This window comes from Hydrogenophaga sp. NH-16 (assembly GCF_004006415.1).
Lineage (GTDB): Bacteria > Pseudomonadota > Gammaproteobacteria > Burkholderiales > Burkholderiaceae_C > Hydrogenophaga > Hydrogenophaga pseudoflava.
This window is the reverse complement of sequence record NZ_CP029344.1, coordinates 2,241,857-2,354,223: the sequence shown is the minus strand read 5'-3', so window position 1 is coordinate 2,354,223 and position 112,367 is coordinate 2,241,857. Positions and strand designations below refer to the sequence as shown.

The window sequence follows — 112,367 nt, the reverse complement described above, 5'->3', positions numbered from 1 at the left end:
GGCCCTGCTCGTCGTCGTAGGGCGTCTCGATGTGGAAGTGCGCCACCAGGCCGGCCGGGCTGGCGGGATCGGGATCGAGCACCGCGGTGAAGTAGCCCATGGCCTGGGCGGCCTGCACGAACATGCGGCCGAGCTGGCCGCCGCCCATGACGCCGAGGGTCATCTGTTGGCCACGGTCGGACAGGGCACCGGGCAGGAGGGGTTTGAGGCTCATGGGATCAGACTGGCAGGGTCATGTTGCGGGCCGCTTCGGTCTGCTCGGCGCGGAAGGCCAGGAGCCACTGGCGCAGGGCCGGGTCTTCGTTGGCCAAGAGGGCCACGGCGAACAGCGCCGCGTTGGCGGCACCGGCGGGGCCGATGGCGAAGGTTGCGACCGGCACGCCCTTGGGCATCTGCACGATGGAGTGCAGCGAATCCACGCCCGACAGCGCCTTGGACATCACGGGCACGCCCAGCACCGGCACCACCGTCTTGGCGGCGATCATGCCCGGCAGGTGGGCGGCGCCACCGGCGCCGGCGATGATGGCCTTGAGCCCCCGGCCGGCGGCGGCTTCGGCGTAGGCGAACATGTCGTCGGGCATGCGGTGGGCCGAGACCACGCGCGCCTCGTGCGCAATGCCGAAGTCTTTGAGGATCTGCACGGCGTGCTGCATGGTGTCCCAGTCGCTGCTGGAACCCATGACGACGCCAACCACGGGTGTGCTCATGGGGAAGGCTCTCGTGCGCGCCGGACCGGGCGCTGTTGGAAGGAGACTCGGGTGAAGCCGGAGCCCGCGGGCGGGCGGCTCCGGTAAAGTGCGGATTTTACGTTTCGCGCCACGCCGGCCGCCACGTCCCGCCCCCACACCACCGCAGCACGCCATGATCAACGTCACCGTCGCCAACTTCGAAGCCGAGGTCATCGAGGCCTCCATGCACACCCCGGTGCTGGTCGATTTCTGGGCCACCTGGTGCGGTCCCTGCAAGGTCATCGGCCCCATCCTGGAGAAGGTCGAGGCCGAGTACGGCGGCCGCTTCAAGCTGGTCAAGATCGACTCCGACCAGGAACAGCAGCTGGCCGCGGCCTTCGGCATCCGCAGCATCCCGACCTGCGTGCTGCTGATCGGCGGCCAGCCGGTGGACGGCTTCATGGGCGCGCTGCCCGAGGGCCAGATCAAGGCCTTCCTCGACAAACACCTGCCCAGCGAGGACGAGCTGGCCGCGCTGGCGCAAGCCGACGAAGCACAGCAGATGCTGGACCAGAGCGCCGAAGGTGAAGGCGCCGACCCCGCCACCGCGCTGGAGAAGCTGGCCCAGGCCGTGGCCCAGGCGCCCGACAACGACGACCTGCGTTTCGAACTGATCCGCCAGTGCATCAGCCACGGTCTGTTCGAACAGGCCGCCGGGGCGCTGGCGCCCACGCTCTCGCGCATCCCGGTGCCGCTGCGTTTTGACGCGCTGGCCCAGTGGCTCAACGCGTTGGAGTTCGTCGGCACCGACCCGCGCGGGCAGTGGCCGCTGGAGAAATTCGACGAGCTGATCGGCCAGAACAAGCGCGACTTCGAGACCCGCTTCGCCAAGAGCCGCGTGCTGATCGCCATGGGCGAATGGCCCGCCGCGCTCGAAGAGCTGCTGGAGATCATCATGCGCGACAAGAAGTGGGACGACGAGGCCCCGCGCAAGACCTACGTCGGCCTGCTCGAACTCATGACCCCGCCCAAGCCCAAGGCCGACCCGGCCGCGGCCGGCAAGAGCGCCGGCGGCATCGAGCTGGCGGGCAAGGCGGCGGTGCAGGAAGACCCGCAGGCGCAGCTGGTCTCGCAGTACCGGCGCAAGCTCAGCATGGCGCTGAACTGAGCCGCCTCACTCAGGCTTGAAGCCAGCCCCCTTGAGCAGCTCGGCGCTGCGGGTCACGTCGGCGGCCACGTACTTGCGGAACTGCTCGGTGCTCTCCTGCACCGGCTCGATCCCCAGGGTGTCGAGGGCGCCCGATTTCGCCAGCTGGTCCACCGCCTTGTTGACGGCCTTGTTCAGCAGCTGCACCCGATCTTCCGGCGTGCCCTTGGGCGCCCAGACGCCGTACCAGGACTCGTAGACCATGCCGGGATAGCCGCTTTCGGCCGCGGTGGGCACGTCCGGCACCACCTTGCTGCGGCGCGCCATGGTGGTGGCGATGGCCTTGACCTTGCCGCTTTTCGCCATGGCCTGGATCGAAATGATGGAATCCATCAGCAACTGCACATGGCCGCCAGCCACGTCGGCCAGCGCAGGCGCGGTGCCCTTGTACGGCGTCATGGTCAGTTTGAGGCTGCCCTGCTGGGCCAGCAGCAGCGTCGCCAGGTGGCTGGGCGCACCCAGGGCCGGCACGGCGGCGGTCCACTTGTCGGGTTGCGCACGTGCGGCGTCCAGCACCTCCTTCAGGTTCTTCTGCGGTGCGCCGGGCGGGATCACCAGCATCAGCGGCGCCTCACCCACACGTGCCACGGGCGCGAAGTCGGCCTGCGGGTCGTAGGGCGGGTTGGCCAGCACCTGCCTGGCCAGCACGTGGGTGGCGGCCGAGAACAGCAGGGTCATGCCATCGGGCGTGGCCATCTGCACCGCCTTGCCGCCGATGGTGCCGCTGGCGCCGGCCTTGTTCTCGACGATCACCGACACGCCCAGGTCGGTCTGCAGCTGCCGGCCCAGCAGGCGCGCCGCCTGGTCCACCCCGCCGCCTGCGGCAAAGGGAACGACCAGTTTGAGCGTGCCCGACGGGAACTGGCCCTGCGCCTGCACCGGCGCCGTCAGCGACAGCCCCAGCGCCAGGGCGGCCATCCAGATCTTGGTCTTCATGCTTCTTGTCTCCACGGGTGGATGGTAGGCGCGCCGGCCCGGCGCGCCTGAGGGGTCTCACTGCGCCAGGCCCAGGCCTGCGGCGCGCATGGCGGCGGCGATTTCGTGCTCGGCGCCTTCGGCCAGCGGCAGCAGCGGGCTGCGCACCGTGGCGTGCTCGAGGATGCCGCGCGCCACCAGTGCCCACTTCAACGCCACCGAACCCTCCATGTGCGAGCCGCGGTGGTAGACGTTGGCGGTCACCGGCAGCAGGCGGTCGTGCAGTTCGCGCGCCTTCTTGTAGTCCTTGGCCTTGCCGGCCTTGATCATCTCGACCAGCGGCTCGGGCGCGATGCAGCCATAGCCCACCAGCGCGCCGTCCACGTCGAACATGGTGTGCAGCAAGTACTCGTCGTGGCAGGTCAGGATCTGCAGGTCGGGGCGCTCGGCGCGGATGACCGGGATCTCCCGGTCCCAGCGCTTCATGTTGCGCACACCGTTCTTCATGGCAAACACGCCAGGCAGGGCGGCAATGTCCAGTTGCGTTTCCAGGTCGTAGGTGCACTTGGTCGCGTCGGGGTACTGGAACAGGATCAGCGGCAGGCCGCTGGCCTCGTAGATGGCCTTGTACTTGTCCTGCGGTGCGCCCTTCTGGTAGCCGAAGCGCAGCCAGCCGTGCGAGGGATAGACCAGGCCGGCCGAGGCGCCCGCGTCCACGGCGCGCTTGGCTTCGGCGGCCGCGACCTGCGTGCCTTCGAGCGTGATGCCCGCGATGATGGGCAGCTTGTCGTCGACCGCCTTGCGGAAGGCTTCGATGACCTTGAACTGCTCGTCGCGTTCGAGGAAGGTGCCTTCGCCGGCGTGGCCGAGCACGGTCAGGCTCTTGACGCCGTCCACGCTGGCCAGCCAGCGGCCCAGGCGCTGGATGGCCGCGTAGTCGACGGCGCCGTCGCGGGTGAAGGGGGTCACGGGGGCGGGGTTCAGGCCGCGCAGGTCGGGAGCGTTCATGTCGGTTCCTCAGCAAGGGGTTCGTTCGGCACAGCCGCCGTGCTTTCTGCCCGGTGACCGCCTGGGCGGCGGGGCCCTGCAGGTCCGCCGCCGTGAAACGGACTGTCGGCCAAGGCAACCCATAGCGGAACTGTCTGACGGTACATTTCAGACATACGTTTTCTGCATGTCACGTCCATGAATCCTGCGCTCTGGAAACTGTTCCTCGACGCCGCCGAAACCGGCAGCCTGAGCAAGGTCGCGCTGCTGCACGGCACCAGCCAGCCGCATGTGAGCCGGCAGATCGCCGAGCTGGAGCAGCGGTGCGGCGGGCGCCTGTTCGAGCGCACCGGCCGGGGTGTCGCACTCACGGCCTTCGGCCAGCGCATCGCGCCCAAGGTGCGGGTCTGGCTGCGCAGCACCGAGCAACTGGAGAACGACGTCCGCGCCACCGCCGGCCAGACCATGGGCCGCGTGCGCCTGGGCACCATCCCGTCGCTGGCCCACCCCTTCGTGAGCACGCTGTTCGCCCGCCTGCGCCAGCAGCACCCGCTGGTGCAGCTGAGCGTGCGCGAAGGCCAGGGCGCGCAGCTGGAGACCTGGCTGGACGACGGCAGCCTGGACCTGGCCCTGCTGTTCCGCCACGGCCAGCCCAACGGCAGCGACGCGCTGTCGCTGGCCGAGGCGCAGACCTACCTCGTCGGCCCGGAGGGCGACGCGGTGACCGCGAAACCGACGGTGAAGTTCAGGGCGCTGGACGGCCTGCCGCTGGTGGCCTTCTGCCGCCCCAGCAGCTGGCGCGACCAGCTGGAGCAGGTGGCGCGCCAGCGCGGCGTGCAGCTCAACGTGGTGCTGGAGGCCGATTCGCTCGCGCTGCAGCTGGGCATCGCCTCGCAGGGCGGCGCCTACGCGCTGCTCGGGTCCTACGCCATCGACGTGGCGCGCAGCCAGCACCGCTTCCAGGCCGCGCGCTTGGTGGACCCGCCCATCGTGCGCCACATCGCGCTGGCGCTGGCACGCACCGGCCCGCTCAGCCCGGCCACCCGCGCGGTGATGCAGGAGTCGCTGGCGCTCGCCCAGGAAATGTCGCTGGACCCCGCCCGGGCGGCGCCCGGCGTCACAGCCGCTGGTCGGTCGAAGGCTTCTTCCAGAGGTTGAGGCCGCCGTCCACCGCGTGCTGGTCGATGGCGGCGAGTTCGTCGGCGCTGAAGTGCAGGTTCTGCAGCGCGCCGACCAGCTCGGTGATCTGCTCGGGCTTGCTGGCGCCGATCAGCGCCGAGCTCATGCCCGGATGGCGCAGCACCCAGGCCACGGCCATCTGCGCCAGGCTCTGGCCGCGCGCCTGCGCCATGTCGTTGAGTGCGCGCACATGGATCAGGTTCTGTTCGCTCAGGTGTTCCTGCTTGAACGATCCGCCCCCGGGGCGGTGGATGCGCGCATCCTGCGGCACGCCGTTCAGGTACTTGTTCGTCAGCAGGCCCTGCGCCAGCGGGCTGAAGGCGATGCAGCCCATGCCCTCGGCCTGCAGGGTGTCGAGCAGCGCTTCCTCGACCCAGCGGTTGAGCAGGCTGTAGGACGGCTGGTGGATCAGCAGCGGCACGCCCATCTGCCGCAGGATGGCCGCGGCCTCGCGCGTCTTGCCGGCCGAGTAGCTGGAAATGCCCACGTACAGCGCCTTGCCCTGCTGCACCGCCGTGGCCAGCGCGCCCATGGTTTCTTCGAGCGGGGTGTCGGGGTCGAAGCGGTGCGAATAGAAGATGTCCACGTAGTCCAGCCCCATGCGCTTCAGGCTCTGGTCCAGGCTGGCCAGCACGTACTTGCGCGAGCCACCGCCCTGTCCGTATGGGCCGGGCCACATGTCGTAGCCGGCCTTGCTGGAGATGATGAGCTCGTCGCGGTAGGGCCGGAAATCGCGCCGCAGGTGTTCACCGAAATTGGTCTCGGCGCTGCCGGCGGGCGGGCCGTAGTTGTTGGCCAGATCGAAGTGGGTGATGCCGGCGTCGAAAGCGGTGCGCAGCATGGCGCGCTGCGTTTCCATCGGCGTGGCATCGCCGAAGTTGTGCCACAGGCCGAGAGTGATGCTAGGCAGCTTCAGGCCGCTCTTGCCGACGGTGCGGTAGGGCATGCGCTCGTAGCGCTGGGGGTGGGCAGTGTACATGATGCGTCTCCTGGTGTTCGGTGACCGCACTCTACCCAGTAACCTCGCGGTAACCGGCACCACCGGCCGAACAACCCTTCGCCCCCGCCCCGGGGCGGGCCCCCGCAGGTCAACCCATCAGACGGGTCAGCGCTTCCTGGTACTTGGCGGCAGTCTTCTCGATCACCTCGCGCGGCAATCGCGGCGCGGGCGGTGCCTTGTCCCAGGGCTGGCCGTTGACCTTGGCGGTCTCCAGCCAGTCGCGCAGGAACTGCTTGTCGAAGCTGGGCGGGTTGCTGCCCACGGCGTACTGGTCGGCCGGCCAGTAGCGCGAGGAATCGGGCGTCAGCACCTCGTCCATCAGCACCACGGTGCCGTTCTTGTCCAGGCCGAACTCGAACTTGGTGTCGGCAATGATGATGCCCTTCTTCAGCGCGATCTCGGCCGCGGCCTTGTACAGGGCAATGGCCTTGTCGCGGATCTGCGCGGCGATGTCGGCACCGACCATCTCCACCGTCTTCTCGTAGGTGATGTTCTCGTCGTGCTCGCCCATCTCGGCCTTGGCGGCCGGGGTGTAGATCGGCTCGGGCAGCTTGGACGCGTTCTGCAGGCCTTCGGGCAGTGGCACACCGCAGACCGAGCGGCTCTCCTGGTATTCCTTCCAGCCACTGCCGGCCAGGTAGCCGCGCACCACGGCCTCGACCGGGATGGGCTTGAGGCGCTGCACCAGCATCGAACGGCCCTTGACCAGGTCCGCCTCGTCGGCCGAGACCACGCTCTCGGGCGCCTCACCGGTCAGGTGGATGGGGCAGATGGCCAGGCCCTTGGGGCCGAGCTGGTCGAACCAGAACAGGCTGAGCGTGGTCAGCAGTTCGCCCTTGCCGGGGATCGGCTCGCCCATGATCACGTCGAAGGCGCTGATGCGGTCAGACGCCACCATCAGGATGCGGTCGTCGCCCACGGCGTAGTTGTCGCGCACTTTGCCGCGTGCGAGCAGGGGCAGGGACTTGAGGGCGGAGGTGTGCAGGGCGGTGCTCATGATCGGTCGCGGAGAAAGTGACAGACAAGAAAAAAGCCCGGTGACCGAACAGTCAACGGGCTTTGAACCATTCCGGCAGATTATCGCAGGTCGGTCCCGGCGGGATCAGACCACCTTCTGAGCCAGCTCGCCGCTGGCGTAACGGGCGGCCATCACGGAGAGCGTCTCGCCCTTGATCTTGGCGCCCTGGCCTTCGCAGCCGAATTCCAGATAGCGCTGCTTGCACACCGCCTTGGCCGCTTCGCGGGCGGGTTTGAGCCATTCGCGGGCGTCGAACTTCTCGGGGTTCTCGGCCATGAACTTGCGCACCGCGCCGGTCATGGCCATGCGAATGTCGGTGTCGATGTTGATCTTGCGCACGCCGTGCTTGATGGCTTCCTGGATCTCGGCCACCGGCACGCCGTAGGTTTCCTTCATGGCGCCGCCGTACTGGTTGATGATGGCGCGCAATTCCTGCGGCACCGACGACGAACCGTGCATCACCAGGTGGGTGTTGGGGATGCGGGCGTGGATTTCCTTGACGCGGCTGATGGCCAGGATGTCGCCGGTGGGCGGGCGGCTGAACTTGTAGGCGCCGTGGCTGGTGCCGATGGCGATCGCCAGCGCGTCCAGCTGGGTGGCCTTGACGAACTGGGCGGCCTCTTCGGGGTCGGTCAGCATCTGGGAATGGTCCAGCTTGCCTTCGGCGCCAATGCCGTCTTCCTCGCCGGCATCACCGGTTTCCAGGTTGCCCAGGCAGCCGAGTTCGCCTTCCACGGTCACGCCGGTCTTGTGGGCCAGTTCGACCACCTTGCGGGTCACGTCGACGTTGTAGTCGAAGCTGGCCGGCGTCTTGCCGTCTTCCATCAGCGAGCCGTCCATCATCACTGAGCCGAAACCCAGCCCGATGGCGCCTTCGCAGACCTTGAGGCTGGTGCCGTGGTCCTGGTGCATCACCATCGGGATGTGCGGGTACATCTCGGCGGCGGCCTGGATCAGGTGCTTGATGAAGGCTTCCCCGGCGTATTTGCGGGCGCCGGCCGAGGCCTGCAGGATGACGGGTGCGCCGACCTCGTCGGCCGCGGCCATGACGGCCTGCACCTGCTCCAGGTTGTTGACGTTGAACGCCGGAATGCCGTAGCCGTTGGCCGCAGCGTGGTCGAGCAGTTCGCGCATGGAAACGAGCGCCATGAGGATCCCCTAGTCAAAGTTGGTAACCGGTCTGTAACTCCAGGGATTTTAAGGCGCCCGGCCTTGCGTGCCGATGACAGGCGGTTCAGGCCGCCCGGCAGATCTTCAGCGTGTTGGTGCCGCCCGGCGTGCCCATGGGCTCGCCCACGGTGATGGCGTAGACGTCGCCCTTCTGCATCACGCCGCGCGCCTTCAGGTCGGCCTCGGCCTCGGCCAGCGCGGTGTCGCGGTCGGCGCTGGTGTCCACCAGCAGTGGCCGCACATTGCGGTAGAGCGTCATCTTGCGCTGCGAGGACAGCTTGGACGTGACCGCATAGATCGGCATGCGCACGCTGTGGCGGCTCATCCAGAGCGCGGTCGAGCCCGACTCGGTCAGCGCCACGATGGCCTTGGCCTTGAGGTGGTGCGCGGTGAACAGCGCGCCCATGGCTATGGCCTGGTCGATGCGGGTGAAGGTCGCTCCCACGAAGTCGTCTTCCAGCGGGTCGTGGTCGGTCTTCTCGGCCTCCTGGCAGATGGCGGCCATCTGCTGCACGGTCTCCAGCGGGTACTTGCCGGCCGCTGTCTCGGCGCTGAGCATCACGGCGTCGGTGCCGTCAAGAACAGCGTTGGCCACGTCGCTCACCTCGGCGCGCGTGGGCACCGGGTTGACGATCATGGACTCCATCATCTGCGTGGCGGTGATGACCACCTTGTCCATTTCGCGGGCCATCTTGATCATGCGCTTCTGCAGGCCCGGCACCGCCGCGTTGCCCACCTCCACCGCCAGGTCGCCGCGCGCGACCATGATGCCGTCGGACACCCGCAGGATGTTGGCCAGCTCGGGGATCGCCTCGGCGCGCTCGATCTTGGCGATCAGGCCGGGCTTGTGGTTGTACTGGGCCGCGGCCATGTTGCACAGCTGGCGCGCCAGTTCCATGTCGGTTGCGTTCTTGGGGAAGCTCACGGCCACGTAGTCGGCCATCAGGCTCATGGCGGTCTTGATGTCCTCCATGTCCTTGGCGGTCAGCGCGGGCGCGGTCAGGCCGCCACCCTGCTTGTTGATGCCCTTGTTGTTGGACAGCTCGCCGCCGAGCTTGACCGTGGTGTGCACGGCATCGCCGACCACCTTGTCCACCGTCATCACGATCAGGCCGTCGTTGAGCAGCAGGGTGTCGCCGGCCTTCACGTCGCGCGGCAGCTCCTTGTAGTCCAGGCCCACACCGGCGATGTCGCCCGGCTCGGTGCGCGAGGCATCCAGCACGAAGGGCTGGCCGGGTTCGAGCATCACCTTGCCTTCGGCGAACTTGCCGACGCGGATCTTGGGACCCTGCAGGTCGGCCATGATGCCCACCTCGCGGCCGGCGCGCTTGGCGGCGGCGCGCACGAGGTTGGCGCGGTCGATGTGGTCCTGCGCCTTGCCGTGCGAGAAGTTCAGCCGAACGACGTTGACGCCGGACCGGATCATGGCCTCAAGCAGGGCGGGATCGCTGGACGCAGGGCCGAGGGTGGCGACGATTTTGGTGGCGCGCTGGGGCATGTGAGGTGTCTCCGTTGTAACTTGGTTTCAATTGTCCATGAAACGGGTTACTGGGTGGGTACAGGTTCCAGCAGCTCCCGGACCCGCGCCAGATACCGGGCCTGGTCGGCCAGCACCGTGCCTTCGTTGTACACGTGCAGCAACACGTCGGGCCGGAACTGGTCGATCACGACCGACCGCACATGCCGGCGCTGCTCCGGACTGAGCCGGGACAGGTGGTTCATCGACAGGTACCAGACCTCGGCGAAATAGCGCGCCAGGGGTTCTGTGATGTTGTCGCCAAAGGAGTCGCCGATGATGACCAGCGTGGGCCGGCGCTGTCCCGCGGGCAGTTGCCAGGCCGACCGCACACGGGCGACCTGGAACAGCAGGGCGGCCTCGGCGGCGAACTCGGGGAAGCAGGCGGCGTCGTTGTGGCACACCAGCACCCGCCCGTCCGGATAGACAGGGACGAAGGTGGTGTCACGGCGCGCCACGCCGGGCGCCAATGCCCGCAGGTCGAACTCGGTCTCCCGCGGCTCCAGGGCCACGTCATAGCGGCGCGACAGACCCCACTGGCCTTGTGCCAGCCAGTCGGCCGCGACGGCCGCACCGTGAAAGTCCCAATGCAGGTTCCAGGGACGGTAGACCGGGTCCACCCCATCGACCTGGCGCATCGCATCAATGGGGTAGAACAGCCGGCCTGCGGTCTCGGGCTTCTGCGCCAGCCGGTCAACCAGGGATTCGGCCGGCGGCTGACCACCGGCGCATTCCTCCTGCAACCAGCGGGGCAGCAAACGAGGCCGCAGACGCGACTTGTCGGGGGCCATCATCAGGTAGCTCCGGGGCAGATCGGCATGGGTCGCGGCCAGCAGTTCCGCAACCCGCTGACCGACCACAGGCAGCTCAATGCGCTCGGCCCCGCACATCACCCGCAGCGCGTTGCCCGGAGTGTCGCCGAACACGCTGTAGAACACCTCGCCCGCCTGACCGGGGACCAGGTCGGCGGACAGGAAATCACCGAACACCTGGTAGCGCCAACGGTGGCTGGCCTCCAGCAGTTCGCCACGCAGGCCGAAATGGTCGCGCATCCAGGCCTGCATCCGCGCCGGCCAGGTGCTCACTTCATCCAGGGTGCCGGGCCAGCCCGGCGCCGGTGCGAGTGTCCGGTTTTCCAGCGGTGCCTCGTGCGGCGGCCGGAACAGGTGCACCAGCAGCGGCGTCAGCAGCAGGGCGCACCACAGCGCCAGCACCAGGGCATTTGCGCGGCGGGTCGGCAGGGCCTTCATGCTCAGAAGCGGAAGTAGAGGAAGGGGTTGTGGCTGCCGGACGCCAGGCTCGTGGCACCGAGGACCAGCACCAGCGTGAGAAAGACCCAGCGCACCGGGGCCCAGCGCGGGCGCACGAAATGCCGCCCACCGAACCAGCGCGAGAGGGGCAGCATCGATGAGAAGGCCAGCAACAGGACCAGCACCGTGTATCCGTCCAGGAAGCGGCCCGGGTGCATCGCACCTGCGGTGGCGGACGACCAGCCGGCCATGGCGGCATAGACCGTCCCGACCTGTGCGAAGTCCTCGGCGCGGAACATGGCCACGCCCGTCGTGAAGGCCAGCCAGGCGTAGATCTGCTGGCACACGCGGGGCCAGCGCGCCGTGATCCGGCCCAGCCCCAGCCGCTCCAGCACGATGAGTCCGCCGTTGTAGAGCCCCCAGCAGACGAAATTCCAGCCGGCCCCGTGCCACAGGCCGCAGAGCCCGAACACGATGAGGATGTTGGCGATGGTGCGGCCCCCGCCGCGGCGGCTGCCCCCCAGCGGGGTGTACACGTAGTCGCGCAGCCAGGACGAGAGGCTGATGTGCCAGCGGCGCCAGAACTCGCGCACCGACAGGGCGTGGAACGGGAAACGGAAATTGCGGGGAAACGAGAAACCCAGCAGCAGCGCCAGTCCGAGCGCCATGTGGGAATAGCCCGAGAAGTCCAGGTACACCTGGAACGCGTAGGCGATCGCGCCCAGCCAGGCCAGTGCGGTGGTCAGCGCATGGCTGTCGAGCTGGTAGATCGCGTCGACCACGGTGCCCAGCGGGTTGGCCAGCAGCAGCTTCTGCCCCAGACCGATGATGAGCAGCTCCATGCCGAAGCGCAGGCGGGCCACGGTCCAGTGGCGCCGGATCAGCTGCCGCCGGATGGCGGCGTACCGGACGATGGGACCGGCCAGCAGGTGAGGGAACAGCAGGATGTAGTTGGTCAGCCGGGAGAGCTTGCGTTCGACGGGCAACTGGCCGCGGTAAATGTCGACCAGATAGGACATGGCGTGGAAGGTGAAGAACGAGATGCCCACCGGCAGGACGGGCACCGACCCGGGCTCGATGGACACCTGCCAGCCCAGGTCGTGCAGGGTGTCGGCCAGGAAACCGAGGTACTTGAAGGCCACGAGCAGCGAGAGCTGGAACAGCAGCGACACCACCAGCACCCAGCGCTGGCGGTCCCGGCGGTCTGCCTCGCGGCCGAGCGCGAGGCCGCCGAGGTAGCACCCGGCCAGCGACGCTGCCAGCACCCATGCGTTCCGGAGTTCACCCCAGGCATAGAACACGGCGCTGCCCACCAGCAACACCGCGTTGTGGCGGCCCGAGACCTGGTAGACCAGCAGGAATATCGGCAGGAAGTAGAAGAGGAACTCGACGGAACTGAAGATCATTCGTCGTGCGGCCGAACCGCCGTCAGCACGGCGAAGTCGGAGCCGATCTGACCTTCGGCCACGAGCCGGTCCTCGAGCGCGAAGAAGCGGTCGAGGTGGGCCATGTCTTCGGCACTGGACTCGCTGAAGTTCTGCGCGATGTCGCTCAGCCCGATGTGCAGCAGGGCCCCGCCCAGGTCGCGCCGGTCCAGCACGCGGAAGTGCTTCTCCAGCGTGGGAATGATCTGCGAGGAACGGATCGCCTCGGACGGATCGCAGGCGATCACGTCGGCCGCACGCGGACGCTCCCGGGGCCCCCGCACCACGCCGTTGGGCAGGCGGTGGTAGCGCTCGGGAAGGGTCTGCAGGAAGCCGTTCATGTGGGACAGCTGGGCATCGGTCCACTGGAAGCGGTCGGGCCCGACGTACTCGTGCAGATGGAAGATGCCGCCCGGGCGCAGCGCCCGCCGGACCATGCGGAACAGGCGGTCCAGGTCGTTGACGTGGTGGATCGACTGGAAGCCGACCACCAGGTCGCAGGACGCTTCGGGCAGCTCCAGCCGCTCCAGATCGGCCACGTGGTAGTGCAGCTGGTCCAGCCCCATGTCGGCGGCCCGTGCGCGCGCACCGGCAATCGCGCCTTCGGCGATGTCGTAACCATCGATCCGGCTGGCCAGCCCGATCTGCGCGAAACCGCGCTCCAGGGCCCCGAACCCGCAGCCCAGGCTGACCAGGCGCGGTACAGGGAGGCTCCAGCCCAGACGGGTCAGCGTGTCCTTCAGATGGATGTACACATCCGTGCCTTCTTGGCCGGTGGCCTTGTGGTGGAGGCGTGCCATGACCCTCGGATGCGCCATCCAGTTCATGCCCTGGATGTCCTGACGCTGCGACGGTGACACGCTCCAGGCCTCCGACACGCGCGCCTGTTCATTCCCGGGCGCCAGATCGACCGGCCGGCCCGACGATTCACACGCTTCGCGCAGCACGGCCCGCACCGTCGCGTCAAACGCCTGCGGAGCGCAGTCCCGCTCCACGGCCGCCAGCGCCGCCTGGCGGGTCTTCTGCCACAGGGCAGCATCGAAGTAGAGCCGCGCGCAGGCCTGGGCGAAGTCCTCGGCGCTGTCCGCACCCAGCAGGCCGCCCTGCCCTTCCCAGCCGAGCTGCGTCGCCACCAGTCCGCTGGCCACCACCGGCACCCCGTGCGCCGCCGCCTCCTGGACCTTGAGGGGGATGCCGGCCGCAAAGCGGGTGGGCGCGATGAACACGCGGGCCTGTTCATAGAAGTGCCGGATGTCCTCGACACGGCCATGGAACACCACCCGCGGCCCGCCCAGCGCCTGCTGGAGGCTCTCGCACGGGCTGCCCACGAGGTGGAGCACATAGCCTTCGCCGATCAGGTGGTCCAGCCGGGGCATGACCTCGCGCACGAACCAGCACACCGAATCGGCGTTGGGCGAACCTTCCTCCGCCAGCCGGCCGACAAACAGCAGGTGGCGCCGCTCGCTGTGGCCCTGGGGCGTGGGCTGCGCGGCAATGCCGTTGCCCAGCACCCGCACGTCCTGGCAGCCCGCCTGGCGGAACCGCTCGACTTCGGCCTCGCTCACGGCGAAGACATGGCGGGCCGCCTCGGCCAGCTGCAGTTCGCGGGTCAGCGCAGCCGCGCCGTCTTCCTCCGGTGCCGGCTCGCCCAGCACCTGGGCACGCAGCGTTTCGCGGGTGGCGAAGATCGCCTCGGCGTCGTAGACCAGCGCGGTGCCGGGCAGGAAGGCGGGCACCTCCCGGCAGGCGCGGAGAAAGCGGTCCATGTTGTGCGGCCGGCTGACGATCACCGCGTCGTAGTACCCGCAGCGCTCGCGCAGGAAGTCGGCCAGCCCGTCGATGCCTCGACCGGCCATGATCTCCACCTCGCGCGGCAGCACCTCATAAGCCTCCACCAGGTCGACCTGCGGGCAGGTCAGCGGGTAATGGCTGACGAAGGCACCGGCTTCGTGCAGGCTGTGGACGAGCTGGCGCGCCCGCGGGAAACCAGAGCCCAGCGACGGGACGGGGATGCGGTCGTCGACCACCAGCACGCGCGGCTGCGTGGCCGGGCGCTGGCGTGCCTCGATGGCGCGCGTTCCGTGGGGCCGGTGCTCCCGGGCCAGCACCTGGGTGTGGCGGTCGACGAAGACCGCCCGGTGCGCCTGCATGAGCCCCACCGCGGTCTGCTCACTCTCCGAACTGCCGAACTCGTAGTGCAGGATCTCGACCTGCGGCTCGTACACCACGGTGTGTCCGGCCTGGTGCAGGCGCATGCAGAAGTCGGTCTCTTCGTAGTAGGCCGGTGCGTAGGCCGGGTCGAATCCGCCCAGCGCCTCGAAAAGAGCGCGCCGCACCATGAGGAAGGCCCCCGAGCAGTAGTCCACCTCGCGACGGAACTGGAACGCGGCGTCGTCCGGGTCCTCGCCCCGGCCGTATCCCGAGCAACTGCCATCGGCCCAGACGATGCTGCCCGCCTCCTGGAGGCGGCCGTTCATCAGCACCACCTTGCCGCCCACCGCACCGACGCGCCCCCGGCCGTCGAGCAGGGCCAGCGCCGCCCGGATCGATCCGGGTTTGAGCTGGGCATCGTTGTTGAGGAACAGCAGGTGCTCACCCCGGGCGTGGGTGGCCCCCAGGTTGGCCGCGCGCAGGAAATGCAGGTTCTCGTTCTGAGCCAGCACCCGGGCGCCGCGCACCCTGGCCAGCAGGGTGGCGGTGGCATCGGTGGATGCGTTGTCGATCAGGAGCACCTCGCAAGGGGCCTCGATCGCCTCCACCAGCGACGCCAGGCACTTGAACGTCAGTTCGGCCTGGTTGTGCAGCACCACGACGATGGAGACGCGGGGTGTTTCTGCGGTGGGCAAGTGCAGCTCGTGCCCGTCCTGCAGAAACTGCGCGAGCTCGTCCTGGCTGCGCTGGCGGAACGCCAGCTTGGCATCTTGCACCGCCGCGGGCGGCTCGATGGCCACGACCGGGGCCGGGGCAGACGTGGCCGGCCACGGCCGGTCCAGCGGCCTGAGGGGGAAGCCACGGTCCTCGTGTCGGCCGTGGACCTCGAAGTGGTACAGCGCATTGAGTCCGGCCTGCGCCACATCCGGGTGGGCCTCCAGATAGGCCCGGGTGGAGAACCAGGGCCCGGGGTCCCGGCCTTCCGACAGGCCGCCGAACAGCGCGTAGTGCACGGCGGCGTCGACCCCGGCGTCGGCCACATCGGCGTGGGCCGCCAGGTACCAGGCCGCGTCGAAGAATGCCGAGCGGCGCACGGTGTCGATCACCGGCTGCTGCGGGTCCGGTGGCTCGCGCCGGCCCAGCCGCCGCTGCAGCCGCTGCAGGACGCCCGGCCTGTCGGCGGCAGGCCCTCGCTCCGGGGGCGCGAGCAGCGTGGACAGCAGCTGGCGCAAAGCGGGCTCGGCGGTCTCCAGGGTCTGGGCCAGCGCGCGCTGCTGCAGCGTCAGGGTGGCGATGGTCTGGCGTGCTTCGGTCAGGCCATGCTCCACCAGCGCACGCTCCTGGCGCGCGGTTCTCATCTCCCCTTCCAGCCGGGCCAGCTTGCGCAGCGAGGCATCCCGCTGGCCAGCGTCCTGGCGCTGCGCCTGAACGGCCGCCCGCTCCCGTGCGAGTTCCCCGTCCAGACGCGCCACGGCGGCCTGCGCCCGGTCGCGCTCGCTGCTCACCTGGGCGCGCGCAGCGACCAGGGCGTCGACCTGCAGCGCGAAGGAACGCTCCATCTCACGTTCATTGGCGTGGCCAAGCCAGCGGGCGCCCGCCGCGGCGAAGCGCTCCCGGATGGCGACGCCTTGTGCCGTCGATGCGGCGTTGCACAGCTGCGCGACAGCCGCCGGCATGGCCCGCCCGGGGGCCACCACGCCCAGGCCGTTGCCATGCAGGAGTTCGAAGTGGGGATGGCGGCCCGCCAGCTCGCTGAAGAAGCGGTGCACGCCGAAGTCGTCGCGGCGCACATTGGTGTCGTGGAACAGGACCACAGCGCGCTCGGACAGCTTGGGCCGCCAGGTTTCGTAGTCGTGTCGCACGGCTTCGTAGGTGTGGAAGCCGTCGATGTGCAGCAGGTCGATCGAGGCGTCGGCGAAGTGCCCGACCGCGGTGTCGAAGTCGGCCCGGATGAGTTCGGAGAACCCGCCGTAGTGGGCATCGTTGAAGGCCTGGACGTCGCGGTAGACGGCCTCGTCGAAAAAACCGGCATGTGCGTCGCCCTGCCAGCTGTCCACCGCGAAGCAGCGGGTGGGCAGACGGTGCTGCAGCACGGCGTCGCAGAAGGCGGCATAGGACACGCCATGGTGGGTGCCCAGTTCCACCAGCAGTCGCGGTTCGGTCGCCTGGACGATCCAGAACGCAAAAGGCACATGACCCCACCAACCGCTGGGTTTGCCCAGGCGCCGGGGTGTCCGGAAAAGGCTGTCCAGCGCAGGTGAGAGCAGTAGCTCCAGCAGGCTGGCGTCAGAATCGTGCATCGGGGTTCCTTGGTGTCGGTTGCTGCGGCGGCCAGGCGCGCCGCGCCACGACGGTGAACATCGGGACCATGGCGCCGTCGACATCCCGCTTCTGGTGGTGGATGCTGAGCCGCGCGTCGGGAAATCCCAGCAGCCCCAGGGACTGGATGACAAAGGCGGGCGTCAGTGCCCACCAGGTGTGCACCTGCGGGATCGCGGGGTCCGCCAGCAGGCGGCAGACCGGCAGATCCCCGAGGTTGGCGTCGTACACCTCGGTGACGATGAGGGTGTCGCGGACCCGGCGCGCCAGCTGCTCCATGACCGAGAACGGCGAACGGCAGTGCAGCAGCACCGAGGCCAGCAGGCCGATGTCGAATGGCCCCTCCGATTCGGGCAGGGCGTCCAGATGCGCCACGATCAGCCGGACCCGGGAGGCGCGGGCATGGTGCAGGTACTGGAACGACTGGCGCACCCCCGTGATGACGTGGGCAAACTCCTGGCGCCAGCCGGCAACGTCGAAACCGGGCACTGGGGCCACATCCCAGAGGTGCTCCATGGGCGGCTCCAGCGCCGTGACCCGGGCGCCCGCGGCCTCCATGTGAAAGCTCAGGAAGCCGCTGGCCGGCCCCACTTCGAGCACCGAGCGCCCTGCGAAGTCGACCCCGCCCAGATACGCATCCACGTTCGGGCGCAGGTCCCATTCCCCCTTCACCGACTCGCCGCCGGGAAGGTCCACCGAGTGGTAGAAGCGGCACTGCGACAACGCGGGCGGTTCCGCTGCTGCGGGTGTCGCAGGTGCAGCCGGCAAGGTGGCCGGCGCTGGCATGGCGACGCGCAGCGCCGCCGCTTCAGGAAGAGGTGCCGGATCGGACAGGCCCTGGACCAGGCTGCGGTGCTGCAGCCAGCGCTTGAGCGCGCTCTTGAGGTTCCACCAGGGGCCATGGTCGGGCTTGCGGCAGACCAGCACGGAGTCGTGCCAGACATCGCTGCCGTCGTCATGGCCCTCGTCCTGCCACTGGGTCTTCACCTGAACGGGATCGAGCTGGGCAAAACGAGCGAGGGACGCCATGCCGTCGGGATAGAACCGCCAGCAATCCACCGGGTAGCGGTGCTCCGGCCCGCTGGACGGCGCGATGACGATGCACAGGCCACCCGGCTTGAGCACACGGGCCACTTCGAGCATGGTGATCCACACATAGCGGATGTGTTCGAAGGCCTGCCCGGAAACCAGCACATCGACCGAGCCGCTGGCCACCTCGCGCCACGTGTAGGGCGTCTTGAGCACCAGGTCCACGTTGTCGCCGGGCACCATGTCCAGCCCGGTGTAGCGCCAGTTCGGGGAATCGAACAGGTCGCGGTACGAACCGTTCACGTCCTGGCTGCCCAGGTCGTGGATGACCAGCGGCTCCCCGCGACGCGCGCCCAGGTACTGTTCAACAAAAAGGCGCATCTTGTCGCGGGAACTCGTGTGCATGGATTCAGTCGGCGGGGGGATGGAGTCGGTACAGCCAGGCGTCGGGCCAGTAGGTGAGCGCCTCTTCAACAAAGGCCTCGTTGTAGAGCGCTGCGGGCCGGCGAAGCTCGAATTCGGGGTGTTCGGCCGCGTAGGCGCGCGCCGCCGCGGCCGGATTGTCCTCAAGCCAGTGCGCCTGGCCCCCGGGCGTGTCCGCGAGATGGGCCATGACACCGTCGGTCGCGACGATGTAGGAACCCGGTGTGACCAGCGGGCCGTAGGCGTCCAGTTCCCGGCGCACATGCGCCTTGCTGTGGTCGCTGTCGAGAAACACGAACACCGTCTGGCTCCGCCCCACGGACCGGCGCACCCGGTCCACCACCGCCGCAGAAGCCGAGTCGCCCTCGATCAGGGTGATGAGGTCGCCCAGCGGGCAGGCAGCCACCGCCTCGCGCAGCTCCGGGGGTATCTGTATGTCGATCGAGATCACCCGCCCGCGCCCCAGCGCCCGGCACAGCGAGGCGAAGAAGACGGCGCTGCCGCCGCGGTTGACGCCGGTCTCGATGATGACGTCGGGACGCACGCTGGCGATCACCTCCTGCAGCCGCAGCACATCTTCCGGCAGCTGCCAGAGCTGGAAGCCCAGCCAGGAAAACGACTGCCAGTGCAGGAGGTTCCACTCCTGCCTGAGCCAGACCTGGGACACCACCCGGAAGGCCTCGGACGAGTACAGCGGCAGTCGCTTCGGGGTTTCATCGCCGGCCTGGTACTCCAGGGACTGGGCGTCGGTGTCGATGGTGATCTTCATGCCGGCTTTTTTTCCGCGCGCAGTGTACCCGGCGCCTCTGTTTCGCAGACGCCAGCGCGGCGCCCGCGCGCGCCCTTCAAGGCCCGCCGTCTCGCAGGTTGTCCTGCATGTGGCGCAGCGCGCGCAGCAGCGCCTGCCGTTCCGGCGCCTCCAGCCCGCGGGCGGCCCGGGCCGCCACCTGGCGGCGGTGGCGCATGACGGACTCGTGCCGGTGCTGCGCCGCTTCGGTGGGATAGAGCCGGATCACCCGGCGGTCGTGCCCGTCCGGCCGGGCCACCAGCAGGCCCTTGTCCTTGAGCACCGCGATGAGGCGCGCCAGCTGGCCCTTGTCCCGCCCCGCGTGCTGCACCAGATCGGTCTGCGTGCTGCCCGGGTGGCGCACGAAGAAGCCGAGCGCCCGCCCTTCCATCGGCCCCAGCCCATCGTCGGGCATGTGGCGCAGCAGCTGCGCGCGGGCCAGGTGCATCAGGTCGTGCACCGCCTCCATCAGATCGTCATCGGACAGCTTCGACATATTGGTTGACTCCATCAACTTGCTTTGACAGAATGGATGACATTATCAATCAATTCACCTATTCCATGTCCCATCCTGTTCCCACCGAGCACCCACCCGGCCCGACGCGCCGCGTGCGCCACGAACTGCTGCGCCGCGACGTGCGCGTGCGCCATGTCCGGCCGCTCGGCCCCGGCCTGCTGGCCGTGACCTTCGGCGGGCCGGCGCTGGCCAGCTTCGTCTCGCTCTCCTTCGACGACCACGTCAAGTTCATCTTCACCGACGCCGACGGACAGGAACACCGGCGCGACTACACGCCGCGCCATTTCGACACGGTCCGCCAGGAGCTGACCCTGGTGTTCGCGTTGCACGAAGGGGGCGCGGCCAGCGCCTGGGCGCAGCGCGCCCGGGCGGGCGACGCGGCGGTGATCGGCGGCCCCCGCGGCTCCATCGTCATTGCGGACGACCTGCCCTGGTACCTGCTGGCCGGTGATGCGACGGCGCTGCCCGCCATCGCGCGGCGGCTCGACGAACTGCCGGCGGGCACCCCCACCACGGTGCTGCTGCACACCCCGCACGAGCAGGACCAACAGGCGCTGCCTGAGCGCCCTGGTCTGAACCTGCGCTGGTTGCCGTCCGGCGAGGCGCTGTGCGACGCCATGCGCACGGTGGACCTGCCCACAGGCGACGGGTTTGTCTGGTGCGCGGGCGAAGCCGCGTGCATGGCGCGGCTGCGCGACATCCTGCTGAACGAACGCGGACGGCCACGCAGCCACGTCAAGGTCTCGGCCTACTGGAAGCCCGGCGCCAGCGACTTCCACCAAGACCTGGCCTGACGGGGCGTCAGGCACTATCGGCCAGCGACCTCGGCCGGTGCCCGGCTCAGGTCGTTGTTCTGCGTCACCAGCACCAGCAGCAGGCGCATGAACTCGGTGCGCTGCCGCGGGGTGAGCGGCGCCAGGATCTGCTCCTGCGCGCGCAGCATGGCGGGCACGGTGTCGGCTAGGCCCTGCTCGCCCGCGGGCGTCAGGAACAGCTGGCGCGCGCGACGGTCCTGCGGCGACAGGCGCCGCTCCAGCCAGCCGCGCGCCTCCAGCCGGTCCACCACGCCGCCGGTGGTGGAGGTGTCCAGCGCGATGCTGCGCGCCAGCGTGCGCTGGTCGATGCCGGGCTGGTTGCCCACCACCTGCAGGGCGGCGTACTGCACCGGCGTCACACCGAGCTCGCCCGCCTCCTGCAGAAAGATGCCGACCGAGATCTGGTGCAGGCGCCGGATCGCGTAGCCGGGCTGCTGGTCGATCTGGATTCCGGCGGGTTCGGGGGTGTCCATGGCAAACAGGGCAAGGGTGGTGGGCAACGGGGATCCGATGATTGACCCAGTCTAACCGCCCTCTTATCATCAGCACACTTATTATTAGCATGCGGCGGGAGCAGATCCGGCCCAAGGAGACAAGACATGAGCCACGCACTCGGCCGGCTGGAAGACCTGCCGCAGGACTACCGCGACGACCTGAAGAACCTCAACCTGGTGCCGCTGTGGCCCAGCCTGCGCGTCGTGCTGCCGCCGGGCGTGCCCAAGCGCGCCACGCAGGCCGTGCACTGGCCCTACGCCACGCTCAAGCCGCTGCTGCTCAAGGCCGGCGAGCTGACCCCGATCGAGAAGGCCGAGCGCCGCGTGCTCGTGCTGGCCAACCCCGGCCACGGGCTGGAGAACATGAAGGCCAGCCCCGCCATCTACCTGGGCATGCAGCTGCTGCTGCCGGGTGAGTGGGCGCCCAGCCACCGCCACACGCCCAACGCGGTGCGCATGGTGGTCGAGGGCGAAGGCGCCTGGACCACCGTCGATGGCGAGCAGTGCCCGATGAGCCGCGGTGACCTGATCCTCACGCCCACCGGCCTGTGGCACGAGCACGGCCACGACGGCAGCGACCCGGTGGTGTGGCTGGACGTGCTGGACCTGCCGCTGGTCTATTACATGGAGGCGAGTTACCACATCAACGGCTCGCGCCAACAGGTCCAACAGGGCAGCGGCGACCGCGCCTGGACTCGCGCCGGCGTGGTGCCCACGCAGGTGTTCTCGCGCAGCGGCAAGCGCTACCCGATGCTGCGCTACCCCTGGGTCGACACGCGCGCCGCGCTGCAGGCCATGGCCGCCAACCAGCCGGACCTCGACTGCGTGCAGGTGACCTACGTGAACCCCGAAACGGGCGACGACGCCGAGAACATCCTGGGCTTCTACGCGCTGATGCTCAGACCCGGCCAGACACTGACATTGCCGGCGCGTTCGCCGGCGCAGGTGTTCCACCTGATCGAAGGCGGCGTCGACGTGTCCACCTGCGGCAAGACCTTCGGCCTGGTCGAGGCCGACACCTGCTGCGCGCCGGGCTACGAGCCGGTGACGCTGACGAACCGCCAGACCGACAAACCCTCCTTCATCTTCATCGCCGACGAGTCACCTCTTCACAGGAAGCTCGGTGTGTATGAGACCCGATGACTGTTCCAGAGACTGTCCGATGACTCAATACCTCTTCCCCCCACCCGCCGTCCGCTCCCTGCCCATCCGTGGCCGCACCGAGCGCTTCCCCGTCAACCGCATCTTCTGCGTCGGCCGCAACTACCACGCGCACGCCGTCGAGATGGGCAAGCCGGTGGACAAGAGCGCCGAGCGGCCGTTCTACTTCACCAAGTCGCCGCAGACCCTGGTGGAGAGCGGCGTCACCGTCGCCTATCCGCCTGAGACGAAGAACTACCACTTCGAGATGGAGCTCGTGCTGGCGATCGGCAAATCCGGCTTCCGCGTCAGCGCCGACAAGGCACACGAAGTGATCTACGGCTACGCCGCCGGCCTGGACATGACGCGCCGCGACCTGCAGCTGTTGGCCCGCGACAAGGGCCGGCCCTGGGACCTGGGCAAGGACATCGAAGAAGGTTCGGTCTGCTCCGAGGTCGTGCCGATGGAAGGCGTGGTGATCGGGCGCGGCGCCATTGCACTGGAGGTCAACGGGGCAACGAAGCAGTCGTCCGACGTCGACAGGCTGATCTGGAACATCCGCGAAATCATCGCCGACCTGTCGTTGTTCTATCACCTGCAACCCGGCGACCTGGTCTACACCGGCACGCCCGAGGGCGTGGGCGCCGTGGTGCCGGGCGACCGGATCACCGGCCGCGTCGAAGGCGTCGCCGAGGTCGCGCTGACCATCGGCCAGCCCGGGTGAGCGCCCAGCGACGGGCCGCGCACAGGCGCTGACCCGGGCGCCTGCGCCTCAGGTCGCCGGTGCCTGGGCCTGCACACGGCGGATGATCGGCATGTCCTGCTCCAGGATGTGCCCGATCAGCCAGCGGCGCAGGAAGCGTTCGAGGTCCAGGATCGTCAGCCGGCCCTGCTCCAGCTGCAGCTTCATGGCCGACAGCCGCTCCACAAAGCCGCTGTGCAGCCGCAGGTGCTGGGCGTGGGTGGTGGCGTCGGCCTGCTGGCGCAGCATCCACGCTTCCTCGTACCGGAAGTGGTAGTCCGCATAGGTCTGCAGCTGTGCAAGCACCTCGTCCAGCGCCGTCCCCGAATCGGCGGGCTGGATGCTGGCCACGCGCTGGAGCAGCTGGAAAAGCACCCGGTGCTGCAGGTCGATGGCCAGCACCCCGCTGTCCAGCCGGTCGTCCCAGACCAGCGGCCCGTCCGCGTCCTCGTCGGCACCAGGGTTCATCGGCCCCGCACCCTTCCGTCGGTGCGCCGGTGCTGCATTTCCTCGCCGATGGCGCTCAGGGCCGGTGCGTCCAGCAGGCCCTGCGCCGCCGGGTAGACCAGCGACTCTTCCAGACGGATGTGCTCGCCGTACTGGCCGGCAAACCGGTCCAGCAGCTGCTCATCGCCGGGCGTCCAGCCGGCCCAGGAAGACGTTGCCGCAGCGTCGGCCACGGCCAGCAGACAGCGCCGCGCCTGGGGCCAGATCTCGCCCATGGCGACATGGTCGGCCTGCAGGCGGCGCACCGCCTGGCGCAGCGCCTCGTCGCCGCGCTGCAGCAGGAGCGGGAACACATGCAGTTCCTCGTCCTCGTGGTGCAGCGGCGCGGCCTGGTCGAAATAGCGCATGACATCGCGCGCCGCCTGGGCCGCCTGTTCGTCGTGGCCACGCGTGGCCAGGTGCTCGCGCAGCTTGCCCAGCAGCCGCAGCATGCGGTGCACCCGCTCGTGGCAGGCGGTCAGCATCTCGAACGGCTGCTCGAACCCCACCCCCGCCGCGTGCTGCCCGGGCTGCGTGATCTGGTGCAGGTGGATACCGGCCATTGGGTCAGTCCAGCAGCACCGCGCGGCCTTGCGGGTCGAACGGAATGAAGTTCTGGATGCGGCCCTGGCGGATGGACTCCACCATCTTCTGCAGCGGTGCATCGGCGTCGGCGCTGGTGGGGGGCTTGCCGGCGCTGCCCGACATGGCAGCGGCGAAGACCATGCCCCAGGGCTGGCCGAAGCCGGCGGCCTCTTCCTTGAGCTGCTCGAACGAGCTCAGCTCGTCGGGGCTCTTGTCGACGCACATCTGCGGCACCAGCGCACCGCCCTGGCCTTTTTCGAAGGCCGCGCGTTCGGCAGGCGTGGCGTCGTCGGGCAGTTCGATGGCGGCGAACACCATCAGCAGGCGCTGGGGCAGGGGCTGGGCGCGCGCGGCGGCGAGCAGGTCGTCAAAGTTGCTGATGTCCATGAAAAATCCGGTGTGGAAAAACGTGTCAGCCGGGGCCGACGGGGTTCAGGGTACTCACGTAGTCGGCCACTGCGGGGCGCACGACAGTTTTGCCGTGCGAGAGCGCGGTGCCGATGCTCAGGAAACACACGGCCTGTTCGCTCTCGCGCAGGCCGAAGAAGCGGTGCAGCGCAGCCGAACGCACCGATTGCCCGGCCGTGAGCGCCGAGCCGTAGCCCAGGGCGGTGGCCATGAGCAGCATGTTCTGCGCCGCGCAGCCGGCGGAGATCAGCCGCTCGGCCAGGCCGATCTCGGCGTCGCCCTTGGTGTCGTCCACCACCAGCAGCGCCAGGAAGGGCGAGCGGAAACCTTTTTCGCGCGCCTTGGCAATGTCGTGCGGCCCGGCCTCCGGGTCGCGCTCCAGCAGGGCCTGCACGAACACCTCGGCCAGCGCCTCGCGCTGGTCGGCCGGCACGGTGATGAAGCGCCAGGGCAGCAGGCAGCGGTGGTCGGGCGCCGAGGCCGCGGCGGACAGGATGGCCTGCAGCTGCGCGGCGTCGGGGCCGGGTTCGCCCAGGCGGAACGGCAGCACCGTGCGGCGCGCCGACATCAGCTCGGCCGCCAGTTCGGACCAGTCGGCGGTGCCGACTCCATCAGGTGCGCAGGCGTCCATGGCTCACCCCGGCCGGCCGTCGGCGCGCGGCCTGCCGAACCAGTTCGCCAGCCGCCCGCCCCAGACCAGCACCACGCCGGCCCAGGTGAGCGCGGCCGCGGCCAGCCACAGGCCGCTCGCGCCCGGCAGCGTGCCCGCGATGCGCAGCAACACCGCCACCTGCAGCATCCAGAACAGGGTCCACACCGTGGCGTCGGCCACCAGGGCGCGGCCGCTGTGGCCGCAGGCCACGCGCGTGACCATGGCCAGCATGGTGGAGCCGAGGAAGCCCATGGTGAGCGCGTGCAGCGCGCCCAGGCCCAGTGTGGGCACGCCCCCGGCGGCGAGCAGCCACTGCGACAGCCCCGAGAGCAGCAGCGACAGGCCGAACCAGACAAAGCCCACGTGCAGCATGGCCAGCAGTCGGATCTTCAGGCTCTGCACCAGGCCCCAGACCCAGGCCAGCCAGACCAGCACGCCGCCGATGCCCAGTTCCAGCGCACCGCGCAGCAGGCGCCAGGCCGTGCCTTCGCCCCAGCCGGCGAGCATCAGCCACACCGAAGCGACCTCCAGCACCACGGCCGCCAGCATCAGCCAGAGCACCCAGAACGGGCGCCAGACCTCGATCATGGGCAGCACGCCGGAGGTGAAGAAGGGAATCATGCGGTGGGCCACGGCCACGAAGGTGGCGACGATGAAGCCCCACAGCGCCGTGTGCACCAGGGCCAGCGCCACAGACCACTCACCGATCAGCAGCGCCACGCCGATGCCGGCGGCGCACAGCGCGCCCAGCGTGCCGCCCAGCGCCACCACCGTGGCGTGCACCCGGTCGGGCACGCGGCTGGCGCGCCACAGGCGCCAGAACCGCAGGTTCTGCGTCCCCAGGCCGGCCGCAGCCAGCAGGGCTCCGGCCACCGCCACGTCCTGGTGCAGGTGCGCGCCCGCCAGCCACACCAGCCAGCCGGTCACCTGCAGGGCCAGCGCGGGCGTGATGGCGCGGGCGTCCGGTGCGTCCACGCCCAGCCACTTGGGGCCGGCGGTGAACAGGAAACCGGCGAAGAACAGCGGCATGAAGCCCAGGGTCATGACCGCGGCGTGGGTCAGCGTGGGCGAGACCGCGTAGGACAGCCCGAACACGCCGCTGGCGCGGTCGACCTGCACCACGGCCCACCAGGCTGCCGAGGCGACCAGCAGCAGCACCCCCGAAAAAAAGGCCAGCCGGTGTGGCGCGCGCCACAGGCTGGCCCATTGCCAGGGCGTGGCGACCGGCGAACCTTTCGGCCGCACCGGCAACGTCCCACGCCCCTCGACGCTCATCCGCAGCTGCCCAGGTGCCCGCAGGAGGTGCAGTAGTCGCAGCCGTCCTTGCGGATCATGGCGTGCGCGCCGCACTCGGGGCACTTCTTGCCGGCCATGACACCCGAGGACATGCCCACCAGCTCCGGCGCGGCCGGGGCATGGGGCGTGGCGACCGCGGCGGTGTCGGTGTGCTGTTTGCGGCGGGCGATGATGTTCTGCAGCGCGAACGCGATGGCGGCCACCTCGGAGTCGTGCCACATCGGCACGTGGGTGCCGTCGGCCTTCTCGTAGGTGCCCAGGCGCACCGGGCCGCGGTCCCAGGCGACCTTGCGCATGTCGGACAGCGCCCGGCCCAGGAAGCCGCCGCGCGCGGCCAGCGAGAGCATGCGCATGGTGGAGGTGATCCACTGCTGCGACTCGCCGTTCTGGCCCACGGGCATGAAGAACTCGATGGCGCGCTCGACCGTGCCCTTGCCGTCGGCGGCGGGCACCGGCAGGAAGGAAACCACGATGTACAGCGTCTTGTGGCCTTCCTGCGTCCAGTACTCGATCTTGTCGGCCACGGCCGAGAGCGCACCCTTGGGACGGCTCTCGATCACGGTGCGCATCGGGTCGACCGGCGCCACCACAGGCGCGGGGGCCGGCTTGGCCTCGGCCACCGGCGCGCCGGTGTCGAGCACCGAGCCCAGGATGGTGTTGGGCCGGTAGGTCGCCATGCCCTTGAGGCTGGCGCGCCAGGCCTGCAGGTACAGGTTCTTGAAGTCTTCGTAGGGGTAGTCGCCCGGCACGTTGACCGTCTTGGAGATCGCCGTGTCCACGAAGGGCTGCACCGCTTCCATCATCGCGATGTGCTCGCCGGCCGTCATGGCCAGCGCGTTGACGAAGTACTCGGGCAGGTGGTCCACGTCACCGCCGAGGTCGCGGTAGAGGCGCCAGGCGTGGTCTTCCACCGCGTACTCGCGGGTGGAGCCGTCGTGCTCGCGCTTCTTGCGGCGGTACATCCAGGAGAACGGCGGCTCGATGCCGTTGGAGGCGTTGTCGGCAAAGGCCAGGCTCACCGTGCCGGTGGGGGCGATGGAGAGCAGGTGGCTGTTGCGGATGCCGTGCTTGCGGATGGCCTGGCGGATGGGCTCGGGCAGGCGGCTGGCAAAGGTGCCGCGCTCCAGGTAGCCGTTGGCGTCGAACTTGGGGAAGGCGCCCTTTTCCTTGGCCAGCTCGATCGAGGCGCGGTAGGCCGCGTCACGCATGTGCTCGGCGATCTGGGCGGCCACCTTGCGGCCTTCTTCGCGGTCGTAGCGCACGCACAGCATGGCCAGGGTGTTGCCCATGCCGGTGAAGCCCACGCCGATGCGGCGCTTGTCCTGCGCTTCCTTGCGCTGCTGCTCCAGCGGCCAGAAGGTCACGTCCAGCACGTTGTCCAGCGCCCGCACCTGGGTCGCGACGGCCTTCTCGAAGGCGGCGAAGTCGAACGAGGGCACACCGCCGAAACCGAAGGCGTTGCGCACGAAGTTGGTCAGGATGATGGGGCCGAGGTCGCAGCAGCCGTAGGACGGCAGCGGCTGTTCACCGCAGGGGTTGGTGGCGGCGATGCCTTCGCAGTAGCGCAGGTTGTTGTCCTGGTTGATCTTGTCCAGGAACAGGATGCCGGGCTCCGCGAAGTCGTAGGCCGACTTCATGATGGTGTCCCACAGCTCGCGCGCGGACACGCTCTGGTAGACCCAGAGCCCGTCGGAGCGCTGGTAGGCGCCCTTGTCCATCACCTTGCTGCCGGGCTTCGATTTGTGCACCAGCTCCCAGGGCTGGTCGCCGGCCACGGCTTCCATGAAGGCGTCGCTCACGCCGACCGACACGTTGAAGTTGTTCCAGCGGCCGGGCGTGCGCTTGGCGGTGATGAAGTCCAGCACGTCCGGGTGGTCGATGCGCAGCACGCCCATCTGGGCGCCGCGGCGCGCACCGGCGCTCTCGACCGTCGAACACGACTGGTCGAACACGTTGATATAGGAACACGGGCCCGAGGCCATCGAGTGCGTGCCCTTGACCTCGGCGCCGCGCGGGCGGATGCGCGAGAAGTCGTAGCCCACACCGCCACCGCGGCGCATGGTTTCGGCGGCTTCGCGCAGGGCTTCATAAATGCCCGGGAAACCTTCGTCGTCGAAGCCCTGGATGCAGTCGCCCACGGGCTGCACGAAGCAGTTGATCAGGGTCGCCTGGATGTCGGTGCCGGCGGCGCTCATGATGCGGCCGGCGCCGATGGCACCCGCGTACAGGTTGTCGAGGAATTTGGCTTCCCACTCGGCACGGATCGGCTCTTTTTCCACCGAGGCCAGGGCGCGGGCCACGCGGCGGTAGAGGTCGTCGATGCCGGTCTCCCCGGGTTTCAGGTATTTTTCTTCCAGCACATCGAGGCTGATCGGCTGGGGTTCCCGGAGATTCTGGGCTCCGGGTTGGGGGTCACGCTTCATGCAAGGGCTCCGGTTTTGAAGGCGTCGGATGGTACAGGCTCTGCCGGCAGGGCGCCGGTCACCATCCAGGACACCAGATCATGGACCGAACGGATGTCCTTGCCAAACGGGAGAGTACCCGCCCCGCGGAAGAACAGGCCCCGCTGCTGATCACCCTCCCAGGCGTGGGCCAATTGCTGGTCGATGCAGAACTGGCCCATGTCCGCCTTGCCATCCCGCAATCCGCAATGCGCCAGGCAGTCGAAGGCCATGTTGCAGCGGTCCTTCACGTGCGCCACGGCCTTCAGCTTGGGTTCCACGCGCAGGTATTTGTTGAGCCAATGTGTGCGCACACCTCGCGCGGGAAGCCCGGCCACGCTGATGAACTCCACCACATCTTCCGGCGTCGCATTGGCCAGCACCTGCTTGAAGGCGAGGTCGGCGTCGCATTCCAGCGTCACCGCGAAGGCCGTGCCCATCTGCACCGCGCTGGCGCCCAGACCCTGCAGGCGGATGACGTCCTCGCGGCTGGAAATGCCGCCAGCGGCGATCAATGGAATCTTTCCTTCCAGCCCGGCCGATTTGAAAAATTCCAGCGACTGGGGGATGACGTTCTCGAAATTGAAGCGCGGGTCCTGCAGGTCGGCGACCTTGGCCGCGCCCAGATGTCCCCCCGCCAGCCGGGGGTGTTCGATCACGATGGCGTCGGGCAGGCGGCCTTTTTTCTCCCATTTCTTGACGATCAGCTGCACGCCGCGCGCGTCGGACAGGATGGGGATCAGGGCTGTTTCGGGGTGGTCCTTGGCCAGTTCGGGCAGGTCCAGCGGCAGGCCGGCGCCCACCACCACCGCATCGGCACCACTTTCCAGCGACTGGCGCACATAGATCTCGTAGGCCGACAGGGCCTTCATGATGTTCACCGCCACCATGCCGCGCCCCTGCGAAATCAGGCGCGCGCGCTGGATCTCGCGGTCCAGCGCCACCAGGTTGGCCGCGTTGATGCGCTCTCGCGCGTCGGGTTCCTTGCCACTTTCCAGGTGGCGGGTCTGGGCCATCAGGTCGGGGTGCAGGCGGCGCAGGTCCACCGACGACACGGTGCCCACCCCGCCCAGCGACGCCACGGCGCCGGCCAGGCCGCCCGCCGACACGCCCACGCCCATGCCGCCCTGCACGATCGGCAGCAACTCGCGGCCCCGCAGCCGCCAGGGGTGCATGCCGTTTTCGCCCGCCTGGCGCAGCAGCGCCCGCGCGCGTTCGGCGGTCTCGCCGTCTCCAGGCGCCACCGCCCCCATCACATCTCGTGCATTCATCGTCTGATTTCCCATAGGACGGCGCAAAAAACCGCTGGTGGAGACTACCGGCGACGCCGTCGCGCCGCCTTGTTCTGTGTCAAGAATTTCTGCGGCGGTCTGGGGAAAAACCCAGTCACCGGCAGGGTGATCCGGACCGACCGGTTTGCGCCAGATCAAGCCATGACGCCCTTGACACGGGTCAATCGCCGTCCGTCGGCTCGGGGCTAAGGTCGCGCCTTCCTTTCGCCGCCCGTCGGCCACCAACCCGTTCATTGCCCATGGATCTCGTCTGCCCCGCTGGCAGCCTGCCCGCCCTCAAGGCTGCCATCGACCACGGCGCCAGCTGCGTCTACCTCGGCCTGCGCGACGCCACCAACGCGCGCAACTTCGCCGGCCTGAACTTCGACGACGCCGGCATCGCCAGCGGCATCGCCTACGCACACCAGCGCGGCCGCCAGGTCTTCATGGCCATCAACACCTACCCGCAGGCCGGCCAGCCGCAGCGCTGGCAGCAGGCGCTGGACAAGGCCGTCACCCTGGGCGTGGACGCCGTCATCCTGGCCGACCCCGGCCTGATGCAGTATGCGGTGCAGCGCCACCCGCAGCTGCGGCTGCACCTGTCGGTGCAGGGCTCGGCCACCAACCACGAGGCGATCAACTTCTACCACCGGCAGTTCGGCATCTCGCGCGCCGTGCTGCCGCGTGTGCTCTCGCTCGAACAGGTGCGCCTGCTGGTGCAGAAGACGCCGGTGGAGATCGAGGTGTTCGGCTTCGGCAGCCTGTGCGTGATGGTCGAAGGCCGCTGCGCGCTCTCGTCCTACGTCACCGGCGAATCGCCCAACACGCACGGCGTGTGCTCGCCCGCCAAGGCGGTGCGCTGGCAGGAGACCCCCAAGGGCCTGGAGTCGCGCCTGAACGGCGTGCTGATCGACCGCTACGCGCCCGGCGAGAGCGCCGGCTACCCGACGCTGTGCAAGGGCCGCTTCGACGTCGAGGACGACCACAGCTACTACGCGATCGAGGAACCCACCAGCCTGAACACCTTGTCGCTGCTGCCGCAGCTGGCGCAGATGGGCGTGCGCGCGATCAAGATCGAAGGCCGCCAGCGCAGCCCGGCCTATGTGGCGCAGGTCACCAAGGTCTGGCGCGAGGCCATCGACAGCTGCGCGGCCCAGCCCCAGCACTACACGCCCAAGGGCCAGTGGATGGCCGCGCTGGACCAGGTGGCCGAAGGCCAGCAACACACCCTCGGTGCCTACCACCGCCCCTGGAAATGACCATGCAACTCTCTCTCGGGCCGCTGCAGTACTACTGGCCGCGCAGCACGGTGTTCGATTTCTACGAGGCCATGGCCGCGACGGCGGTGGACATCGTCTACCTCGGCGAGGTGACCTGCTCGCGCCGGCACGAGCTGCGGCTGTCGGACTGGCTGGATGTGGCGCATTTGCTGCGCGAGGCGGGCAAGACGCCCGTGCTCTCGACCCTGGTGCTGCTGGAGTCGGGCTCGGACGTGGGCGCGATGCAGAAGATCGCCGCGAACGGGGACTTCCCTGTAGAGGCCAACGACATGGGTGCGGTCGGTGCGCTGGCAGGGCACAAGCCCTTCGTGGCCGGGCCGCACCTGAACATCTACAACGCGCCGGCGCTGCACTGGATGGCGGAACAAGGCGCCACGCGCTGGGTCGCGCCGCTGGAGATGAAGCGCGACGACCTCGCCCTGTTGCAGCGCGAGCGCCCCGCCGGCCTGCAGACCGAGGTGTTCGCGCACGGCCGCCTGCCGCTGGCGTTCTCGGCCCGCTGCTTCACCGCGCGCCACCGCAACCTACCCAAGGACGACTGCCGCTTCAGCTGCATCGACCACCCCGACGGCCTGATGATGCAGACGCGCGAGCAGGCCGACTTCCTGGTGCTCAACGGCATCCAGACCCAGTCGGCCCGGGTGCACAGCCTGATCGACGCCTGGGACGATCTGGCCGCGCTCGGCGTGGACGTGGCCCGCATCAGCCCGCAGGCGCAGCACACGGCCGAGATCGTGGCGCTGTACGACGCGCTGCGCCGTGGAACCATCACACCCGCGGCCGCGCGCGACGCTCTGCTGCCCCTGCTGCCGGCCTCGGGCGACGGCCAGCCCGACTGCAACGGCTACTGGCATGGCCATCCGGGGCTGGACCGGGTCGAGCCCCACCACGCGGTCCCCGCCTGACGCCATGGTGCACGGCGAACGTTTCAACAGCATCAGCCACCTGGTCGGGGTGTTCCTGGCCGTGGCCGGCGCCGCGGTGCTCATCACCCAGGCCTCGCTGCAGGGCGATGCCTGGCGCATCGTGGCCTTCAGCATCTACGGTGCCATGCTCATCGCGCTCTACGGCGCCTCCACGCTCTATCACGCGCTGCGCGGACGCGCCAAGGCGGTGTTCCAGAAGCTGGACCACTGCAGCATCTACCTGCTGATCGCCGGCAGCTACACGCCTTTCGCCCTGGTGTCGCTGCGCGGCCCCTGGGGCTGGACGCTGCTGGGCGTGGTCTGGTCGCTGGCCGTGCTGGGCATCGCGCAGGAAATCTGGCTGGCCCGCGGCGCGCGGCGCCTGTCGCTGGCGCTGTACGTGCTCATGGGCTGGCTGGCGCTGGCCGCGGTGGTGCCGCTGTGGCAGGCGCTGGGGCCGGGCGGATTCGCCTGGCTGGCGGCCGGCGGCGCGCTCTACACCGGCGGCGTCGCCTTCTACGTGGCCGACGAACGCCTGCGCCACAGCCACGGCATCTGGCACCTGTTCGTACTCGGTGGCAGTTCCTGCCACTTCTTCACCTTCCTGCTCTACGTGGCCTGAGGCCATGCCGCCCACCATGACTGCTGCCCCATCCGACCGCCGCTTCACCGTGCCGCCCCCGCTGGCCGGTCTGCTCACCCGCCTGCCGCCCTACCCCGGCTCGCTGCTGCTGGTCACCGGCCTGAACCTGGTGCTGGCGCGCCAGCTGCCGGCCGACGTGGGCGCGCACCTGAACGGCCGGCGCATCCGCATCCAGGTGCGCGACGCCGGCCTGCGCTTCGACTTCCGCGGACAGGACGGCCAGTTCCGCGCCTGCGCGCCACAGCAGTCCCCCGACCTCACGCTGAGCGCGAACGCGCACGACTTCCTGCGCCTGGCCCGGCGGCTGGACGACCCCGACACCCTGTTCTTCAATCGCCGCCTGTCCATGGAAGGCGACACCGAGCTCGGCCTGGTGGTGAAGAACGCGCTCGATGCGCTGGAACTGCCGGTGTTCGAGCCCGCACAGTGGGCGCCGTCGGCCGTGTTCGCGCGGCTGCAGCGGCTGCGCCCTTTTGGTCCGCCCCATGGACCCCGCTGAGCGCAAGGCGCTGCCCATCGTCTATTCCTGCTCGGGCTGTTCCAGCGCCGCGCAGCTGGCCAACCACGTCGCCGTGCGGCTGGACCGCACCGGTGTCGCGGAAATGTCCTGCATCGCGGGCGTGGGCGGCGATGTGCCGTCGCTGATCAAGACCGCGCAATCGGGCCGGGCCATCGTGGTGCTCGACGGCTGCCCGCTCGAATGCGCGCGCCACTGCCTGCAGCGCCACGGCGTCAACCCCACCCAGCACCACCAGCTGAACCTGTACGGCGTGCGCAAGCGCTTGCACGAGGACTTCGACCCCGAGCAGGCCGAGGCCGTGCTGTTCCGCGTGCGCAGCGACCTGCAGAAGCTGCCCGCACCCGCACCCGATGAACCCACCCCCGACTGAAACACGCCGCCTGCTGGTGGCCATCACCGGTGCCAGCGGTGCGGTCTACGGCCTGCGCCTGCTGCAGGCGCTGCAGACCGTGTCCGACGTCGAAACCCACGCGGTGGTTTCCGACGCCGGCTGGCAGACCCTGCGCCACGAACTGCACGCCGACCCGCAGACGCTGCGCCCGCTGGTGCACACGCTGCACGACGCGGCTGACATCGGCGCCGGCCCGGCCAGCGGCTCGTTCCGCTGCGGCGGCATGGTGGTGGCGCCGTGTTCCATGCGCACGCTCGCGGCCATCGCGCACGGCCTGAGCGACAACCTGGTCACGCGCGCCGCCGACGTGATGCTCAAGGAGCGCCGCCGGCTGGTGCTGATGGCGCGCGAGACGCCGCTGCACCTGGGCCACCTGCGCAACATGACCGCCGTCACCGAGATGGGCGCCATCGTCTGCCCGCCGGTGCCGGCCTTCTACTTGCGGCCGCAGAGCGTGGACGACATCGTCAACGCCAGCGTGGCACGCGTGCTCGACCTGCTGGATGTACCGCACACGCTGAGCGAGCGTTGGGCGGGGCTGGAAGCCGAACCGGCATGACCTACAAGGACCTGCGCGATTTCGTCGCGCAACTCGAAGCCGCGGGCGAACTCAGGCGCGTGCGCGAACCGGTGTCGCCGCAGCTGGAGATGACCGCGCTGTGCGACCGCGTGCTGCGCGCCGGCGGCCCGGCCCTGCTGTTTGAAAACCCCACCGGCCACACCATGCCGGTGCTGGCCAACCTGTTCGGCACCACCGCGCGCGTGGCGCGTGCCATGGGCGTGGCCGACGTGGGCGATCTGCGCCGCTTCGGCGAGGTGCTGGCGCGGCTGAAAGAGCCCGAGGCGCCGCGCGGCCTGCGCGAGATGGCCGGCCTGGGCGATCTCGTCAAATCGCTCTGGCACATGAGTCCGCGCGAAGTACGGCACGCGCCCTGCCAGGCCGTGGTGATCGAGGGCGAGGACGTGGACCTGGCGCAACTGCCGATCCAGCACTGCTGGCCGGGCGACGTGGCGCCGCTGATCACCTGGGGCCTGGTCATCACCCAGGGGCCGCACAAGCCGCGGCAGAACCTGGGCATCTACCGCCAGCAGCTGCTCTCGCGCAACCAGCTCATCATGCGCTGGCTGGCGCACCGCGGCGGCGCGCAGGACTTCCGCGAACACGGCCGCCTGCACCCCGGCCAGCCCTACCCGGTGGCCGTCGCCATCGGCGCCGACCCGGCCACCATCCTCGGCGCCGTCACCCCCGTGCCCGACAGCCTGAGCGAGTACCAGTTCGCCGGCCTGCTGCGCGGCGCGCGCACCGAGGTGGCGCCCGCCATCGGCGTGCCGCTGCGCGTGCCGGCCACGGCCGAGATCGTGCTCGAAGGCCACATCCACCCCGACCCGGCCCACCCCAGCGGCTATCAGCACGCGCTCGAAGGCCCGTACGGTGACCACACCGGCTACTACAACGAACGCGCCGAGTTCCCGGTGTTCACGGTCGAGCGCATCACACGCCGGCGCGACGCGATCTACCACTCCACCTACACCGGCAAGCCGCCCGACGAGCCGGCCGTTCTGGGCGTGGCGATGAACGAGCTCTTCATCCCGCTGCTGCAGCGCCAGTTCCCCGAGATCGTGGACTTCCACCTACCGCCCGAGGCCTGCAGCTACCGCATGGCCGTGGTCAGCATCCGCAAGGCCTACGCCGGCCACGCGCGGCGCGTGATGATGGGCGTCTGGAGCCACCTGCGCCAGTTCATGTACACCAAGTTCATCGTCGTGGTGGACGAGGACATCGACGTGCGCGATTGGAAGGACGTGGTCTGGGCCATGAGCACGCGCATGGACCCGGCGCGCGACAGCTTCACCATCGAACACACACCCATCGACTACCTCGACTTCGCCTCGCCCGTCAGCGGCCTGGGCAGCAAGATGGGCCTGGACGCGACCAACAAGTGGCCCGGCGAGACCAGCCGCGAATGGGGCCGCACGATGCACATGGACCCGGCCGTCACCGCGCGCATGGACGCGCTGGCCGAGGGCCTGGGGCTCTGACGTTTTCCGACCACCACCTGAACGAACCATGCAACGCCGTCACCTTCTGGCCCTGCTGGGCACCTCGCTGCTCGCCGGCACCGGCCACACCCAAAACAACCCGTCCGGCCCGGCGCTGCCGCTGGGCACCGCCATCAACCGCGCCGGCCGCCTGCGCGCGCTGTCGCAGCGCGTGGCCAAGCTGCACGTCCAGTCCACCCTGGGCGTGCTGCCCGAGCGCGCCAGCGATGTCATGCGCCAGTGCCGCCAGCTGATCGGGAGCAGCCTGGACGAGCTGAGACGCCAGCCCCTGAGCGCCGACACCCAGCCCCTGATGCCGCGCCTGCAGGGCCATGCCGAGCGCCTGCTCGTGCTCACGGCCGGCAGCGGTGCGCCGCCCCGCATCGACGACGTGGTGCGCTCGGCCGACGACATGCTCAAGTCCGCCGACGAGCTCACCACCGCGTTCGAGAAACAGAGCAAGCAGAGCGGCGCCCGGGTGGTCAACGTGGCCGGACGCCAGCGCATGCTGTCCCAGCGCGCCGCCCGCGCCCACTTCCTGCAGGCCGCCGGCGGCACCGCGGCGGCCGGCCAGGCACAGCAGCTGGAGGCGGCCCGGCGCGAGTTCGACGAGGGCCTTGCCTACCTGGCGAATGCTTCCCTGTCCACCCCGGCGATCCGCCAGCAGCTGGAACTGGCGCGCGGCCAGTGGCTGTTCTTCGACCAGGCGCTGCGCAAGCCCGGCCAGGGCGACGCCCTGCAGACGGTGGCCACCACCAGCGAACGCATGTACGAGGTCATGGACCAGCTGACCGGCCTGTACGAGCAGGCGGTGCAGGAGCTGTACCGCTGACGTCGCGCGGGCTTCGTCTGGCAAACGGTGAGGCGCCAGACCTGATCCGGCTTGAGTCAGATCAAGCCATGGGCCATTGAGCCAGATCAACAGCGGGCCGATCGGCCACCACTAACGTTCGCGGACTTGGTCGGTTTCGCCACCAAGGCCCCGCCTTCCTGATCCAGGAGAACGCCATGGCCCATGCTGATCTTGAAAACATCGCAAGAACGCTCCGGCGGTTTCCGTTCCCGAAGAAGTTTGCCGTCGAGCTGTGCGCCGAGTGCAATCTGGCGTGTTCGATGTGCCACCACCCGAACATGAAGCGCCCCAAAGGCGTGATGCCCTTCGAGCTCTGGAAGAAGTGCGCCGACGAGATCGCTGCGACGGCGCCAGACACCGAGTGCTGGTTCTCTTTCTGCGGTGAGCCGTTGCTCGAACCCGCACTGCTGTTTCGCTGCCTGAGCTACGGCCGATCCGTCGGCCTCCAGTCGCTCAATGTCAACACCAACGGCATGTTGCTCACACCGGAGCTGGACGATGCCTTGCTGGATTCAGGCGTGCACCTGGTGGTCTTCGGTATCGACGGGTTCTCCAAGCAGTCCTTCGAAAAATACCGGGTGAAAGCCAACCGGGACGTGGTCTACGCCAACGCTGAGCGGCTGCTGGCCCGCCGCGATGCGCGCGGTCTGCCGGTCGCGATCCAGACGCAGTTCATCGTGATGGACGACAACGCGTCTGAAGTCGATGCATACAAGGCGCACTGGCTGGAGCGCAATGCGGTCGTCAAAGTCCGCCGTCAGCTCAGCTGGGGCGGCAAGTTCGACACGGGCCTGGCCATCACGCCTGAAAACCGGATCCCCTGTCCATGGGCGATCACGATGATGCATGTCTTCTGGGATGGACGGATCCCGCGCTGCCCGGGCGACACCGAGGGCGAGGAAGGAGAAGGCAACGCGTGGCACGCGTCTCTGAGCGATCTCTGGGCCCGCCTGGGTGGCTACCGGGATCTTCATCTGGCACGCAGTTTTGACGCCCTGCCCGAGCGCTGCAAGACCTGCACGGACTGGATGACGGGCGCCGCCGAGCGCGTGCGGCCGGAGTCCGGGACGGTCCCCCTTGAGCCCGTCTGCTCGCGCACGTGAGAGCGCCATGAAAGACGCTCTCTTTCTTTGTGGCGTGGGCAATGGCGAGGGCATCCGTCTGGCACTGACCGTCAACCGCGCATCTCCGCGCTGGCAGAGGATCGTGCTGCTCGACGACGACCCGTCCAAGCACGGCACGACGCGTCTCGGCCTGGAGGTCGCAGGACCGATCAGCCATCTGGCCGGTGTGGATGCCAACTGCTCCGAGGTCGTGAACCTGGTCACCCGCACCACCGATGGGCGCGCCCGGGCACAGGAAAAAATCGGGCAGTACGGCATTCCGTTCACCTCGCTGATCCATCCCGGTGTCGACCTGTTCGGAGCAGAGGTGGCATCGGACGTGACCATCTACCCGCATGCGTCCGTTGGTGCCGAAGCCCGCATCGGACCAGCGTCCGTGCTGCTGATCGGAGCGGTGGCCGGTCACGGCGCCCGCATCGGCCGAGGCTGCGTGGTTGCGCCCAACGCCGTGATCAATGCCCGGGTGACGCTCGGGGACCGGGCGTACGTGGGCTCCAACGCCAGCATCCTGCCCGACTTGCGCATCGGCGCCGGGGCGACGATCGGAGCCAACTGCATGGTCTACACCGACGTGCCGGAAGGCGCGACGGCCATGGGCGTGGCCGCCCAGGTTCTGAGCGCCACACCTCACCACGCGCCGTCCGGTTCAATGGAAGCCCATGGCTTGCTGCCGGACTTTCCGGGCGATCCGTCTTCAAGCATCGCCAGCGCGGGCAGCGCCCACATCGAAGCCGTCATCACCAAGGCGCTTGTGCACGTGCTTGGCGCCGGAGAGCTGGACAGAAGCGGCAACTTCTTCGAGCTCGGGTGCAACTCGCTCAAGGCGCTGGAACTTGCACAGCATCTGCGCCCCCTGCTGGGGAGGGATGTGCAGGTCGTCGACATCTACCGCTTTCCCACCGCACCGGCGCTGGCCTCCTTTCTGACAGGTGGAGACCCAGCTGCGCTGGGCATGCGCCAGGCGCAGCAGCGAGCGGAAATGAGGCGCCAGCTGCGCTCGCGTGCGTGACCACCTGCGGCATGCGCTCAGCGGCACTCGAAGCGCTCGAAGCGCAAAGCCAGCGCCGCCAGGTCTGAAGCGTCCAGCACGTCCCGCGAGGACGCCGGGCCGCGGCAGGTCTGCAGCACCCAGTGGCGCACCGACTGTGCGGCCAGCTCATCGGCCAGGCGGAACAGGTCGTCGCGCCCGAACAGGCCGGCGTGCCAGGTGGTGCGGCACTCCAGGGCCACGCCGCTGTCCAGCAGCAGGCGCAGGCTGCGCGCGGCGCGCCCGGCACCCCCGCGCGCGCCGGTGACGGTGTCGTGCAGGTGCCGGGGCGCCTTGACGTCCAGCCCCACCCAGTCCAGGTGCGCCAGCGCCTGCGCCAGGCGCTGCGGGTACATGCCGCCGGTGTGCAGACCGGTGGCGTGGCCCATGGCCCGCGCCTCGGCCAGGGCGGGCACCAACGCCGCCTGAAGGGTCGGCTCGCCGCCCGAGAAGATCACGCCGTCGAGCAGCCCGCGGCGCTGCTGCAGGAAGGCCCGCACCGCCGGCCAGGACAGGGCACCGGGCACCGCCGCGTCCAGCAGGGCCGGGTTGTGGCAGTACACGCAGCGCCACGGACAGCCCTGCAGGAACACCACGGCCGCCAGCCGGCCGGGGAAGTCGATCCCGGTCAGCCGCGTCAGCCCGCCGATGCGCAGGGCGTCGGCCCCGCGCCGCACCGCATCCGACGCCTCAGGCGGCACGGCCGGGTTCGGCAAAGAAGCGCCGCTCGGCGTGTTCACCCTGCTTGCCCCGGTTGAAGCTGCTCACCGGACGGTGGTAGCCCATGACGCGGGTCCAGACCTCGCAGGACTGGCGCTCGTCGTCGCGCAGGGCGACGTCCTGGGCATGGGCGGGAACGGTGGCGGGTGTGGATGCGTTCATGGTGGTTTCCTTGTGGGGTGGTTGGAAGACGGTGTGTCAGGCCGCCTGCAGCTGGCGTTTGGCGGCCAGTTTCTCGGCGTCGCATTTCGGGCAGAACGGGTGTTCGCCGGCCAGGTAGCCGTGGGTGGGACAGATGGAGAAGGTGGGCGTGACGGTGATGTAGGGCAGGCGGAAGTTCGTCAGCGCCCGCTGCACCAGGGCGCGGCAGGCGTCGCCGCTGCTCAGGCGCTCGCCCATGTACAGGTGCAGCACGGTGCCGCCGGTGTACTGGCGCTGCAGCGGGGCCTGGCGCTCCAGCGCCTCGAACGGGTCGTCGGTGAAGCCCACCGGCAGCTGCGACGAGTTGGTGTAGTAGGGCTGTTCGGGTGTGCCGGCCTGCAGGATGCCGGGCCAGCGCTTGCGGTCCTCGCGCGCGAAGCGGTAGGTGGTGCCCTCGGCCGGGGTGGCCTCGAGGTTGTAGAGGTGGCCGGTCTCTTCCTGGAACGCGACGATGCGCGCACGCACGTGGTCGAGGAAGCGCAGCGCGAAGGCGTGGCCCTCGTCGGTGGTGATGTCGTGCGCGTCGCCGCTGAAGTTGCGCACCATCTCGTTGATGCCGTTCACGCCCAGGGTGCTGAAGTGGTTGCGCAGCGTGCCCAGGTAACGTTTGGTGTAGGGGAACAGGCCCTGGTCCATGAGGCGCTGGATCAGCTTGCGCTTGGTCTCCAGGCTCTGTTTGCCCAGTTCCAGCAGGCGGTCCAGCGCGGCCAGCAGGCCGGCTTCGTCACCTGCGTGCAGGTGGCCCAGGCGCGCGCAGTTCACCGTGACCACGCCCAGGCTGCCGGTCTGCTCGGCGCTGCCGAACAGGCCGTTGCCGCGCTTGAGCAGTTCGCGCAAATCCAGCTGCAGGCGGCAGCACATGGAGCGCACCATGTTCGGCTGCAGCTCGGAGTTGATGAAGTTCTGGAAGTAGGGCAGGCCGTACTTGGCCGTCATGTCGAACAGGCGCCGCGCGTTCTCGCTCTCCCAGGGGAAGTCGGGCGTGATGTTGTAGGTGGGAATGGGGAAGGTGAACACGCGGCCCTTGGCGTCGCCCGTAGTCATGACGTCGATGTAGGCGCGGTTGATCAGGTCCATCTCGGCCTGCAGCTCGCCGTAGCAGAACGGCATTTCCACACCGGCGATCACGGGCACCTGCTCGCGCAGGTCTTCGGGACAGACCCAGTCGAAGGTGAGGTTGGTGAACGGCGTCTGTGTGCCCCAGCGCGAGGGCACGTTGAGGTTGTAGACCAGCTCCTGGATGCACTGACGCACGGCCGCGTAGCCCATGCGGTCCTGTCGCACGTAGGGCGCCAGGTAGGTGTCGAAGGAGGAGAAGGCCTGCGCGCCCGCCCACTCGTTCTGCAGCGTGCCCAGGAAGTTGACGATCTGCCCGACCGCCGACGAGAGGTGCTTCGGCGGACCCGACTCCACCTTGCCCGGCACCCCGTTGAGACCCTCGTTGAGCAGGGTGCGCAGCGACCAGCCCGCGCAGTAGCCGCTGAGCATGTCGAGGTCGTGGATGTGGATGTCGCCGTCGCGGTGGGCTGCGCCGATCTCGGGCGTGTAGACGTGCGAGAGCCAGTAGTTGGCCGTGACCTTGCCGGCCACGTTGAGGATCAAGCCGCCCAGCGAATAGCCCTGGTTGGCGTTGGCGTTGACGCGCCAGTCGGCGCGCGTGAGGTACTCGTTGATCGAGGCCTCGACGTCCACCAGGGTCTGGCGGTCGCTGCGCAGCTGGGCGTGCTGCTCGCGGTAGACGATGTAGCCGCGCGCCGTGCGCAGGTGGTTGGCCGCGATCAGGGTCTGCTCGACCACGTCCTGGATCTGCTCGATGGTCGGCGCCGCGCCATTGAAGCGGTGACCCAGAACCTTGACCACCTGCGCACACAGCAGCTGCGCCTCGGCCCCGTCGAATTCCCCGCTGGCCTGCCCCGCGCGCGCCAGCGCGGAGCGGATCTTGTCGGCGTTAAAAGCCTCCCGAAGCCCCGAGCGCTTGAGCACCTCGCGCGGCCAGCTGGACACCATCGAATCGTTCATGCGAATCCTCCTTGGACACTACCTATGGTGTCTACGGTACCCACCAAACACCATAGGTAGTTTGATTTGCCGCAAAGTCGGCTGCATCAGAAGGCCATCGCCAGCCCCTTTTTTCGCTCCGAAACGGCTTGACCTGCATCAAGCCCGTGACCGACCGGGGCCGGTGTGTCGCCCAGGTGCGGACGGCGCCCCGCAGCCGGGCGAACAATCCCGCCATGGACTTCGAACACAGCCCCCGCGCACAGGCGCTGCTGCGCCAGCTGGACCAGTTCCTGCTGACCTATGTGTTGCCGCACAACGCGGCCTGGCACCAGGCGGTGCAGGACGGGCAGTACCCGCCGCCCTTCCTGGAAGACCTCAAGACGCTGGCGAAAGAGGAAGGGCTGTGGAACCTGTTCCTGCCCGGCCTGCGCGCCGACGAGCCGGGCACGCGCCTGGCCAACCTCGACTACGCGCCGCTGGCCGAGGCCATGGGCAAGCTGAGCTGGGCGGCCGAGGTGTTCAACTGCAGCGCGCCCGACACCGGCAACATGGAACTGCTGCACCGCTTCGCCACCCCGTCGCAGCGCGAACACTGGCTGATCCCGCTGCTGCACGGCGAGATCCGCTCGGCGTTTGCGATGTCCGAGCCCGACGTGGCCTCGTCCGACCCGACCAACCTGCAGACCACGGTGCGGCGCGAGGGCAATGACCTCGTGCTCAGCGGCCGCAAGTGGTTCATCACCGGCGTGGCGCACCCCAACTGCCGCGTGCTGATCGTGATGGCGCGCAACGCCGACGGGGACGACGACGCCAGTGAGGATGCCCACCATCAGCACAGCATGGTGCTGGTGCCCATGGGCACGCCCGGTCTGGAGGTGGTGCGCAACATCCCGGTGGTGCATCACCACGCGCCCGAGGGGCACTGCGAAATCGTGCTGCGGCAGGTTCGGGTGCCGGCCGACCACCTGCTGGGCGACTGGGGCCACGGCTTCGCGATGGCGCAGGCGCGGCTCGGCCCCGGCCGGGTGCACCACTGCATGCGCACCATCGGCCAGTGCGAGCTGGCCCTGGCGCTGGCCACCGAGCGCGCGCTGGAGCGGCGCAGCTTCGGCCACCACCTGGCCGACTACGCCAACGTGCAGGAATGGATTGCGCACTCGCGCATCGAGATCGACCAGGCGCGCCTGCTGGTGCTGCGCTGCGCCTGGCTGCTGGACCACCCGGAGCAGGCCGAGCCGGCTGCCGTGCGCGCGCAGGTCGCGGCGATCAAGGTGGTGGCCGCCGGCCTGCAGACCCGCGTGGTGGACCGCGCGATGCAGGTCTTCGGCGCCATGGGCCTGTCGCCCGACACGCCGCTGGCGCAGTTCTGGACCTGGGGCCGCGCCCTGCACCTGCTCGACGGCCCGGACGAGGTGCACCTGCGCAGCGTGGCGCGGCACGAGTTCGCGCAGGCGCGCGAGCGGCTGGGCTCGCTGTCGGCCTACTTCACGACGCCGGAGCAGATGCGGACACCACCGAGGCTGTAGCCGCGCCGGTGTTTGTTCAGCGGTCCACCTGGCCCGGCAGCGACAGGTCGCCCGAGGCCACCTTGAACACCTGGGCCACACACAGCAGCGGGGCGTGCACGCTGGCGTTCACGCGCAGGGCCGCGGTGACACCGTCGAATTTCGTGGCCTGCAGCGCCGACACGTTGTCGAAGGGCACACGCACGCTCACGCTGCCGCGCGCGAACGACGGGCTCCAGCCGGGGCTGTCGATCAGCAGCGGCAGACCCGGCCAGGTCCTGGGCAGGCGCGGCCGGCTGCCTTCGGGAATGTCGACCACCTTGAGCGAGTCCTTGCCGCAGGCCTCGTCCGGCTGCAGCACCACCCAGTGCGAGTGCCACACGCCGCCGTCGTTCTTCAGGTGGCCGTCGCCGTTCTCGTCGAACAGCGGCGTGTCGTCGAAGTCGGGGTGGGCGGTGACGGCAAAGGCCAGGATGCCGGTCTTGGGCTCAAAGCCGACCTCAGCCGGGTCCAGGCTGGTGGGCCAGACGTAGGAGAACACCTTGCTGCCGGCCAGCTGGCCCGACTTCGTGGGCCGCGTGCGCCCGGCCTTGCCCGAGACCTGCATGTGGAACACCAGGGCGTTGTCCTCGGTGGTGATGCGGGTGTGCACCACGTCGAAGGGCGCGTGGACCGCTTTGGCCGGTGCGGTCGCGATGCCGCCGGTCTGGCCGCGGTCGGCCAGGGCCGGGCCGGCGGCGGCGAGGACGGCCGCCAGCAGGGCGGTGTTCAGAGGGGTGGGCAGACGGACAGAACGCATGAAAAACTCCTGGGTTGGGGATGGAGGGCGGGCCGCCGGGCGGCGATCCGTGACACCCAGTGTCGGGTTGCGACCTGTTCAGATGGGATCATTTCGTACAGAATTCATACCCTTTCGTCCACGCCCTGGCATGACCGTCCCGCCCCCGCCCATCGACCGCCTGTCCGGCCTGCTGGAGCGCTTTCCCGTGCGCGCCGAGCTGTCGTTCACCGGCACGCTCTGCGGGGTGCAGAGCTTCACGCCGCCGCCGGGCATGGGCTACCTGCACCTGCTGCGCCGGGGCACGCTCGATGTCACGCACCCGCCGCGGCAGGCTGTGCCGCTGCGCCTGCACCTGAGCGCGCCCGCGCTGCTGTTCTACCCGCGCGCCATCGCCCACCACTTCCACAACCCGCCCATCGAAGGCGCCGACTTCACCTGTGCGCAGCTGTGGTTCGAGGGCGGTCCGGCCCACCCGCTGGTGCGCACCCTGCCCGGCGCCATCGTGCTGTCGCTGGACGAGGTCGAGGGGCTGGGGGCTTCGCTGGAGCTGCTGTTCGCCGAGACCGCCCGCGTGCGCTGCGGCCACCGCCTGCTGGCCGACCGGCTGTTCGAGGTGGTGCTGATCCAGACGCTGCGCTGGCTGCTCGACCACCCGCGCGAGGCCGGCGTGCCTCCCGGCCTGGTCACAGGCCTGGCGGACCCGCGGCTGGCGCGGGCCATCGTGGCCATGCACGACGCCCCCGGCGAGCCCTGGAGCGTGGAGCAGCTGGCGGTGGTGGCCGGCATGTCGCGCACAAGCTTCACCAGCCAGTTCCGGCAGCTGGTGGGCCAGACGCCGGCGGACTACCTGAGCGACTGGCGCATCGGGCTGGCGCAGACGGGCCTGGCACGGGGCAGCTCCATCAAGCAGCTGGCGAGCGAGCTGGGCTACGCCAACCCCTCGGCGCTGAGCCGCGCCTTCGCCGCCAAGACCGGGCACTCGCCGCGCGAATGGCTCAGGGGATCGTTGCCGCCGGCACCACCGGCTCACTGAGCCCCATCGCCTCGGCCGCGATGTCCAGCGAGCGCAGCCGCAGCGCGGGGTCGAACACGTCGCTCACCAGCATGAACTCGTCGGCCTGGGTGGCGTCGGCCAGCTGCTGCAGGCCGGCGCGCACCGCCTCCGGCCCGCCCACCACAGCGCAGGCCAGGAAGTCGGCGATGGCCGCGCGCGCCTGCGTGTCCAGCCGCTCCATGAAACCGTGCACCGGCGCCGGCAGCTGGCCGCGCCGGCCGGTGAGGATGCCCAGCACACGCTGGTAGGTGCTGCTGGCCAGGTACTCGGCCTCGTCGTCGGTGGGGGCGGCGATCAGCGGCACGCCGACCACGGCATAGGGCTTGTCCAGCGTCTTCGACGGCTTGAAGTTCTGCCGGTACAGCTGCAGCGCCTGCAGCAGGTAGCGCGGCGCGAAGTGCGAGGCAAACGCATACGGCAGGCCGCGCTCGGCGGCGAGCTGGGCCGAGAACAGGCTGGAGCCGAGCAGCCAGATCGGCACCTTGGTGCCGGCGCCGGGCATGGCGATCAGGCGCTGGCCGGGTTGCGGGTCGTCCAGCAGGCGCTGCAACTCGGCCACGTCGCGCGGGAAGTCTTCTTCGGTCTCGACGCGGTCGCGGCGCAGCGCGCGCATGGTCAGCGGGTCGGTACCGGGCGCGCGGCCCAGGCCCAGGTCGATGCGGCCGGGGTGCAGCTCGGCCAGCGTGCCGAAGGCCTCGGCCACCACCAGCGGCGCGTGGTTGGGCAGCATCACGCCACCGGAGCCGACACGGATGCGCTGCGTGCCGCCCGCGATGTGGCCCACCAGCACGGCCGTGGCCGAGCTGGCGATGCCGCTCATGTTGTGGTGCTCGGCCAGCCAGTAGCGGGTGAAGCCCAGGCGCTCGGCGTGCTGTGCGGTGCGCAGCGCGATGGCCAGCGCGTCGGCCACCGTGCCGCCTTCGCGCACGGCGACCAGGTCGAGCATGGACAGGCGGATGGAATGCAGAGGTTTCATGTGCGGGATTGTCCGCCTGTCGTGCGCGGTGTGCGGTCGCCGGCGCGATGGCCGGGGCGCCAAAGGGATTTGTCGCCCGCCGGACCAGCTCCTCTGCCAGCCCGCGCTAGGCTGTGCGCCCTTGTCTGTTCCACACATCCCTGTGCCCATGCCCACCCTCTTCGACCCCACCACCGCCGGCGACCTCCACCTGGCCAACCGCATCGTCATGGCCCCGCTCACGCGCAACCGCGCACCGAACGCGGTGCCCACGCCACTGATGGCGACCTACTACACCCAGCGCGCCAGCGCCGGCCTGCTGGTCACCGAAGCCACCGCCATCAGCCACCAGGGCCAGGGCTATGCCGACGTGCCCGGCCTGTACGCGCCCGAGCAGATCGCCGGCTGGAAGGCCGTGACGGCGGCGGTGCACGCGGCCGGCGGCAAGATCGTGACCCAGCTCTGGCACGTGGGCCGCGTCTCGCACAACGAGCTGCAGCCCGGCGGCGGCGCGCCCGTGGCCCCCTCGGCCCTCACCGCCAAGACCAAGACCGTGCTGCTCAAGGACGGCGTGCCGACCTTCGTCGACACCTCGGCGCCGCGCGCGCTGCAACTGGACGAGCTGCCGGGCATCGTGGACGACTATCGCCGCGCTGCGCAGGCCGCCATTGAAGCGGGCTTCGACGGGGTCGAGATCCACGCCGCCAACGGCTACCTGCTCGACCAGTTCCTCAAGACCGGTGCCAACCAGCGCACCGACGCCTACGGCGGCTCCATCGAGAACCGCGCGCGCCTGCTGCTGGAGGTGGTGTCCGCGGTGACCGAGGCCATCGGCGGCGGCCGCACCGGCATCCGCCTCTCACCCGTCACGCCGGCCAACGACATCGTCGACGCCGACCCTCAGCCGCTGTTCGACCACGTGGCGCGCGCGCTCGGGCCGGTGGGCCTGGCCTATGTGCACGTGATCGAAGGCGCCACCGGCGGCCCCCGCGAGCTGGCCGACCGGCCCTTCGACTACGCAGCGTTCAAAGCCGCCTACCGCGCGGCCGGCGGCAGCGGCGCCTGGATGGTCAACAACGGCTACGACCTGGCGCTGGCGCAGCAGGCCCTGGCCGACGGCGCCGACCTGGTGGCCTTCGGTCGCCCCTACATTGCCAACCCCGACCTGGTGGCGCGCCTGAAGGCCGGCGGTCCGTTCAACAAACCCGACAAGATGACCTTCTACGGTGGTGGCGCCGAGGGGTACACCGATTACCCCTTCCTGAACTGACGCAACCACGCTCCGTCGCTGCAGCCGCCTATGATGCGCGGACCATGCCCTCGCCCGAACTGATCGCCGCTCTCTACCCCACGGTGCGGTCCCTGCACATCACCCTGGTGACGCTCAGCGTCGCGCTGTTCACCGTGCGCGGTCTGGGCGTGCTGGCGGGGCAGGCCTGGCCCATGACCGGCTGGGCGCGCGGCCTGGCACCGGTCATCGACTCGCTGCTGCTGCTGGCCGGCGGCACGCTGTGGTGGCTGCTGCAACTCAACCCCACGCAAAACCACTGGCTGCTGGCCAAGCTGGTGCTGCTGATCGTCTACATCGTGCTCGGCACGCTGGCGCTCAAGCGCGCCCCCACGCGCGGCGCCAAGGCGCTCTGTTTTGTCGCCGCGCTGGCCGTGGTCGGCTTGATGGCCAGCATCGCCGTGGCACACCACCCGCTGGGCCTGTTCGCCTCATGAGCCAAGGCGACCAGGGCGCGGCGCCGGTCCACCACTCTCGCCTGGTGCGCGGCCTGCTCTGGGTCGCCGGCTCGGTGTCGCTGGTGCTGGGCCTGATCGGCGTGGTGCTGCCCGGCCTGCCCACCACGCCCTTCATCCTGCTGGCCGCGGCCTGCTATGCGAAAGCCTCGCCGCGGCTGCACGCCTGGCTGCTCAACCACCGCCTCACCGGCCCGATGCTGCGCGACTGGGAGGCCAACCGCAGCCTCACGCGGCGCACCAAGACCATCGCCGTGGTCTCGATGCTGGTGATGGTGAGCTTCTCGATCTGGAGCTTCCGCCACCGCTGGATCGCGCAGGTGGTGCTGGTGGTGCTGGGCGCGGTGGGCGCCTGGGTGGTGCTGCGCATTCCGACGCGCAAGCCCTGAGCCACCGCAGGCCGTGTCAGGCCGCGGCCTTGCGCGCGCGCCGGCGGCGCTGGCCGGTCTGCATCTCGGCGCAGAGGTTGTAGAACTCCTGCGCCGCCGGTGTGAGCACGGTCGAGCGGCGCTTGATCAGGCCCACCATGCGCTTGACCACCGGGTCCACCAGCGGCACGCTGGCCAGCAGCGGGTGGTCCTTGGCCGGCATGGCCATCGAGGGCACCACCGCCACGCCCAGCCCCGCCTCCACCAGACCGATCATGGTCGTGCCGTGCCGCGTTTCGTACAGGCTGTGCGGCTGCTCGGCCATGCCGGCCAGGGCCTGGTCCAGCAGCAGGCGGTTGCCCGAGACCTTGTCGGCCGCGATGTAGTCGTACTGCGCGAGTTCGGCCCAGCGCACCTGGCGCTTCTTCGCCAGCGGGTGGTCGCGCCGGCAGGCCGCCACGAACTGCTCCTCCACCAGCGGCTTGAACTCCACGTCGCCCTCCTGCGAGCCGACGAAGTTCAAACCGAAGTCGGCCTCGCCGCGCGCCACCGCCAGCAGCACCGTGTTGGCGCTCTCGTCGATGATCTTCACGCGCACCCGCGGGTAGCGCTCGTGGTAGCGCGCGATCACGCTGGAGAGGAAGTAGTTCACCGCCGAGGGCACGGCCGCGATGGTGACCTCGCCCATGCGCGTGGCGGCCACGCCGCGGATGCCCAGCAGCGTGGTGTCGAGCGCGTCGAGGATCTGGCGCAGCTGGCGGTCGAAGTCGCGCCCCACCACCGTCAGGCTGACGCGCCGCGTGCTGCGTTCCAGCAGGCGCACGCCCAGCGCCTGCTCCAGCTTGTCGATGCGGCGGCTGAAGGCCGGCTGCGAGATGTGGACCGACTCGGCCGCCTTGCGGAAGTTGCCGAGTTCGGCCACCGCGCGGAACGCCATGAGGTCGTGGAGGTCGAAGTGGGCGGACATGAGAGGTGCTGGACACGGGGTTTCTGATTGATGCACATTGTGGATCAATCGATCCCAACTATGCAATTCACAGACATCTCCTGGCGGCGGATCATTCGCCCACTTTCCCCAACACCGGAGACAAACCCATGAAGTCCACCCTCACCGCGATCGCCCTCGCGCTCACCGCCCTCACCGCCGCCGCCCAGGGTTTCCCCAGCAAGAACGTCACCATCGTCGTGCCCACCGCGGCCGGCGGCGGCAACGACCTGATGGCCCGCACCATCGCGCAGAAGCTCGGCGGCCTGCTGGGCCAGAGCGTGATCGTGGAGAACAAGGCCGGCGCCAACGGCGCCATCGCCAGCGAGTTCGTGGCCCGCGCCGCACCCGACGGCCACACGCTGATGCTGGGCTACATCGCCACCCACGCCATGAACCCGGCGCTGCAGAAGCTGCGCTACGACCCGGTGACCGACTTCGAGCCGGTCGCCATGGTGGGCTACTCGGGCACGCTGATGGTGGCCAACGCCGCTGTGGGCGTGAAGGATGTGAGGGACCTGGTGGCCCAGCTCAAGGCCAAGCCCGAGCGCTACGTCTACGCCACCGCCGGCAACGGCACCGCGCCGCACTTTGCGGGCGAGCTGTTCAAGCTCAACGCGGGTGTCGAGATGATCGGCGTGCCCTACAAGGGCTCGTCGCCGGCGATCAACGACACCCTGGGTGGTCAGACGCAGTTCATGTTCCCCAGCCTGTTCTCGGCCCTGCCGCACGTCAAGGGCGGCAAGCTCAAGGCGCTGGCCATCGCCGGTCCGAAGCGCTCGCCGCTGCTGCCCGACGTGCCGACCATGAAGGAAGCCGGTGTCGACGGCGTCGAGGTGCAGCAGTGGTACGCGATCTTCGCGCCCGCCAAAACGCCGAAGGACGTGATCGCCAAGCTCAACAAGTCCATCAACGAAGTGCTGGCCGACAAGGAGGTCATCAAGCGCATGGAAGACCACGGCGCCGATGTCGAGACCAGCACGCCCGAGCAGCTGGGCAGCCTGGTGAAGACCGAGATCGCCAAGTGGAAGAACGTGGTGGTCAAGGCCAAGATCACCGCAGACTGAGCACGCCATGTCACTCTCGATCCCCTGCGTCCTGATGCGCGCCGGCACCTCGCGCGGGCCGTTCTTCCTGCGCGACTGGCTGCCCGAAGGCGACGAGGCGCGCGACCAGGCGCTGATCGGCGCCATCGGAGCGTCGGACCCGCTGCAGCTCGACGGCCTGGGCGGCGGCAGCACGCTCAACAGCAAGGTCGCCATCGTCTCGCGCTCCAGCGTGCCGGGCTGCGATCTGGACTACCTGTTCGCCCAGGTGGGCGTCGGCCACCGCTCGGTGGACACGCGGCCCAACTGCGGCAACATGCTCTCGGGCGTGGCGCCGTTCGCCATCGAACAGGGGCTGATCACCGCGCAGGACGGCAGCACCACGGTCCGCATCCACAACGTCAACACCGGCTCGCAGATCGAGGCCACGGTGCGCACGCCGGGCGGCAAGGTGAGCTACGACGGCGACGCGCGCATTGATGGTGTGGCCGGCACCGCGGCACCGATCCTGCTGAACTTCCTCGACGCCTGGGGCGCGGTCACCGGCCAGGTGTTTCCCACCGGCCAGCGCATCGACCTGATCGACGGCCTGGAGGTGACCTGCATCGACGCGGCCATGCCGCTGATGATCCTGCGCGCCATCGACCTCGGCCTCACCGGCCGTGAACGGCCGGCCGAACTGGACGCCAACAAAGCCTTGCTGGCGCGCATCGAGGCGCTGCGGCTGGAAGCCGGCCGGCGCATGGGACTGGGCGACGTGTCCAACAGCGTGGTGCCCAAGCCGGTGCTGGTGAGCGCAGGCGACACGCTGGACAGCATCACCTCGCGCTACTTCACGCCGCACAAGTGCCACGCCTCGCACGCGGTCACCGGCGCCATCGGCGTCGCCACGGCCTTCGCCCTGCCGGGCACAGTGGCCAGCGGCCTCGCGCGCCGGGCCGGCCGCCATGCGCTGGTGGTGCTGCACCCGGCCGGCCAGATCGACGTGGCGGTGGACATCGAAGGCGACGGCGAGGCCATCGAGGTCAGGAGCGCCGCCCTGGTGCGCACCGCCCGCAAGATCATGCAGGGCATGCTGCACCTGCCGGGCTATGTGTTCCCGCCCGCGGCGCCGGTGCCCGGCAGCGTGGCGCCGTCGGCGTCCAGCTCGGTGCGCAACTTTCCGCAGCACGAGTTGCACATCATCGTGCCGACCAGCGCGGGCGGTGGCAACGACACCATGGCGCGCACGCTCACGCGCAAGCTGGGCCCCCTGCTGGGCCAGCCGCTGGTGGTGGACAACCGGGCGGGCGCCAACGGCAGCATCGCCGCCGAGTACGTGGCCGCCGCCGAACCCGACGGCCACACCCTGATGTTCGGCTACATCGCCACCCACGGCATCAACCCCGCGTTGCAGAAGCTGCGCTACGACCCGGTGGCGGACTTTTCGCCGGTGGGTCTGATCGGCTATTCGCCCACGCTGCTGGTGGTGCCGGCGGCGCTGCCGGTGGACGATGTGGCCTCGCTGGTGCGGCTGCTGCGCGACGCGCCGGCGCCCATGGCCTACGCCTCGGCCGGCGAAGGCACGGTGCCGCACCTGGCGGCCGAGCTGTTCCAGCTGCAGACCGGCACGCGACTGACCCGCGCCGACTTCTCAGGCGCCGGGCCGGCGATCGCGGATGTGGCCAACGGCCTGGTGCAGCTGATGTTCCCGAGCCTGTTCACGGCCCTGCCCTACCTGCGCAGCAAGCGGCTGAAGGCCCTGGCGGTGGCGGGCACCGAGCGGCTGGCGGCCTGCCCCGATGTGCCGACGCTGTCGGAAGCCGGGGTGCCGGGTGTGGCCATGACCCAGTGGTACGCGCTGTTCGCGCCGGCCAAGACGCCACACAGCGTCACGCGCCAGCTCAACACCGCGCTCAACACGGTGCTGCGCGACCCGGAGGTCGCGGCCCGCATGCAGGCCGAAGGCGCCCAGGTGCAGACCTCGACGCCGGGCGAGTTGCACGACCTGCTGCTCGCCGAGGGCGAGCGCTGGCAGGACGTGGTGCGTCAGACCGGCCTGCGCCTGAACATGGCCGCCGACTGAGCGCGGCCGGTCAGGCGGCGCGGCGCGCCAGCACCTCGAACGCCGGCAGCGTCTTGCCTTCCAGCACTTCCAGGAAGGCGCCACCGCCGGTGGAGATGTAGCCCACGTCCTTCTCGATGCCGTACTTGGCAATCGCCGCCAGCGTGTCGCCACCACCGGCGATGCTGAACGCGCTGGACTCGGCAATCGCCTGCGCGATCACCTTGGTGCCGTTCTCGAAGGCGGCGAACTCGAACACGCCCACCGGGCCGTTCCAGACGATGGTGCCGGCCTGTTTGAGCTTCTCGGCCAGCTTGGCCGCGGTCTTGGGACCGATGTCCAGGATCAGGTCGTCGTCGGCCACATCGGTCGCGGCCTTGACGGTGGCTTCGGCATCGGCGGCGAAGGCCTTGGCACAGACCACGTCCTCGGGGATCGGCACCTCGGCACCGCGTGCCTTCATGGCTTCGATCACCGCCGTGGCCTCGCCCAGCAGGTCGGGCTCGGCCAGGCTCTTGCCGATCTTCAAACCAGCGGCCAGCATGAAGGTGTTGGCGATGCCGCCGCCGACGATCAGGCCGTCGACGTTCTTGGCCAGGGCCTGCAGGATGGTCAGCTTGGTCGAGACCTTGGAGCCGGCGACGATGGCGACCAGCGGGCGCTTCGGGTTGGCCAGGGCTTTGCCAATCGCGTCCATCTCGGCCGCCAGCAGCGGGCCGGCGCAGGCGATGGGTGCCGTCTCGGCGATGCCGTAGGTCGTGCCCTCGGCGCGGTGCGCGGTGCCGAAGGCGTCGTGCACGAAGATGTCGCACAGCTTGCCCAGCTTGGCGGCCAGCTCGGGCTTGTTCTTCTTCTCGCCCACGTTCAGGCGGCAGTTCTCCAGCAGCACCACCTCACCGGGGGCGACCGAGAAGTCGCCGTCGACCCAGTTGGCGACGACGCGGATGCTGCGGTTCATCAGCTGGCCCATGCGCGCGGCCACCGGGGTCAGCGAGTCTTCGGGCTTGAACTCACCCTCGGTGGGGCGGCCCAGGTGAGACGTGACCATCACGGCGGCACCGGCGTCCAGCGCCATCTGGATCGCAGGAATCGATGCGCGGATGCGCGTGTCTTCGGTGATGTTGCCGGCGTCGTCCTGCGGCACGTTCAGGTCGGCGCGGATGAAGACACGCTGGCCCTTGGCCTTGCCCTGGGCGCAGAGATCGGAGAAGCGGATGAATTGCATGATGAAGCCTCGGTCGGACAGCCGTGCTGCCGGGTGCAGGAAGTCGCGGCGGAGCCGCGGGAAAAGGACCGGGACAAATTGTAGGGAATGCGCCGCAGGGCTCAGTCGTCGTCGTGGTCTCCGTGTGCCATCTGTCCCCACGCATTCGCCGGGATCAGCCCCCGGGGCGACTGCTGCCATTCCCAGGCACCGTAAGCCAGCACGGCCACCAGCATCAGGACCGCCAGCCAGACCCGGTTGTGCGGCACCGGGTTCGGCCCGTGCCCTTCGAGGCGGCCGGTGAGCATCGGCGAGGCCATGTTCTTGCGCCGCAGCAGACTCAAGGCCCCGATCAGCGCCAGGTGCGCCAGCACCACCATCAGCATGGCCTCGCCGAAGAACTCGTGCAGCTCGCCCAGCCAGTCTTCACCGGGGAACACGCCCCATTCGTTGAAGGTGGCGTAGCCGGTCAGCGTCAGCGGCAGCACCAGCACCATCAGGGCCACCACGGCCAGCGCCATCAGCAGGTTCTGCCCCTGTCGCCAGTTGATCGCCGACAGCGACGCCGCCGCGCGCAGCGAGCGCAACCAGGCGGGCGCGGCGGTCAGCTTGCGCCAGAGCAGGCCCAGGCCCGCCTGGCGCGGACCGAAAAGGCCGTAGAGCACCCGGAACACCAGCAGGCCGGCCATGGTGTAGCCCAGGGTGACGTGCAGCATGCGCCAGCGTTCGCCGTCGGCCGTGAGGTAGGCGCCGAGAAAGCTCAGCGCGAACAGCCAGTGGAACATGCGCGTGGGCGCGTCGGTGATGCGCCGCACGGGGGCCGCGCTGGTCTGCGCTGCGCGGGCGCCCGGGTTCAGTGAGGTGGAAACGTTCATGGTGGGCTCCCTGTGTTCAGTCGTGCCAGAAGCGGCGCAGGCCCAGGCTCACGCCGGCCGGCAGCCGGATGTTGTCGTCGTCGAAATCGCCGCGGTCGGCGCCGGTGTGGCAGGCGCCGCAGTTGGCGGGGCTTTTGATGGCCACGTGCTTCCACACCGAAGGCGGGATGTCGTCGTGCTTGCGCGCGAACCAGGCCGAGCGGGTGAGCCGGTCCTGCGGCGGCTCTTCGTTGACCCGCTTGTAGGTGCCGGCGTTGGCCTGCAGCCAGGTGGAGAGCTGCCGGACCGTGGCCTCGTCCAGCGAGGCGTCGGTGCCGTAGTGTTTGTCCAGGCCGGTCATGATGCGCTGCCACGAGCGCGCCGGCAGCAGGCCGGGCGAATAGGCGGTGTGGCAGGCCGCGCACTCGGCGGTGTAGGCCTGGGGCATGTCGCGCGGCATCCTGCGGCCGCCATCGGCATGCGCGGCGCCGAGCGCGGCCAGGCCCAGCAGGACGGCCACACCGGGGCGGATCAATCGGTTTGAAAAGGTGTTCATGGCATGTCCTTGGCGATGGGGTGTCATTTCAGGCTGTTCAGATAGGCCAGCACGTCGGCCTTTTCGGCGGCGCTGCATTCGCGCGAGAGCACGTCGTTGCAGTTGCGCTTGAACCACTTGTCGACCTTGGCGCTGTCGGTGAAGGCCTTGGCGTTGAAGGCCGGCGCCAGCGGTGCGATCACCTTGCCGGTGTTGGCGTGTTTGCCCTGCGCCGTGGGCGGCATGCCGTGGCAGGACGCGCACGACCATTCGCCGCCGTGCCTGGCGTTGAAGAAGGCCTGGCCCTTGCTTGCATTGCCCGGCGCGCCGGCCTGGGCGCTCCAGTGCTGCAGCTGGGCGGCGGCCGTGGTCTCGGCGGCCAGGGCGGTACCGGCGCACAGCAGCGACAGCAGGGCGGCGGGGAGGATGGACAGCGGGCGGAAGTTCATGGGGTCCTCGGTGGGTGTGGTGTGGGTGATGCTGCGACCCGCCGCTTGAACCAACCCTGAACCCGGTGTTCATCGCGCGTTCAGTTCGGCGGCGCACAATCGGCCCATGGCTTCTTCGACCCGCCACCTTTTCCTGCTCCGCGCTTCGACACTGGTGCTGGCCGCCGCGTTGTCGGCGGGCGCCGTGGCGCGCGACCGCGGCGACCACGAACGGGCCCGCGAGGCCTTGGTGGCGGGCCAGATCCTGCCGCTGCGCACGGTGCTGGAGCGCCTGGAGCGCGAACAGGCCGGCCAGGTGCTGGAGATCGAACTGGAGTCCGAAGGCCGGCGCTGGATCTACGAGGTCAAGCTGCTGCAGCCGGGCGGCCAGCTGCTGAAGCTGGAGGTCGACGCCAGCACCGGCGAGGTGATCGGGCGCCGCGAGCGCCCGCCACACCCGTCCCGCGGAGACGCGCGGTGAGGCTGCTGCTGGTCGAAGACGAACCGACGCTGCGCGCCCAGTTGCGCGAGGGGCTCATGGCCGCGGGCTATGTGGTGGACGAGGCCGACAACGGGCGCGACGCGCACTTCCTGGGCGACACCGAAACCTTCGACGCCGTGGTCCTCGACCTGGGCCTGCCGGTGCTCGACGGGCTGACCGTGCTCAAGCGCTGGCGCGACGCGGGCCGGTCCATGCCGGTGCTGATCCTGACCGCGCGCGACCAGTGGAACGAGAAGGTGGCCGGCATCGACGCTGGCGCCGACGACTACCTGACCAAACCCTTCCACATGGAAGAGCTGCTGGCCCGCGTGCGCGCCCTGATCCGCCGCGCCAGCGGCCAGGCCTCGCCGGTGCTGCGCTGCGGCCCGCTGGCGCTGGACACGCGCAGCGGCCGCGTCACCTGCGACGGCCAGCCGGTCACGCTCACCAGCCACGAGTACAAGGTGCTGGACTACCTGATGCACCGGCTGGGCGCGGTGGTCTCGCGCAGCGAGCTGACCGAACACATCTACGCCCAGGACTTCGACCGCGACTCCAACACCATCGAGGTCTTCGTCGGCCGCCTGCGCAAGAAGCTGCCGCCCGAGCTGATCGAGACCGTGCGGGGCCTGGGCTACCGCATGGCGGCCCCCTCATGAGGTGCTGATGCCCTGGCGCCGGGCCCTGTCGCTGCGGGTGCGCTGGCTGGCGGCCACGCTGGCCGCGCTGGCCGTAGCGCTGGTGCTGGCTGGCGTGTTCCTGCACAGCCTGTTCCAGGACCATGTGCTGCGCCAGTTCCAGACCACGCTCACACAGCAGCTGGACCAGCTCACCGCGCGGCTGGAGTTCGACGCCGCCGGCCAGGCCAGCATCGACCCGGCGCAACTGTCCGACCCGCGCTGGCACCGGCCCTACTCGGGCCTGTACTGGCAGCTCGACGAGGTGGGTACACCCGCCGACGCACAGGGCGCCCTGCGCTCGCGTTCGCTCTGGGACGACCGGCTGCGCCCGGAGCCCGACGTGCCGGCCGACGGCCAGCTGCACGTGCACCAGGGCACCGGCCCGCGCGACGCGCCGCTGCTGCTGGTGGAGCGCACGGTGTACTCGGCCGACGCGCCGCAGCGGCGCTGGCGGCTGGTGGTGGCGGGCGACCTGCAGGAGGCCACCGCCGCCTCGGACCGCTTCGCGCGCGTGCTGGCGCTCTCGCTGCTGGGCCTGGGCCTGCTGCTGGCGCTGGCGGCGCTGGCCCAGGTGGCCGTGGGCCTGGCGCCGCTGCGTGCGCTGCAGCGCGCGCTGACCGCCCTGCGCGAAGGGCGCACGGCGCGGCTGCAGGGGCAGTTTCCGGCCGAGGTGCAGCCGCTGATCGACGACTTCAACCGGGTGCTGGACCGCAACGCCGAGGTGGTCGAGCGCGCGCGCACGCAGGCCGGCAACCTGGCCCATGCGCTCAAGACCCCGCTGGCGGTGCTGGACCAGGCCGCCAGCCGCGCCGACGGCCCGGACCCGGCGCCGCTGGCTACCCTGGTGCGCGACCAGGTGGGCCTGGCCCGGCGCCACATCGACTGGCACCTGGCGCGGGCGCGCGTGGCGGCCTCGCAGCGCCTGCCCGGCCAGCGCACGCCGCTGGCGCCGGTGCTGGCCGGCCTGCTGCGCGTGATGGCCAAGGTGCACGCCGAGCGGGCGCTGCGGCTGGACTGCGCCGACATCCCGGCCGAATGGGCCTTTGCCGGCGAGGAGCAGGACCTGCAGGAGATGCTGGGCAACCTGCTGGACAACGCCTGCCTCTGGGCCCGCACGCGGGTGCGGGTCGAGGCCCGGCTGGACGGCGGGCAGCTGCAGGTGGTGGTGGAAGACGACGGCCCCGGCATCGCGCCGGAGCAGCGCCAGGCGGTGCTGGCACGCGGTGTGCGGCTGGACGAAGCCACGCCCGGCAGCGGCCTGGGCCTGGCCATCGTGGCCGACCTGGTGGCGCTCTACGGCGGCGCGCTGGCGCTCGAAGCGGGCAGCGCCGGCGGACTGCTGGCGCGGATCAGCCTGCCCGCGGTCCGCTGACCACCACGCTGTCGGGTGCGGCGGCGGCCGGATGGGCACAGGGCTCGAACAGGTCCAGGCCCGGCTTGCGCACAGCGGTCGAGACGTCCATCAGTCCCAGCACCGAATGGAACAGGTGGTCGTGCGAGACCGGCCGCTCGGCACGGTCGCGCAGGCAGTCGGTGCGCACGCCGCTGCGCTGCTGCAGGCCCTCGGACAGCCAGGCCACCATGGGCACATGGGTCTGCTGCTCGGGCGCCAGCGCATAGGGCACGCCGTGCAGGTACAGGCCGTTCTCGCCCAGCGATTCGCCGTGGTCCGAGACGTAGTACAGCCCGGTGTCGAAGCGGCCGTTGGTCGACTGGGCGCGCAGCCACGACAGCGCGTGGTTGAGGAAGCGGTCGGTGTAGGCGATGGAGTTGTCGTAGGCGTTGACCAGTTCATCCTGCGAGCAGTCGGCCAGCGTGACGCTGCGGCACTCTGGCTGGAAGGGTTTGCGGTTGGCCGGCGAGCGCTTGTGGTACGCCGGCCCGTGGCTGCCCATCTGGTGCATGACCAGCACCACGCCACGCGCGCGGCGCTGCGGATCGAGCGCGGCGATGCGGGCGTCCAGCCCGTGCATCATGGCCTCGTCCAGGCACTCGCCGCCTTCGCACAGGCCGGGGATGGGAGCGTCCGCGATGCGCACCGTGGGCACGCGGTCGCACACGCCCTTGCAGCCGGCCTGGTTGTCGATCCACAGCACCGCCAGACCGGCGCGCTGCAGCACATCCAGCAGGTTCTCGCTGCGCGCGGTCTCGTCGCCACCTTCCTTGCGTGTGAGGGGCGAGAACATGCAGGGCACGGACACCTGGGTGCTGGTGCCGCAGGAACTGGCGTGGGGAAAGTTCACCAGACCGCCGCGCGCGCGCCAGCCGGTCAGCGACGGCGTGGTCGGGCGGCCGTAGCCGTTGAGGCTCCAGTTCTGCGCCCGCGCGGTTTCGCCCACCACCACCAGCAGCAGCGGCGGCCGGCTCTGCGAGGCGTAGCTCGCCCCCAGCCGCGCGTCCTCGCCCACCGGCAGCAGGGGCTGCGCTGCGTGCTGCCCGCGCTCGGCCAGCAGCGTGCCCGAGGCCGCCAGAGTGTTCATCGGGTTGATCATGTAGCGCAGGTCCTTGTGACCGCGCATGAGCGAGGCCAGGCCCTGGTAGCCGGCCAGCAGGGCGACGGCGGCCACCGCCAGCGAGAGCGCCAGCAGGCCCAGGTTGTGCCGCAGGCGCAGCAGCGCCGCCTGCGGTGCGGGCGGCGCCCGCCAGATCCACCACAGCGCCGGACCGGCGATGGCCAGCAGGGCCATCAGCAGCGGCCAGGACAGCAGGTCCCGCACCTCGTTGGCATTGGTCTGCGCCACATTGGCCATCATGGTGCTGTCGATCACCACGCCGTACTGCCACATGAAGTGGCTGTTGAACGCGGTGGCCAGCACCAGCACCGTGGCCAGCGGACGGAACACGCGCGGCCAGTGACACAGCGCCAGCAGGGCCAGGGTGCCGGCGACCAGCACCAGCCCCAGCGTGAGCATCAGCCCCAGGCGGTGGTCCGCGGTTTCGGTCAGGGCGGCCACGCGCTGCCACAGGGGCAGGTTGCCGGGCACGGCCAGCCACAGCGACAGCACCACCAGAAGGGTCAGCGGCCCGCGGGCGTCGCCGCGGACCGGCGACAGGCCGGTCACTCCCCGGCCGGGAACAGAAGAAGACAGCTGCATGGGAAACAGCGGGGACATCGCCCCGAATGTGGCACTGCCGGCAGTGTCTTTCGACGACGTTAAACGAACCTTATCGCGCGGCATCGCACCGTCCCCTCAGGCGGGCCACCGCAGCGAAAAGCGCGTGGTCATCGGCGCCACCCCGTTGTCGCGCTCCAGCCGCGCGCCCAGCTCTTCGGCGATGCGCTCGACCAGGCGCAGGCCCAGACCCAGGCCGGACGAGGCCTGCGCCGCAGGCGCGGTCACGCCGGCGCGCTGGCCGTCGTCGCTCACCGACACGCCCTGGCCCCGGGCATCCCGCCACACCGACACCTCCACCTGCGTTCCCGGTGGCGTGTGGCGCAATGCGTTCTCGATCAGGTTGCGCAGCGCCAGCTCCAGCAGCATGGGCTGGACCTGGACACTGACCTCGCCCTGCTCCTGCACCAGCGACATCTCGTGGTCGCTTTCGTAGGCCAGCTGGGCGTGGGCCGAGATCAGGTGGGCGGCCATCTCGCCCAGCGCGGTGTCCTGCACCGCATCGCCGGCCTGCGCCTGCTGCCCGGCGCGCTGGGCGCGCGCCAGGTCCAGCAGCTGGGTCAGGATGCGGCCAGCGCGCAGGGCCTCCTGCTCCAGCCGCGCCAGCCGCTGCGGCGAGGGGTCGGCCTGCGCGGCGCGGGCCTGCAGCGTGATCGCGGTCAGCGGTGTGCGCAGCTCGTGCGCCACGTCGGAGGCGAACTGGCGCTCGCGCTGGGCCTGCGCCTGCAGGCCGTCGACCATGGTGTTGATCGCCGTCACCGTGCTGGAGAACTCGTGGAAACGGTGCTGCGTGTCCAGCCGCTGCCCGGCAAAGCCGTCGAGCGCGGCCACCTCGTCCGAGAGCTGATCCAGCGGGCGCAGGCCGCGGCGGATGGTCCACCACATCACCAGCGCCACCAGCGGCAGCAGGATCAGGGACGGCGAGGCCAGGTGCTCGGCGATGTCGCTGGCCAGCACATAGCGCTTCTTCAGGTCCAGCAGGGCCGCCACGCGGCGCTCGTGTCCATCGGCCCGGTAGGTCTCCACGTAGGCCCGCCAGTTGTGCGGCTCGCCATGGGCATCGCGGACCACCACCGTCACCAACCCCTTCTCGGGCAGCGTCGCCAGGTCCAGGCCGGCGACGAGCTGGTCGCTGTCGGTCACCAGGCGGCCGTTGTCCCAGACCAGGAGGGCCACGTCCTGCGCGTACTCGTGCACGTCCTCGCGCGGCACGGGCAGGGGGGCCGAGACCGGCCCTTGATTCCAGGACGCGGTGCCCAGCCAGAGCTGCGCCACCGCGACCAGGTGGCCGTCGGTGAACTTGCGCGTCTCGCGCAGGCTGGTGCTCCAGCCCACCGCCACCATCACCACCCAGACCGCCAACTGGGCCCCGAGGGTCCAGATCAGCAGGTGGCGCGACAGCGTGCGGCGCGAGGCGGGCAGCGGCAGTTTCACAGGCCTCCGCTCGCGTCGGCCGGTTTCGCCGCGGGCGGCTCCTGGGGCACGAAGTAGCCCACGCCGCGCACGGTCTTGATCAGCGATTCGCCCAGCTTGCGGCGCAGGTGGTGCACGTGGACCTCGATCGCATTGCTCTCCAGCCCTTCGCCGAAGCCGTACATCGCCGATTCCAGCCGCGCCTTGGACAGCACCTGCGGCTTGGCCTGCAGCAGGGTCAGCAGCAGCGCGAACTCCTTGCCGCCCAGCGCCACCGGCAGGCCGGCGCGTTCGACCGAGCGCGTGGCCGGGTCGACCACGATGTCACCGTATTCGATCACCGGCTTGCTGCGGCCGCTGGCGCGCCGCAGCATGGCGCGCAGCCGGGCCAGCAGCTCGTTGGGGTCGAAGGGCTTGACGATGTAGTCGTCGGCGCCCTCGTCCAGGCCGAAGATGCGGTCGCTCACGCCGTCGCGCGCGGTCATGATCAGCACCGGCAGGTCCCGCTGCGGCAGGGAGGACTGGCCGGGCCGGCGATCGCTCTGGCGCCGCAGGCGGGTCAGCAGGTCCAGGCCGTCGCCGTCGGGCAGACCCAGGTCCAGCAGCACCGCGTCGAAAGGCTCGACGCACAGGGCCGTCCACGCCGACTCCAGCGTGCCGCACACGTCCACCGCATAGCCGGCCTGCCGCAGCGACAGGCTCAGGCCGCTGGCAATGCCGGGATCGTCTTCCACCACGAGTGCTCGCATGTTCTTCAGGACGGCGCAGGGCCCATCGGTCAAAGAAACCGAATTATCCCGGCACCCCTTAAGGCCCTCTTAAAGTCCGACGCCGAGCATGCGGCGCCATGTCCCCTCTCCGTCCCCCTGTTGTTTCCACCGCAAACGCCATCGCCCGCGCCTGGCTGGTGCTGCTGCTGCTGACCCTGGGCTGGGATGCCGCGGGCATGGACCTCCCGGTGATGAGCCAGATCGGGACCCCCACCGGCTTTCCGTGGCGCCACCACCCGCTGCTGGAGACGGTGCTGCACAACGGCGGGCGCCAGCTGGCCACGCTGGCCTATCTGCTGCTGTGGGGCTGGGTGCTGTGGCCCGCGGCCAGCGGCCCCTCGCGCCGCGAGCGCGGGACCGTGCTGGCGCTGGTCACCCTGTCGATGGTGACGGTGAGCCTGCTCAAGCAGGCCAGCCGGGCCAGCTGCCCCTGGGAGTGGAGCGCCTTCGGCGGCACCGCCGTCTACACCTCGCACTGGAACCTGCTGACCGGCGACGGCGGCACCGGCGGCTGTTTCCCGGGCGGGCACGCCTCGTCCGCACTGTCGTTTCTGGCGCTGTGCCTGCCCTGGCTGTGGTCACCCGTGGCCGGGCGGCGGCGCGCCCCGGGCTGGCGCTGGCTGGCCGCCGTGCTGCTGGCGGGCGGCCTGGCAGGCGTGACGCAGACCCTGCGCGGCGCCCACCCGCCCAGCCACACGCTCTGGACCCTGCTCATCTGCGGCGCAGTCGCGCTGGCGGGGTGGCGGATGGCGCGGCCCTGGTTGCGCGCAGACTCCATTCAGCGCCCGGTCACGCCGTAGTAGTCGACGTACCAATCCACGAACCGCTGCACACCGAGCCGCAGGTCGGTGCCGGCGCGGACACCGAACTGGCTCTCCAGCCGCGAGGTGTCGGCCCAGGTGTCGGGCACGTCACCGGCCTGCATCGGCAGGAAGTTCTTGACCGCCTCGCGGCCGCAGGCGCGCTCCAGGCAGGCGATGAACTCCATCAGCGGCACCGGGCCGTTGTGGCCCACGTTCAGCACCCGGTGCGGCACCTGGCCTACGCCGGCCTGCGGCGGCTGCGCGGCCACCGCCAGCACCGCGTCCACCACGTCGTCGACGTAGGTGAAGTCGCGCCGCAGGTTCCCGTGGTTGTAGACGTCGATGGGCCGGCCTTCGAAGATCGCGCGCACGAACTTGAAGATCGCCATGTCGGGCCGGCCCCAGGGGCCGTAGACGGTGAAGAAGCGCAGCGCCGACGCCGGGATGCGGTAGAGGTGGCTGTAGCTGTGCGCCATCAGCTCGTTGGCCTTCTTGCTCGCGGCATAGAGCGAGATCGGCGAGTCCGTGACCATGTCCTCGCGCAGCGGCATCTCGCGCGCGGCGCCGTAGATGGAACTGGACGAGGCGTAGACCAGGTGCTTCACGCCGCTGTGGCGACAGCCTTCGAGCACCGTCAGCATGCCGGCCAGGTTGCTGTCCAGGTAGGCCATGGGCTGCTCGACCGAGTAGCGCACGCCGGCCTGCGCCGCCAGGTGCAGCACGAGGTCGTAGCGGCCGTCGGCAAACAGGCGCGCCACGCCGTCGCGGTCGGCCAGGTCCAGACGGTGGAAGCGGAACCCCGGCCGCGCCAGCAGGCGATCGAGCCGCGCCTGCTTGAGGGCGGGCTCGTAGTACGCGCTCATGTTGTCGACCCCGTCGACCTGCAGCCCGCGGTCCAGCAGGCGCTGGCTCAGGTGGTAACCGATGAAACCCGCGGCACCGGTAACCAGCACGCGCGGGGCGGGGGAAGATTCCAGCAGGTTCATGGCAGCACACCCTCGGTCACGGGGCGGTAGACAAAGCGGCGCAGGCGCTGGGGCGGTTCGCAGGTGGCGCGCATCGAGGCCGGGCCGTAGACCACCCACTCGCGCCGGTGCGCCTCGCCCAGCGACTCGGTCTTGGTCACGTCGAAGCAGCTGAGCTGAGCATCGGTCGGCGCCAGCAGGTGGCGGCCGGGCTGTTCCTTCATCCACAGCCAGGCGTTGCGCTCCTGCTCCTCCAGCGGCGCGAGGTAGCTGAAGTGGGTCAGCGGCCGGTGGCTGAACAGCAGGAACTGTTCCTTGAAATAGAGCAGGCCCAGTTCCGACGCCGGGGGCAGACGCTGCTCGATCTGCTCCATCATGGCCTGCGGCGTGCGGTGCGGGTCGACCTTGGGCCAGACCAGCAGCGAGACGAACCCCCAGATCACCAGGCTGGTCGCGGCCAGCCGCTGCAGCAGGTCGCGGCGGCGGATCAGCACCAGCAGCACCAGCAGCGCACAGCCCATGGCCCCCAGCGGCAGCGAGAGCGTGGTCACCGCGTCGGCGTAGTCGGGCACCTTGCGCAGCAGCTTGTCGGGCGAGACCTTCAGCGCCACACCCAGCCCGGCCAGCGCTGCGGCGATCAGCAGCAGCAGGCCCTGGAAGAACACGCCGGTGCGAGCGGCGGCCACGCCAGCCTGCACCCGCACCCAGAGCGCACCCACCACCAGCGCCAGCATCGGCAACGCCGGGAACATGTAGACCTCGCGCTTGCCCGAACTGATGGAGAAGAACAGCAGCACCAGCCCCACCCAGGCCAGCAGCACGCGCGCGCGCCGGTCCTCGCGCAGCAGCGCCAGCAGGGGCTTGAAGAACACCAGCAGCAGCACCGGCAGCGGGAACCAGACCGTGGGAATCGCCTGGGTGAAGAAGTAGTGCCAGGGTTTGACGTGGTGCCAGGCGTTGACGAAGCGCTCGCCGGTCTGGCGGAACAGCAGGTCGTTGCGGTACGCCACCATGGTGTCGGTGCCGATGCTGTGCACCTGCCAGAGCATGGGCCCCAGCCACAGCGCGATCACCGCCAGCATCACCGCCAGACCGGCGGCCAGGCGCCAGCGCCAGACCTTCGCGTCGGCCCCTGCGGGGTTCTTCACCCACAGCGCCAGCGGAATGAGCATGAGCAAGGGCAGAAAGCCCACGCCCTTGGTCATGATGCCCAGCGCCATCGCGGCCCAGGCGGTGAAGTACCAGCCCCAGTGCGGACCGGTGAAGAAGTGCCGCAGCAGGCCGTAGCAGCCCAGCGTGATCCAGAAGGTGAGCACCGCGTCGATTTGCGCCGCCTTGCCCTGCAGCAGGAACTGCGGCGTGAACACCAGCACCAGCAGCGCCGCCAGCGCCACCTCGCGGCCCCACAGCCGGCGGCCGATGTCGTGCACCAGCAGCAGCGTGCCGACCGAGGCCAGCGCGCTGGGCAGCAGGAAGGACAGCTTGAGGTTGCCGACCAGCGTGAACGCGATGGCGCTGAGCCACATGAACACCGGCGGCTTGTCCGGGTAGGGTTCGCCACCGCGGGTGGGGAACAGCCACTGGCCGCTCTCGACCATCTCGCGCGCCACCTGGGCAAAACGCGGCTCGTCGGCCGGCCAGGGGTAGCGCAGCCCGATGCCCAGCAACAGCACGATGGCCGTGGCGGCCAGCCAGAACAGCGTCTGGCGACGGATCGGGTCGTCAGTGTGCGGGGGCATGGGCGTGTTCTTTCTTGAAGCGCCGCAGGCGCTGCTTGAAACCATGGTGGTAGAGGTACAGACCCAGACCGGTGGAGACCACCAGCATCACCAGGCTCATCCACAGCTGCGAGCTGTCGTGCAGCGCGATGCCCGACCCCGCGTAGGCGAACAGCAGCATCTGCGGCAGGTAGCCCAGCAGGCTGCCGAAGAACACGGCCACCGGTCGCAGGTCGGACAGCGCGGCGGCGATGTTGGTCAGCAGGTTGCTGCCCACCGGGATCAGCCGGATCACGCAGACCCAGATCCAGGTGTCCTCGGCCAGCACGGCCTTGATCAGTTCGATCTTCTGGGCGTGCTTTTGCCGCACCCAGTCAAAACCCAGCTGGTGTACCGCCAGCATGGTCAGCATGGCCCCCACGCCCGTCAGCAGGGTGCCGATCAGTCCGCCCTGCCAGCCACCGAACAGGAAGCCGCAGGAAAACGCCAGCACCTGGCGCGGGCCGCCCAGCGCGGTGTAGATCACCGACCCCAGCACGAAGACCGGCCAGGCGACGGTCCAGTGCTGCTGGAACAGCTGCTGCAGCAGCACCTCCTCGGTCACCGGCCCCCACCAGCCCAGGTGCAGGGACAGGAAGGCCAGCGTCAGGACCGCGGTCAGCAGCAGGGGCTTAGTGAGGCTTTTCATGCGCAGCGAGCGTGCGGACCTGCGCGATCACCGGGCGTTTGCCGCGCCGGGTCAGCCACACCACACCGGCCATGTCGACCAGGCCGACCCAGAGGCGGTTCCAGGCGTTGTACTTGGAGACGCCGGCCTGGCGGGCGCGGTGGTTCACCGGCACCACGCGGATGGCGCCGCCCAGGCGCAGCACCAGCGCCGGCAGGTAGCGGTGCATGTGGTCGAAGTAGGGCAGCTGCAGCCAGGTGGCGCGCGGGATCAGCTTGAGGCCGCAGCCGGTGTCGGGCACCTGGTCGTTGAGGATCTTCTGCCGCACCGCATTGGCGATGCGCGACTGGAACTTCTTCCACTCGGTGTCCTGCCGGTTCTTGCGGTAGCCGGCGATGCAGAAGTGTTCGCCCTGCGCCTCGGTCTCGCGCGCGCTGCGCAGCAGGGCCGGCATGTCGGCCGGGTCGTTCTGGCCGTCGCCGTCGATAGTGATCAGGTAGCGGCCCCGCGCCTGGCGGGCCGCGCTCATGAGCGCCGTGCTCTGGCCCACGCTCTTTTCATGGCGGATCAGCCGGGCGGCCGAACCCAGCTCGGAGCAGCGCTGCAGGAACTCATCGCCCGTGCCGTCGTCGCTGCCGTCGTCGACCAGGACGATCTCGAAGCGGCACTCAGGCCGCAGCGCCGCCACCACCTCGGCCACCAGCGAGCCGATGTTGCCGGTCTCGTTCTTCGCAGGAATCAGCACCGACACCAGCGGCTCGGCGCCAGCGGCAGCAGCCGCAGCAAGTTCAGTCATGTCTGGAAATCCGTGGGGCGCAGCGGCCAAACGACGGATGGTCGCGGAAGCGCCTTAAGCACGCCTTAAGGTTGGTTTCAACCGGCGCTGCCGATTGTCCCACTCAGCGCCTCACCAGCCCAGACCGACGTGCAGCGGCAGGTAGACCGCCATGCCGGAGACGATGGTGCCCAGCACACCCTTGCGCCAGAAGAAATAGGCCGCGCCCACCACGGCGGCAAACAGCCGCGCATCCATCCAGGTCTGCACCAGCTGCCCCTGGCTCATCACGATCTCGGGCAGCACCACGGCCGACAGCGCGGCAATCGGCGCGTACTGCAGGCCACGCTGGGCCCAGTGGGGCAGCGTCCAGGGCCGATCGGAGATGAGAAAGAAGCCGCGCGTGATCACCGTGACCACGCCGAGCGCGACGATGGTCAGCAGGGTGTACAGATCAATGTCCGGCATGTCCAGGCTCCGATGTCCTCGTGTGTTCGATCACCAGGCAGATGGCCACCGCACTCGCGATCGCCACCAGGATGTTTAGCCGCAGCGGCAGCGCCCAGGCGGCCACCGCCGCCGTGGCCGCCACGCCGGCCGAGACCACGCGCAGCCGGGACGTGGCCAGCGAACACAGCACCCCCAGCAGCGCCAGGATGCCGGCGAAGCCCAGCCCCCAGGACAGCGGCACCATGTTGGCCAGCAGGACGCCGGCCACGCTCGCCACCATCCAGGCCACGTAATTGACCGCGCAGTTGCCCATCAGGTAGGCCTGCTGCTGCGCCAGCTCCTCGGCATTGCGGCCAGGGTGCGGGTAGCGTTTGGCGAAAAACACGTAGCTCAGGTCCCCGGTCACGTAGCCGCTGATCAGGCGCTGCCAGCGCGGCAGGTGCATCAGATAGGGCCGCAGGTGCGCGGAAAACACCACAAAGCGCAGGTTCACGCAGAACGCCGCCGCCAGGATCACCCACATCGGCGCGCCCGCACCGATCATCGGCACCGCAGCCAGCTGGGCGCTGCCAGCGTAGACGATCAGTGTCATCAGCAGCGCCTCCAGCGGCGACATGCCCGACTGCACCATGGCCACGCCGGTCATCAGGCCCCAGGCCGCAATGCCCATGGCCACCGAGCCCTGGTCGGTGATGCCTTCGCGGAATTCCGGTCGGCGGCGGTGCTCGGCCAGGAAAAACATCAAGCAGTCTGCGCGCCGAAGACCTGTCCCGGGGTCAGCGCGAAGCCCTGCAGGAACTCCCGGGCCGGCAAACGCTTGCCACCAGCACGCTGCAGTTCCAGCAGGGTGAGCACGCCGTCGCCGGTCGCCGCGCGGATGCCCTGCGCCCCGGCGGACAGGATCTGGCCGGGCGCGGCAATGCCGCCATCGGCGCTGTCAACCGCCACCCGCCACACCTTGACCGCCTCGCCGGCCAGCTCGGTGACCAGCCCGGGAGCGGGCGAGAAGGCCCGTGCCCGGCGCTCGATCTCTGCCGCCGGTCGGCGCCAGTCGATCAGCGACTCCGCCTTCTCGATCTTGGCCGCGTAGGTCACGCCCTCGGCCGGCTGAGGCACCGGCCGCAGGCCACCGCAGGAGGCCAGTTCCAGCGCCTCGACGATCATCCGCCCCCCCAGGTCGGCCAGACGGTCGTGCAGGCCGCCGGTGGTGTCGGTGGCGCCGATGGACAGGGACTCGGCCAGCAGCATGTCGCCCGTGTCCAGCCCCGCGTCCATCTGCATGATGGTCACGCCGGTCTCGGCATCGCCGGCCTCGATGGCCCGGTGGATGGGTGCCGCACCGCGCCAGCGCGGCAGCAGCGAGGCGTGGATGTTCAGGCAGCCCAGGCGTGGCAGGTCCAGCACCCACTGCGGCAGGATCAGACCATAGGCGGCCACCACCATCACATCGGGCCGCGCGGCCAGCAGGGCCTGGCGCGCCGTGGCGGCGTCGTCCGGAAACTTGCCGTCCAGCCGCAGGCTGCGGGGCTGCGCCACCTCGATGCCCTGCGCCAGGGCGAACTGCTTGACTGGCGAGGCCTGCAGCTTCATGCCGCGACCGGCCGGTCGGTCGGGTTGCGTCAACACCAGCGGCACCGCGAAACCGGCCGCATGCAGCCGCTCCAGGGCCACACGCGCAAATTCCGGCGTGCCGGCAAACACCACGCGCATGGGTGTCATCCGCGCTGCGCTTCGCGCTGGGATTTCAGCAGCTTGCTCTTGATCCGGTTGCGCTTGAGCGGCGAGAGGTATTCCACAAACACCTTGCCCATGAGGTGGTCCATCTCGTGCTGGATGCAGACCGCCAGCATGCCTTCGGCCTCAATGACCCGGCTTTTTCCTTGTTCATCCAGCGCGCTGACGCGGATGGCCAGGGAACGCTCCACACCGTCGTAGATGCCGGGCACGGAAAGACAGCCTTCTTCGCCCTTGCGGGTTTCCGGGCTGGCCCATTCGATCACCGGGTTGATCAGCACCATCGGCTGGTCGCGCGATTCGCTGACGTCGATCACGATCAGGCGCTCGTGCACGTCCACCTGCGTTGCGGCCAGCCCGATCCCATGGGCGTCGTACATGGTGGCCAGCATGCGGTCGGCGAGTGCGCGCACCCGGTCGTCCACATCCCCCACCGGTTTTGCGACGGTGTTCAGGCGCGGATCAGGGTACCGCAGGATGGGGAGCAGTTCGGGTGCGTTCATTTCAATGCCATGGGCCGGCGGGCCATTTCGCCGGAAAAGCAGCCGTGCGGCGATTTGCGCCGGGCCACCGTTGGGTCGGGACGTTTGTCGCTATTTTCGCCACTTTTGCATTCCCGGGTGGATGCCAGGACCTATTAATATTGCCTAATCAAGGGCTTGGGCGCAAAATCAAATGCGAATTGTCAAGTCCGACGCGCCAATTTTCGCCAGCCCCAGGGGCCCACACATGCGATTGAAATACCTTCCGACTGCCCTGCACCTGACAGGCCCCGCATCCGCCTGCCTGGTGGCCATGGCCACCCTCGCCGGCGCCGCCTCGGCACAAAATCTTCCGGTCACCGCCAGCCAGCGCGCCACTGCCAACCAGGTGGCGCAAGCCGGCGTGCCCCTGTCGGAACTGGCCCCCAATGCGCCAGACAGCCACACGGTCAAACGTGGCGACACCCTCTGGGCCATCTCCAAGATCTTCCTCAAGAGCCCCTGGCGCTGGCCGGAGCTCTGGGGCATGAACCTGGAGGAGATCAAGAACCCCCACCGCATCTATCCCGGCCAGGTCCTGTACCTGGACAGGAGCGGCGGCCGCGCCCGGCTGAGCACCCGCAAACCCGGCGATGGCAGCGACATGCCCACCGTGCGGGTGTCACCGCGCGTGCGCAGTGAGAGCCTGTCCGAATCTGCCATCCCGCCAGTGAACATGCAGGCCATCGAGGCCTTCCTGACCGAACCCCTGATCGTCGATGAGGCCACCTACGCGCGCGCGGCGCGTATCGTGGCAACGCCCGAAAACCGCGTGCTGCTGAGCCTGGGCGACCGCGCCTACGCTCGGGGACAGTACGGCGACGCCGGCAACCTCACCGAAGAGGCCCTGACCCTGGGTGCCGGCAAGTCCATCACCTACCGCGTCTTCCGCAACGCCGTGCCCCTGAAAGACCCGGGCACTGGCGAGGTGCTGGCCTATGAGGCGCAGTACGTCGGGAAGGCCGAAATCGTGCGTCCGGAAACACGCCGCGAGATCGAGGAGCCGGCGTCGGCCAAGAAGCCCGAAGGCAAGGACACGTTCAAGCCCCAGTACGAGAACACGACGCACAACTTCGCACGCGTTCCGGTTGAAGAAAAAGCCCCGCTCAAGCCCGTGGCAACCGGCGAGATCGTCCCCGCCACGATCGACATCGTCAAGGCCAAGGAAGAGATCCGCGTGGGTGACCGGCTGCTTCCGGAGCCGCCGCGCGAGTTCCCCAACTACGTGCCGCGTGCCCCAGGCAAGCCCACATCGGGCCAGATCGTGTCGGTGTACGGCAATGCGGTGCGCTACGCCGCCCAGAACCAGGTGGTCTCCATCAACCGCGGTCGCGCGCATGGCGTTGAAGAGGGCCACGTGCTGGCCCTGATCCGCGACTCCAGCACCCGCATCGACAAGACCGACGAAAGCCGCCCCCAGATCCGTCTGCCCGGCGAGCCCAATGGGCTCATGCTGGTCTTCAAGACCTTCGACAAGGTGTCCTACGCTCTGGTACTGGACATCGTCGACGGGGTCAAGGTCGGCGACCACTTCTCCAACCCCTGACGGCAGCCCATGGAGCGGGACGAATGGGCCGCCTGGCTCAGGTTGCTGCTCACCCCAGGCGTCGGCCGCGACACGGCGCGGCGACTGCTGGCGGCATTCGGTCTGCCAGCCGACATCTGGAAGCACAGCCCCAGCGCCTGGGAGACCGTCACCAGCGCCCGCATTGCGCGTGCGCTGCAGTCAGAGCCCGCAACACTCGTCGATGCCCTTGACCGGTTGCAGGCCTGGCTGACGGAAGGCAGCGACCGGCATGTCATCACACTGGCCGATCCGCGCTATCCCACCAGCCTGCTGCAGACGGCCGATCCCCCACTGCTGCTGCATGTGCAAGGTCGGCTCGATGCCTTGAGCCACCCCCAGAAGCTGGCAGTCGTGGGCAGTCGCAACCCCACCCCTCAGGGGGAAGCCAACGCGCGCGAGTTCGCACGGAGTCTGGCGGAATCGGGGCTGTGTGTCGTGTCGGGCCTGGCCCTGGGCGTCGACGGTGCCGCCCACACCGGCGCGCTGGAAGGCGGTGGCCTGACGCTCGCCGTGGTAGGCACCGGACTGGACACGGTCTACCCCCAGCGGCACGCGGCGCTGGCCCGTCGCATCGCAGCATCCGGCGCGCTCATCAGCGAATACCTGCTCGGCACGCCGCCGCTGGGGGCTAATTTCCCGCAGCGCAACCGGATCATCGCCGGCCTGAGCCAGGGCACTCTGGTGGTCGAAGCCGCGGTGCGATCCGGATCCCTGATCACCGCCAGACTGGCCGCAGAACAGGGCCGGGAAGTGTTTGCCATTCCCGGGTCGATCCATGCCCCGCAGTCGCGGGGCTGCCATGCACTGATCCGGCAAGGTGCCAAGCTGGTCGAGTCGGCACAGGACATTCTGGAGGATCTGCACCTGTCAGAGCCATCGCAGCCAAAGCACGAGCCGGCATTGCCCACTGACGAAGACGGGCTGTTGCGCGCGATGGGCTTTGACCCCATCGGACTGGATGCCCTTCAGGCTCGAACCGGACTGGACACCGCAGCGCTGCAGGTCCGTCTGCTGGAGCTGGAGCTGGACGGGCAGGTCGGGCGGCTGCAGGGCGGCCTGTTCCAGCGCACCGGCCAGGTGTGACTCAGCCGAGCAGTCGCTCGGGGTTGGCGTCGAGTTTGGCCAGCGCGTCGCGGGTCGCGCGCACGGTCAGCGCCTCGTCCTCGCTGGGCACCAGCAGACCTGCCTGGAGGTAGGCGGCCACGCGCGTGGCCTGGATCAGGAAGCAGCGACCAACGCTCGTCACGAACAGGTACAGCTGTCCCCGCTCGCTGCGCCAGGCAAACTGCACGCTGTTGAGCTTGCCGTTGTGATCAAGGCCAAACCAGGACCCGATCTGCAACTCCTGGGCCCAGGCCCTCATGGCTTCGGTGGGCTGACTGCCGCCCTGGCGAATCACCTCGATGTTGGTGGCGTCCACCCCAGTGATCATCTCGATGCTTTCGTTGTCCAGGTCGAGGTCGCCGACGCCGCTGTCGGGCAGGTAGTCCTCCAGATTCGTCAGGCGATCGGACAACTTGTCCAGGCTTTCCTGCGAGATCGCCTCGGTGCGCGACATGAAGGCATCGGCCAGCGTGTCGCTCACGGACTTGATGTGTCCATCCTGCATGCTGGGCGAGTACCCCAGCAGGCTCATGCCCTGTCGCAGCCGCTGCAGCAAACCCGGCAACTGCTGGATCACGCGCGCCCGATCATTGCGGTTGGGTTTGGCACTGGCCGCCCAGAGCAGGTCGGATGCCACCCGCTTGAGCGAGGCGGTTTCTTCGTGCTTGACGCCGTACTTGACGCTGGCGACTGCCAGAACCTCGACCCAGACCTTGAACAGAAACTCGCGCACCTCTTCGCGCACGGTGATGTCGTCCAGCAGCTTGCGCAACTCGATGGTGTACTGCACCGACAGTGTTTCCTTCTGCTCCACCTGCTGTGCGACGCTGACAAAGCGGCTGGCGCCGCCCTGCTCGGTGAGGTACGTGGACAAGAACTTCTGGAACTCGTCCAGCACAAGCTGGAACACTCGGCGGCCGGTTTCGGGGTACTGCTCGATGACCTGCACCACCCGCTTGATCTCCGCCTCCAGCGCCACAGAGCTGACATTGGATTCAAAGCCCAGCACACAGGATCCCATCCGATCGATGAGCTGGCGCGCCGGATGCTGAAGTGCACTGAAGAACTCGGGTTCGGCCAGGGCCACGCGCAACACGGGTATCTGCAAACGCGCGAACCAGACCCGCACACTGGGCGGAATCCGCTCCTCTGCCAGGATGCTCTGGAACATCAGGGCCACCACCTCGATAGTGGCCTTTTCGGAGGGCGTCGAAGCCGCCTGCTTGAGCTCGACCGTGCGCTGGCGCAGGGCGGTTGCCGCTTGGGCCACATGCGAGTGGTCCATGGGAGGAGCGACCGACCGAACGCCACCTGAGCCGGTGGTGACCACATCCGGCATCGGAATCGGGGCCACGTCCATCATGGCCTGCTGCAGCCGCGGGGACGAGGGCAGCAGCTGTGTGGCTTCGAAGTCGCCGCCGATCTTGTCAGCCAGCAGACGCCGCAGGCGCCCCACAACACCTTGCGCCCTCATCCGGGCTCTCGCCAGCGGCGACGAATGGGTCATCATGCGGGTTTCGTCATGAACCCCCATGCCCGAGGGCGCACGCCCCGTTGGAGGGGCGCCTGCAAAGGCGCTGCCCCCGGAACCTCCGGTGCCAAGCCCGCCGCCGGACTCGCCATGGGAAAACGCTGCAGCGCCCGCTGGGGTATGACCCGACGCCCGCCCCCAGCCCGATCCTGCAGCCGGCGCTTCCGGTGTGGCGTCCCGGGCAGAGGAGGGCGCTGGTGACCGGCTGCCGGGCGCGCGCCTGACCAGCGCCTGCAGATCAATCTCCTTCATCACACCGCTGGACACAAGAAACTCGTTGGCAGCCTTGTAGGCTTCCAGCATCGACTTCGCCAACACCGGTGAAATGGCGTCCTGCACCAGTGACCAGGCCTCACGGGTCATCTGCACATCCAGCCACTGGTCCACCAGAATGCGGCACACCACATCCGGCAGCAGCACGTCGCCTCGCGGCAGCTCCTGCCGCTTCTCCAGGTGTTGAATGCGCAGCCGCAACTCGTTGAGTTCGCTGGCCACCTGCTCCAGCACACGCATGGCCAAGCGGGAGGCCAGAATCTGATCGTCGATCGCGCCTTCGGCCAGCAGCTCCAGACGGCCCGTCAGAGGCAACTGCCCGGAGTGTTGCGAAGTGGTGCGGGGCAACAGGGTGCGCTGCAGGGCCTTGCGACTCTGGTTCAGCCACATGCCCTGGGACTTCTGGAACGCGGTCCACGCGTCGCGGCGCTCCTGCATTTCACGCGCCGGGCCAGCCTGGTCCAGGATGGCTGTCAACCGGTTTTCAGCCGCCTTGACCAGTTCGGGCAAGACCCGTCCCACATGAACCACGAAGAGTTCACGCGCCTGCTTGGCCAGAGACGAAACATGCTGATCGGGGGTTGCCACAGGAAGTCAGTATGACACGAAAGACAACGCTCACATTCCTCTTCAACCCGGGCTTTTCCCTCGGCTCAAGAGCGCAGACAAACCCCGGAAGCTCAGACCACCGCCCCGCTGTTCGGATCGTCCGGATCGCCCGATGCAGACTTGGCGGACGTCTTGATCAGGTCTTCGCGCTTGATGCCCAGCCACATCGCGATGGCCGCCGCCACAAATACGGAGGAATAGATGCCGAACAGGATGCCGATGGTCAGCGCCATGGCGAAGTAGTGCAGCGTCGGGCCACCGAACAGCAGCATGGACATCACCATGATCTGCGTCGAACCGTGGGTGATGATGGTCCGGCTGATGGTCGAGGTGATCGCGCGGTCGATGATCTGGACCGTGGACATCTTTCGCTGGCGGCGGAATGTTTCACGGATGCGGTCAAAGATCACCACAGATTCGTTGACCGAATAGCCCAGCACGGCCAGCACGGCCGCCAGCACCGCAAGCGAGAACTCCCACTGGAAGAAGGCGAAGAAGCCCAGGATGATGATCACGTCGTGCAGGTTGGCGATGATGGCCGACACCGCGTACTTCCACTCGAAGCGCACCGCCAGATAGATCATGATGCCCACGATCACCAGACCCAGCGCCATGAGGCCGTGCTGCACCAGTTCCTGCCCGACCTGCGGGCCGACAAACTCGGTGCGGCGCAGCTGGACGGCAGGGTCCTGCGCCTTCAGCGCGGCCATGACCGCCTCGCTCTGCTGGCCGGAGCTCAGCCCCTCCCGGGCGGGCAGGCGCAGCAGCACGTCCTGCGAGGTGCCGAAGTTCTGCACCGGCACATCGGCGTAGCCCAGCCCCTCGATCACCGAACGCACGGACTCCAGATCGGCAGGTTGCTGATAGGCGACCTCCATCACGGTGCCACCGGTGAACTCCACCGACAGGTTCAGGCCGCGCGAGACGAGGAAGAACACTGCCAGCACGAAGGTGATGGCCGAGATCGCGTTGAGCACCAGCGCGTGGCGCATGAACGGGATGTCCTTGCGGATACGGAACAGTTCCATCTTCGTATTCCCGGTCAGTCGGCCTTGGCCACCGCACTACCGCCCTCGGGGCGCCACACCGTGCCGATGGACACGCTCTTGAGTTTCTTCTGCCGGCCGTACCAGAGGTTGACCAGGCCGCGCGAGAACACCACGGCCGAGAACATGCTGGTCAGGATGCCGATGCAGTGCACCACGGCGAAGCCGCGCACCGGGCCGGAACCGAAGATCAGCAGTGCGATGCCGGCGATCAGCGAAGTGACGTTGGAGTCCAGGATGGTGCCCCAGGCGTGGTCGTAGCCGATGTTGATCGCTGTCTGGGGCGAAGATCCGTTGCGCAGCTCCTCGCGCACCCGCTCGTTGATCAGCACGTTGGCGTCGATGGCCATGCCCAGCGCCAGCGCCATGGCCGCAATGCCCGGCAGCGTCAGCGTGGCCTGCAGCATCGACAGCACCGCCACCAGCAGCACGAGGTTGAAGCCCAGTGCCAGGCTGGAGAACACGCCGAACAGCATGTAATAGATGCACATGAAGACGACGATCACGACGAAGCCCCAGATCACGCTGTTGAAGCCTCGCTCGATGTTCTCTTTGCCCAGGCTCGGGCCGATGGTGCGCTCCTCGATGATTTCCATCGGCGCGGCCAGCGAACCGGCGCGCAGCAGCAGCGCGGTGTCGTTGGCTTCGACCGTCGTCATGCTGCCGGAAATCTGCACGCGCCCGCCGCCGATCTCGGAGCGGATCACCGGGGCCGTCACGACCTCGCCCTTGCCCTTCTCGAACAGGATGATGGCCATGCGCTTGTTGATGTTCTCGCGCGTCACGTCGCGGAAGATGCGCGCGCCCTTGCCGTCGAGCGTCAGGTGAACCGCCGGCTGCTGCTGGTCGTCGAAGCCGGCCTGCGCGTCGGTGAGGTTCTCGCCCGTGAGCAGCACCTCGCGCTTGACGATCACCGGGCGGCCATTGCGCTCCAGGTACTTCTCGGAACCGAAGGGCACCATGCCGGAACCGCTCTCGGCCGCCAGACCTTCCGTGCTTTCGTCCACCAGGCGCAGCTCCAGGGTGGCCGTGCGGCCTAGGATGTCCTTGGCCTTGGCCGTGTCCTGCACGCCGGGCAGCTGCACCACGATGCGGTCGGCGCCCTGCTGCTGGATCACCGGCTCGGCCACGCCAAGTTCGTTGATCCGGTTGTGCAGTGTGGTGATGTTCTGCTTGACCGCCTGGGACTGCACCGCCAGCGCGGCCTGCGGCTTGAGCGTGGCGGTGAGGCGGAATTCGGCGCCGTCGGGTGTGCGCACCACCTGCAGATCGGCGAACTGGTCGGCGATCAGGTTTTCGATGGCCGTGGCGGTCGCCTCGTCGCGGGCGCGCAACTCGATGGTCGTCGCGTTGCGCTGAATGCCACCGTGGCGCACGTTCTTCTCGCGCAGCGCGGTGCGCAGGTCGGTGGCCAGCACATCGGCCTTGCGCTGCAGCGCCGCCGGCATGTCGACCTGCAGCATGAAGTGCACCCCACCGCGCAGGTCCAGGCCCAAGTACATCGGCGACGCGCCGATGCTCGCCAGCCAGGCCGGTGTGCGCGGCACCAGGTTCAGTGCCACCACGAAACCCGGGTTGGCCGGATCGGGGTTGAGCGTGCGCTCGATGGCGTCGCGGGCCTTGAGCTGGTTGTCGGTGGAATCGAAACGGGCCCTGACCGAGCCGCCCTCCAGCTGGATCAGCGTGGGCGCCAGGCTCTCGCGCCCGAGGGCCTGCTCCACACGCGTCAGCGTGGTCTCGTCGACCTTGACGGAGGAGCGGGCGGCCGAGACCTGCACCGCCGGCGATTCGCCGAACAGGTTGGGCAGCGAATACAGCACCCCGACCACCAGCGTGACCGCGATGATCAGGTACTTCCAGAGCGGATAACGGTTCATGTCAGGGCCTTCGGCGCCGGCTGGTTACTTGATGGTTCCCTTGGGCAGCACCTGGACAACCGCCGTGCGCTGCATCTGGACTTCCATGCCGTCGGCGAGTTCCACGCCGATGTAGGTTTCACCGATCTTGGACACCTTGCCCAGGAAGCCACCGGCGGTCACGATCTCGTCGCCCTTGGCCAGCGCTTCGATCATGGCCTTGTGCTCTTTCTGGCGCTTCATCTGGGGCCGGATCATCACGAAATACAGCACCACGAACATCAGCACCAGGGGCAGCATGCTGATCAGGGTGCTCTGGGTGTCACCGGCGCCAGCGGCGGCCTGGGCATAAGCAGAAGAAATGAACACGGGACGGTCTCCAACGAAAAGGTCAGGGGACAAACCGAAGGCCCGGCGGGCGCACCCAGCCGGGCCTTGCGGCGGAACCGGTCATTGTAAGTCGCGGTCTCCCCCGGCCGGCGACCGGGGGATTGGCCGGACGAGGGGTCTGGCTCAGGCGGCCCGGCTGCGTGGCGCGCCGGCGGTGCTCTCGCGCCACTGGGCCAGCAGCTGCTCGCGCCGGGTCTGCACAGCCGCCAGGTGCCGGGCCTTGACGTGGCCGAAGCCGCGGATCTGCTCGGGCAGGCGCGCGACCTCCAGCACCAGGGCATGGGAGTCGGCGTTGAGACCGGCCAGCAGGCCCTCGATGTCGGCGCGGTACTGCACGATCAGCTCGCGCTCGGTGCGGCGCTCCTCGGTGCGGCCGAACACATCCAGCGCGGTGCCACGCAGGCCCTTGAAGCGGGCCAGCACCGACATGGCCTTGAGCATCCAGGGGCCATAGGTCTGCTTGATCAGCTCGCCCTTGTCGTTCGTCTTCGCGAACAGCGGCGGCGCCAGGTGCAGCTGCAAGCGATAGTCGCCCTCGAACTGCTCGGCGATCTGCGCCCGGAAGGCCGGGTCGGTGTGCAGGCGGGCCACCTCGTACTCGTCCTTGTAGGCCATCAGCTTGAACAGGTAGCGCGCCACCGCCTCGGTCAGCGAGGTCTTGCCCAGGCGGCTCTCGGCCTGGCGCACCTGCTCCACGAAGTCCTTGTAGGTCTGCGCGTAGGCGGCGTTCTGGTACGCGGTCAGGAAGTCCGCACGGCGGGCCACCAGTTCCTCGACGGTGTCGCGCTTCTTGAACTGGATCACCTGCGCCGGGGTGGCCGGCGCCAGCAGCGCGGCCATGGCCTGCGGGTCGTGGGCCGCGCGGCGGCCCCAGTCGAAGGCCTGCTTGTTCTTCTCCACCTGCACCGCGTTGAGCTCGATGGCGCGCATCAGCGACTCCAGCCCCAGCGGCACCCAGCCCTTCTGCCACGCGTAGCCCAGCATCATGGGGTTGGTGTAGATCGAGTCGCCCATAAGGCGCGTGGCGGCGGATTCGGCGTCGAAGCGACCGACCGCGGCATCGCCCAGGGCGGCGACCAGCGAGTCCACGCAGGCCTGCGCCGGGTTCTGCCACTGCGGGTTCTTCACAAACGCAGCCGTGGGGGTGGCGCTGGTGTTCAGGGCCACATGGCTGCGGCCCGCGCGCAGGCGCTGCAGCGTCTCCTTGCCGGCGGCCACGAGGGGATCGCAGCCGATCACCAGATCGGCCGAGGCCGTGCCCACGCGCGTGGTGCGGATGTGGTCCTGGCTGGCACCGATGAGCACATGGCTCCAGGTCGCGCCGCCCTTCTGCGCCAGGCCCGCCGCGTCCTGCGTGACGATGCCCCGGCCTTCGATGTGGGCGGCCATGCCCAGCAGCTGGCCGATGGTGATGACGCCCGTGCCCCCCACGCCGGCCACCACGATGCCCCAGGCCTCGTCGGTCAGCTGGGGCAGGCGCGGCAGCGGCGGCTCGGCGCCGGACCATGCCAGAGCCGCTCCCTTCTTGTCCTTCTTGCGCAGCTGGCCGCCCTGGACGGTGACGAAGCTGGGGCAGAAGCCCTTGACGCAGGAGAAGTCCTTGTTGCAGCTGCTCTGGTTGATGCGGCGCTTGCGACCGAATTCGGTTTCCAGCGGCTCGACGCTCAGGCAGTTGCTCTGCTCGCCACAGTCGCCGCAGCCCTCGCAGACCAGCTCGTTGATGACCACCCGCTTGTCGGGCTCGACCATGGTGCCGCGCTTGCGGCGGCGGCGCTTTTCGGTAGCGCAGGTCTGGTCGTAGATGATGACCGTGGTGCCCTTGATCTCGCGGAACTCGCGCTGCACCGCGTCCAGCGTGTCGCGGTGCTGGATCGCGATGCCGCTGGGCAGGCCCTGCACGGACGCGTACTTCTCCGGCTCGTCGGTGACGATGGTGATCTTCACCGCGCCCTCGGCGCGCATGCTCTGCGCGATCTGCACCACGCTGTGGCCCTCGGGCCGCTCGCCGACCTGCTGGCCGCCGGTCATCGCGACCGCGTCGTTGTAGAGGATCTTGTAGGTGATGTTCACGCCCGCGGCGATGCTCTGGCGCACCGCCAGCAGGCCGCTGTGGAAGTAGGTGCCGTCGCCCAGGTTGGCGAACATGTGCTGGTCGTTGCTGAAGGGCTGCTGACCGACCCAGGGCACGCCCTCGCCGCCCATCTGGGTGAAGCCCACGGTGGCGCGGTCCATCCAGATGGTCATGAAGTGGCAGCCGATGCCGGCCATGGCGCGCGAGCCCTCGGGCACGCGGGTCGAGGTGTTGTGCGGGCAGCCCGAGCAGAACCAGGGCTGGCGATTGGCGTCGGCCGAGGCGCCGGCCAGCAGGGTCTGGGTCGAGCGCTCCTGCGCGTCGAGGATGGCCAGCTGTGCGTCGATGCGGGCCTCGATGTCCGAGGGAATGCCCAGCTTCTTCAGGCGCCGCGCAATGGCGCGCGCGATCAGGGCCGGGTTCAGGTCGGCGTTCGCACGCAGCAGCTGGTGGCTGCTGGGGTTGGGGCGGCTCCACTCGCCGCCCGAGTAATCGCCTTCGACCTCGTCGAACTTGCCCAGCACGTTGGGGCGCACGTCCGGGCGCCAGTTGTAGAGCTCTTCCTTGAGCTGGTATTCGATGACCTGGCGCTTCTCTTCCACCACCAGAATCTCGCGCAGCCCGGTGGCGAACTCGCGCGTGATGCCCGCCTCCAGCGGCCACACCACGGCCACCTTGTGCAGGCGGATGCCCAGCTGGCGGCAGGTGGCGTCGTCCAGACCCAGGTCGAGCAGGGCCTGGCGCGTGTCGTTGAAGGCCTTGCCGCTGGCGATGATGCCGAAGCGGTCGTGCGGGCCGGCGATCACGTTGTGGTTGAGCTTGTTGGCGCGCACGTAGGCCAGCGCCGCGTACCACTTGTAGTCGAACAGCCGGGCCTCCTGGTCCAGCGCCGCGTCGGGCCAGCGGATGTGCAGGCCGCCCGGCGGCATGTCGAACTCGGGAATCACGATCTGCACCCGCTCGGGATCGATCATGGCGGTGGCGCTGGACTCGACGATCTCCTGGATCGTCTTCATGCCGGTCCACACGCCGCTGAAGCGGCTCATGGCAAACGCGTGCAGGCCGAGGTCGAGGATTTCCTGCACCGTGGACGGGAAGAACACCGGCAGGCCGCAGGCCTTGAAAATGTGGTCGCTCTGGTGCGCGGCGGTGGAGCTCTTGGCCACGTGGTCGTCACCGGCCACCGCGATCACGCCGCCCCAGGGCGTGGTGCCGGCCATGTTGGCGTGCTTGAACACGTCGGAGCAGCGGTCCACGCCCGGTCCCTTGCCGTACCAGATGCCGAACACGCCGTCGAACTTGTTGCTGCCCTTGGGCGCGAAGCCCAGCTGCTGCGTGCCCCACACGGCCGTGGCCGCCAGCTCTTCGTTGACCCCGGGCTGGAACACCACGTTTTGCTGCTTCAGGTAGGGCGCGGCCTTCTGCAGCGCCTGGTCGTAGCCGCCCAGCGGCGAGCCCCGGTAGCCGCTGACGAAGCCCGCGGTGTTCTTGCCGACCATGGCGTCGCGCTGGCGCTGCAGCATCGGCAGCTTCACCAGGGCCTGGACCCCGCTCATGAAGGCGGGCCCGTGGTCGAGGGCGTACTTGTCGTCCAGCGTGACGGTTTCGAGCGCGCGACGGATGTGCTCGGGCAGTGGGGCGTTCATCTTGTTGTCTCCTGCGGGGGTGGAAGTGCCCGCCTTGTGGGCGGATCGGTGACCAACAGACAGCCGGGTAGGCTGGTGCCAGTGTGCCGCTCAGTGTATGCCCCGGTCGCCGACAGGTGTTTGCTTTTCGTGCCCGGTTTTGCGATATTCAAGAAAGAGTCTTTCTCAAAATACGGATTCATGGAAACACTGGACAAGTTCGACCTGGCCATCCTGAACCAACTGCAGGCCGACGGCCGGCTGACCAACGCCGAGCTGGCCAGCCGGGTCGGGCTGTCGGCCGCGCCCTGCTGGCGCCGGGTGCGGGCGCTGGAGGAGGCCGGCTTCATCACCGGCTACCGGGCCGAGCTCAACCGCAGCAAGATCGGCCTGGGTGTGCTGGCCTTCGTGCGGCTGGACGCCGAACGCAACAGCGGCGACGCGCTGGGCCAGATGGAGAAGGCCATCCGGCAGATCCCGGAGATCGTCAGCTGCCACTACATCAGTGGCTCGGGCACCTTCGAGCTGCAGGTGGTGTGCCCCGACCTGGCCGAGTTCAGCCGCTTCGCGCGCGAGGTGCTGATCCACCTGCCCAACGTCAAGGACCTGCACACCAGCTTTTCGCTCGGGGAGGTCAAGGCCAGCAGCGCGCTGCCGCTGGGGCATCTTGTGAACCAAAGTGTCGGCTCGGCCAACCGATCCGAAACTTGAGCACTTTTTGATACCGCTTATCCCCTTGGTTTGACCGCTGGGTCGGGAATGGCGGCCAAGTCTTTGAAAAGTGTGACTTTTCCCCACCGTGTCTCTTGGCCCCAGGGGACAGGCTGCGTACAGTACGGCCTGCTCAGCAGCGGGACGATGGCATCAGAAAGTGTTCATCGGCGCTGCGCAACCCTGAAGAAGGAAACGTCGTGAACAAGTCCTCCCTGATCCTCAAGTCCGCCCTGGCTCTGGCCCTGGCCACCCCCCTGCTCGCATCGGCCGAGTCGCAGCTGACCATCGGCACCGGCGATGCCAACGCCCGCCTGGATTTCCGCATCGTGGTGCCGCGCGTGCTGTTCCTGGGTGTGGGCACCGGTGCGGCCGGCCTGACCACCAACACCACGGTGGATACGGTGACCTTCGACTACAGCAGCAACCCGTCGGCCATTGGCACCGGTAACCCCGCAGGCGCCATCACCGGCAACGTGGTGCCGGTGCGCGTGCTGGGCAACAACGGCCAGATCACCCTGACCGCCAACACCACCGGCGCCCTGACCAACGGCACCGCCGACACCATTGCCTGGTCCGAGATCACGGCCACCTCCAGCCTGGCGGCACTGCCCAGCCCGGCCATCCCCCTGACCGGCGCCGGCGTGGCCAGCAACGTCACCCTGTCGTCGGGCACCAAGATCACCGACCGCTCGGCCAACTGGACCTTCAGCTACGCCAACTCGGCCGTGGTCGCTCCGGGCACCTACGGCACCACCAACGGCCGCGTGACCTACACCGCGGCCATGCCCTGACCTTGCGCCGCCCGACCGCTGGCCGGCCTGCGCCGGCGGTCGCCCGCGCCCTGGTGTCCGCACCACCGGTGGCGGAACACGACACAGCCATGAAGACCGCCCCGCCCCCCTCCCTGCTGCGCCTGATCGGCGCCGGCCTGGTGGTATGCGCCGGGCTGCAGGCACTGCCCGCCCAGGCCTGGTCGCTGACCATCGCCGCGGCCTCGCGCCGGGTCTTCCTGCACGTCGGCAACGGCACCGCCGACGGCAACAGCGGCACGGTCAACCTGGTCAGCGCCGACCTCACCGCCGCCCAGCTGCTGTCGGGCGCGCCGCAGGCCATGACCAGCAACAGCACGCAGTCCGCCAGCCTCTACGGGGACCGCTACAGAACCTGCCCGACACCGTCCGCGCAGGTGATGATCGGCGCCTCCTACCGGCGCAGCAATCCCGGCAACGGGCCCGCCAGCGCCATGCTGCGCGTCACCTCGCCCGCCAGCCTGACCACCACTGCAGGCGACACCATCCCGTTCAACGAGATCAGCTGGACCGTCTCGGCGGCGGGCAGCGGCGTGCCCAACGTGATCCCGGCCGGGACCTTCAACGGTGGCACCCAGACCCTGACCACGATCCCGGCCAATACCTATATAGAGAACTGCCACACGTTCCGCTACGCCAACAGCGCCATCCGCGCGGCCGGCACCTACAACGGCCGGGTGACCTACACCCTGAGCAGCCCGTGAACACAAGTCTCCTGACCGGCCTGGTGCTGGCCCTGGCCTGCGCCTCCGCCAGCGCGGGCACCCACCGCCTGGACGACTCGCAGAGCCACACCACGCCGCCCACCGCGCAGATGGAGTGGCTGCCCCAGACCCCGGGCGACCGCGACGGCGGCATGGAAACCTGGGTCCGCGTGCACCTGCACATCGACACCCGCGACTGGGTGGGCCGCAGCGGGCGCATCTACATGGTGCTGCCGCTCGACCAGGCCTCATCCATCGAAGCCGTCTGGACCACCAACGGCCCGCTGCGCTCGGGCCGCCTGGTCTCGGGCGAGCGTGCACTGGTCTGGGCCGGCACCATCGGCGCCGACAGCCTGCGCGACCAGATGCAGGTGCGCCTGCGCTCCGGCCCCGACTGGCAGAGCGCCAGCCGCCGCCTGAACTTCCACTTCGAGTTCGACACCGACTGACCCGCCGACATGCGCCGCCTCGTTTCATTTTCCCTGCTCGTCCTGCTGCCCGCGATGGCCTGGGCCCAGGGCTTTGCCGCCTTCATCTCGCCGCCGCGCTTCGAGGTCCGGACCGCGGCCGGCCAGCCGCTGCGCCAGGTGCTCGAAATCCAGCACGTCGGCCGCGCCGCCGGCAACTACCGCATCTACACCAACGACTGGACGCTCGATGCCGACCACCAGGTCGCGTTCACGAACGAGCTGGCCCCGGACAGCTGCCGCCCCTGGGTGGCGATCGAACGGCGCGAGCTGACCCTGCAGCCCGGGGCCCGCTACCGCTACCGATTCGAGATCGCCCCGCCGGCCGGCACCCCGCCGCGCGAGTGCCGCTTCGCCATCATGGTCGAGGGCCTGGAGGCCGCCAAGGTCGAGGGCGCGGTGAGCTTCCCCGTGGGCGGGCGCATCGGCGTCATCGTCTACGCCGCCATCGGCGACGTGGCGCCGGCCCTGTCGATCGCCGGCACCGAGACTGTCCAGGCCAACGGCCAGCCCACCGCCACCGTGCGGGTGCGCAACACCGGCACCGCCACCGGCCGGGTCGAGGGTTTCCTGGACGCCACCGACGCTGCCGGCCAGAGCGCCGAGATGTCGCCCGCCGACCTGCCCATCCTGCCCGGCGAGACCCGCCGCATCGCCCTCGCGCCGGTGGCGGTCGACGGCAAGAACGCACCCACGCTGCGTTTTCCGATCAAGGTCCGGGGCCAGCTGGAATCCGGCAAGAACAAGCTGCCGCTGGACGCGAGCTTCGCCCCATGATCCGGGGAGGTTGGCTGCTGGCCGGCGCCCTGGCACTGGGCGCGGCGCAGGCGCAGGCGCAGAACGCGGCCAACGCCCCCGCTCCCGCGCCCTACGAGGACCGGATCATTGAGGGCCTGGCGCCACTGGCCGACGAGAACGACGGCCAGAACGACTACGACCGCGGCGGCTGGCCGCGCTACCTGCGCCTGGAGACCCGGCTTGGCAACCAGTCCTTTGACGCCTCGCGCCGCACCCGCCTGGCCTACGCCCTGGAAGGCCTGATCGAAACCCCCAACCACGGCATGCTGTCGATGGACGGCAGCGTCTCGCCCAGCCCGCGCGAATACACCCTGACGCTGCGCCAGCGCGCACTGCCGCTGCCCGGCGGCTGGACCGGCGACCACGATCTGGGCGTGATCACCGCCCCCGGCACCGACCTGTCGCGCCTGCCCTCGCGCGTGCTGCTCCCGAGCACCCAGCTGCGCGGGCTCAGCGGCCAGTGGGAACACACGGGACAGGGGCTGCAGCTGCTGGCCGCGGGCGGTGAGCCCGGCCAGCTCACCAGCCAGCCGGTGACCGGATTCCAGGGCCTGGGCGGACGGCGCCACCTGGCTGGCGCGCAGTGGCGCAGCCCCGGCGCGCGCGCCACCGAGCCGGACGGCTGGACGCTCGCCCTGCAGCACGAACGCGCCACCGATGTGCTCACCAGCGCCACGCTGGACAACCCCTCGGGACGCACCGACGCCGACGCCAGCCACCTCGCCCTGCGGCGGGACAGCGCCAGCCACCGCAGCCAGGCCCAGCTGGTGAGCAGCCGCACCGGCGCGGGCGGCGTGAGCGCCCAGGGCGTCTGGGTGGACAGCGAATGGGACGAGGGCCCGCGCCAGCACGGCCTGAGCCTGTACCGGCTCGACCCCGGTCTGAGCTGGGCCGCGCAGGCCATGCCCTCGGACGTGCAGGGCGCCACCCTGCGCAGCCAGTGGCGCACCCGCCAGTGGTCGGCAGAAGCCTCCTACGACTGGCTGCGCTCGGTCAGCGGGCGGGTGGGCAACGGCAGCTACGCCTCGGCCAGCGCGCGCTGGCGCATCGACCGGGACAACCAGTTCAGCGTCGGTGCCGCATTGCGCCGTTTCGACGGCCAGGCCTGGAACAGCTTCGCCGACTGGCGCCGCACCAACGACTGGGGCCAGAGCGGATGGCGACTCGAACTGGCCGGCGGCGCCGACCTCCAGGGCCCCGCGCGGGTGCTGAGCTACGACCAGGAATGGGCCGTGCCACTGGGCTGGACCCTGTCGTCCACCCTGGGCATGGGCCGCTACGCCGCCAACCAGGACAGCGACAACTTCTGGTCCGGTGCGCTCGCGCTGCAGGCTCCGCTGAGCAACGGTGCCGACCTGCGCGGCCAGCTCGGCACCGAGCGGCGCGACAACGGCCAGCAGCGCCACAACCTGAACCTGGGCGCCCAGTGGCGCCTGAATCGCCACTGGAGCATCAGCGGCCAGTACACCCGCGCAATCGGTCAGACGCCGGAGCGCCGGCCGCTGGACCCGCTGGCCCCTCTGCCCACGGAAACAACCACCGGCAACAGCGACCGCAGCTTCCTGGTGGTGCTGCGCTACGAAACCGACGCCGGCAGCCGCAGCGTCCCGCTGGGCGGCCGGCCCCAGGAGGGCGGTGGCCGCATCGAAGGCATCGTGTATTTCGACGACAACGCCAGCGGCACGCAGGACGCCAACGAGACCGGGGTGCCTGGCGTCACGGTCGCGCTGGACAACCGGTATGCGGTGCGCACCGACGCCCAGGGCCGCTTCAGCTTCCCCTTCGTGGCCTCCGGCCCGCGCACGGTGAGTGTGCGCAACGACACCCTGCCCCTGCCGTGGAGCGTGGTTGACGACGGGCAGGTCACGATCGACCTGCGCCTGCGCGAGACCACCCGCCTGAGCCTGCCGGTGCAGCGGCCCCGCTGACACCGCACGTCGGCAAGGGGTCAAGTCCGCGCCCGGAGCGCCGATACAGCGGGCATGAAGCCCGCACACCGCCTCCTGTCCGCCCTGGCTGTCGGCCTGGGCCTGGTGCTGGCCCCCGCGGCCAGCCAGGGGGAAGCGCAACTCACGACCCTGGCGCCCGCCACCAGCGGGGCACTGGATTTCCGCATCGTCGTGCCACCCGTCATGCGGGTGCTCGAAAACAGCCACCCGTCGCAACTCACCAGCGGCGCCGACGGCTTGCTCAGCGGCCAGCAGCGCCTGGTGGTGCTCTCGAACATGAAGCGGGGCTTCTGCGTCACCTTGCGGCTGCGCTCACCGGATGTCGACCAGTGGCAGGTGCGCGCCGCCCCCGAATCCGGTGTCACGCTGCAGGCGGCGGGCCAGGCCTACCGCCTGTGCAGCGACCGCCCGGGGCGCTACACCATGGTGTTGCAACACCAGTTCGGCCCGTCGGCCCATGTCCCCGGTGCCGGTCAGGACTGGCCGGTGCAGACCGACATCACCACCCTCTGAAACCCGCTGTCAGCGCGGCCAGAGCACCCACATCTGCAGCGGCTGCTTGAGCCGCGAGGCCAGCTGGTAGGGCGCGTCGCCCCAGCCCCCCCAGCCGGTGAACAGGTCGGCGCGCACGGCGCCGGTGATGGCGCCGCCCGTGTCCTGCGCCATCACCAGGCGCTGCTGGTTGAAGACCACCCCTTTGGAGGCCAGCCAGACCGGCGTGCCGTAGGGGATGCTCTGCGGATCGACGGCGATCGAGCGGCCCGGTGTCAGCGGCACGCCCTGCGCCCCGGCGGGGCCGAAGCGGGCGTTGAGCTCGGTCAGGCGCACCTCGCGGAAGAACACGGTGCGCGGGTTGCTCCAGAGCATCTCGTTGAGCCGGCCGGGGTTCTGCGCGGCCCAGGCGCGGATGCCCTCCCAGTTGCCTTCGCGGATCTCGCGCCGGTCCAGCAGCCACTTGCCCACGCTCTGGTAGGGGTGGCCGTTGTGCGCCGCGAAAGCCACGCGGACCTGCTTGACCGTCCCGTCGGGCTCCTTGATGTTCAGCCGGCCCGAGCCCTGGATCTGCAGCACCAGGGCGTCGATCGGGTCGGACAGCCAGGCGATGACGCGCCCCCGGAGCGCGGCCTGCGCCGCGGGCAGGGTGTCGATCTCCTGCCGGGTGTACCAGGGCGGCTCGTTGCCGCCCAGGCGCACGCCGACCGGCGGCGCGTACACCGGCACGCGGTGGCTGAAGGTGGTGGCGCGCGAGGCCTCCAGCACCGGTTCGTAATAACCGGTGAGCAGCCCCTGCGGCGCGCTGCCGTCGGGCTCGACCACGCGGTAGGGCTGGAAGCGGCTTTCGATCCAGGCCTGCTGCTCGGTGGTGCCGGCCATGATCAGCGGCCGCACCTCGGCGCACAGCGGCGCCTGCACCGGCGAGGGCTTCTCGCAGCCGCGCACCCAGGCGCCCCAGACCTCGTGCAGGCTGTCCAGGCCCCAGCCGGGCAGGTCGCTCCAGCGCACCGGCACCCAGCGGCTGGCCGGCTGCTGGATGGCCGGCGGCAGGCTGCCGTCGGCCGGGCGGGCGCCCGGCGCGGGCGCCGAGGGCGGCACCTCGACGGTGGTGCAGGCGGCCAGGCTGCCTACAATCAGCGCCGTCGTCCACCGAACCAGTGCGCTCCGGCCCCTGTCCATGACCCTGTTGCTGCTCGAAGCGCTCGCTGCGCTGGTACTGCTGATCTTCATCGTGTGGTGGACCATGTTCTCGGGTCGGAAAAACGGGGAACTGCCCGAGGAGCGCAAGGCCGAGAGGCCCGATCCGCGGGACGACTGAGCCTCAGCGCGCCCCCAGCTGGCGCAGCGCGTTGGCCAGTTCGACGGCCGACTTCACGCCCATCTTGTCGAACACGCGCGAGCGGTGGACCTCCACCGTGCGCACGCTGATGTTCAGCCGGTCGGCCACCAGCTTGTTGGGCAGGCCTTCGATCACCAGGTCCATCACGTCGCGTTCGCGCTCGGTCAGGCTGTCCAGGCGCTGCTGCACGCTGCGCTGTGCGCGCCGCCCCTCCTGCACCTGGGCCGACAGCGCCAGCGCCTGCTCGACGCGGTCGACCAGGGCGTTGTCGGAAAACGGTTTCTCGCAGAAGTCGAAGGCGCCGCGCTTGACGGCGTCGACGGCGGTCGGCACGTCGGCATGGCCGGAGAGGAAGATCACCGGCATGGCCGCCTGCCAGGGCAGCGCCAACAGCTGCTCGAACAGCGCCAGGCCGCTGGTGCCGGGCATGCGCACGTCCAGCAGCAGGCAGCAGGGCACGGAGGGTTCGGACGACCAGCGGGTGATCTCGGCCAGGAAGGCGTCGGCGCTGTCGTAGCGCTCGCTGAGCAGGCGCCGCGTGCGCAGCAGCCAGGCCAGCGCATCGCGCACGCCCGCATCGTCGTCGACGATGAACACCTTGGCGTCGGGATGCTGGGTCATGGGCGGGATGATAGCGACCCGCGCAGCGGCGGAGGGTGAGGGTTACACCCCCGGCAGCGTGAAGCGGAAGACCGTGCCGCGCGGCTGGGCCGGCTCGAAGGTCAGGGCGCCGCCGTGCTGCTCGATCACGGTGCGGCACAGCGACAGGCCCAGGCCCATGCCCTCGGCCTTGGTGGTGAAGAAGGGCGTGAACAGCTTCTCGCGCACCTCGTCGCTCAGCCCCTTCCCGTGGTCGGTGACCGCAAACTCGACCCAGGACTTGCGCAGCGGTTCGCCATCGGCGGACTGCGCGCGGCGCGGCGCGATGTGGATCTGGATGCTGCGCAGGCCCGAGGCCAGCGGCGGATCGCCCTCCGGCATCGCCTGCATGCCGTTGCGCGCCAGGTTCAGCAGCACCTGCTCGACCATGGTGCGGTCGCACAGCACCGCCGGACAACCGGGCGCGATGCGGGTCTCCACCCGGATGCCCAGTTTCTTGGCCTGCAGGCCCAGCAGCGGCAGGATGGCCTCCAGCAGGTCGGCCGGCGCCACCGCCTCGCGCACCTGTTCGCGCCGCCGCACGAAGTCGGCCACGCTCTTGATGACGCGGCCGGCGCGTTCGGCCTGTTCGCTCACGCGCTGCATGGCCTGGCGCAGCAGATCGGGCGGTGCATCGGCGTCGTCCAGCAGATTGAGCGAGCCGCTGGCGTAGCTGGCGATGGCGGCCAGCGGCTGGTTCAGTTCGTGGCTCAGCAGCGAGGCCATCTCGCCGACGGTGGCCAGGCGCGCGGTGGCCTGCAGCCGCTCCTGCGAGGCGCGGTTGAGCTCCTCGACGCGGCGCTGCTCGCTCAGGTCGAGGATGGCGCTCATGAAGCCGGTCTGCGTACCCTGGGCATCGATCAGCGGCGCCTCGATGATCAGCACCGGAAAGCGCGTGCCGTCCTTGCGCTGGAACACCGATTCATAGCCCTCGCGCGGGAGCACCTGGCCGGCCAGTCGCACCGCCTGGCGCTGCTGGTACTCGTTCACCAGCTCGGGTGGCCACCAGGGCGCGGGCAGGCCCGAGCCGATCAGCTCGCTGGCGGAGAAGCCCACCATCTGGCAGAACGCGGGGTTCACATAGGTCACGCGGCCGTTCATGTCGCGCGCGCGCAACCCGGTCACCAGCGAGTTCTCCATCGCCTTGCGGAAGGCCAGTGCCTCGGCCACCTCGGTCTCGGCGCGCTGGCGCCGCCGCATGTCGCGCCCCAGCAGCACCAGCACCGCCAGCAGGGCCAGCGAGAGCGCACCCACCACCGCCGTCAGCACGTTGGGGAACAGGCCGACGACCCTGCGCGGGCTCTCCAGCCGCAGCATCAGCGTGTGGCCCGGCAGGTCCAGCAGGGCGCTGGCCACCTGCAGGCTGCGGCTGCCCGAGACGGTGCTGTGCAGCGCCAGCCGGGTGCCATCGACCTCGGTGAAGGCCAGGCCGCGGTTGCGCAGCAGCGCCTTGTTGGTCAGCTCCGACAACAGGCCGGGCAGGGCGTAGGTCGCCACCAGGTAGCCTTCGGCTGCGCCGGCGCGCACGACCGGCAGGCACATCTCCATCAGCTCCATGCCCAGGCCGCTGCTCATGGGCCAGAAGTAGCTGGGCGAGAAGGAGGGGCCGGACACCCGCTGGGCGCTCTCGCAGGCCTGGCGCACGTCGGGCAGGGCCTGGGTGCGCGCCATCTGCCCGTACAGGTCGGACACATAGGACGAGTCGCGCTCGGCCAGCAGCCGCAGACCGGCGTCGCGCCACTCCAGCCGCACCAGTTCGCGGTGCTGCTCCAGCAGCTCGGCGGCCGGGTCCTGCCACGAGGCGGCTGTGGGGGCCACGCTGTGCAGCGCCTGCAGGGTCTGCACGTTGCGCACCAGTCCACTGCGAATGTCGCCTGCCAGTGCGGCGGCGTCGCGCTCCAGCGCCTCCTGGTCGCGCGATTCCTCGTACTCGGCGGCCAGGAACACCAGCACGCCCAGCAGCAGCACCACCAGCAGCAGCAGCGCGCCCCACAGCAGCCATCGCCGCGGCGGTCGTTTCATAGGCTCACAGCCTGCGGTGCTGGAGGGACGGCAGCTGTTCGCGCACGCTGCGCAGGCGTTCAAGGTCGATGTCGGCCAGCACCACGCCCGGGCCTTCGGCCTGCATCGCCATCACCTGGCCCCAGGGGTCGATCACCATGCTGTGGCCCCAGGTGCGGCGGCCGTTCTCGTGCACGCCACCCTGGGCGCTGGCGATCACATAGGCCTGGTTCTCGATCGCGCGGGCGCGCAGCAGCACCTCCCAGTGCGCCTGGCCGGTGGTGTGGGTGAAGGCGGCGGGCACCAGCAGCAGGTCGGCGGCGAGCATGCGGTAGAGCTCGCCGAAGCGCAGGTCGTAGCAGACGCTCATGCCGATCCGCCAGTGTTCGCCGTGGCGCGTGGGCATCTCGAAGGAGACCGGCGTGTCGCCGGCCCGCAGCACCGCCGCCTCGTCGTAGGCCTCGCGGCCGTTGTCGTAGCGGAACAGGTGGATCTTGTCGTAGCGGGTGACGCAGTGGCCCTTGTGGTCGTAGACCAGCGAGGCGTTGGCCGCGTGCGCGGGGTCGTCGGTGGCCATGGGCAGCGTGCCGCCGACGATCCACAGCTTGAGTTCGCGCGCCGCGTCGGATAGGAAGTCCTGCACCGTTCCCAGGCCGGTCTGTTCGGCCAGCAGCAGCTTGTCGGTGTCGTGCTGGCCCATGAAGCAGAAGTACTCGGGCAGCACCGCGAGTTCGGCGCCGGCGCGGGCGGCCTGGTCGAGCAGGGCGCGCGCGGCGCTGAGGTTGGCGTCCAGGCTGATGCCCGAGACCATCTGGATGGCGGCGACTTTCATGGGTGCTCCTTGGTGTCGGTGTGCGTTTTTACTTCTTTTCGATCTTCTCGACCTTGGGGTCGGCCCAGCCGCCGCTGATGTGGAACTGCTGGGTGGTGGCCGACTGCAGCGGTTCGCGCAGCAGGAACTGGGCCAGGAAGGTGCCCAGGCCGATGGCGGGGTTGATGGCGGTGGCGATCAGCGAGGCGGTGCCGGCGTTGAGTTCGGGCACCACCACCACCTTGAGGTCCTGCTGCTCGCGCACGATGTCGGCGCTGCCTTCCATCAGCACGGCCGCGTTCACGCCCTTCATCTGCAGGTTGTTGGTGGTCGCCACGCCCTGGGCAATCTTGGCGTCGCCGCGCACGAAGTCGAACGCGAAGCCTTCGGAGAACACGTCGCGGAAGTCCAGCGTCAGCCGCCGCGGCAGGGCCTGCAGGCTCAGCACGCCCAGCAGCTTGGCCGCGCCCGGCTCGACCTTGAGGAACTGGCCGGTCTCGAAGTTGGCCGCCATCTCGCCCGAGAGGCTGGGGTAGTCCAGCGTGAAGGGCGAACCGAGCCAGCCGATCTCGCCCTCGATGTGGCCGCTGCCACCGCGCACCACGCCCGCACGGCCGAAGCGCGTCAGCAGCTGGCCCGCGTCGTCCACATCCAGCCGGAAGTCCAGCCGGGTGCGGCGCGCGGCACCCTCGTCCCCGGTGGCCGCCCAGTTGCCGCTGGCGATCAGCCGCGCCTCGGGCACACGCACGTTGAGCTTGTTCAGGCGCCATTCCCGGTTGCGTCCCACGCCGCGGTTGACAGCCTGGATGTCCACCAGCCCGAGCTGGCGGCCCGAGAGCACCAGGTTCTCTACCGTGATGTCCAGCGCCGGCACGCTGCTGGGCTGCTGCAGCAGCTGCTCGACATCGGCCGCGGCGCTGGGCGCCAGGTCCAGCCGCGCCAGCCGCGCGTAGACGCTGCCGGCGCTGCCGCCCGCCGCCTGGCGGTATTCGACATAGCCGTTGAGCTCGTCGGCGTCGACGTTGGCGCGCCACTGCGTGCCCTCGCGCGAGCCGCCCAGCACCACGTTGTTGAAGCTGCGGCCGTCGACATCCACCTGGCCGGCGCGCACCGCCAGCACGGTGGGCAGGTAGTTCAGGCTGGCCGCCTGGGCCGTCGGCGCGGTCGTGCCCGCGCTGGTGCTACGCACGTCGACGCCGCTGGCCTCGCTGAACACGCGCTCCCAGGCGTCCACGTCGATGCGGGCAAAGCGCAGGTTGGCCGCCACGCCCTGCAGCGGCAGCGGCGCGGCCTCACCCGCCTGCAGACCCACGCCCAGGCTGCCGCGCAGCACCCGTGCCTCGGTCCCGGTGACGTCGCGCTCGTACTGCAGCGACAGCAGGGGCTGCGCCGCGGGGCCGATCTCGACCGCCAGCCGGTCGGTGCGGGCCACCTCGCCAGCACCCTCGGGCGCCACCCCCACCACAGCGTTGTCGTAGCGCAGCGGCAGGCTATCCTCGGCCTTCTTGGAAAGCGGTGCCGGCAGGTCCACCGCCAGGCCCTGCAGCGAGCTGGTCACGCTGATCTCCGGCGCACCGCCCCGGAAGCCCAGCCGCGCGGTGTAGGCCGCGCTGCCGCTGGCGCTGGCGAACAGGCGCGAGACAAAACCCAGCCCGCCATCGCGCAGCCCTTCGGCGGTGGCGCTGCCCTGGCCGCGGAATTCCACCTTGGCCACGCCGCGCGGGTCGGGCTGCAGGCCGCCTTCCAGCACCACGTCGCCGCCATACAGGCGGGCGCGGGCGTCGGCCAGCCGGAAGCCGCGCTCGGTGAAGGAGATGCTGCCGCTGCTGCGCTCCAGCAAGGGCGCATCGGGCGTGATGCGCAGGTCGTTGCCACCCAGCTGCACGCTGCCCTGCAGCGCGAAGTCCTCGATCTTCTCAAGGGGCAGCTGCAGCTTGAACGACACCCCGGCATTGCCGGTGCCCGTGGCCCTGGACAGGGCGCCGGAGAGCAAGCCGTCGAGCGGCGAGGTCTGCACGAAGCGCAGCACCTCGGCGGCCGGCCCCTGGGTGCGCGCGCCGACCTCGACCCGCGGCGAGCCCATGAGGTCGGGGATCAGCACCTCACCCTCGCCCAGCCGCACCTGCGGCAGGCCCTCGACCCCGGCGCTGAGCCCGCTGAGTTTCAGCGAGGCCTTTTCGAGCACCAGCTGGCCATTGACCGCCTTGAGCGCCGGCCAGGCCGGTGCGCCCTCGTCCTGCAGGTAGGGCGGCAGGTAGGCAAAGTCGACGCCCTTGAGCGCCGCGGTGATGCGGAACTCGCCGTCGGCGCCGGCCTGGTGGAAGGGCAGGTCCCAGAGGTCGCCGCGCACGCGGAACTCGACGCGGTCGGACGCCCCCCCGCGGATCGCCTCGCGCACGTAGCGGCGCGCGTCGGTGCCCACCGACAGCGGCATGTAGCGGTGCACCTGGGCGGCGTCGGCGCGGGTGAGGGTGGTGCTGAGGTCGAGCACGCCGGGGAAGCGGGACTTGGCGTTGCTGCGCGCCGGATCGGCCGTGGTCCAGTGCAGGCGGCCGGTGCCGGCGGCGTCGGCGTTGGCCAGGCGCATGTTGTCCAGCCAGACCTCGATGCGCTCACCCGAGACGCTCCAGCGGGCGTCGGCCTGGAGGCTGCTCAGGGGGATCTGCGGTTGCTCGAACATGCCCGGCAGCTCCAGCGCGCCATCGGTGATCGAGACGCGCGCGGTGCCACCGCCCTGGTGGAAGTCGAAGTCGGCGCTGGCGCCCGCCACGCCAGGCCGGCCCAGTTCAGGGTAGGGCCCGTAGGCCGACATGCGGCCGCTGGGCTGGCCGGCCAGCGCCAGGCCGCTGACCCGCCCCCTGGCCTTGTAGGCGGTGACGGCCGGCGCCGGCGGCGGCTGGCCCGCGGCCGCCGCGGGCACCACCGGCTGCTGCCAGCGCGCCGACAGGCCCTGCACCTGACCGGCCGGGCGCAGGCTGGTGAGCAGGTCGCGGCTGGCCTGGGGCAGGGGCACGCGCGTGGCCAGCGCGGCCAGCGCCGCCAGGTCCAGGCGGTCGGCCTCGACGGTGGTCGTCGCGCTGGCATTCGCGCCGCGGGACAGGCCGTTGTCGTGCGCCAGCCGCAGCTTGCTGGCGGGCCAGTCCAGGCCGTCCTGGGTGCGGAAGCTCAGGTCGTCGCTGGCCACCTGGAAGCCCTGGGCGCCCCAGCTGGCCACCACCCGGCCATCGACCCGCTCCAGCGCCAGCTCCGGCAGCTGTTCGCCCAGCCGCGTGGCGACCTCGCGCAGACCCATGTCGACGGTGGCGCCGGCCACCTGGCCGCGCTCGACATCGGCCCAGGCGCGCAGGCGGCCCTGGCCGGCGCGCACCTCGACGCCCCATTCGGACAGGTCGACATAGGCCCTCAGGCGCGAGACATCGACCGCCGGGAAATCGCCGTAGACCTCACCGCTCCAGTTGTGCCAGGGCGCCTGGTTCGGCGGCTGCGGCCCCAGGTCCAGCAGGGGTTCGCGCATCTGCGCCATCAGGCTGAAGGTCTGTCCCCACTCGGGCGGCGGTGTCGCATCCAGCCGCAGCAGGTGGCTGCGCACCCGGTTGCGGGCCACGAAGCTCAGCTGGTTCAGGGCCAGCGGGGGCTGGCCCTTGAGTTCGTCGGTCCAGCGCACCGTGCCGCCCCGGATCACGAACTCGGACTGCGAGAAGAACCAGTCCGCGGCGCGGTGGTCGCCGGTCTGCGGCCCCGAAAAATCCAGGCCGGCGATTTCGATGCGGCCCTGGGGCGTGCGGCGGATGTCGAGCACCGGCGCCTCGATCAGCAGCTGCTCGAAGCCCAGGCGCCAGAGCGAGGTGACCGACACCGCCGCCCGCACCTTGGGCAGCCGGAGGGCCTCACGGCCCTGGGGGTCGAGCAGACGCACGTCGCTGAGTTCGAGCGTCGGCACCAGGCGCAGCAGGAAGCCGGCGCGGGCACTGGCGTCGCCCTGCGATTCGGCGCGGATGGCACCCACCTGGACAGGTACCCCCACCGCCGCACTGGCCCAGCGCTCCAGGTCGGGGCGCCATTCGCCGATTCGCGGCACAATCCAAAAATGCAAGGTGCCCCAGGTGAGTGCGAACAGGAGCCAGACCGTCAGCACCATCCACAGCAACAGCCGAGTGATCGCCGACCAGGTCTTCTGGGTTCTTGAGGCAGGGGCGGCTGGGGCCGGGCTTTGATTCATATCCAACGCAAATTATGACGGTCAGCCCTCTCGACGGTTCCGCAGCGTCGGTTTCTCCTTTGTCGCCAAATGTGAACCCCGCCGACACCCCGCTGCCGCCCCGGCTGGCCGAGCACTCTCGCTTTGTGCAACGGGTGCGCCGCCGCTACGAGAACGAGCTGGCCTGCCTGCCGCCGGGCCCGCCGGTCAAGGCGGCCATGAACACCTGCCTGGCCACCCTCACCGGCCGCGGCCTGCCCATGCCCGCCGCCCTGCGCGTGCTGCGCCAGCTGGTGATGGAGCGGCTGGTGGTGCTGGACTGCGAAGAGGGTGCGTCCCTGCAGGACATCACCCGCGCAGTGACCGAGCTGGCCGAGCTGGCGCTGGACCAGGCCTGCCGGCTGGCGTTTGCCGACCTGGACGATCTGCACGGTGCGCCGCTGGACGAGAACGGCCAGCGCGCCCAGCTCTGGGTGATCGGCATGGGCAAGCTCGGCGCGCGCGAGCTGAACGTTTCCAGCGACATCGACCTCATCTATGTGTACGACGCCGACGGCGAAACCGCCGGCAACACGGCGGGCCGCAACCGCATCAGCAACCACGAGTACTTCGGCAAGGCGGTCAAGCACATCTACAACACGGTGGGCGAGACCACCGAACACGGCCAGGTGTTCCGGGTCGACCTGGCGCTGCGGCCCAACGGCAACTCGGGGCCGGCCGCGGTGTCGCTGGGCGCGCTGGAGGAGTACTTCCTGGTGCAGGGCCGCGAGTGGGAGCGTTTCGCCTGGCTCAAGAGCCGCGTCGTCGCGCCGGCCGCCTGCATCGCCGACAAGAGCGCCAGCGCACTGCGCGGGGCCGTGCTGCCATTCGTGTTCCGCAAGTACCTGGACTACAACGTCTTCGATTCGCTGCGCACCCTGCACCGCCAGATCCGCGACCACGCGTCCAAGCGCGCCGCCGGCAACCCGGGCCGGGCCAACGATGTCAAGCTCTCGCGCGGCGGCATCCGCGAGATCGAGTTCACCGTACAGTTGCTGCAGGTGGTGCGCGGGGGCCAGTTCCCCGAACTGCGCACCCGCCCCACGCTGGACGCGCTGCAGCGCGTGGCCAAGGCCGGCCTGATGCCGCGCGCCACCGCCGACGCGCTGGCCGCGGCCTACGACTTCCTGCGCAAGGTCGAACACCGCATCCAGTACCTGGACGACCAGCAGACCCACCTGATCCCCACCCGCGACGACGACCTGGCCTGGATCGCCGCCACCCTGGGCTTCCCCGACATGTGCGCCTTCCTGTGCGCGCTGGACGCCCACCGCGAGACCGTGGCCCACGAGTTCGACATCCTGCTGGGCGGCGCGCCCGGCGGCGGCTGCAACGGCAAGGGCTGCAACAAGAACGGCTCGCGCGGCGCCGTGGAAGACCTGCAGGGCGTGATGGCCGGGCTGCCCGAGGCCTTCGCCGCCAAGGTCGCGCAGTGGTGCGAGCACCCGCGGGTGCTGGCGCTGCGCGAGGACGCCCGCCTGCGCCTGGTGCGCCTGGTGCAGCGCACCGGTGCCTGGCTCGACGAAGGGCGTGTCAACGAACAGGCCGCGCTGCGCCTGGCCGACTGGATCGAGCCGCTGCTGCGCCGCGAGAGCTACCTGGCCCTGCTGCAGGAGCGGCCCTCGGTGCACGAGCGGCTGCTGCGCATCCTGGGCGCGGCCAAGTGGCCCGCGCGCTACCTGCTCAAGCACCCGGGCGTGATCGACGAGCTGGCCGGGCGCCAGCTGATGGAAGAACGCTTTGACGCCGCCCAGTTCGAGGCCGACCTCGAAGACCGCCGCACCGCGCTGCGCCGCACCGGCGAGGACGACGAGGAAGAGCTGCTGAACCTGCTGCGCCGCGCCCACCACGCCGAGGTGTTCCGCACCCTGGCGCGCGACATCGAGGGCGTGCTGACGGTGGAGCAGGTGGCCGACGACCTGTCGGCCCTGGCCGATGCGGTGCTGCGCGTGACCGCGCGCTGGTGCTGGGCGCGGCTGAAGAACCGCCACCGCGAGGAGCCGGCCTTCGCCATCATTGGTTACGGCAAGCTCGGCGGCAAGGAGCTGGGCTATGGCAGCGACCTGGACATCGTGTTCGTCTACGAGGACGAGGACGAGAACGCCAGCGAGATCTACGCCGCCTTCGTGCGCAAGCTGATCAACTGGCTGCAGGTCAAGACCGGTGAGGGCGACCTGTTCGAGATCGACACCGCGCTGCGGCCCAACGGCAACTCGGGCCTGCTGGTGACCAGCTTCACGGCGTACGAGAACTACCAGCGCGGCCGTGGCAGCAACACCGCCTGGACCTGGGAACACCAGGCCATGACGCGTGCGCGCTTCGTGATGGGCATGGCCGGTCTGGAGCCGCGCTTCGACGACGTGCGCGAGGCGGTCATCACCGCCGAACGCGACCGCACGGCGCTGGCGCAGGAAATCACCGCCATGCGCGAGAAGGTGCGCAGCGCCCACCCGGTGCGCGGCGAGCAGTTCGACGTCAAGCACAGCCCGGGCGGCATGGTCGATGTGGAGTTCGTGGTGCAGTACCTGGTGCTGGCGCATTCGGGCGAACACCCGGAACTGCGCGGCAACCTGGGCAACATCGCGCTGCTGCAGCGCGCCGAGGCCGTGGGCCTGCTGCCCAAGGGCGTGGGCCAGGAAGCCGCCGACGCCTACCGCGAGCTGCGTGCCATCCAGCACCGCGCGCGGCTGGACGAGGCGCCCCCGCAGATCGGCGCCGACGCGGCCGCCGGCATGGCGGCCGCGGTGCAGGCACTCTGGCGCCACGCGCTGGGCAAGACGGCATAGCCCCAGCGCTCCGCCGCTGCGCGGGTCGCTGCACCACGAGGGGGCGCAAACTCAGCCTGGGGCGGCCCGGCGCTGAGTTCCCTGGCCCCACGCTCCGCCGCTGCGCGGGCCATTCCGACCGATAACCATGCTCCCTTCATGGGTGTTGAAAAGAATGTTTCGGCTGTTTTGTGACTGATCAGTCACAATAAAACCAAGCAGTTCATTTTGGTACACCAGCCACCGGAGGGCACATGGTCATCCACCCGCGGAACTTTTCCGCCACGAATCCTCTCAATGCTTTCACGATGGCGCCAAAGTTGGTGCTGTCGGATGTTCAGGTTTTTGCACTGCGAAGCCTTCCGCCGATCGCGGCGGATGAAATCCCGAGGCGCTTCTCCTCCTCCTCCCTCCCTCCCTCCTTCGCGTCGGGGCGCTTCGCAGGCTTTTCTTCTTCCCCCCTCCGCCGCCCCCAGCGGGTGGCGGCTCGTCTGGGCTGAGCCATGTACTCGGTCCCCACCCCCTCCCCGATCGGCGGTGCGCCCGCGAATCCTCCGCAGCGCCCGCGCGTGGCCATCGTCGGCTCCGGCATCTCCGGCCTTGCAGCCGCCCACACCCTCAGCGGCCTGGCCGATCTGACCCTGTTCGAGGCCGGCGACTACTTCGGCGGCCACACCCACACGGTGGACGTGACCCTGCCCGACCCCCTGGGCCGCCCGACCACCTTCGGCGTCGACACCGGTTTTCTCGTCCTGAACGAGCGCACCTACCCCAACCTGCTGGCGCTGTTCGACCAGCTGCAGGTGCCGGTGGCACCGTCCGACATGTCGTTCTCGGTCCAGGCGCCGGGCGCCGGGCCACGCGGCTCGACGCTGGAATGGAGCGGCAGCGACATCTCCACCGTGTTCGCCCAGCGCGAAAACCTGGGCAACGCCCGCTTCTGGCGCATGCTGGCGGACATCGTCCGTTTCAACCGCCTGACCACCCGACTGGCCAAGCGCGGCGACGACCTCGGCGCCGACAGCCCGCTGCTGGAACCGCTGGGCGATTTTCTGGAGCGCCACCGCTTCTCGGCCGCCTTCCACGACTGGTACTTCCTGCCCATGATGGGCTGCATCTGGAGCTGCCCGACCGACCAGATGCTGCGCTTCCCGGTCGCGACCATGGTGCGCTTCTGCCACAACCACGGCCTGATCCAGGTGACCAACCGGCCGCAGTGGTACACGGTGGCCGGCGGTGCGCGGCAGTACGTGGAAAAAATCGTCGCCCGTATTCCCGACCGGCGCCTGAACACCCCCGTGCAGCAGGTGCTGCGCGACGCCCAGGGCGTGCGCGTGGTGAGCGAAGGCCGGGTCGAGCGCTTCGACGCCATCGTCATGGCCTGCCACAGCGACCAGGCGCTGGCCATCCTGGGCGAGGCCGCCACGCCCGAAGAGCGTGCGGCCCTGGGCGCGGTGCGCTACCAGCCCAACCGCGCGGTGCTGCACACCGACGCCTCGGTGCTGCCGCAGCGCGAGAAGGCCTGGGCGGCCTGGAACTACGAGGCCGGCGGCGCCGGTGACGAGCCGCGGGTCTGCCTGCACTACCTGATCAACCTGCTGCAGCCGCTGCCGCTGAAGACCCCGGTGATCGTCTCGCTCAACCCGCAGCGCGCCATCGACCCGGCCACCGTGATCGGCGAATACGAGTACGCCCACCCGGTGTTCGACCTGGCCGCCATCCGCGCCCAGAAGGCCATGGTCGACCTGCAGGGCCGGCACGACACCTTCTACGCCGGCGCCTGGATGGGCTACGGCTTCCACGAAGACGGCCTCAAGGCCGGCCTGCGCGCCGCGCGCGAACTCATCATGGCCCACGACCTGCTGCCGCAGCGCAGCGCCACCGAGACCCGCGACGCCGCGCTGCCGGGAGTGTTTGCATGAACACAGTCGTCGGGAGCGCCGTGAGCGCTGCGCAAACCCTGGTCGGCTTCGGCCAGGTGCGCCACGCCCGCTCGCGCCCGAAGGCGCACGCCTTCGCCTACCCGACCTTCTTCCTGATGCTGCCGCTGCGCAGCCTTCGGAAAAACGGCCCCGGCGCGCTCGCACGCAACCGCTGGGCAGCACTGGCCTTCCACGACCGCGACCACGGCGACGGCCGCGACGACTGCCTGGCCTGGCTCGACGGCCTGCTGGCCGAGCACGGCATCGGCGACGCGGGCGGCGAGGTCTGGCTGCACACCTACCCGCGCGTGCTGGGCTACGTGTTCAAGCCGGTGAGCTTCTGGTACTGCCACCGCTCCGACGGCACGCTGCGCGCGGTGGTCGCCGAGGTCAACAACACCTTCGGCGAACGCCACTGCTACCTGCTGGACGCGCCGCGCCACGGCGTGCCGGTCACCGCCGACAAGGTCTTCCACGTCTCGCCCTTCGCACCGGTGCGCGGCGAGTACCGCTTCGTCTTCATGCGCACGCAGCACGGCGGCGAGGACCGCACCGTGGTGCGCATCGACTTCCACGACGAGCCGGGCGCCGACGCCCTGATCCGCACCAGCGTCAGCGGCACGCTGCAGCCGCTGGACACCGCGAGCGCACGGCGCGCGCTCTGGGGCCACCCGCTGATGACGCTGGGCGTGATCGCCCGCATCCACTGGCAGGCCCTGCGCCTGTGGCTCAAGCAGGCGCCCTTTTTCCGCCAGCCCGCCGCACCGGCGGACTTCGTGACCCCGGGCCACCCGGCCTCCCGCTGACCCTTGCCTTCCGACACGACATGAACAGCACCACCGCCCCGCAGAGCGCCGGCCTCTCCCTGCCCCGCCACGCCCCGGCCGCCGCCCGCACCACGCTGCAGCTGCTGCAGCGCCTGCGCCACGGCTCGCTCACGCTGCAGCTGCCCGACGGCACGGTGCAGCGCTTCGGTGGCGGCGCCGGGCCGCTGGCGGAGATGCCCACCGCAGGGCCGCCCCAAGGTGGACAAGCCCCCTCGGGGGGCAGCGACCCGGTTCACCGGCGGAGCGTGGGGGCCACGATGCGGCTGACCAACTGGAACGTGTTCAGCGCCGCGCTGAAATCTGGCGACATCGGCTTCGCCGAGAGCTACATCGCCGGCGACTGGAGCACGCCGCAGCTGGCCGACCTGCTGCGCCTGCTGATCGCCAACCGCGAGGCGCTGGAAGACGTGGTCTACGGCTCGTGGATCGGCCGCCTGGCCTACCGCCTGCGCCACCTGCTCAACCGCAACAGCAAGGCCAACAGCCGCAAGAACATCCACGCCCACTACGACCTGGGCAACGCCTTCTACGGTCTCTGGCTGGACGAGACCTGGAACTACTCGTCGGCGCTGTACGAGCAGCCGGGCCAGGACATGGTGGACGCGCAGCACGCCAAGGTGCGGCGCGCCCTGCGCATGGCCGGCGTGCAGCCCGGCCACCGCGTGCTGGAGATCGGCTGCGGCTGGGGCGCGCTGGCCGAGAAGGCGATCACCGAGTTCGGCGCCTCGGTGACCGGCGTGACGCTGTCGACCGAACAGCTGGCGTTCGCGCAGCGGCGCAACCCGGGCGCCGACCTGCGGCTGCAGGACTACCGCGACATCGGCGACGCCCCTTTCGATGCCATCTGCTCCATCGAGATGGTCGAGGCCGTGGGCCGCGAGTACTGGGACACCTATTTCAATACCGTCGCGCGCCTGCTCAAGCCGGGTGGCCGGGCCTGCATCCAGAGCATCACCATCCGCGACGACCTGTTCGACCGCTACGTCGCCGGCACCGACTTCATCCAGCAGTACATCTTCCCGGGTGGCTGCCTGCCCAGCCCCTCGCAGTTCCGCGCCGCGGCCGAACGCGCCGGCCTGCAGGTGGTGGACCAGTTCCACTTCGGCCCCGACTACGCGCAGACGCTGCGGGTCTGGCGCCAGCAGTTCCTGCTGAACCAGGAGCGCGTGCTGCAGCAAGGCTTCGATCAGCGCTTCCTGCGCACCTGGGAGTTCTACCTCGCCTACTGCGAGGCCGCTTTCGACGAAGGCAACACCGACGTCGTGCAGTTCACCCTGCGCCAACCCGACTGATCCGGGAGGACCGGCCGTGCGACACCAACTGCCCCAGCGCGCCTTCACCGTGGTGGCCATCACCGCGGCACTGTGGCTGCCCCTGGCCGCCCCGGTGCACGCCAACACGCCGGCCGAGGCGGCCGAGGCCGCGCTTGCCGGCAAGGCGCCGCGCGGGCAGTCGCTGTTCCGCTACTGGGGCTTCGAGGTCTATGTCGCCACGCTCTACACAACGCCAGCGTTCCGGCCCGAGGGCTTCGAGCAGCAGCGCCTGGCGCTGGAGCTGCAGTACCGGCGCGCCTTCAAGGGCGCCGACATCGCCCAGCGTTCGATCGACGAGATGCAGGACATCGCCCCGCTGGCACCCGCCCAGGCCGCCGAGTGGAAGGCCGCCATGGAGCGTGTGTTTCCCGACGTGGCACCCGGCGACCGGCTGATGGGTGTGCACCTGCCCGGCCGGGGCGCGCACTTCTACTACAACGGCCGCCTGCGCGGCGTGGTCGACGACGCGGTGTTCGCCGAGCGTTTCTTCGGCATCTGGCTCTCGCCCCGCACCTCGCAGCCCCGGCTGCGCGAGGCCCTGATCGCCGGCGCCGCACGCTGAGCCGCTCATGGACACCACCACCGCCTCCGCCGACGCCGCGCGCTTCACCGCGCCCGGGGCCTGGCGCGAGGGCCTGCGCTACGGACTGCTCGGCCTGCCGCTGGCCTTCGTGGCGCTGCCGCTCTACGTGGTGCTGCCCAACCACTACGCGCGCTCATTCGGTGTGCCGCTGGCGGCGCTGGGCGCGGTGCTGCTGGCGGCGCGCCTGTTCGACGCGGTGCTGGACCCGTGGATCGGGCGGTGGATCGACCGGCTGTTCGCCCGCAGCCACCGCCGCGTGCTGGGCGCGGGCGCGGTGGCCGCGCTGGTGCTGGCGTTCGGCCTGTGGGGCCTGCTGTTCCCGCCCCCGGCCCTGCGCGGCGAGGTGGTGCCGCTGCTGGCCTGGGCCGGTGTGCTGATGGCCGTCACCTACACCGCCTACAGCGTGGCCAGTGTGGCGCACCAGACCTGGGGCACGCGCCTGGGCGGCAACGAGGCACAGCGCAGCCGCATCAGCGCCTGGCGCGAAGGCCTGGCCCTGGTGGGCGTGCTGACAGCTGCGGTGCTGCCGGGCACCCTGGGCCTGGGCGCCACCGTGGCCGCCTTTGCGGTGCTGCTGGCGCTGGGCTGGTGGGCCTGGAGCGCCGCCGTGGTGCCCACGGCGCGCGGCCTGACCCAGGGCGCTCTGGCGCACCAGAACACGCTGGCCCATCCCTTGCGTCAGCCTCGTTTCGTGCGCCTGCTGGCGGTGTTCGTGGTCAACGGCACGGCCAGCGCCGTGCCCGCCACCCTGGTGCTGTTCTTCGTGCAGGACCGGCTGCAGGCCCCGGCCTCGGTCGAGCCGGCCTTCCTGGCCACCTACTTCCTGTGCGCCGCGCTCTCGCTGCCGCTGTGGGTGCGGCTGGTGCCGCGCCTGGGCCTGGCGCGCAGCTGGCTGGCGGGCATGGCGCTGTCGGTGGGGGTCTTCATCTGGGCCGCCACGCTGGGTGCGGGCGATGTGACCGCGTTCCTGGTCGTCTGCGCGCTCTCCGGCGTGGCCCTGGGCACCGACCTGGCCCTGCCCTCGGCGCTGCTGACAGGCCTGATGGACGAACTGGGCGAACGCGGCCAGCGCGAGGGCGCCTACCTCGGCTGGTGGAACTTCGCCGCCAAGCTCAACCTGGCCCTGGCCGCCGGCCTGGCCCTGCCGCTGCTGGGCGCCTTCGGCTACCAGCCCGGCGCACGCGATCCGCAGGCCCTGTGGACCCTCACCGTGGCCTATTGCCTGCTGCCCTGCGGCCTGAAGCTGCTGGCCGCCCGCCTGCTGCAGGCGCTGGTCATCCGCCCCGCCGCGCCGAGAGCGCCACTGCCCGACACCCTGAAAGCCCTCCCATGAAAAGACGACTGCTGCTCACCGCCGGCGCCGCCACGGCCGCCCTCGCCCTGACCGGCTGCGCCGGCCCGCAGGTCGGCGACTACGCCACCGAAAAACCCGTGCTGGACCTGCGCCAGTACTTCAACGGCACGCTGGACGCCTACGGTGTGTTCACCGACCGCAGCGGCCAGGTGGTGCGGCGCTTCACCGTGGTCATGCGCTGCAGCTGGAACGGCGACGAGGGCGTGCTCGACGAGGACTTCACCTACTCGGACGGCACGACACAGAAGCGCATCTGGCGCCTCAGACACGAGGGCAATGGCCGCTACACCGGCCGCGCCGACGACGTAATCGGCGTGGCCGAGGGCCAGACCGCGGGCAACGCCTTCCGCTGGGGCTACACCCTGGCGCTGCCGGTGGACGGCCGGGTCTGGAACGTGCAGTTCGACGACTGGATGTACCTGCTGGACGAGCGCGTGATGCTCAACAAGGCGGTGATGAGCAAGTTCGGCATCCGCCTGGGCGAGGTCACGCTCAGTTTTGTGCGGCGATCCTCATGAGCCTCCACCGCAGCTTCGTCGACCCCACCACCGCCGATGGTGCGGCCCGGCCGCGCCGGGGCCCTGGCCTGTGGCGGCCGTTCAACCCGCGCATCGCCTCCTGGCGAGGCCTGCGGGTCTGGGTGGTGGGCGCCTCCAGCGGCATCGGCCTGGCCGCGGCCGAGCAACTGATCGGCCTCGGCGCCACGGTGCTGGCGTCCGCGCGCAGCGAGGCCGGCCTGCAGGCGCTGGTGGACCGCCACACCCGGCCCGGCCAGCCCGCGCCGGTCCAGGCCTGGCCCATGGACGTGACCGATGCGCGGGCCGTGGCACTGACCGCCCGCGCCGTGCTGGCCGAAGGGCCGGTCGATGTGCTGCTGTTCTGCGCCGGCCACTACCGCGCCCTGCGCGCCGAGGCCTTCGACCTGGCCGAGATGCAGCGCCACATGGCGATCAACTACGGCGGCGCGCTGAACCTGCTGGACGCCCTGCTGCCGGCCATGATCGGCCGTGGCCAGGGCCACATCAGCCTGGTCAGCAGCGTGGCCGGGTTCCGCGGCCTGCCCAAGGGCCTGGCCTACGGCCCGACCAAGGCCGCACTGACCCACCTGGCCGAGACGCTGCACCTGGACCTGGCGCCGCGCGGCATCGGCGTGAGCGTGGTGCACCCCGGCTTCGTGAAAACGCCACTGACGGCGCAGAACGATTTTTCGATGCCGGCCCTGATCTCGCCGGACGAGGCGGCCCGGGCCATGCTCGACGGCATCTCGGCCGGCCGGTTCGAGGTGCACTTCCCGCGCCGCTTCACGGTCTGGATGAAGCTGCTGCGCCTGCTGCCCTACCGGGCCTACTTCCCGCTCGTGCACCGCGCCACCGGTCTATAAAGCGGCATGACCCCATCGACCGACCTGCGCGAAGCCGTCCAGCGGCTGGCAGACTTTTACGCGCGGCTGCAGCCGCAGGACCTGGACCGGCTGGACAGCTTCTACACGCCCGAAGCGCGCTTCAAGGACCCGTTCAACGAGGTGCGCGGGCTGCCGGCCATCCGCCGCATCTTCGAGCACATGTTCGCGTCGCTGCACCAGCCGCATTTCGTCGTCACCGGCCAGCTGGTGGATGGTGAGCAGGCCTTCCTGGTCTGGGAGTTCCGCTTCCGGATGCGCCGCTTCGACACCTCCACCGAACAGGTGGTGCGCGGCGGCTCGCACCTGCGGCTGGCGGCGGACGGCCGCGTGCTCGACCACCGCGACTACTGGGACGCGGCCGAAGAGTTGTACGAAAAACTGCCCGTGCTGGGCGCGCTGATGCGCTGGCTCAAACGCAAAGCGAACAGCTGACCCGAAACGCCTGCAGGGAAGCTGTTGAGGATGCCGCGGAACTGGCTCCGCCAGGCCGCAGGCATCGCCCCCTTGAGGGGGTGACGCGCCGCAGGCGCGGCGCGGGGGTGGGGGATTTCAGCTGGGGCGCGTGTCGGCAAAGCTCTGGCGCAGCGCCAGCTTGTCGGCCAGGCGCGCCAGGTTGGGGTGCGTGGTGCGCCACTCCAGCTGCGGAAAGCGGAAGCTGAGGTAGCCCAGCGCACAGCCGACCGCCAGGTCGGAGAGACTGAGGTGGATGCCCGAGCAGAAGGGCTTGTCGCCCAGGCCACGCGCCATGGCCACCAGCGCCGCGTCGACCTTGGCCATCTGGCGGTCGATCCAGGCCTGGCAACGCTGCTCCTCGCTGCGGCCGGGCCAGGTGGACTCCAGCCGCGCCAGGATGGCGGCGTCCATCACGCCGTCCGCCAGCGCCTCCCAGGTCTTGACCTCGGCGCGCTCGCGGCCCGAGGGCGGGATCAGCTTGCCCACCGGCGAGAGCGTGTCCAGGTACTCGACGATCACGCGCGAATCGAACACCGCCTCGCCGCCTTCCATGATCAGGCAGGGCACCTTGCCCAGCGGGTTGGAGGTGGCGATCGAGGTGTCGGCCGACCACACGTCTTCCTGAATGAACTGGTAGTCGAGCTTTTTCTCGGCCATGACGACGCGCACTTTGCGGACGTACGGGCTGGTGACGGCGCCGATGAGTTTCATGAGGAATGGAGTTGTGGGGGTCCCCGGGCAGGCCATTTTAGCGATCGCCTCCACCGCCCGTGCCGGCCTGGGGGATCGGCCGGGCGCGGGACCCGCCTTCTACAATCCGGGGATGCGCCCGACCTCTGCCCCCTCCGCCGCTGCCTCCGGCAGCCTTTCCCCCGTCTCCGCCCTCTCGCCGCTGGACGGCCGCTACGCCGGCAAGCTGGCGCCGCTGCGCCCGTTCATGAGCGAACAGGGCTACATGCACCGCCGCGTGCAGGTCGAGATCGCCTGGTTCATCGCCCTGTCCGACGCCGGCTTCGAGGAGTTCCCACCGCTCTCGCCCGGCGCCCGCACCTACCTGATGGGCCTGGTCAAGAACTTCTCCGAGGCCGATGCCGTGGCCATCAAGGAAATCGAGAAGACCACCAACCACGACGTCAAGGCTGTCGAGTACTGGATCAAGTCCAGGTTCGACGCGCGCCCCGAGCTGGAGAAGGCCGCCGAGTTCGTGCACTTCGCCTGCACCAGCGAAGACATCAACAACACCAGCCATGCCCTGCAGCTCAAGGGCGGCCGCGACGCCGTGCTGCTGCCCGCGCTGGACCAGGTGATCGCCCGCCTGCGCGAGATGGCGCACCAGTTCGCCGACGTGCCCATGCTCAGCCGCACCCACGGCCAGACCGCCAGCCCGACCACCGTCGGCAAGGAACTGGGCAACGTGGTCGTGCGCCTGGCCGGCGCGCGCGAGCGCATCGCCGCCGTCAAGCTCATGGGCAAGATGAACGGCGCCGTGGGCAACTACAACGCCCACCTCTCCGCCTGGCCCGACTTCGACTGGGAGGCCTTCAGCAAGAAAGTCATCGAGACGCCGGAACCGCTGGGCCTGGGCCTGACCTTCCAGCCGTATTCGATCCAGATCGAGCCGCACGACTACATGGCCGAGCTGTTCGACGCGATCGCCCGTACCAACACCATCCTGATCGACCTCTCGCGCGACATCTGGGGCTACGTCAGCCTGGGCTACTTCAAGCAGCGCCTAAAGGCCGGCGAGATCGGCTCCTCGACCATGCCGCACAAGGTCAACCCGATCGACTTCGAGAACGCCGAAGGCAACCTGGGCCTGGCCAATGCCGTGCTCAAGCACCTGTCGGAGAAGCTGCCCATCAGCCGCTGGCAGCGCGACCTGACCGATTCGACCGTGCTGCGCAACATGGGCGTGGGCCTGGGCTATGCGGTGCTGGCCTACAGCTCGCTCATGACCGGCCTGAACAAACTGGAACTCAATGAAGAGGCCCTGGCCGCCGACCTGGACGCCGCCTGGGAAGTGCTGGCCGAGCCGATCCAGACCGTGATGCGCCGTTTTGGCGTGCAAGGTGCCTACGAGAAGCTCAAGGAGGTCACGCGCGGCAAGACCGTGACCGCCGAGGCACTGCACACGCTGATCCGCAGCCTGGAGATCCCCCAGACCGAGAAGGACCGGCTGCTGGCCATGACGCCGGCCAGCTACGTCGGCAAGGCCGCCGAACTGGCGCGCCGAACGTAATTCTTTTGCATGAATCTGGCCGGGGCCGGGCACCAGTTGTCCGGCCTTTTTGCATTTTGGGCGGACAACCCCCTGAAGTTGTGCGGTTTTTCATGCACAGTCCGTGACATGTTTGACATATCGCAACCGGCACTTGGATGCCGCTGCATAAAGTCCGGCGCTTGTTTTTTTATCAGCCGCCGCCCGACGCAGGGCGCACGCGCCCCAGGAGCTCCCCGCCATGGCCATTGAACTGTTCAACCAGAACGGGCACGTCTGCCTGATGTTCGCCAACCTCAGCGACGAGGGCGGCGAAGCCGTGCAGGCCAACCAGTTCCTGGTGATCGATGGCGACCAGGGAGCGGTGATCGACCCGGGCGGCAACATGGCGTTCAACGAGCTGCTGCTCACCATCGGCCGCTATTTCCCGCCCAACAAGCTCACCGAGATCCTGGCCTCGCACGCCGACCCGGACATCATCGCCTCGCTGGACCGCTGGATGACCAGCACCCAGGCCACGCTCTACATCTCCAAGCTGTGGGAGCGCTTTGCGCCCCACTTCTGCAAGCCGGGCAAGACCGCGGGCCGCATCATCGGCATCCCCGACCCCGGCATGCGCATCAAGCTCGGGCGCAGCGAAATCATCGCGCTGCCGGCACACTTCATGCACGCCGAGGGCAACTTCCAGTTCTGGGACCCGGTGAGCAAGATCCTGTTCTCCGGCGATCTGGGCGTATCTCTGGGCACGTCCAAGGAAGCGGGCGAAATCATCACCAGTCTGGCGCCCCACCTGGCCCGCATGGAGGCCTTCCACCGCCGCTACATGGTGTCGCAGAAGATCCTGCGCCTGTGGGCGAACATGGTGCGGGACCTGCCGATCAAGATGATCGTGCCGCAGCACGGCGCGCCGCTGGCGGGCAACGCGGTCAAGGAATTCATCGGCTGGATCGGCGACCTGACCTGCGGCATCGACAACGTGACGCAGGCGAACTACACGATTCCGGCCTGACCCGTCTTCTCCTCAATCGCGCGCTCGGCATAGCGGTTGAAGCGCCAGGCGTCGCCCTGCAGGGTGATGCGCCGCCACACACCCCTTTTCTCGGCCGGACTCATGGCTGTCCAGTGCTGGACCTCGTCGAAACTCCGGCCGCAGCCCTTGCACACCTCATCGCCCTGGCTGGTGGAGCAGATGGCGATGCAGGGCGTGTCCGGCGTGGTGTCGAACCAGGCCAGCCAGGCCTGGCGGGCCGCGGGCGGCAGGGCCGCCTCGTCGGTGTCGGTCTGCCGGTGGTAGACCATCAGTGCATAGACCTCGGCCAGCGCACGCAGGGGCAGTGTCAGAGGCATGGCTGCGTCGGGCGAGGGTGAGCGCTCACGCCAGTAGTTGATGGCTGCCTCGATGTCGGTGATGTGGATGCCGGCCATGGGACGGCGATCATACGGTGTGGAAAGTGCTTACCTGCGACCAGGGTCGAATGGAAGGGCGCGCCGCTACAATCGCCGGACTCGAAGGGGAGTAGCTCTCCGGGAGGAAACTGCGCCAGGCGCACCGTTTCAACCCGTTCGGTTCGTCGTCAGGACGAAGCACATGCTTCCGGCGATCCGAGCCCGGTGCCCGCCACCGGCCTGAGCAAGACCTTTGGACCGTCCCTGCGGACCGATCTAGGCCTCACTGCCCCTTCGCGCCGATGTCCACCATCCGGCGCCGAGGGTCGGTCTGCGCCGGAACCGGCCTGTCAGGGGCCCACCACCACACAACGAGGCATCCAATGGATTTCCTGACTTCACCCGAGTTCTGGGTCGCTCTGGGACAGATCATCATCATCGACATCCTGCTCGGGGGCGACAACGCGGTCGTGATCGCGCTGGCCTGCCGCAAGCTGCCTCCTGCGCAGCGCACCAAGGGCATCATCTGGGGCACGGCGGGCGCCATCGTCCTGCGCGTGGTCCTGATCGCGTTCGCCATGACGCTGCTGAACGTGCCCTTCCTCAAGCTGGTCGGCGCCATCCTGCTGGTCTGGATCGGCATCAAGCTGATCGCGCCTGACGAAGACGGTCACGGCGACATCCAGGGCAGCGACAAGCTGTTCGCTGCCATCAAGACCATCATCGTGGCCGACCTGGTGATGAGCGTGGACAACGTGATCGCCATCGCCGGCGCCGCCCAGAACGCTGGCGAGCACTCGCTGCTGCTGGTGGTGCTGGGCCTGCTGATCTCCATCCCCATCATCGTCTGGGGCAGCACCCTGGTCATCAAGCTGATGGCCCGCTTCCCGGTGATCATCGTGGCCGGCGGCATGCTGCTGGGCTGGATTGCGGGCGGCATGCTGGTCACCGACCCCGCCTTCGTGAACCCGGACAAGTGGACCTGGATGCCCAAGCTGGGCTCGGTGGATTCCCAGGGTCTGGCGGTCATCTCCGACTCGCTGTACTGGACTGCCCACGTCGCCGGCGCCCTGCTGGTGCTGGCCGTCGGCAAGTTTGTGGCCTCGCGCCAGAAGCCTGCGGAAGAAGCCGGCGCCTGATCGCCCAAGCTCCGAACGCCCTGGGGCGGCCAACCGAAAGGGGGCCGCCTTTTTTCATGGCCGGTGCTATGCTGGCCGCATGAAAACAATCGTGACCTGGCTGCTCGCCGCCTGCGCCTTGCTTCTGGTGGCCTATCTGTACCCCGGGGTTCAGGTGCAGAGTTTCACTTCCGCGCTGATCGCCGCCTTCGTGATCGGCCTGTTCAACATGGTGCTGCGCCCGATCCTCGTGCTGCTGACCCTGCCGGTCACGCTCATCACGCTGGGGCTGTTCCTGTTCGTGATCAACGCCCTGCTGTTCTGGGCCGCCGCCAGCGTGCTGGACGGCTTCCACGTCAACGGCTTCGGCGCCGCGCTGCTGGGCTCGCTGATCTACTCGGCGATCATGCTGGTGGTGGATGCCGCGGTGAAGTCACTCCTGTCGCGCTGAGTCGCGCAACAGTTCCTCCACCTCGCGCCGGCGCACGTCGACGATGGCCAGTTCCATCGGGTCGGCATTGCGCTCGGCCGCGGGCAGCATCTGCGCGGCGCGCAGGCGGTCGAGCGCCCCGCCGTAGTCCATCTGCGCCGCCCGCGCTTCGGCCTCCGAGCGCACGGAGCGCAGGCGCTGACCCAGCGCGGCCTGCACGCGCGAAAGGGTCTGCCAGGCCTGCGCATCCTTCGGCTGTGCCACCACCCAGGCCTGCAGGCGGGCGGCGGCCCCGGCCAGTGCCCCCTGGCTGGCCAGCGCCGCCTGAGCGCCGAACAGCAGATCGGCCCGGGTGCTTCCGGCGAGCGCCTGGT

General features: G+C 69.6%; 103 protein-coding genes and 1 pseudogene (2 of these 104 running past the window's edge). 49 read left to right on the top strand and 55 right to left on the bottom strand.

Annotation, left to right across the window (positions count from 1 at the left end; genetic code table 11):
* Together DD542_RS11370 and purE are read right to left on the bottom strand one after the other, a co-directional pair.
* Positions 1–214, bottom strand: partial view of a 5-(carboxyamino)imidazole ribonucleotide synthase gene (locus tag DD542_RS11370; protein WP_127805742.1) — the 5' portion only. 1,022 nt of this gene lie to the left of the window's left edge; only the first 214 of its 1,236 coding nucleotides appear in the window; its start codon is at positions 212–214; its stop codon lies off the left edge, out of view.
* Between the two features lie 4 nt (positions 215–218).
* Complete coding sequence (purE, locus tag DD542_RS11365) at positions 219–707, bottom strand: 5-(carboxyamino)imidazole ribonucleotide mutase (protein ID WP_127805741.1); 489 nt, start codon at positions 705–707, stop codon at positions 219–221.
* 154 nt (positions 708–861) lie between these two features.
* Here purE and trxA point away from each other — a divergent pair, with 154 nt between their 5' ends.
* Positions 862–1,836: a thioredoxin gene (gene trxA / locus DD542_RS11360; RefSeq protein WP_127805740.1), complete on the top strand. Its 975-nt coding sequence runs from the start codon at positions 862–864 to the stop codon at positions 1,834–1,836.
* Between the two features lie 6 nt (positions 1,837–1,842).
* Here trxA and DD542_RS11355 read toward each other — a convergent pair whose 3' ends face one another.
* Positions 1,843–2,811 (bottom strand): tripartite tricarboxylate transporter substrate binding protein, encoded by a 969-nt coding sequence (locus DD542_RS11355; RefSeq protein WP_127805739.1) that lies wholly within the window; start codon positions 2,809–2,811, stop codon positions 1,843–1,845.
* A gap of 57 nt (positions 2,812–2,868) precedes the next feature.
* Complete coding sequence (locus DD542_RS11350) at positions 2,869–3,798, bottom strand: dihydrodipicolinate synthase family protein (protein WP_127805738.1); 930 nt, start codon at positions 3,796–3,798, stop codon at positions 2,869–2,871.
* A gap of 177 nt (positions 3,799–3,975) precedes the next feature.
* On the opposite strand from DD542_RS11350, the gene DD542_RS11345 reads away from it, so the two are divergent.
* The gene (locus DD542_RS11345) at positions 3,976–4,935 is read left to right on the top strand and encodes a LysR family transcriptional regulator (RefSeq protein ID WP_127805737.1); all 960 of its coding nucleotides are present in this window, start codon (positions 3,976–3,978) and stop codon (positions 4,933–4,935) included.
* Here the strand turns inward: DD542_RS11345 and mgrA are convergent.
* From mgrA to DD542_RS11295, 10 genes are all read right to left on the bottom strand, one after another.
* Positions 4,895–5,935, bottom strand: a complete 1,041-nt coding sequence (gene mgrA / locus DD542_RS11340; RefSeq protein WP_127805736.1) for an L-glyceraldehyde 3-phosphate reductase — start codon at positions 5,933–5,935, stop codon at positions 4,895–4,897. The two genes, DD542_RS11345 and mgrA, sit on opposite strands and share 41 nt — an antisense overlap.
* 109 nt (positions 5,936–6,044) lie before the next feature.
* Entirely contained in the window at positions 6,045–6,953 is a 909-nt protein-coding gene (locus tag DD542_RS11335) for a phosphoribosylaminoimidazolesuccinocarboxamide synthase (RefSeq protein ID WP_127805735.1), read from the bottom strand.
* A 105-nt stretch (positions 6,954–7,058) separates the two neighbouring features.
* Complete coding sequence (gene fba, locus DD542_RS11330) at positions 7,059–8,123, bottom strand: class II fructose-bisphosphate aldolase (protein ID WP_066157026.1); 1,065 nt, start codon at positions 8,121–8,123, stop codon at positions 7,059–7,061.
* Between the two features lie 85 nt (positions 8,124–8,208).
* Positions 8,209–9,642, bottom strand: a complete 1,434-nt coding sequence (gene pyk, locus DD542_RS11325) for a pyruvate kinase (RefSeq protein ID WP_127805734.1) — start codon at positions 9,640–9,642, stop codon at positions 8,209–8,211.
* A gap of 47 nt (positions 9,643–9,689) precedes the next feature.
* The gene (locus DD542_RS11320; protein ID WP_127805733.1) at positions 9,690–10,910 is read right to left on the bottom strand and encodes a hypothetical protein; all 1,221 of its coding nucleotides are present in this window, start codon (positions 10,908–10,910) and stop codon (positions 9,690–9,692) included.
* Between the two features lie 2 nt (positions 10,911–10,912).
* Positions 10,913–12,316 (bottom strand): MBOAT family O-acyltransferase, encoded by a 1,404-nt coding sequence (locus tag DD542_RS11315; RefSeq protein ID WP_079367330.1) that lies wholly within the window; start codon positions 12,314–12,316, stop codon positions 10,913–10,915.
* Positions 12,313–16,785, bottom strand: a complete 4,473-nt coding sequence (locus DD542_RS11310) for a class I SAM-dependent methyltransferase (protein WP_164868383.1) — start codon at positions 16,783–16,785, stop codon at positions 12,313–12,315. The genes DD542_RS11315 and DD542_RS11310 overlap by 4 nt, the downstream gene beginning before the upstream one ends.
* The gene (locus DD542_RS11305) at positions 16,772–18,238 is read right to left on the bottom strand and encodes a methyltransferase domain-containing protein (RefSeq protein ID WP_127805731.1); all 1,467 of its coding nucleotides are present in this window, start codon (positions 18,236–18,238) and stop codon (positions 16,772–16,774) included. The genes DD542_RS11310 and DD542_RS11305 overlap by 14 nt, the downstream gene beginning before the upstream one ends.
* Before the next feature lie 4 nt (positions 18,239–18,242).
* Complete coding sequence (locus DD542_RS11300; protein ID WP_127805730.1) at positions 18,243–19,025, bottom strand: CmcI family methyltransferase; 783 nt, start codon at positions 19,023–19,025, stop codon at positions 18,243–18,245.
* Positions 19,026–19,101: 76 nt separating this feature from the next.
* Positions 19,102–19,539: a MarR family transcriptional regulator gene (locus DD542_RS11295; protein ID WP_164868382.1), complete on the bottom strand. Its 438-nt coding sequence runs from the start codon at positions 19,537–19,539 to the stop codon at positions 19,102–19,104.
* Between the two features lie 65 nt (positions 19,540–19,604).
* Here DD542_RS11295 and DD542_RS11290 point away from each other — a divergent pair, with 65 nt between their 5' ends.
* Entirely contained in the window at positions 19,605–20,354 is a 750-nt protein-coding gene (locus DD542_RS11290; protein WP_127805729.1) for a siderophore-interacting protein, read from the top strand.
* 14 nt (positions 20,355–20,368) lie between these two features.
* On the opposite strand, the gene DD542_RS11285 is transcribed toward DD542_RS11290, so the two are convergent.
* Positions 20,369–20,875: a MarR family transcriptional regulator gene (locus tag DD542_RS11285; protein ID WP_306292807.1), complete on the bottom strand. Its 507-nt coding sequence runs from the start codon at positions 20,873–20,875 to the stop codon at positions 20,369–20,371.
* Positions 20,876–20,974: 99 nt separating this feature from the next.
* Here DD542_RS11285 and DD542_RS11280 point away from each other — a divergent pair, with 99 nt between their 5' ends.
* Together DD542_RS11280 and DD542_RS11275 are read left to right on the top strand one after the other, a co-directional pair.
* On the top strand, positions 20,975–22,012 hold the full coding sequence (locus DD542_RS11280) for a cupin domain-containing protein (RefSeq protein WP_127805728.1): 1,038 nt from the start codon (positions 20,975–20,977) through the stop codon (positions 22,010–22,012).
* 19 nt (positions 22,013–22,031) lie between these two features.
* The gene (locus DD542_RS11275) at positions 22,032–22,733 is read left to right on the top strand and encodes a fumarylacetoacetate hydrolase family protein (protein ID WP_127805727.1); all 702 of its coding nucleotides are present in this window, start codon (positions 22,032–22,034) and stop codon (positions 22,731–22,733) included.
* Between the two features lie 48 nt (positions 22,734–22,781).
* Here DD542_RS11275 and DD542_RS11270 read toward each other — a convergent pair whose 3' ends face one another.
* The 7 genes from DD542_RS11270 to DD542_RS11240 are packed head-to-tail and all read right to left on the bottom strand — an operon-like array spanning position 22,782 to position 29,794.
* A complete protein-coding gene (locus tag DD542_RS11270; RefSeq protein ID WP_066157052.1) occupies positions 22,782–23,219 on the bottom strand; it encodes a hemerythrin domain-containing protein in 438 nt (145 codons plus the stop codon).
* A complete protein-coding gene (locus DD542_RS11265; protein ID WP_127805726.1) occupies positions 23,216–23,800 on the bottom strand; it encodes a hemerythrin domain-containing protein in 585 nt (194 codons plus the stop codon). The genes DD542_RS11270 and DD542_RS11265 overlap by 4 nt, the downstream gene beginning before the upstream one ends.
* A 4-nt stretch (positions 23,801–23,804) precedes the next feature.
* The gene (locus tag DD542_RS11260) at positions 23,805–24,209 is read right to left on the bottom strand and encodes a ribonucleotide reductase subunit alpha (RefSeq protein ID WP_127805725.1); all 405 of its coding nucleotides are present in this window, start codon (positions 24,207–24,209) and stop codon (positions 23,805–23,807) included.
* Positions 24,210–24,234: 25 nt separating this feature from the next.
* On the bottom strand, positions 24,235–24,861 hold the full coding sequence (locus DD542_RS11255; protein WP_127805724.1) for a nitroreductase: 627 nt from the start codon (positions 24,859–24,861) through the stop codon (positions 24,235–24,237).
* Positions 24,862–24,864: 3 nt separating this feature from the next.
* Positions 24,865–26,127, bottom strand: coding sequence for an NnrS family protein (locus DD542_RS11250; protein WP_241559755.1), 1,263 nt, complete (start codon positions 26,125–26,127; stop codon positions 24,865–24,867).
* Positions 26,128–26,153: 26 nt separating this feature from the next.
* Positions 26,154–28,601 carry an adenosylcobalamin-dependent ribonucleoside-diphosphate reductase gene (locus DD542_RS11245; RefSeq protein ID WP_066157065.1) on the bottom strand — a complete coding sequence of 816 codons (2,448 nt, stop codon included), beginning with the start codon at positions 28,599–28,601 and terminating at the stop codon, positions 26,154–26,156.
* Entirely contained in the window at positions 28,598–29,794 is a 1,197-nt protein-coding gene (locus DD542_RS11240) for a nitronate monooxygenase family protein (RefSeq protein WP_241559792.1), read from the bottom strand. The genes DD542_RS11245 and DD542_RS11240 overlap by 4 nt, the downstream gene beginning before the upstream one ends.
* A 356-nt stretch (positions 29,795–30,150) precedes the next feature.
* Between DD542_RS11240 and DD542_RS11235 the strand changes: the two genes are divergently transcribed.
* The 10 genes from DD542_RS11235 to DD542_RS11190 all read left to right on the top strand — a co-directional run bounded on the left by DD542_RS11235 (position 30,151) and on the right by DD542_RS11190 (position 38,655).
* Positions 30,151–31,149: a peptidase U32 family protein gene (locus DD542_RS11235; protein ID WP_127805723.1), complete on the top strand. Its 999-nt coding sequence runs from the start codon at positions 30,151–30,153 to the stop codon at positions 31,147–31,149.
* A 2-nt stretch (positions 31,150–31,151) separates the two neighbouring features.
* On the top strand, positions 31,152–32,075 hold the full coding sequence (locus DD542_RS11230) for a U32 family peptidase (protein WP_127805722.1): 924 nt from the start codon (positions 31,152–31,154) through the stop codon (positions 32,073–32,075).
* 4 nt (positions 32,076–32,079) lie between these two features.
* Positions 32,080–32,697 carry a hemolysin III family protein gene (locus DD542_RS11225; protein ID WP_127805721.1) on the top strand — a complete coding sequence of 206 codons (618 nt, stop codon included), beginning with the start codon at positions 32,080–32,082 and terminating at the stop codon, positions 32,695–32,697.
* A 16-nt stretch (positions 32,698–32,713) separates the two neighbouring features.
* The gene (locus DD542_RS11220) at positions 32,714–33,217 is read left to right on the top strand and encodes an SCP2 sterol-binding domain-containing protein (protein WP_079367432.1); all 504 of its coding nucleotides are present in this window, start codon (positions 32,714–32,716) and stop codon (positions 33,215–33,217) included.
* The gene (locus DD542_RS11215) at positions 33,204–33,608 is read left to right on the top strand and encodes a putative zinc-binding protein (RefSeq protein ID WP_079367316.1); all 405 of its coding nucleotides are present in this window, start codon (positions 33,204–33,206) and stop codon (positions 33,606–33,608) included. Before DD542_RS11220 ends, DD542_RS11215 begins: the two co-directional genes overlap by 14 nt.
* Positions 33,589–34,188, top strand: coding sequence for a UbiX family flavin prenyltransferase (locus tag DD542_RS11210; RefSeq protein ID WP_079367315.1), 600 nt, complete (start codon positions 33,589–33,591; stop codon positions 34,186–34,188). Before DD542_RS11215 ends, DD542_RS11210 begins: the two co-directional genes overlap by 20 nt.
* Positions 34,185–35,669 carry a 4-hydroxy-3-polyprenylbenzoate decarboxylase gene (ubiD, locus tag DD542_RS11205; RefSeq protein ID WP_066157087.1) on the top strand — a complete coding sequence of 495 codons (1,485 nt, stop codon included), beginning with the start codon at positions 34,185–34,187 and terminating at the stop codon, positions 35,667–35,669. Before DD542_RS11210 ends, ubiD begins: the two co-directional genes overlap by 4 nt.
* Positions 35,670–35,697: 28 nt before the next feature.
* Positions 35,698–36,501: a type IV pili methyl-accepting chemotaxis transducer N-terminal domain-containing protein gene (locus tag DD542_RS11200; RefSeq protein WP_127805720.1), complete on the top strand. Its 804-nt coding sequence runs from the start codon at positions 35,698–35,700 to the stop codon at positions 36,499–36,501.
* Positions 36,502–36,677: 176 nt separating this feature from the next.
* Positions 36,678–37,625, top strand: coding sequence for a radical SAM/SPASM domain-containing protein (locus DD542_RS11195; protein WP_127805719.1), 948 nt, complete (start codon positions 36,678–36,680; stop codon positions 37,623–37,625).
* Between the two features lie 7 nt (positions 37,626–37,632).
* Positions 37,633–38,655, top strand: coding sequence for a phosphopantetheine-binding protein (locus DD542_RS11190; RefSeq protein ID WP_127805718.1), 1,023 nt, complete (start codon positions 37,633–37,635; stop codon positions 38,653–38,655).
* 17 nt (positions 38,656–38,672) lie between these two features.
* On the opposite strand, the gene DD542_RS11185 is transcribed toward DD542_RS11190, so the two are convergent.
* On the bottom strand, positions 38,673–39,374 hold the full coding sequence (locus DD542_RS11185) for an anaerobic ribonucleoside-triphosphate reductase activating protein (RefSeq protein ID WP_241559754.1): 702 nt from the start codon (positions 39,372–39,374) through the stop codon (positions 38,673–38,675).
* Positions 39,364–41,601, bottom strand: a pseudogene (locus DD542_RS11175) (ribonucleoside triphosphate reductase). The gene DD542_RS11185 and the pseudogene DD542_RS11175 overlap by 11 nt, the downstream one beginning before the upstream one ends.
* A 227-nt stretch (positions 41,602–41,828) precedes the next feature.
* Here DD542_RS11175 and DD542_RS11170 point away from each other — a divergent pair.
* Positions 41,829–43,121 (top strand): acyl-CoA dehydrogenase family protein, encoded by a 1,293-nt coding sequence (locus DD542_RS11170; protein WP_127805715.1) that lies wholly within the window; start codon positions 41,829–41,831, stop codon positions 43,119–43,121.
* A gap of 16 nt (positions 43,122–43,137) precedes the next feature.
* Here the strand turns inward: DD542_RS11170 and DD542_RS11165 are convergent, their stop codons facing one another.
* Positions 43,138–43,899 (bottom strand): hypothetical protein, encoded by a 762-nt coding sequence (locus tag DD542_RS11165; protein ID WP_127805714.1) that lies wholly within the window; start codon positions 43,897–43,899, stop codon positions 43,138–43,140.
* A gap of 130 nt (positions 43,900–44,029) precedes the next feature.
* Here DD542_RS11165 and DD542_RS11160 point away from each other — a divergent pair, with 130 nt between their 5' ends.
* Positions 44,030–44,914: an AraC family transcriptional regulator gene (locus DD542_RS11160; RefSeq protein ID WP_127805713.1), complete on the top strand. Its 885-nt coding sequence runs from the start codon at positions 44,030–44,032 to the stop codon at positions 44,912–44,914.
* Here the strand turns inward: DD542_RS11160 and DD542_RS11155 are convergent.
* Positions 44,877–45,911, bottom strand: a complete 1,035-nt coding sequence (locus DD542_RS11155; protein WP_127805712.1) for an LLM class flavin-dependent oxidoreductase — start codon at positions 45,909–45,911, stop codon at positions 44,877–44,879. The two genes, DD542_RS11160 and DD542_RS11155, sit on opposite strands and share 38 nt — an antisense overlap.
* Positions 45,912–46,059: 148 nt before the next feature.
* On the opposite strand from DD542_RS11155, the gene DD542_RS11150 reads away from it, so the two are divergent.
* Genes DD542_RS11150 through DD542_RS11140 form a run of 3 tightly spaced genes read left to right on the top strand, consistent with a single transcriptional unit; the run spans position 46,060 to position 48,022 of the window.
* Entirely contained in the window at positions 46,060–47,160 is a 1,101-nt protein-coding gene (locus DD542_RS11150; RefSeq protein WP_127805711.1) for an alkene reductase, read from the top strand.
* Positions 47,161–47,204: 44 nt separating this feature from the next.
* Positions 47,205–47,615: a SirB2 family protein gene (locus DD542_RS11145; protein ID WP_127805710.1), complete on the top strand. Its 411-nt coding sequence runs from the start codon at positions 47,205–47,207 to the stop codon at positions 47,613–47,615.
* A complete protein-coding gene (locus tag DD542_RS11140) occupies positions 47,612–48,022 on the top strand; it encodes a YbaN family protein (protein WP_066157122.1) in 411 nt (136 codons plus the stop codon). The genes DD542_RS11145 and DD542_RS11140 overlap by 4 nt, the downstream gene beginning before the upstream one ends.
* Before the next feature lie 16 nt (positions 48,023–48,038).
* Here the strand turns inward: DD542_RS11140 and DD542_RS11135 are convergent, their stop codons facing one another.
* Positions 48,039–48,968 carry a LysR family transcriptional regulator gene (locus DD542_RS11135; RefSeq protein WP_127805709.1) on the bottom strand — a complete coding sequence of 310 codons (930 nt, stop codon included), beginning with the start codon at positions 48,966–48,968 and terminating at the stop codon, positions 48,039–48,041.
* A gap of 128 nt (positions 48,969–49,096) precedes the next feature.
* Between DD542_RS11135 and DD542_RS11130 the strand changes: the two genes are divergently transcribed.
* Together DD542_RS11130 and DD542_RS11125 are read left to right on the top strand one after the other, a co-directional pair.
* The gene (locus DD542_RS11130) at positions 49,097–50,053 is read left to right on the top strand and encodes a tripartite tricarboxylate transporter substrate binding protein (protein ID WP_127805708.1); all 957 of its coding nucleotides are present in this window, start codon (positions 49,097–49,099) and stop codon (positions 50,051–50,053) included.
* A gap of 7 nt (positions 50,054–50,060) precedes the next feature.
* Positions 50,061–52,097, top strand: a complete 2,037-nt coding sequence (locus tag DD542_RS11125; RefSeq protein ID WP_127805707.1) for a 4-oxalomesaconate tautomerase — start codon at positions 50,061–50,063, stop codon at positions 52,095–52,097.
* A gap of 10 nt (positions 52,098–52,107) precedes the next feature.
* Here the strand turns inward: DD542_RS11125 and DD542_RS11120 are convergent, their stop codons facing one another.
* From DD542_RS11120 to DD542_RS11105, 4 genes are all read right to left on the bottom strand, one after another.
* Positions 52,108–53,301: a phosphoglycerate kinase gene (locus DD542_RS11120; RefSeq protein ID WP_127805706.1), complete on the bottom strand. Its 1,194-nt coding sequence runs from the start codon at positions 53,299–53,301 to the stop codon at positions 52,108–52,110.
* 101 nt (positions 53,302–53,402) lie between these two features.
* Positions 53,403–54,155 (bottom strand): cytochrome b/b6 domain-containing protein, encoded by a 753-nt coding sequence (locus DD542_RS11115; protein WP_127805705.1) that lies wholly within the window; start codon positions 54,153–54,155, stop codon positions 53,403–53,405.
* 16 nt (positions 54,156–54,171) lie between these two features.
* Complete coding sequence (locus tag DD542_RS11110) at positions 54,172–54,690, bottom strand: diheme cytochrome c (RefSeq protein ID WP_127805704.1); 519 nt, start codon at positions 54,688–54,690, stop codon at positions 54,172–54,174.
* 23 nt (positions 54,691–54,713) lie between these two features.
* On the bottom strand, positions 54,714–55,118 hold the full coding sequence (locus DD542_RS11105; protein WP_079364863.1) for a DUF1924 domain-containing protein: 405 nt from the start codon (positions 55,116–55,118) through the stop codon (positions 54,714–54,716).
* Positions 55,119–55,224: 106 nt separating this feature from the next.
* On the opposite strand from DD542_RS11105, the gene DD542_RS11100 reads away from it, so the two are divergent.
* From DD542_RS11100 to DD542_RS11090, 3 genes are read left to right on the top strand one after another with little or no spacing between them, the layout of a single operon-like run.
* Complete coding sequence (locus DD542_RS11100; protein ID WP_066159234.1) at positions 55,225–55,578, top strand: PepSY domain-containing protein; 354 nt, start codon at positions 55,225–55,227, stop codon at positions 55,576–55,578.
* A complete protein-coding gene (locus tag DD542_RS11095) occupies positions 55,575–56,237 on the top strand; it encodes a response regulator transcription factor (RefSeq protein WP_079364861.1) in 663 nt (220 codons plus the stop codon). The genes DD542_RS11100 and DD542_RS11095 overlap by 4 nt, the downstream gene beginning before the upstream one ends.
* Before the next feature lie 7 nt (positions 56,238–56,244).
* On the top strand, positions 56,245–57,630 hold the full coding sequence (locus DD542_RS11090; RefSeq protein WP_127805703.1) for a sensor histidine kinase: 1,386 nt from the start codon (positions 56,245–56,247) through the stop codon (positions 57,628–57,630).
* Here DD542_RS11090 and DD542_RS11085 read toward each other — a convergent pair.
* The 3 genes from DD542_RS11085 to DD542_RS11075 form a co-directional block, all read right to left on the bottom strand.
* Positions 57,608–59,371: a phosphoethanolamine--lipid A transferase gene (locus DD542_RS11085; RefSeq protein ID WP_241559753.1), complete on the bottom strand. Its 1,764-nt coding sequence runs from the start codon at positions 59,369–59,371 to the stop codon at positions 57,608–57,610. The genes DD542_RS11090 and DD542_RS11085 overlap by 23 nt on opposite strands.
* A gap of 78 nt (positions 59,372–59,449) precedes the next feature.
* Positions 59,450–60,805, bottom strand: coding sequence for a histidine kinase dimerization/phospho-acceptor domain-containing protein (locus DD542_RS11080; protein WP_127805702.1), 1,356 nt, complete (start codon positions 60,803–60,805; stop codon positions 59,450–59,452).
* Positions 60,802–61,533, bottom strand: a complete 732-nt coding sequence (locus DD542_RS11075; protein WP_127805701.1) for a response regulator transcription factor — start codon at positions 61,531–61,533, stop codon at positions 60,802–60,804. Before DD542_RS11075 ends, DD542_RS11080 begins: the two co-directional genes overlap by 4 nt.
* Positions 61,534–61,631: 98 nt before the next feature.
* On the opposite strand from DD542_RS11075, the gene DD542_RS11070 reads away from it, so the two are divergent.
* Positions 61,632–62,354: a phosphatase PAP2 family protein gene (locus DD542_RS11070; protein ID WP_241559752.1), complete on the top strand. Its 723-nt coding sequence runs from the start codon at positions 61,632–61,634 to the stop codon at positions 62,352–62,354.
* Here the strand turns inward: DD542_RS11070 and DD542_RS11065 are convergent.
* From DD542_RS11065 to def, 8 genes are all read right to left on the bottom strand, one after another.
* Positions 62,333–63,343 carry an NAD-dependent epimerase/dehydratase family protein gene (locus DD542_RS11065; protein ID WP_127805700.1) on the bottom strand — a complete coding sequence of 337 codons (1,011 nt, stop codon included), beginning with the start codon at positions 63,341–63,343 and terminating at the stop codon, positions 62,333–62,335. The two genes, DD542_RS11070 and DD542_RS11065, sit on opposite strands and share 22 nt — an antisense overlap.
* Positions 63,340–65,061 carry a glycosyltransferase family 39 protein gene (locus tag DD542_RS11060; RefSeq protein ID WP_164868381.1) on the bottom strand — a complete coding sequence of 574 codons (1,722 nt, stop codon included), beginning with the start codon at positions 65,059–65,061 and terminating at the stop codon, positions 63,340–63,342. Before DD542_RS11060 ends, DD542_RS11065 begins: the two co-directional genes overlap by 4 nt.
* Positions 65,045–65,728, bottom strand: a complete 684-nt coding sequence (locus DD542_RS11055) for a VTT domain-containing protein (RefSeq protein ID WP_079364855.1) — start codon at positions 65,726–65,728, stop codon at positions 65,045–65,047. Before DD542_RS11055 ends, DD542_RS11060 begins: the two co-directional genes overlap by 17 nt.
* Positions 65,712–66,503: a glycosyltransferase family 2 protein gene (locus DD542_RS11050; RefSeq protein WP_206610798.1), complete on the bottom strand. Its 792-nt coding sequence runs from the start codon at positions 66,501–66,503 to the stop codon at positions 65,712–65,714. The genes DD542_RS11055 and DD542_RS11050 overlap by 17 nt, the downstream gene beginning before the upstream one ends.
* 111 nt (positions 66,504–66,614) lie before the next feature.
* The gene (locus tag DD542_RS11045; protein ID WP_066159257.1) at positions 66,615–66,950 is read right to left on the bottom strand and encodes an AzlD domain-containing protein; all 336 of its coding nucleotides are present in this window, start codon (positions 66,948–66,950) and stop codon (positions 66,615–66,617) included.
* On the bottom strand, positions 66,937–67,674 hold the full coding sequence (locus DD542_RS11040; RefSeq protein WP_066159260.1) for an AzlC family ABC transporter permease: 738 nt from the start codon (positions 67,672–67,674) through the stop codon (positions 66,937–66,939). Before DD542_RS11040 ends, DD542_RS11045 begins: the two co-directional genes overlap by 14 nt.
* On the bottom strand, positions 67,674–68,642 hold the full coding sequence (fmt, locus tag DD542_RS11035; protein ID WP_127807367.1) for a methionyl-tRNA formyltransferase: 969 nt from the start codon (positions 68,640–68,642) through the stop codon (positions 67,674–67,676). The genes DD542_RS11040 and fmt overlap by 1 nt, the downstream gene beginning before the upstream one ends.
* A gap of 5 nt (positions 68,643–68,647) precedes the next feature.
* Entirely contained in the window at positions 68,648–69,169 is a 522-nt protein-coding gene (def, locus tag DD542_RS11030) for a peptide deformylase (RefSeq protein ID WP_127805698.1), read from the bottom strand.
* 292 nt (positions 69,170–69,461) lie between these two features.
* Between def and DD542_RS11025 the strand changes: the two genes are divergently transcribed.
* Together DD542_RS11025 and dprA are read left to right on the top strand one after the other, a co-directional pair.
* Positions 69,462–70,733, top strand: a complete 1,272-nt coding sequence (locus DD542_RS11025) for a LysM peptidoglycan-binding domain-containing protein (RefSeq protein ID WP_206610797.1) — start codon at positions 69,462–69,464, stop codon at positions 70,731–70,733.
* A gap of 9 nt (positions 70,734–70,742) precedes the next feature.
* Positions 70,743–71,837: a DNA-processing protein DprA gene (gene dprA / locus DD542_RS11020; RefSeq protein WP_127805696.1), complete on the top strand. Its 1,095-nt coding sequence runs from the start codon at positions 70,743–70,745 to the stop codon at positions 71,835–71,837.
* Between the two features lies 1 nt (position 71,838).
* Here the strand turns inward: dprA and DD542_RS11015 are convergent, their stop codons facing one another.
* From DD542_RS11015 to DD542_RS10995, 5 genes are all read right to left on the bottom strand, one after another.
* Positions 71,839–74,250 carry a DUF1631 family protein gene (locus DD542_RS11015; protein WP_066159275.1) on the bottom strand — a complete coding sequence of 804 codons (2,412 nt, stop codon included), beginning with the start codon at positions 74,248–74,250 and terminating at the stop codon, positions 71,839–71,841.
* A gap of 92 nt (positions 74,251–74,342) precedes the next feature.
* Positions 74,343–75,299, bottom strand: a complete 957-nt coding sequence (secF, locus tag DD542_RS11010; RefSeq protein ID WP_066159277.1) for a protein translocase subunit SecF — start codon at positions 75,297–75,299, stop codon at positions 74,343–74,345.
* A 14-nt stretch (positions 75,300–75,313) separates the two neighbouring features.
* Positions 75,314–77,194: a protein translocase subunit SecD gene (gene secD, locus DD542_RS11005; protein ID WP_066159280.1), complete on the bottom strand. Its 1,881-nt coding sequence runs from the start codon at positions 77,192–77,194 to the stop codon at positions 75,314–75,316.
* A gap of 24 nt (positions 77,195–77,218) precedes the next feature.
* Positions 77,219–77,542, bottom strand: a complete 324-nt coding sequence (yajC, locus tag DD542_RS11000; RefSeq protein WP_066159282.1) for a preprotein translocase subunit YajC — start codon at positions 77,540–77,542, stop codon at positions 77,219–77,221.
* 144 nt (positions 77,543–77,686) lie between these two features.
* The gene (locus tag DD542_RS10995; RefSeq protein ID WP_127805695.1) at positions 77,687–81,280 is read right to left on the bottom strand and encodes an indolepyruvate ferredoxin oxidoreductase family protein; all 3,594 of its coding nucleotides are present in this window, start codon (positions 81,278–81,280) and stop codon (positions 77,687–77,689) included.
* Positions 81,281–81,460: 180 nt separating this feature from the next.
* Here DD542_RS10995 and DD542_RS10990 point away from each other — a divergent pair, with 180 nt between their 5' ends.
* The 7 genes from DD542_RS10990 (at position 81,461) to DD542_RS10960 (ending at position 87,213) form a co-directional block, all read left to right on the top strand.
* The gene (locus DD542_RS10990; protein WP_079364851.1) at positions 81,461–81,970 is read left to right on the top strand and encodes an Lrp/AsnC family transcriptional regulator; all 510 of its coding nucleotides are present in this window, start codon (positions 81,461–81,463) and stop codon (positions 81,968–81,970) included.
* 200 nt (positions 81,971–82,170) lie between these two features.
* Positions 82,171–82,764: a hypothetical protein gene (locus DD542_RS10985; RefSeq protein WP_127805694.1), complete on the top strand. Its 594-nt coding sequence runs from the start codon at positions 82,171–82,173 to the stop codon at positions 82,762–82,764.
* Positions 82,765–82,853: 89 nt separating this feature from the next.
* The gene (locus tag DD542_RS10980; RefSeq protein ID WP_127805693.1) at positions 82,854–83,486 is read left to right on the top strand and encodes a hypothetical protein; all 633 of its coding nucleotides are present in this window, start codon (positions 82,854–82,856) and stop codon (positions 83,484–83,486) included.
* Positions 83,483–83,935 (top strand): hypothetical protein, encoded by a 453-nt coding sequence (locus DD542_RS10975; protein WP_127805692.1) that lies wholly within the window; start codon positions 83,483–83,485, stop codon positions 83,933–83,935. Before DD542_RS10980 ends, DD542_RS10975 begins: the two co-directional genes overlap by 4 nt.
* A gap of 9 nt (positions 83,936–83,944) precedes the next feature.
* Positions 83,945–84,730: a hypothetical protein gene (locus DD542_RS10970; RefSeq protein ID WP_127805691.1), complete on the top strand. Its 786-nt coding sequence runs from the start codon at positions 83,945–83,947 to the stop codon at positions 84,728–84,730.
* Positions 84,727–86,679, top strand: coding sequence for an SdrD B-like domain-containing protein (locus tag DD542_RS10965; RefSeq protein WP_127805690.1), 1,953 nt, complete (start codon positions 84,727–84,729; stop codon positions 86,677–86,679). The genes DD542_RS10970 and DD542_RS10965 overlap by 4 nt, the downstream gene beginning before the upstream one ends.
* Positions 86,680–86,733: 54 nt before the next feature.
* Complete coding sequence (locus DD542_RS10960; RefSeq protein ID WP_127805689.1) at positions 86,734–87,213, top strand: hypothetical protein; 480 nt, start codon at positions 86,734–86,736, stop codon at positions 87,211–87,213.
* A gap of 9 nt (positions 87,214–87,222) precedes the next feature.
* On the opposite strand, the gene DD542_RS10955 is transcribed toward DD542_RS10960, so the two are convergent.
* Positions 87,223–88,440 (bottom strand): MltA domain-containing protein, encoded by a 1,218-nt coding sequence (locus tag DD542_RS10955; RefSeq protein ID WP_127805688.1) that lies wholly within the window; start codon positions 88,438–88,440, stop codon positions 87,223–87,225.
* Between DD542_RS10955 and DD542_RS23570 the strand changes: the two genes are divergently transcribed.
* The gene (locus DD542_RS23570; protein ID WP_164868308.1) at positions 88,373–88,513 is read left to right on the top strand and encodes a hypothetical protein; all 141 of its coding nucleotides are present in this window, start codon (positions 88,373–88,375) and stop codon (positions 88,511–88,513) included. The genes DD542_RS10955 and DD542_RS23570 overlap by 68 nt on opposite strands.
* Before the next feature lie 3 nt (positions 88,514–88,516).
* Here DD542_RS23570 and DD542_RS10950 read toward each other — a convergent pair whose 3' ends face one another.
* Genes DD542_RS10950 through DD542_RS10935 form a run of 4 tightly spaced genes read right to left on the bottom strand, consistent with a single transcriptional unit; the run spans position 88,517 to position 96,204 of the window.
* The gene (locus DD542_RS10950) at positions 88,517–89,155 is read right to left on the bottom strand and encodes a response regulator (RefSeq protein ID WP_066159312.1); all 639 of its coding nucleotides are present in this window, start codon (positions 89,153–89,155) and stop codon (positions 88,517–88,519) included.
* 42 nt (positions 89,156–89,197) lie between these two features.
* On the bottom strand, positions 89,198–91,195 hold the full coding sequence (locus DD542_RS10945; protein WP_127805687.1) for a PAS domain S-box protein: 1,998 nt from the start codon (positions 91,193–91,195) through the stop codon (positions 89,198–89,200).
* Positions 91,196–91,199: 4 nt separating this feature from the next.
* Positions 91,200–92,006, bottom strand: a complete 807-nt coding sequence (locus tag DD542_RS10940) for a carbon-nitrogen hydrolase family protein (protein ID WP_127805686.1) — start codon at positions 92,004–92,006, stop codon at positions 91,200–91,202.
* Positions 92,007–92,034: 28 nt separating this feature from the next.
* On the bottom strand, positions 92,035–96,204 hold the full coding sequence (locus DD542_RS10935; RefSeq protein ID WP_127805685.1) for a YhdP family protein: 4,170 nt from the start codon (positions 96,202–96,204) through the stop codon (positions 92,035–92,037).
* A gap of 14 nt (positions 96,205–96,218) precedes the next feature.
* Between DD542_RS10935 and glnE the strand changes: the two genes are divergently transcribed.
* The 9 genes from glnE to DD542_RS10890 all read left to right on the top strand — a co-directional run bounded on the left by glnE (position 96,219) and on the right by DD542_RS10890 (position 106,820).
* The gene (gene glnE / locus DD542_RS10930) at positions 96,219–99,008 is read left to right on the top strand and encodes a bifunctional [glutamate--ammonia ligase]-adenylyl-L-tyrosine phosphorylase/[glutamate--ammonia-ligase] adenylyltransferase (RefSeq protein ID WP_127805684.1); all 2,790 of its coding nucleotides are present in this window, start codon (positions 96,219–96,221) and stop codon (positions 99,006–99,008) included.
* A 482-nt stretch (positions 99,009–99,490) separates the two neighbouring features.
* Positions 99,491–100,909, top strand: a complete 1,419-nt coding sequence (locus tag DD542_RS10925; RefSeq protein WP_127805683.1) for an FAD-dependent oxidoreductase — start codon at positions 99,491–99,493, stop codon at positions 100,907–100,909.
* Complete coding sequence (locus DD542_RS10920; RefSeq protein WP_127805682.1) at positions 100,906–101,715, top strand: DUF1365 domain-containing protein; 810 nt, start codon at positions 100,906–100,908, stop codon at positions 101,713–101,715. Before DD542_RS10925 ends, DD542_RS10920 begins: the two co-directional genes overlap by 4 nt.
* A 20-nt stretch (positions 101,716–101,735) precedes the next feature.
* Entirely contained in the window at positions 101,736–103,028 is a 1,293-nt protein-coding gene (locus tag DD542_RS10915) for a cyclopropane-fatty-acyl-phospholipid synthase family protein (protein ID WP_127805681.1), read from the top strand.
* 16 nt (positions 103,029–103,044) lie between these two features.
* Positions 103,045–103,611 (top strand): chalcone isomerase family protein, encoded by a 567-nt coding sequence (locus DD542_RS10910; protein ID WP_241559751.1) that lies wholly within the window; start codon positions 103,045–103,047, stop codon positions 103,609–103,611.
* 7 nt (positions 103,612–103,618) lie between these two features.
* Positions 103,619–104,965 carry an MFS transporter gene (locus DD542_RS10905; protein WP_127805680.1) on the top strand — a complete coding sequence of 449 codons (1,347 nt, stop codon included), beginning with the start codon at positions 103,619–103,621 and terminating at the stop codon, positions 104,963–104,965.
* On the top strand, positions 104,962–105,504 hold the full coding sequence (locus DD542_RS10900; RefSeq protein ID WP_127805679.1) for a DUF3833 domain-containing protein: 543 nt from the start codon (positions 104,962–104,964) through the stop codon (positions 105,502–105,504). Before DD542_RS10905 ends, DD542_RS10900 begins: the two co-directional genes overlap by 4 nt.
* Complete coding sequence (locus tag DD542_RS10895; RefSeq protein ID WP_127805678.1) at positions 105,501–106,367, top strand: SDR family NAD(P)-dependent oxidoreductase; 867 nt, start codon at positions 105,501–105,503, stop codon at positions 106,365–106,367. Before DD542_RS10900 ends, DD542_RS10895 begins: the two co-directional genes overlap by 4 nt.
* A gap of 6 nt (positions 106,368–106,373) precedes the next feature.
* Positions 106,374–106,820 carry a nuclear transport factor 2 family protein gene (locus tag DD542_RS10890; protein ID WP_127805677.1) on the top strand — a complete coding sequence of 149 codons (447 nt, stop codon included), beginning with the start codon at positions 106,374–106,376 and terminating at the stop codon, positions 106,818–106,820.
* 117 nt (positions 106,821–106,937) lie between these two features.
* On the opposite strand, the gene DD542_RS10885 is transcribed toward DD542_RS10890, so the two are convergent.
* Entirely contained in the window at positions 106,938–107,552 is a 615-nt protein-coding gene (locus tag DD542_RS10885; protein WP_127805676.1) for a glutathione S-transferase N-terminal domain-containing protein, read from the bottom strand.
* Between the two features lie 112 nt (positions 107,553–107,664).
* Between DD542_RS10885 and purB the strand changes: the two genes are divergently transcribed.
* Both purB and DD542_RS10875 read left to right on the top strand, forming a co-directional pair.
* On the top strand, positions 107,665–109,080 hold the full coding sequence (gene purB, locus DD542_RS10880; protein WP_127805675.1) for an adenylosuccinate lyase: 1,416 nt from the start codon (positions 107,665–107,667) through the stop codon (positions 109,078–109,080).
* Between the two features lie 220 nt (positions 109,081–109,300).
* A complete protein-coding gene (locus DD542_RS10875; protein ID WP_079364833.1) occupies positions 109,301–110,068 on the top strand; it encodes an MBL fold metallo-hydrolase in 768 nt (255 codons plus the stop codon).
* Here DD542_RS10875 and DD542_RS10870 read toward each other — a convergent pair.
* The gene (locus DD542_RS10870) at positions 110,050–110,484 is read right to left on the bottom strand and encodes a DUF3717 domain-containing protein (protein WP_066159349.1); all 435 of its coding nucleotides are present in this window, start codon (positions 110,482–110,484) and stop codon (positions 110,050–110,052) included. The genes DD542_RS10875 and DD542_RS10870 overlap by 19 nt on opposite strands.
* Before the next feature lie 344 nt (positions 110,485–110,828).
* On the opposite strand from DD542_RS10870, the gene DD542_RS10865 reads away from it, so the two are divergent.
* Both DD542_RS10865 and DD542_RS10860 read left to right on the top strand, forming a co-directional pair.
* Positions 110,829–111,584 carry a TerC family protein gene (locus tag DD542_RS10865; RefSeq protein WP_127805674.1) on the top strand — a complete coding sequence of 252 codons (756 nt, stop codon included), beginning with the start codon at positions 110,829–110,831 and terminating at the stop codon, positions 111,582–111,584.
* 79 nt (positions 111,585–111,663) lie between these two features.
* Positions 111,664–112,014, top strand: coding sequence for a phage holin family protein (locus DD542_RS10860; RefSeq protein WP_066159355.1), 351 nt, complete (start codon positions 111,664–111,666; stop codon positions 112,012–112,014).
* On the opposite strand, the gene DD542_RS10855 is transcribed toward DD542_RS10860, so the two are convergent.
* Positions 111,997–112,367, bottom strand: the 3' end of a protein-coding gene (locus DD542_RS10855; RefSeq protein WP_127805673.1) for a M48 family metalloprotease. 1,198 nt of this gene lie beyond the right edge of the window; 371 of the gene's 1,569 nt are visible here — the last part of the coding sequence; the start codon falls outside the window, past its right edge — the gene reads right to left on this strand; the stop codon is at positions 111,997–111,999. The genes DD542_RS10860 and DD542_RS10855 overlap by 18 nt on opposite strands.

Coding starts and splice junctions, on each gene's coding strand:
- purE (WP_127805741.1), bottom strand. CDS start 707: ATGAGCACACCCGTGGTTGGCGTCGTCATGGGTTCCAGCAGCGACTGG.
- trxA (WP_127805740.1), top strand. CDS start 862: ATGATCAACGTCACCGTCGCCAACTTCGAAGCCGAGGTCATCGAGGCC.
- DD542_RS11355 (WP_127805739.1), bottom strand. CDS start 2,811: ATGAAGACCAAGATCTGGATGGCCGCCCTGGCGCTGGGGCTGTCGCTG.
- DD542_RS11350 (WP_127805738.1), bottom strand. CDS start 3,798: ATGAACGCTCCCGACCTGCGCGGCCTGAACCCCGCCCCCGTGACCCCC.
- DD542_RS11345 (WP_127805737.1), top strand. CDS start 3,976: ATGAATCCTGCGCTCTGGAAACTGTTCCTCGACGCCGCCGAAACCGGC.
- mgrA (WP_127805736.1), bottom strand. CDS start 5,935: ATGTACACTGCCCACCCCCAGCGCTACGAGCGCATGCCCTACCGCACC.
- DD542_RS11335 (WP_127805735.1), bottom strand. CDS start 6,953: ATGAGCACCGCCCTGCACACCTCCGCCCTCAAGTCCCTGCCCCTGCTC.
- fba (WP_066157026.1), bottom strand. CDS start 8,123: ATGGCGCTCGTTTCCATGCGCGAACTGCTCGACCACGCTGCGGCCAAC.
- pyk (WP_127805734.1), bottom strand. CDS start 9,642: ATGCCCCAGCGCGCCACCAAAATCGTCGCCACCCTCGGCCCTGCGTCC.
- DD542_RS11320 (WP_127805733.1), bottom strand. CDS start 10,910: ATGAAGGCCCTGCCGACCCGCCGCGCAAATGCCCTGGTGCTGGCGCTG.
- DD542_RS11315 (WP_079367330.1), bottom strand. CDS start 12,316: ATGATCTTCAGTTCCGTCGAGTTCCTCTTCTACTTCCTGCCGATATTC.
- DD542_RS11310 (WP_164868383.1), bottom strand. CDS start 16,785: ATGCACGATTCTGACGCCAGCCTGCTGGAGCTACTGCTCTCACCTGCG.
- DD542_RS11305 (WP_127805731.1), bottom strand. CDS start 18,238: ATGCACACGAGTTCCCGCGACAAGATGCGCCTTTTTGTTGAACAGTAC.
- DD542_RS11300 (WP_127805730.1), bottom strand. CDS start 19,025: ATGAAGATCACCATCGACACCGACGCCCAGTCCCTGGAGTACCAGGCC.
- DD542_RS11295 (WP_164868382.1), bottom strand. CDS start 19,539: ATGTCGAAGCTGTCCGATGACGATCTGATGGAGGCGGTGCACGACCTG.
- DD542_RS11290 (WP_127805729.1), top strand. CDS start 19,605: ATGTCCCATCCTGTTCCCACCGAGCACCCACCCGGCCCGACGCGCCGC.
- DD542_RS11280 (WP_127805728.1), top strand. CDS start 20,975: ATGAGCCACGCACTCGGCCGGCTGGAAGACCTGCCGCAGGACTACCGC.
- DD542_RS11275 (WP_127805727.1), top strand. CDS start 22,032: ATGACTCAATACCTCTTCCCCCCACCCGCCGTCCGCTCCCTGCCCATC.
- DD542_RS11270 (WP_066157052.1), bottom strand. CDS start 23,219: ATGAACCCTGGTGCCGACGAGGACGCGGACGGGCCGCTGGTCTGGGAC.
- DD542_RS11265 (WP_127805726.1), bottom strand. CDS start 23,800: ATGGCCGGTATCCACCTGCACCAGATCACGCAGCCCGGGCAGCACGCG.
- DD542_RS11260 (WP_127805725.1), bottom strand. CDS start 24,209: ATGGACATCAGCAACTTTGACGACCTGCTCGCCGCCGCGCGCGCCCAG.
- DD542_RS11255 (WP_127805724.1), bottom strand. CDS start 24,861: ATGGACGCCTGCGCACCTGATGGAGTCGGCACCGCCGACTGGTCCGAA.
- DD542_RS11245 (WP_066157065.1), bottom strand. CDS start 28,601: ATGAAGCGTGACCCCCAACCCGGAGCCCAGAATCTCCGGGAACCCCAG.
- DD542_RS11240 (WP_241559792.1), bottom strand. CDS start 29,794: ATGCACCCCTGGCGGCTGCGGGGCCGCGAGTTGCTGCCGATCGTGCAG.
- DD542_RS11235 (WP_127805723.1), top strand. CDS start 30,151: ATGGATCTCGTCTGCCCCGCTGGCAGCCTGCCCGCCCTCAAGGCTGCC.
- DD542_RS11230 (WP_127805722.1), top strand. CDS start 31,152: ATGCAACTCTCTCTCGGGCCGCTGCAGTACTACTGGCCGCGCAGCACG.
- DD542_RS11225 (WP_127805721.1), top strand. CDS start 32,080: ATGGTGCACGGCGAACGTTTCAACAGCATCAGCCACCTGGTCGGGGTG.
- DD542_RS11220 (WP_079367432.1), top strand. CDS start 32,714: ATGACTGCTGCCCCATCCGACCGCCGCTTCACCGTGCCGCCCCCGCTG.
- DD542_RS11215 (WP_079367316.1), top strand. CDS start 33,204: ATGGACCCCGCTGAGCGCAAGGCGCTGCCCATCGTCTATTCCTGCTCG.
- DD542_RS11210 (WP_079367315.1), top strand. CDS start 33,589: ATGAACCCACCCCCGACTGAAACACGCCGCCTGCTGGTGGCCATCACC.
- ubiD (WP_066157087.1), top strand. CDS start 34,185: ATGACCTACAAGGACCTGCGCGATTTCGTCGCGCAACTCGAAGCCGCG.
- DD542_RS11200 (WP_127805720.1), top strand. CDS start 35,698: ATGCAACGCCGTCACCTTCTGGCCCTGCTGGGCACCTCGCTGCTCGCC.
- DD542_RS11195 (WP_127805719.1), top strand. CDS start 36,678: ATGGCCCATGCTGATCTTGAAAACATCGCAAGAACGCTCCGGCGGTTT.
- DD542_RS11190 (WP_127805718.1), top strand. CDS start 37,633: ATGAAAGACGCTCTCTTTCTTTGTGGCGTGGGCAATGGCGAGGGCATC.
- DD542_RS11170 (WP_127805715.1), top strand. CDS start 41,829: ATGGACTTCGAACACAGCCCCCGCGCACAGGCGCTGCTGCGCCAGCTG.
- DD542_RS11165 (WP_127805714.1), bottom strand. CDS start 43,899: ATGCGTTCTGTCCGTCTGCCCACCCCTCTGAACACCGCCCTGCTGGCG.
- DD542_RS11160 (WP_127805713.1), top strand. CDS start 44,030: ATGACCGTCCCGCCCCCGCCCATCGACCGCCTGTCCGGCCTGCTGGAG.
- DD542_RS11155 (WP_127805712.1), bottom strand. CDS start 45,911: ATGAAACCTCTGCATTCCATCCGCCTGTCCATGCTCGACCTGGTCGCC.
- DD542_RS11150 (WP_127805711.1), top strand. CDS start 46,060: ATGCCCACCCTCTTCGACCCCACCACCGCCGGCGACCTCCACCTGGCC.
- DD542_RS11145 (WP_127805710.1), top strand. CDS start 47,205: ATGCCCTCGCCCGAACTGATCGCCGCTCTCTACCCCACGGTGCGGTCC.
- DD542_RS11140 (WP_066157122.1), top strand. CDS start 47,612: ATGAGCCAAGGCGACCAGGGCGCGGCGCCGGTCCACCACTCTCGCCTG.
- DD542_RS11135 (WP_127805709.1), bottom strand. CDS start 48,968: ATGTCCGCCCACTTCGACCTCCACGACCTCATGGCGTTCCGCGCGGTG.
- DD542_RS11130 (WP_127805708.1), top strand. CDS start 49,097: ATGAAGTCCACCCTCACCGCGATCGCCCTCGCGCTCACCGCCCTCACC.
- DD542_RS11125 (WP_127805707.1), top strand. CDS start 50,061: ATGTCACTCTCGATCCCCTGCGTCCTGATGCGCGCCGGCACCTCGCGC.
- DD542_RS11120 (WP_127805706.1), bottom strand. CDS start 53,301: ATGCAATTCATCCGCTTCTCCGATCTCTGCGCCCAGGGCAAGGCCAAG.
- DD542_RS11115 (WP_127805705.1), bottom strand. CDS start 54,155: ATGAACGTTTCCACCTCACTGAACCCGGGCGCCCGCGCAGCGCAGACC.
- DD542_RS11110 (WP_127805704.1), bottom strand. CDS start 54,690: ATGAACACCTTTTCAAACCGATTGATCCGCCCCGGTGTGGCCGTCCTG.
- DD542_RS11105 (WP_079364863.1), bottom strand. CDS start 55,118: ATGAACTTCCGCCCGCTGTCCATCCTCCCCGCCGCCCTGCTGTCGCTG.
- DD542_RS11100 (WP_066159234.1), top strand. CDS start 55,225: ATGGCTTCTTCGACCCGCCACCTTTTCCTGCTCCGCGCTTCGACACTG.
- DD542_RS11090 (WP_127805703.1), top strand. CDS start 56,245: ATGCCCTGGCGCCGGGCCCTGTCGCTGCGGGTGCGCTGGCTGGCGGCC.
- DD542_RS11085 (WP_241559753.1), bottom strand. CDS start 59,371: ATGTCCCCGCTGTTTCCCATGCAGCTGTCTTCTTCTGTTCCCGGCCGG.
- DD542_RS11075 (WP_127805701.1), bottom strand. CDS start 61,533: ATGCGAGCACTCGTGGTGGAAGACGATCCCGGCATTGCCAGCGGCCTG.
- DD542_RS11070 (WP_241559752.1), top strand. CDS start 61,632: ATGTCCCCTCTCCGTCCCCCTGTTGTTTCCACCGCAAACGCCATCGCC.
- DD542_RS11065 (WP_127805700.1), bottom strand. CDS start 63,343: ATGAACCTGCTGGAATCTTCCCCCGCCCCGCGCGTGCTGGTTACCGGT.
- DD542_RS11060 (WP_164868381.1), bottom strand. CDS start 65,061: ATGCCCCCGCACACTGACGACCCGATCCGTCGCCAGACGCTGTTCTGG.
- DD542_RS11055 (WP_079364855.1), bottom strand. CDS start 65,728: ATGAAAAGCCTCACTAAGCCCCTGCTGCTGACCGCGGTCCTGACGCTG.
- DD542_RS11050 (WP_206610798.1), bottom strand. CDS start 66,503: ATGACTGAACTTGCTGCGGCTGCTGCCGCTGGCGCCGAGCCGCTGGTG.
- DD542_RS11045 (WP_066159257.1), bottom strand. CDS start 66,950: ATGCCGGACATTGATCTGTACACCCTGCTGACCATCGTCGCGCTCGGC.
- DD542_RS11040 (WP_066159260.1), bottom strand. CDS start 67,674: ATGTTTTTCCTGGCCGAGCACCGCCGCCGACCGGAATTCCGCGAAGGC.
- fmt (WP_127807367.1), bottom strand. CDS start 68,642: ATGCGCGTGGTGTTTGCCGGCACGCCGGAATTTGCGCGTGTGGCCCTG.
- def (WP_127805698.1), bottom strand. CDS start 69,169: ATGAACGCACCCGAACTGCTCCCCATCCTGCGGTACCCTGATCCGCGC.
- DD542_RS11025 (WP_206610797.1), top strand. CDS start 69,462: ATGGCCACCCTCGCCGGCGCCGCCTCGGCACAAAATCTTCCGGTCACC.
- dprA (WP_127805696.1), top strand. CDS start 70,743: ATGGAGCGGGACGAATGGGCCGCCTGGCTCAGGTTGCTGCTCACCCCA.
- secF (WP_066159277.1), bottom strand. CDS start 75,299: ATGGAACTGTTCCGTATCCGCAAGGACATCCCGTTCATGCGCCACGCG.
- secD (WP_066159280.1), bottom strand. CDS start 77,194: ATGAACCGTTATCCGCTCTGGAAGTACCTGATCATCGCGGTCACGCTG.
- DD542_RS10995 (WP_127805695.1), bottom strand. CDS start 81,280: ATGAACGCCCCACTGCCCGAGCACATCCGTCGCGCGCTCGAAACCGTC.
- DD542_RS10990 (WP_079364851.1), top strand. CDS start 81,461: ATGGAAACACTGGACAAGTTCGACCTGGCCATCCTGAACCAACTGCAG.
- DD542_RS10980 (WP_127805693.1), top strand. CDS start 82,854: ATGAAGACCGCCCCGCCCCCCTCCCTGCTGCGCCTGATCGGCGCCGGC.
- DD542_RS10970 (WP_127805691.1), top strand. CDS start 83,945: ATGCGCCGCCTCGTTTCATTTTCCCTGCTCGTCCTGCTGCCCGCGATG.
- DD542_RS10965 (WP_127805690.1), top strand. CDS start 84,727: ATGATCCGGGGAGGTTGGCTGCTGGCCGGCGCCCTGGCACTGGGCGCG.
- DD542_RS10960 (WP_127805689.1), top strand. CDS start 86,734: ATGAAGCCCGCACACCGCCTCCTGTCCGCCCTGGCTGTCGGCCTGGGC.
- DD542_RS23570 (WP_164868308.1), top strand. CDS start 88,373: ATGACCCTGTTGCTGCTCGAAGCGCTCGCTGCGCTGGTACTGCTGATC.
- DD542_RS10955 (WP_127805688.1), bottom strand. CDS start 88,440: ATGGTCCACCACACGATGAAGATCAGCAGTACCAGCGCAGCGAGCGCT.
- DD542_RS10950 (WP_066159312.1), bottom strand. CDS start 89,155: ATGACCCAGCATCCCGACGCCAAGGTGTTCATCGTCGACGACGATGCG.
- DD542_RS10945 (WP_127805687.1), bottom strand. CDS start 91,195: ATGAAACGACCGCCGCGGCGATGGCTGCTGTGGGGCGCGCTGCTGCTG.
- DD542_RS10940 (WP_127805686.1), bottom strand. CDS start 92,006: ATGAAAGTCGCCGCCATCCAGATGGTCTCGGGCATCAGCCTGGACGCC.
- DD542_RS10935 (WP_127805685.1), bottom strand. CDS start 96,204: ATGAATCAAAGCCCGGCCCCAGCCGCCCCTGCCTCAAGAACCCAGAAG.
- glnE (WP_127805684.1), top strand. CDS start 96,219: ATGACGGTCAGCCCTCTCGACGGTTCCGCAGCGTCGGTTTCTCCTTTG.
- DD542_RS10925 (WP_127805683.1), top strand. CDS start 99,491: ATGTACTCGGTCCCCACCCCCTCCCCGATCGGCGGTGCGCCCGCGAAT.
- DD542_RS10920 (WP_127805682.1), top strand. CDS start 100,906: ATGAACACAGTCGTCGGGAGCGCCGTGAGCGCTGCGCAAACCCTGGTC.
- DD542_RS10915 (WP_127805681.1), top strand. CDS start 101,736: ATGAACAGCACCACCGCCCCGCAGAGCGCCGGCCTCTCCCTGCCCCGC.
- DD542_RS10905 (WP_127805680.1), top strand. CDS start 103,619: ATGGACACCACCACCGCCTCCGCCGACGCCGCGCGCTTCACCGCGCCC.
- DD542_RS10900 (WP_127805679.1), top strand. CDS start 104,962: ATGAAAAGACGACTGCTGCTCACCGCCGGCGCCGCCACGGCCGCCCTC.
- DD542_RS10895 (WP_127805678.1), top strand. CDS start 105,501: ATGAGCCTCCACCGCAGCTTCGTCGACCCCACCACCGCCGATGGTGCG.
- DD542_RS10890 (WP_127805677.1), top strand. CDS start 106,374: ATGACCCCATCGACCGACCTGCGCGAAGCCGTCCAGCGGCTGGCAGAC.
- DD542_RS10885 (WP_127805676.1), bottom strand. CDS start 107,552: ATGAAACTCATCGGCGCCGTCACCAGCCCGTACGTCCGCAAAGTGCGC.
- purB (WP_127805675.1), top strand. CDS start 107,665: ATGCGCCCGACCTCTGCCCCCTCCGCCGCTGCCTCCGGCAGCCTTTCC.
- DD542_RS10875 (WP_079364833.1), top strand. CDS start 109,301: ATGGCCATTGAACTGTTCAACCAGAACGGGCACGTCTGCCTGATGTTC.
- DD542_RS10870 (WP_066159349.1), bottom strand. CDS start 110,484: ATGGCCGGCATCCACATCACCGACATCGAGGCAGCCATCAACTACTGG.
- DD542_RS10865 (WP_127805674.1), top strand. CDS start 110,829: ATGGATTTCCTGACTTCACCCGAGTTCTGGGTCGCTCTGGGACAGATC.
- DD542_RS10860 (WP_066159355.1), top strand. CDS start 111,664: ATGAAAACAATCGTGACCTGGCTGCTCGCCGCCTGCGCCTTGCTTCTG.